The sequence below is a fragment of the Chitinophaga sp. 180180018-3 genome (assembly GCF_037893185.1).
GTDB lineage: Bacteria > Bacteroidota > Bacteroidia > Chitinophagales > Chitinophagaceae > Chitinophaga.
Window position 1 is genome coordinate 2,132,907 of record NZ_CP140772.1, and the last position, 115,343, is coordinate 2,248,249.

Genomic DNA, 115,343 nt, shown 5'->3' on the forward strand with positions numbered 1-115,343 from the left:
ACATCCTCGTAGCATTTTTATCGGGGGTGCAAACCGGTTTGGAAGCGTTGGCTTTTTACCTCGTAGCCTATTTTATCACTACTATCGGCGCTTTTGGAGTCGTAATTGTGATGTCGAGCAGTGTTCAGGACGCAGAAACGATCCGGGATTATAAAGGGCTTTTCTGGCGCTATCCCTGGGTGGCTACTGTTTTCACTGCCATGTTATTATCCCTCGCCGGAATTCCGCTGACTGCCGGTTTTATCGGGAAGTTTTATGTGATCATGGCCGGAGTGAATGGTCACCAGTGGTTCCTGTTATTTATGCTGGTTATCAACAGTGTGATTGGGCTGTACTATTATATCCGGCTGGTGGCAGCTATGTTCAGTGTTCCTGCCAGTGGCCAGGAAACCACGGTAGTACCGGCCCTGCCTGCTGCCGGCAATATTACCCTGGTTATCCTGACTATACTGTTGATCGGATTAGGTGTATATCCCACTGCCATGATGCAGCTGATACAACAGATGATGCGCATTCTCGTTTAACCCGCCCGGTTCTGTTCGTCGCTGGTACCCGTTTTTCTTTCACGTGCGGCTTTGATAGTAGCGCTACCGAACTTATAGGTGAACGTAAGGTTGAAGGTCCTGAACTGCCAGGTATTGAATATATTCAAATGCAGATTGGCGTACTCAGCTGCCCCGCGGTACGATTCGTTCCGCAATATATTGTTGTAACTGGCTTTTACGGTCAGCTTCTTTTCGAAGAATAGTTTCTGCACACCCAGGTTCAGGTTATACTGGCTGTATCCTCTGAATATGCCGAATATAAAAGGCGAGTTATAATAGCCCATCACTTCCAGTTTTATATCCTTCGGGAGCGCAATGGTATTAGTACTGTTGATGTAATAATTGAAGTTATAACGTTTGAAAGGTTCACTGGTAACAGGGTCATTGAACCTGTACTGGTTATAGGAGACGTCTATATTGTTATCGCTGGTCCACCATTTAGTCACCTGTATGGGCAGGGTCAGTGCCAGGGTGTAGATATCCGTTTTGTCGTAGTTACGCTCGGTACTGATCGATGCCTTGGTGCTGTCGTCCTGTGTAATGAACTCTTCCATCATATCCTTGATACGACTGTATCTCAGGGTAGCAATGTATTTATCCTTAAAGGTATACGATAACTCCGCGATGTTGCTGTACTGAGGCCGCAGATAGGGGTTTCCCCTGAAATAAGTATACCTGTCGAGGTAGAACATGAACGGGTTCAGCTGTCCGTACTGAGGCCGCTCTATCCTGCGCGACAATGCCAGGCTGAGCTTATTCTTATCATCCAGTTTTTGTTCCAGATTGATGTTCGGGAAGAAGTCGGTGTAGTTACGTTTTACATAACTATTAGTCGTGAATGAGTGCCCCGCGGAGGCAGTGTTTTCTACACGCAGCCCCAGCTGCATGGTGGTAGTGTGAAACTGTTTACGATAGTTGGCATAGGCTGCATAAACATCTTCCTGGTAGTTAAATTGATCACTCAGCGAGGGCGACGGCAGGTAATGACCTTTGTATAATGAATCAAACTCCAGTCCATTGGAGGTGTTCACAAAACTTGCCTTAACCCCTGTTTCGAGCTTTGCCGTGGGGCTGAATGGCCAGCTGATATCTGCCTTCAGGCTTTTGATAATTACCTGTGTATTCCCTAATGTTCTTATACTATTAGGATTCCTGTTTAATCCTGTTTTGTTGTCATACAGGCTATCATTCAGCTGCATGAACCGGTGGTTGTTGAATTGGGCATAGTCCGCATCAAAGCTGATCTCCCGGCCACCCGCAGAATCAAGTGATCCTTTATAGTTTAAATTAACAGCGATGTTGTCGAATCTGTTATTGTTGGTTGTCAGGGAATTTACAATAGAATCTGCCGGCATGGCTGGTTTACCAAGATTGGTAACACTGTATATCTGATTGCTGAATGCATTCTTGAATCCATTTGCCAGTACGCCGATAGTATGTTTGTCGTTGATAAAGTAATCCATACCCAGCTTCAGGTAATTATTCTTAAAGCGGTTGCGCTGAAAAATTTCCTGATCCATGAAAGTAGCGTCGCCGGCTTTATCGGTGACTGTCCGGGTATAATGCCGGGTAACCATTCGTGGATACTCGCCCTGATCGAAATTGCCGAAGAGATTGAATTTCTCTGTTCTCCAGTTGAAATTGCCGGTAACACCATACCGGCCATATTTGGATTGGGTAAGGGTAGTACCTATACTACCATTTATCCCGGTCATTTTGCCCTTTTTTGTTTTTATGTTGATGATACCGCCATTGCCGGCTGCATCGTATTTGGCAGACGGACTGGTAAGTATTTCGATAGACGCAATACTTTCCCCGGGAGTGGTTTTAAGGAGATTGGTCAGCTGTTCACCACTCAGGTAGGTGAGCTTTCCATCAATCATCACGGTAACGCTCTGCCCCTTCAGGGTTACGTTTTCGTTATTGTCGATCTGAACTCCCGGCGCCCTGCGAAGCAGGTCCAGGGCTGTATTACCGGCCGCGGCCATACTGTTTTCTATATTCATCACCGTTTTACCGGCAGCACTTTCAATGAATGGTTTCTGAGCCGTAACATTAACGGCCTGGAGGTTTTTACCAAGGGTAGGTAGTTTGATGGTACCCAGGCTTACAGATGGATGGGCGGCGTCTATGCTGAATGCAGGGCTGAACGAAGTAGTATATCCTACCTGCGAAGCCTGCACAAAATAATGTCCGTTTGCTATCTTTTCAAAAGTATAGGCGCCCTCAACGGTGGTAACATCCCCCTTTACCAAAGAGGAGTCCTGCGCCTTTTTCACCATAACAGTAGTAAAAGGCAATGGCTTGCCATCATTATCAGTTATTTTTAGCGAAATTTTGCCTGTTGACTTGTTTTGTTGAGCGAAGGCACTGGTAGTTAAGCACAAAAGTACTCCCAGGACCACGATGTTTGTTCTCATACTATCGTTTCCGTTAAATATTTCTCAAAAGCTTTGACCGAAAGCGGGGATTTCTGTTTTTCTCTGAATTTACCTGTTGATGTTATGCTGGTAGAATTGTAATGCCATTTTCAGCACAGCCTGGATTTTCCCAAGGGGCATCTTTTCTGGATCATGCTCAGTTTCATTCACAACATATGATTGGGTGGAGGAGCTGCATACAGGTGCCTCCCGGAGATTGCCGAGGGTGATCAGGTAGATGGGTAGTTCATCAGGATGACTGGCCGAAAGGTGGCCACGGTTTGCCATTCCGCCCCCACATGCTAATATTAGCACGATAAGAGCACTCAGGCTTAAAACTATAGCAACTTTTTTCATACCTCATTTTTTCTAAAGACGAACAGGCACGAAAAAAGTTGCACGAAAGGGGGTTATTTTTTTGCTGGATAAATTTATTTTTTCCAGAGACGTTGTATGGTAACGGGTGAACGCTGCTCTAAAAGTATCGTATGACCATCACTGAGCTCATCCAGCAGGCCATTATGGTAATAGCGGACCGTCAGTAATTCCAGGCCTTCGTTGTAAACGATCTTGAACTGCTGATGCAGGGCTTTGATCAGCTGCTCGATTTTCTCAGGATTGTTGTCGATTACACACGAAAAATTGATTGCCCCGTTCTGCATCAGGTTGATCTTCACTTTAAGACCGTGGAAAATCTCGTAAATGTCGCTGATCTTATCTTCCGTAATAAATGAATAATCCTTGGAAGTAATGTTCAGTAACACCTGGTTCCTTTTCAGTACTATAATGGGAGGCAACTGTCTGGTGTCGGCAGTTTCTTTGATAACTGTTCCAGGCAGACTTTTATCGAGAAAACATTTCACCAGCAACGGTATCTGCTTGTTTTGCAGCGGTTTGATGGTTTTGGGGTGAATGACCTGTGCACCGTAGTACGCCATTTCTATTACTTCTCCATAACTGATCTCCGGGATATTAACAGTATTAGGGAACAGTTTTGGATCCGCATTCTTAAGCCCTTCCACATCTTTCCATATGGTTTGGCTTTCAGCATCCAGCATATTGGCGAAAACAGCTGCGGAATAATCGCTGCCCTCCCTGCCCAGGGTAACACTTTCATTCTGGTCGGTGCTGCCAATGAAACCCTGCGCAATAACAATATTGGTGATATTGAAAAGCGGAGCCACTTTTTCGGTTACCTGCCGCTGGGTATAGGTCCAGTCGATATTGGCATCCCGGAAGTTATCATCCGTCCGGAATACATCCCTGACATCCAGCCAGGTGTTATGTAAGCCTATGCTGTTAAAATAAGCACTGACGATAGCAGTGCTCAGCAATTCCCCAAGCCCCACCAGCTGATCATAGTAATAATCGTAAATGCGCATGGGCTTTTCTCCCAGCGTCCACTCGGCTTCGGTGAAAAACTGCTGCAGCTGCGCAAACAGGGGATGTTCCTGGTTTCCCAGCAGGGCCTCTGCCACATTCAAATGGGTTCGCTCGATATTATACAACAGTTGCGCTGCAATTTCTCTTTTACGCAGGAAGAAATTTTCCGCCACTTTTTCCAGTTCATTCGTGGTTTTGGCCATGGCCGATATAACGATAAGGATCTTATCGTCCGGGAATGACTGTACTATCTGGGCCACTTGCCGGATACGTTCAACACTTTCTAAACTTGCGCCGCCAAACTTGAAAACCTTCATATGATAGTTTATCTTCTTTTAAAAAATTATTCGGCAAAGTAAGACAAGTTTAGAATTGTTTTAAAATATGTTTACAGATAAATGACATTTTTATTAAATAACACAGCATTTCCATTAATTTCGCCACTACAACGTAACGTTATGAATATTAAGCAAAAAGTTATGACCCTGGACGAATTCACTATCCAGGAACTGCGGAATTACCCGGGTGCAACCGGTCAGTTATCCGGCTTGCTGCGGGATATTGGACTTGCCGCCAAACGGGTAAACGTAGAAGTAAACAAGGCAGGTATCGCTGATATATTAGGGGAAGTAGGGAAGACCAATGTGCAGGGGGAATCAGTGAAAAAACTGGACGAATTTGCCAATGAACAATTGATCAACTCATTGGAATCCAGTATCTACTGCTGTGGAGTAGCCTCCGAAGAAAATGAGAATTTTATCGCTTTCACCGATGAGCATTCCAAAAGATCAAAGTATGTGGTATTGATGGACCCTCTCGATGGCTCCGGTAATATCGATGTAAATGTGTCTATCGGAACTATATTTTCCGTGTATCGCCGCCTTACCCCGGAAGGTACTGAGTGTGAACTGGAAGACTTTCTGCAGCCGGGAACGCAGCAGATAGCCGCCGGCTATATCATTTATGGTTCGTCTACCATGATGGTATATGCCACCCGTCGCAGTGTACAGGGCTTTACCCTCGATCCTTCTATCGGAGAGTTCTGCCTTTCACACCCTAACCTGAAATGCCCGACCGATAGCGACATCTTCTCCGTAAACGTAGGCTACTACTATCTTTACGAAGAAAAGATCCGCAAGTCCATCGACTATTTCATGGCAAGGAACGAAAACGACCGGATCTACCGTCACCGTTTCGTGGGCTGTATGGTAGCGGAAATTCATCGCACCCTTATCCAGGGTGGAATCTTTATGTATCCGGCCTTTGGTAAATATGTATCCGGACGATTAAGGCTTTGCTACGAATGCAACCCTATGTCTTTCATCATGGAAAAAGCCGGCGGAGTAGCTATGGCCCATGGCCGCCAACGATTGCTGGAACTCAAGCCGGTGCAACTTCACCAGAGAACACCGATATTTATTGGTTCCCGGAGTATGATGGAAATCTGGCAGAAAATTACGAACCAGGAATAGAGAGAATTACGAATTACGAAATAACCCGAAGACCTCAGCAAATATTATCATTCGCTGAGGTCTTCGGGTTATTTCGTAATTCGTAATTCCTAATTCGTAATTCTCTCTAAACTTGGCCCGATTTTCACAGTCTCTACTATATCAATCATTTTTCATTTTTAACCATTTTTATTCTATGTCGATTTTGAAGAACCAGCGGATCTTTGTGTTATTGGTAGCCATGTTGGCCGTTTTCCAGGTAAGCGCCTGCGCACGGGGTGTTCACCGGGCCGACAGCAGTAACGGGGGAGGTAGTCTGGAAGAGGAAATTCTTTACTACACCAACAAATTCCGCCAATCCAAGGGCCTGAAGCCATTGCAGCTCGATCCCCTCATCAGCCAGCAGGCGCGTAATCACAGTCGCGATATGGCCAGCGGGAATACAGGTTTCGGTCACGAAGGATTTGAAGAACGTGTAGCCTATATCTCCAAAAAAATGGGTCGCGTTGCCAGCGCGGCAGAAAATGTTGCCTACGGTACGCTCGATGCTGAAGCTGTGGTAAATGGCTGGATCAAAAGTCCCGGACACCGCAGGAATATGCTGGGCGACTATAACCTGATCGGTATTGGTACCGCTGAAAAGGGACGACTAACATTCTTTACACAGGTGTTCATTAAGCAATAGCTTTTAGCCTTTGGCCTTTAGTCTTTAGTAAAAATGCAGCGAAGATTATATCGGTTTTAAACACCATATAATCTTCGCTGCATTTTTACTAAAGACTAAAAGCTAACAGCTCTTTTTTGTACCTTGGCTGCATGGAAAAGAAAAAGATCATCGAGGTAAAGAACCTGGTGAAGAAATATGGGGAGTTTACCGCTGTTAAAGGGATCAGCTTTGAGGTATTTGAAGGCGAAATATTCGGTTTGCTGGGCCCCAATGGCGCCGGTAAATCTACTACGCTGGAGATTATTGAGACCCTCCGCGATAAAACAGAGGGTAAAGTGATAGTAGGAGGGTTCGACCTGGATAAAGATCCGAATGATATCAAAAAGATTATTGGCGTACAGCTACAGAGTTCCGGCTACTATCCGGGGCTAAACCTGGTAGAGCTGATAGAGATGTTTGGCGGATTGTATAACCAGCCGGTAGAGCCGCTGAAGCTTTTAGGGATGTTCAACCTGGAAGACAAGGCCCGGGCTAAGTACAAAGAGCTTTCCGGAGGCCAGAAACAACGCTTCTCTATTGCCACTACGCTGATCAATAAGCCGCAGATCATATTCCTCGATGAACCTACAACAGGGCTCGATCCCCAGGCCAGGCGCAACCTCTGGGATCTGATCCTGCAGGTGCGCAGTCAGGGTACTACCGTGGTGATTACCACCCACTATATGGATGAGGCGGAGTTTCTGTGCGATCGTTGTGCGATTGTTGACAGCGGCCAGATTATCGCCATTGATTCCCCCGATGGCCTGATCGATAAGCTGGTATCTTCCGGATTTGAAAGGAAGAAAGAGGTGAAGAAAGCTAACCTGGAAGATGTATTTATTCATCTGACCGGGAAAGATCTGAGGGAAGAATAAACGAATAATAAAACAGATTACAGATGGAAGCCTTGCAATATCCTATCGGACGTTTTGAACCGTTGCCAGACTATACACCTGCCATGGTACAGGGTTTTATTAAAGATATCCAATACCTGCCCCAGCTAATGGAAATAGCAATCCAGCATATGGACGAATACCAGCTGCAAACACCTTATCGCCCCGGAGGCTGGACAGTGGCGCAGGTAGTACACCATGTGGCAGATAGCCATATGAATGGCTATACCCGCATGAAACTGGCACTTACAGAAGAGGCACCTGTTATAAAATCATACGAGGAAGGAGCATGGGCCCTGTTACCTGATGTGGCGCAGACGCCTGTTAATGTGTCTGTTACATTGTTACATGCGTTGCATACCCGTTGGACTAACCTGATGCTGCACCTGACACCGGCTGAATGGGAACGCACTTTTATTCATCCGGCCAACGGCACCAGGCATAACCTGAAAACACACGCAGCTAACTATGCCTGGCACGGAAAACATCACCTGGAGCATATATTGCGACTGAAGGAAAGAATGTCATGGTAAAGCTAAAGTAATTATAGAAATGGAATGGAAACTACTCTCATCTAAATACTTGTTCAAAGACAACTGGCTTACGGCAAGGATCGATACATGTGAAACTCCCACAGGGAAAATTATTGAGCCTTATTATGTACTGGAATACAACGATTGGGTAAATGGTGTTGGTATCCGGGAAGACGGGCAGGTAATCATGATCCGCCAGTTCCGCCAGGGAATAGGCAGAACATTGCTCGAAATACCCGGAGGAACTATGGACGCTACCGATCCGGATCCTCTTTTTGCGATGAAGCGGGAAATGCTGGAAGAAACCGGTTATGAATTTAAAGAATGGGTGTCGTTGGGATCAATTGCGCCCAACACCGCCGCTGCCAATAATTATACACATATGTTCCTGGCAACAGGAGGCGTGAAGGTACAGGACCAGGAACTGGATCATAATGAAGAAATAGAAGTTGTGCTGATGCCACTGGAAGAGTTGCAGCAACTTCTGTTGGAAAATAAGATCGTGCATAGCCTGCATACTACCTGTATCTTCTATGCGTTGCTGCATCTCGGCAAAATGGCGATGAAATAGTTACATCACCTCGGCTACAATAAAGAAACTACCGCATACCAATATCATATCGTCTGGCTGGGCGTGTTGTTTGGCGGCTTTCAATGCCTCCTGAACGGACGAATAAGCATTGCCCTGCAACCCATGTTCAGCCGCCATTCCGGCAAGTGCCACATCATCAAGTGCCCGGGGGATATTGGCTTTACAGAAATAATAATGTGCGGAAGATGGAAATAGCGGTAAGACTTTCTCTACTTCCTTATCTTTCACAAACCCTACAACAATGTGCAGTTGCTGATAATTTACATGCCCCAGTTGTTGTACTATCTCCCGGATACCCGCTTCGTTATGTCCTACATCCAACACGGTAAGCGGATGTTCTTTCACCACTTCCCAACGTCCCCTTAATCCGGTAAGTTTCTTTACGTGGGCCAGCGCCTGAGTAATATGTTCTGCAGAAATCTGCCACCCTTGCTGCTGTAATATTTTTATGGAAGACAACACCCCCATCAGGTTCTTTTCCTGGTACTGTCCATTGAGATCCAGCCGGAAATGCTGCATCTGCTCATGGCGTTTATCCATTAATGTGATATCCAGGTGCGTACCTGCTATAGCGTTGGAATACTCCATCCATTCCTGGTCCGCAAAATGAATGGGGGCCTGGAGCGATTTCGCCGTATCTGTAAACACTTCCTGTACCTCCGACTGGGTTTCACTGATCACCACCGGAACGCCGGTTTTGATGATACCGGCCTTCTCCGCCGCAATTAAGGGTAAAGTATCTCCTAATATCTGTTTGTGGTCGTAGCTGATATTGGTGATAAGCGAAAGCTCGGGAATAATAACATTGGTGCTGTCTAACCGGCCACCCAATCCGGTTTCAATAATAGCAATATCTACTTTCTCAGCCTGGAAGTAACTGAATGCCATTGCAACTGTCATTTCAAAAAAGGAGGGGCGTATATCCGCGATATGCTGGCGCATATCTTCCGTGAACCGGACTACAAAATCCTCTGCTATCATTTGTCCGTTTACACGAATACGTTCGCGGAAATCAAGCAGGTGAGGAGAAGTATACAGCCCCGTTTTGTAGCCGGCCTGCTGAAAAACCGCTGCCAGCATATGGCTGGAAGAGCCCTTGCCATTGGTACCCGCAACATGAATACTCTTAAATCCTTTTTCAGGATGCCCCGATTGTTCGAGTAACGCGAGTGTATTATGCAGATCTTTTTTTAGTGCAGCAGCCCCTACTCTCGTGAACATAGGCAGCTGTGCGTATAGATAGTCTAAGGTTTCTTGATACGTAGCCATGATGCAAATTAATTAAGAATTATGAGCGAAGAGCCAGGCGGTTTTAATTTTTATTATCCGTTTAACTCTTCGCTCATAATTTTTAATTCCATACTCCCAACTCCTGATTCTTTCTACAACTTCGGGCAATCCAACTGCCGGTTCCGGCTTCTTCCGCTCCGCTCAAACATGGCTGAGTTCAGGCGTAACGCAACATAAACGGCAGCATGGTCGATACGCTTTTCGAAGAGATTGGTAAATATAGTGCTGGATCCCAGTAGTAAAGGACCTACCCGCACACCTGCACCCACATCCGCCTGTCCGTTGTGATTGATGGTGAGTGGCAGATAAGCGCCAAACCACCTGGTTTCATAGCGGGGAGTGATGCTGAAATTGGTCAGGGCGTATGTTTTGGCAATGTTTTTCCTGCCTGCCGTCAGTGCAATTACAGCGTTGGCACTGACGAAGAAGCGGCCGTCGATATTATAGTCTCCCATCAGATTCAGCGCCGTGGGCAATGTCATGGCAAAAGTAGAATCAGTGGGCAGAGGAGTAAAGTACTGGTTCAACCGCCGTGCATACTGTTGCAGGCTCTCCTTATGTTTATATTCAAGGTCGTTGGGCACTACATGGTCTTTGACCAGACTAAGGTCGGTATTGATCGGCGCCTTGGTATATTTGATCCTGCCAATGTCGGTAACGGAAACTCCTATACGAAATTTGTAATCGTCAGCGTCATCGTCGTTGTAGGCACCAAAGCCACCGTTATCAGGCCGGTACTCATAAATGAATCCGATATCTGCACCGATACCAGCGTTGTGAAACAGCTGGAGGTTGCGCTGTACGGGCGATTGCCACTGATCCATTTCCTTATTGTATGCATAAGATAGTGTACCACTGGTAATGCTGGCATCCCGCCTGTTATTAAGGGTGAAATTGATATCCTTCGCGGAGGCATAACCGGCAGACACACCGCTCAGTAATTTGAGGGTAATACCTCCCTTCAGGCGTCCGCTGTATGTTTCTTTCAATACACGGGCATAGCTCAGTCCCAGTTCGTGCCAGACATGAGCAGAAGCATCCACCTGCCGGATACTTAGGCTCTTCATGGTGTAGTCGGGGTTGGGATAGTTAATCCCGAAAAAGTTTGCGATAGGAGTAGGCACGTTACCGGCATTGCCGCTGCTGCGCATACGCCAAACGAAAGAAACAGACTGCTTCGGATCGATCGCATATAAAACCGAAGGTAGCACAACTTCTCCCATGGCCCAGCCATTCTGCAGCCGGTTGGCGCCCTGGTCCAGGAAATAGTCCCTGTTAAGGCGAAGGGTATCCGGCATGTGCAATAATTTCGACTTGGGCATGCTTACATAAGTATTCCCGGCATTGACATCTGCCCCTATGATATTTACATCCCATTTATAACGGTAGCCCGCTGCACTGGCAGGGTTGGAGAGTACACCATAAATACCGGCGTAATTGCTGTTGTTGTATCCGGGGAATGATTGTGCCACAGCAGTTTGCTGCAGTAATAACACAGCAGCGGTAGATAAAATGATACGGTTTAGTGTTCCAGTCATCGTTGGCGATAAAAAACAGGTTTCTCGAATCAGCACATAGAATGAGCGCTTATTTGCTTTTGAAATCATAGGTAGAGATGTAGGATATTGCTGTTTCCCGAAAAAACGCTATGGTAGCTTCCTGAAATGAAAGGTAACAGGCGCTGGTCAAAAAACAGTATAAGATTGTTATTCTGCTTTGAAATAGAAACGAATGGTGCCGAATTGTTCTTCCGGTGCATCCGGATTGGCGTTGTATTTCAGCTGTCCGCTGCTGGCTGCTCTCTTGGCGATTTCGATCAAACGCGGATTACTGATGGTAGACCCTCTCATGCTAAAAGTGGCTGAAGTCACATTTCCTTTCTGATCTACTTTTATATTAATGGCTACATAGCCGGTTTCTGTTCCGTCATAGGTGACCTGCGGCCTGCCAATCAGGCTACGGCCATTCAGGTGAAAATCGGAGCGACCACCACCAAGCCCGCCGCCGGTATATCCACCACCATTGGGATTGCCGCCAAGCTGGCCTCTGTCGCCGGGTTTGCCGGTGTTACCTTCGCCGGTGGCGTTGTTGGAGCCGTTTGCACTGTTACCACTATTCGCACTGTTGCCGGTACCACCGGAAAATACGGCTTTCGGCTTTGGAGCGGGAGGAGCTGGTTTGGGCGGTGCTTCTGTTGGTTTCTTTGTTACTTTAACAGGCTTGGGTTCCAGCTTTTTAGGAATTTCCTTAGGCTTTTCCACGGGTTTTTCCGGCTTCTTTATTTCCGGAGCATCTTCTTCATCCTGGGTGGCAATATCCTGTTGGGGCTCGCTATGATCGGGTGCCGCAGTAGCAGGTGTTTCCGCAGGAGCCGGCTCAGGCGCTGCCGCACTCGGGGGATTAGGGTTTAATGGCTGCTCATCTCCCATACCATCGTCGGATGTGCCAAGATTCACTTCCATGCCCAAATCCTGATCAGGTAAAGGGGGAGGAGCGGAGAAACCGGTAAATATCAGCGCCACTAACAGTAACGCATGAACGCCGATAGTGATGCCTAGTGCCTGAATATTTTTCTTGCCTTTTTTTTCCTCCATGATAACCTTATTGAGCGCCTGTTTAGACCAAAGTTAATATTTTGATCCAGAAAAAATAATCACTCCCCCAAAGAGGAATTTCAGATCTTTGCAAAAATCATGCTGTTAATCCCGATCAAAACCATTTCGTCGATTTTATGAACCTTGTCCGACAAACCGTTCGTCTCTATCAAAATGCCTATACTGGCTTGTCTCCGGCCACCTGGTGGCTGTCTCTGGTGTTGCTGATCAACAGGAGCGGCACGATGGTCATTCCTTTTATGACCGTATATCTCACTCAACATTTACACTTCAGTATTGCCCAGGCCGGCCTGGTGATGGCCTGCTTTGGCTCCGGCGCCATTGTTGGCGCGTTACTGGGCGGGTGGCTGTCCGATAAAATAGGTTTCTACCAGGTACAGTTCTGGAGCCTATTCTCTAACGGTTTATTATTCATTTTATTGGGTCAGATGCGCACCTTTGAGCAAATATGTATTTGTGTATTTGTCATGAGCTCTGTAGGCGACGCCTTCCGCCCCGCGAACAGTATTGCCATAGCTGCCTACAGCGCCCCCGAGAACCGCACCCGGTCTTATGCCCTGAACCGCCTCGCGGTAAACCTTGGCTGGTCCGTAGGCCCCGCTGTCGGCGGTATCCTGGCCAGTTTCAGCTATCAGCTGCTGTTCTGGGTAGATGGTTTCACCTGTATGGCTGCTGCCATACTCATGCGGATCTTCCTGCCTCCGGTGCCAGCACCGCCAAAGGTGAAAACTGCCGCCAGGCCTAAGGAAGACAAAGTCTGGCACGATCACATATACATCTGGTTCCTCTTTTTTGGGATGATAAATTCCATTTGCCTGTTCCAGTTTTCCAGTATTGTTCCCCTGTATTTCAAGGATGTTTTGCACCTTGAAGAATGGGCGATAGGACTGAATATGTCGCTCAATGGCATCCTTATCGCTTTGGTGGAAATGGTGATGGTATACCGCCTCGAAGGTACCCGTCCAAACCTTTATTTCGTGGCCCGTGGCGCGCTGGTGGTATGTATAGCATATCTGCTGCTTTGCGTACTGCCTCCATACTGGGCGCTGGCTTCAGCGTTTATGATCGTGATCACCTTCGGCGAAATGTTCTGCCTGCCGTTTATGAACAGTTTTTGGATCGGACGCAGCCGGGATCATAACCGCGGACAATACGCCGCATTGTATACCATCTCGTATTCTCTGGCAAATATTGTATCGCCTACCACCGGTGCTTTCGTGGTAGATCACCTGGGATTTAAGCTCTGGTGGGCCATTACAGCAATCGGGTGCGTGCTGTCAGGAGCTGGCTTCTGGTGGCTCCAGAAGAAGCTGGGCAGTCAGATAGCTCCTAAACCCAGGCTTTCAGAAGCGGGCAGATGACAAAAATTGTTAATCACTATACAGATATTGTTCGTAAAATGATTTTTATGGGGAAAAAGTAGTAAAATTGGTAAATGAAAGTGATCCAATTTACCGTTCCCGTGGCCGAAGAAGGTGCTGTAGTGGTACAGGAAGATATACTTCCTTACTTCTATAACTACCTGCACAGGCATAAAGAGGCACAAGTGACGTTGATTATAAAGGGAGAAGGCACATTGATTGCAGGCAATTATACCCAGCCCTTCAAAGCAGGCGACATATACGTAATCGGGGCCAACCAGCCGCATATGTTCAAGGGTGATGCCCGCTATTTTGAAAACATACAGGAAAAGAACATCCACGCCATCCATATTTTCTTTGATCATGAAAACGCCCTGCAGGGCCTGTTTTCACTGAAAGAAATGGAACCTGTCCGGAAGTTCCTCCAGCTATCGGCCAACAGCATGCAACTACCTGCAGAGCACAGCGAAAAAATCGGGGCGGAAATTCTGAAGGTATCGCAACTCAGTGGCGCCGAGCGGTTACTGACATTCGTTAACATGCTGGTGTATTTTGCTAAACAGGTGAAGAACTGGAAATCTTTATCCACCGGCTTCTCCAGGCATTCTTACAGTGAGTCGGAAGGGCTCCGCATGAATGATATCTACCAGTATACACTGGAGCACTATGCAGAAAATATTACGCTGGGGCAGATTGCCGGAGTAGCGCATCTGACTACTTATGCTTTCTGTAAGTATTTCAAGAAACACACCCGTAAAACCTATCTCGAATTCCTGAATGAGATCAGGATCAATGTAGCGTGTAAGAATATTATCAATGGTGATTACGACAGTATTGCTGCAGTGGCTTATGCCACCGGCTACAACAATCCCATTACTTTCAACCGGGTTTTCCGCAAAGTAACCGGGATGTCGCCCACTGCCTACGCAAAGCAATATAGGTTCGCGGAAGTGTACTAGCGGCCCGCTTCAGAGGATATTACAACAAAGGTCCGGCGTACGCACCGGACCTTTGTTTATTTATTGCTGTGATAAATTATCAGTGTGCAAAATCAGTCATGTAATCCCCTTTGATCCGCTCCATCGGAGGGTTAAAGTAGCCGAACTTCACTTCGGGGAACTCTTCGTGGATCAGTTCCATCAGCTGTTTGATACCAAGGCATTCACCGGTTTCAGTAAGGCCCAGTTTGCCGAGGTACCAATCCGGATCAATATTGAAATTACGCCACTGTATCATGTTGAGTTTTGTTTCCCTGATCAGTTTGCGTAGTGCTTCATATTCCTCTGCACTGTCGGTCATTCCCGGGAATACAAAGTAGTTGATAGATGACCAGCCACCGAATTCCCTCACTACCTTCAGGCTTTCCACAATATCATCGAAAGTATAGTTGTTGGGCCGGTAGTAAGGCGTATAATACTTTTCCTGGGCCGAATTGAGGCTCACGCGGATGCTGTTCAGTCCTGCTTCACAAAGCGCCCTTACAGCATCAGGCTTGCTGCCGTTGGTATTGATATTGATACTGCCTTTGGGGGTATGTTTGCGTATTTCTCTGATCGATTCCCTGATGGTTTCCCACATCAGCAGCGGTTCTCCTTCGCAGCCCTGTCCGAAGCTCACGATAGGATAGGGGGCTGTTTCCAGGTGTGGTACGGTGTACTCCACTATTTCCTCGGCTGTAGGTTTGAAACGAAGCCTGTCCTGTGTGGAAACAATCGTTTCTTCTTCCGGCTGAAATGATATACATCCGATACAGTTGGCATTGCACGCCGGAGAAGAAGGAATAGGGCATTCCCATCTTCCCATAAAATAATTACGGGCAGCAGGGCATTCGTAAGTAAGTGCGCAGTTCTCTGCCAGGTGCTGTACCAGCCTGTTATGAGGGTAGGCCTGCAGCAGCGTTTTTACGCCCTGTTTTACCTTTTTGGCGTCGAATCCGGCGCATTCCTGACGTATATCAGATTCGATACGGGTAGCAGGCACATAGAACTTGCCATCCAGCCACCCAACTGCAGTATAGCAGAATAACGGAAGCGTGGGAGCGTCCGGCATTGTTTCATATGCTGCGAGGTAGAAGCCTGTATGGGCGGGCGGAATAAAGGCAGCTACTGCCCATCCTTTCTCACACAGCTCCATATCGCCGGTTTTTGCGTTGATACCGATGCCTCTGCGGCCGGGAAGCTCATACAGATTACCTCCTTCCGGCAACTCTATCCATTCATCTGCTTCCACCGGCCACGCATCCCAGCCGCTACGGCCGGTTACGTGTAATGTGGTGTCTTCAAAAATATTCCCGTTACCGTCGGAGTATAATATGTAAGGTGTTTGTTTCAGCATTGTATGATGTTATTCATTATTTATTGCAGCCTGCGCTGGAAAAAGGTGTTTAATTCTTCCCGTTGCTCTTTCCCGGGCTCGTCCAGTATCTCCAGCTGCAATACTTTGTTATTCTTAAAATCGATAGTGAGCAGGTCGTTCCGTAAAATTACGTTATTCAGCTCGTTCCAGCCAACCAGCTTTTGCGAAAACAAGGTTGGCAGGATGATACCGGTAGTGTCCATCTTTACGAAGGAAGGCTGAAAGATTTTGTATTCCATCCATCCTACGTAAGCCATGCCCAGCCCTACCAGGAAAAGCAGCATCGCTGTAATGGGCTGCAAATGCGACAGGAAATACAGGCTACTGGTGATACAAATGATAGCTTCCAGCATTCTCGCCACAGTATTGGCTTCCGTAAATTTTTTGAATTTCTTCATGGTAAACGGAAAGCTGATACAGCCTATGCCCATCAACAGGAAAAATACTACGAGGAACCAGTTAGGCTGCGCCTCCCGGTAAACCCCGATGGCATTGAACAGAAATAAGATGCCCGTAAGGCCGTGCATCACCGGTAGTAACCGGATTCTGCTGGCGGTATTGGGATGCAGAATGCGCAAACGTTGCATGAACAGAAATCTAAGATTAAGAATTAGCGCTCACCAGCAGGTTACAAAGCTTGAACAACACGCGGGCACCCACATTGGCATCCCATTCATCGTGCGATGTACTTACTTCGTTCAGGTCAAATCCAATCAGCTTACGGCCGCTTTCCAGCACGCGTTTGAAAAGATAATATACCTGTTCGGTTTCGAAACCTCCCGCTACAGGCGTGCCTGTATGCGGGCATAATTTAGGATCCAGTCCGTCGATATCAAAGCTGATATACACCTGCTGCGGCAATGCTGCTACGATGCTGTCGCAGATCGATTTCCAGGTTTCGCCCTCATACTGCCGTTCCTTAATCTGCTTGTCGAAGAAGGTTACTACCCGTCCTTCGCTGTTCCTGATATAATCTGCTTCTTCCTCGCAATAATCACGTATACCTACCTGCACCAGCTTGCTCAGCTGTGGTACCTCTGCCAATGCGTTGAACATGATGGAGGCATGGGAATACTGAAACCCTTCATAGGCATCGCGCAGATCGCAGTGTGCATCGATCTGCAGAATACCAAATTCTCCCTTATGCTCGCCTATGGCCTTGAAATAACCCAGCGGCGTGCTGTGGTCGCCTCCTACAAGGCCTACCAGCTTACCTTTCTCCAGCAGTGCTTTCGTTTGGTTATATACCCACTCGTTCATCGCCCTGGTGCCATTGCTGACATCTACCAGCGTTTTCTTCAAAAATTCATTCTCAGTAATATCTCCCCCTTCGGTCAGGAACTTCAGATAAAGCTCCGCTTCCTTACGCAGGTAATCGCTGCGCAACAACAGGTGCTTGTCTGGCTCACGCATGTAGAAACCCTGTTTCCAGCCGTCTTTTACATCTGCATCGTAAAGATCTACCTGGAACGATGCCCTGAAAATATGCTCCGGGCCGCGGGCAGTACCGTTATTATATGACACGGTTACTTCCCAGGGAACAGGTAACAATACCAGTTTCGCCTCATCTTCGGAAAATGGTAAACCAAAAACGTTGTTCGACAACAAGCCCACCGAGTTAGGGTCAAATTGAGATAAATCTGCCATGATAAAGTCGTACTTTTCTAAATTCGGCGCAAAGATAGGATTCTGTTTACTTACAGCCCTCCTTCCTGTAAAAAGAATTGCCTTTTATATAAAAAATGTCGGAAGAAGGTCATTTTTGACGTAATTTTGCCGATCAATCGGAAACTAATAACTAAGGGCAAAAAGAGGATCAGACAAATTGCGTGTGGATAAGGGTTTTGCAGCTTATGTCAATTCAATAGGGAAGATAATTTTCATATGAAAAAAACAAATATTATTCTGCTGGTGGTGATTGCGGTAGCAATCGGAGTGATAGTCACAATGGTAGGAGATTTCAGTACCTATGAAACTTTCGCGACAGCTCGTGAGAAAGAAGGAAAAGAGTTCCATGTAATCGGGAAGCTCGATACCCTGAAAGCAATGAATTACGATCCTGCTAAGGATGCCAACCTGTTCAGCTTCTACGTGCACGATAAAACCGGAGAATCGCATAAAGTGATCTTCTACGGTGCTAAACCTACCGACTTTGAAAAGGCCGAATCCATTGTACTGACCGGCAAGATGGAAGGAGATGAGTTTCACTGCAGTAAAATACTGATGAAATGTCCTTCCAAATATAAAGACGACCAGGTAGCAATGGGCAGCAAGCAGATGTAAGCTCTTTTGCCGATCACCGGACCGCCGGGATCCCGATGCCGGAATTTTAACATCTTAGAGGAATTTTATGAAGTTTGTAGGGGAACATTTATTACCGGGCCAACTGGGCCACTTTTTCGCCATACTGGCATTTGTAGCATCTATCGTAGCCACTGTGGCTTATTATAACGTCGTTAAATTAAAGGAACCCGCTTTACAGGAATCCTGGAAACGGATCGCCCGCTGGTCGTTTATCATTCAGTCCGCTGCTGTGATCGCTGTCTTCAGCTGCCTGTACTATATCTTATATAATCACTATTTTGAATATAAATACGCCTGGCGTAACACTTCCCGTGACCTGCCGGCGCAATACATTCTATCGAGCCTCTGGTCAGACCAGGAAGGAAGCTTCCTGCTCTGGAGCATCTGGAACAGTATCCTGGGAATTGTGCTGATCCGTACTTCCAAAAACTGGGAAGCGCCGGTGATGACGGTTTTCTCCCTCGCCCAGGTGATCATGGCCAGCATGCTGCTGGGCATCTTCATCCTCGGTTATAAAGTGGGCAGCAATCCGTTCATGCTGCTTCGCCAGGCTGCTGAAAACCAGCAGGCGCCTATATTCCAGCAGGCTAATTATATGGAACACATCCATGATGGTAACGGGCTGAACGTCACTTTACAGAATTACTGGATGGTGATTCATCCGCCGATATTATTCCTGGGCTTTGCTTCCATGATTATCCCGTTTGCGTTTGCTTTCGCGGGCCTGTGGGTAAGGGATTACACCGGCTGGGTGAAACCCGTACAGCCCTGGGGGCTTTTTGCTATCATGTTGCTGGGTACCGGTATCATGATGGGCGCCGCATGGGCTTATGAATCGCTGAATTTCGGCGGATACTGGGCATGGGATCCCGTTGAAAACGCCTCACTTGTACCCTGGCTCACCATGGTAGCCGGTGTGCATACGTTGCTGGCGTATAAGTCGACCGGACATTCACTGAAATCCACCTTCTTCTTCTTCTTTATATCTTATGTACTCATCCTGTATTCTTCTTTCCTCACAAAAAGCGGCATTTTGGGAGATACCTCCGTACACTCCTTCACCGACATGGGAATGACGGCACAGCTGTTGTTCAGCATGCTTGTGTTCACGATCCCGTCGATTGCGCTGCTGATTATACGCAGGAAGGAAATCCCCACTGTAAAGAAAGAAGAAAGCAGCTATTCCCGTGAGTTCTGGCTGTTTGTAGGATCGCTGATACTTCTCATAGCAGGTATACAGATCACCTTCACTACCTCAATTCCGGTATGGAATAAATTGCTGAGTGTAACAGGGCTCAAGGCGCTGTTTACAATGAATGATATTGCTCCGCCTTCGGATGCCATCTTCCATTTCAATAAAATCCAGATCTGGATCGCGATTGTTATTGGTGTGCTGACCGGTATTGTGCAGTATATGAAGTATAAAGACACCCCCCGCCGGGAGGTTACACGTAAACTGGCGCTGCCAACTGTGCTTTCGTTACTGTTTACCGTGCTGGTGATATGGAAGGGTGCCATTAACTACGATACCTATGGCGCAGGGTTCCTGACTGCCATTTACTTCATGCTGTTTGCCAGCATCTATGCTATCGTCGGCAATGTGGTTTACATCTTCACTGGTCTGAAAGGGAAGATGAAAGCCGCGGGCGCTTCTGTAGCGCATATCGGGTTTGGTATGGTGCTGCTGGGCGTACTGATCTCCTCATCCAAAAAAGAAGTGATTTCATTGGATCGCATGAAGATGTTGAACGATGGCTTCTTCCGGAAAGAAAGTAAACAGAACCCGCGCGAGAATATTATGTTACCGAAAGATGTACCGGTACAGATGGGCGAATACCACGTAACCTATACCGGTGACTCTATTGCGCAGGGAGATCCTAAAACCTATTATGTTGTCAACTACGAGAAGAAAGATAAACAAACCGGTAATGTGCTCGAGAAATTTACACTTTACCCGGATGCCTTCGTGAACAGGAAAGAAAATGCTATTTCTTCTAATCCTGCGTCCAGGCATTACCTGACGAGAGATATCTTTACGTATGTTTCTGCAGCACCGAATAAGGAGGAGGAAGCTAAGGCAGATACCAGCGCCTATGAAACACATGAGATTAAGCAGGGCGACTCGGTATTTTTCTCCAAAGGTTTCATGGTACTGAAAGGGCTGAATACGCAACCCAAGAGCCGTAACTATGCGCCCCAGAGTGGCGACCTGGCAGTGGGAGCGGAACTGGAGGTATATACACAAACAGACGACCATTTCAAACTGCAGCCAATCTACTTTATCCGCGACAGCAGCTATCAGTATAGCGTAGAAGATACATTGGCACCATTGAATCTGAGCGTACGTTTCTCCAGGATCCTGCCTGCAGAAAATAAAATTGAACTGAAGGTAAAGGAAGCCAATGGCTTCCACGATTATATTGTGATGAAGGCGATGATATTCCCTTACATTAACGTGTTATGGCTGGGTGTGATCGTGATGATTATAGGTACAGCCATGAGTATCTGGCAGAAAATAAGAAGATAAGTCTCCGGATGCTGTTAGCTTTTAGTTAATGCAAGGATATTAATTATATGTTTATATTCGTATATCCTTGCATTTGCTAAAAGCTGACAGCTAACATGCGAAAGTTTCTCCGTATATCCCTGATCGTTATTGCCACCCTGGTAGTGGTATATTTCTTAGGCCCTCACCCCGCAGAGCCGGTTTTCAATCATACGCTTCCTCCAGTTCCTGCTGCCGGTCCGGCGTTGGACGGATACATCGAAAATAAAGAAGTGAAGCACCATCTCAAGCCCAATAACGAAGCACGTATTGTCTGGTACGATTCTGCCCACAGAAAAACGCCTTATGCAGTGGTATACCTGCATGGATTTTCTGCCAGCCAGGAAGAAGGCAACCCCGTGCACCGCGAGTTTGCAAAACGTTTTGGCTGCAATCTTTATTTGTCGCGGCTCGATGGACATGGTATTGATACCAGTGATCCACTGCTGAATATGACGGCAGCCGGATTATGGGAAGATGCAGAAGAAGCGCTGAGTATTGGTAAAGCGCTGGGCGATAAGGTAATCCTGGTGAGCACATCTACCGGCGGTACCCTGGCATTGCAGCTGGCAGCCAAATACCCGGATGATGTGTATGCATTGATCAATATGTCGCCCAATATTGCGATCAACGATGACCTGGCATTCCTGGCTAATAATCCCTGGGGCCTGCAATTAGCCCGGTTGGTAAACAAAGGGAATTTCCGGCGTGGCACAGATACTGACCCTGAACGGGCAAAGTACTGGTATAACAGCTATCGGCTGGAAGCCGTGGTGCAGCTCGAAAACCTGGTGGAAGCCAGCATGACAGATGCCACCTTCCGGAATGTTCATCAGCCTGCCCTTAATTTGTACTACTATAAAGATGAAACCCATCAGGATCCTACCGTGAGAGTATCTGCGATTCTCCATATGCAGCAGGAGCTGGGTACCCCCGAATCTATGAAGGCGGCAGTTCCTATCCCGGGAGCGGGTGTGCATGTGATAGGTTGTTCACTGACCTCCCACGATGTTCCGGCAGTGCAAAAAGCCGTCAATGATTTCGCCCTCAAGGTATTGCATATGCAGCCGGTAATCTAGGGGGATTTAGTCGGCCCGAAGTGTAAAATCTTTTTTAACTTGTGGTAACATAACATATACCAGCTACGTTCAATCATCTATGCGCGCCGGGCTACAACAGTTACTCATTTTTATATTCCTGTTAACAGGTATATCACTGTGTCATCACCGAGCGATGGCGCAGGAGGCGCATGGTGCAGACAGTATTCCGCTGCATGCCATGGTAGTGGGAAAAGACACAATTCCGGTGATCACCCTGGCCATATTTGATGTGGTAGATAAATTACCCAAAGCCCTGCGCAAGGAAAGGGAGCGCTGGAGCCGGCTCCGCAACGCCGTATATGTGACTTATCCTTTTGCCCGGTCAGCTGCCAGAGTGCTGAAAGATGTCAACGCCCACCTGGCCACACTCGATAATAAAAGAGAGCGCAAAGCTTACCTTGCTTCAAAAGAAAAAGAGCTGAAAGCCCAGTTTGGAGACAAACTACAGAACCTGTCCGTATACCAGGGAAAGGTGTTGATGAAACTGATTGACCGTGAAACGGGGCAAAACTGCTATGACATCATCAAGGAACTGAAAGGCGGATTCAATGCCCGTGTATGGCAAACTGTGGCCTTCTTCTTTGGTGGTAACCTCAAAAGCGATTATGATAAACAGGAAGACAGGGACATCGAGGTGATTGTCCAGGAACTCGAAATGTATCAGCACTACCGCGCCTATAATTAATTCCGCTATCTTCGTAGCAGTCTAGTTCATCAAAAGGATTTATCATGAAAGCAGGGCTGTTATTCATCAGTTTATTTTTTATCTCAGTGGGTATGAAGGCCCAATCAGTTCCGGATGACGAACCTGTGTACGTACTGGACAGCGTAGTGGTGCCCCAGTCGGCCATGGAAAAGCTGACACCCGATATGATCGGGTTGATCACGGTAGCGAAAGGGTCCAAAGCAGTAGAGAAGTACGGCAAACAGGCCGAAAATGGCGTTATGTATATCGAAACCAAGCCGTTTGCGCACAAGCGGGTAAATGAATTCCTGAAGCAGGCTTCTCCGGCATATGATAGCCTGTATCGTAAATATGGCAGCGACAGCAGCTTTTACATTGTAATCAATGGAAAACCCGTTACTCCAACAAATGAGGCACTCTTCGTTACCCTGGGGCCCAGGAGCTTCCGCAGCCTGGAGGTGATCTCCGGCAAAGAGGCGCAGAAAAAGTACGAAGTAAAAGACCGGGTAGCAGGCGTGATCATTATCAGTTCAGAAGAGTAAATATTTTCCCATCTTTGCACCTCAATAATTAACAGCATATGAAACTGGATATACTGGCTATAGCCGTGCATCCCGACGATGTGGAACTGAATTGTGCCGGCACGTTGATGATACATGGCCTCAAGGGTAAAAAAGTGGGCGTAGTGGATCTGACAAGAGGTGAATTGGGAACCCGGGGTACCCCGGAAACAAGGGCAAATGAAGCCACCGCCGCAGCAAAAATCATGGGACTGGAAGTCAGGGAGAATCTCGGACTGGCCGATGGTTTTTTCCGCAACGATACAAAGGAGCAGCTGGCCATCATCACCGCCATCCGGAAGTACCGTCCTGAAATTGTGCTGGCTAACGCAATAGACGACCGGCATCCCGATCATGGCCGTGCTGCCAAATTGATCGCCGACAGCTGTTTCCTTTCCGGTTTGAGAAAAATCGAAACTGCAATAGATGAGCAGGCGCAGGAAGCCTGGCGCCCAAAGCAGGTGTTTCATTTCATTCAGGACCGGTATCATGAGCCCGATTTTGTGATCGATATTACCGCAGTGATGGAACGCAAGCTGGAAGCCATCAGGGCATTCAGCTCACAGTTTTTGGCGCCGAAAGACAACGAGCCGCAAACCTATATCTCCGGAGACGGCTTTTTCGACAGTATTATCTACCGCGCCAAAATGTTGGGTAAGATGGTGGGAGTGGAGTATGCAGAAGGGTTTACATCTGCCAAAATGATCGGTATCCGTGATCTCGGAGATCTGATCAACGAAAATACCTGATAAGAATCCCTGGGAAGGCTGATTTTGACGATAGTAGTAATACAGTTTTCCCAAGGCAATGCCTCGGGAGCTCATCGGATACAATGCATCAAAATCAGCCTGATCCTGGGTTGAAAGAAAATCTGCGGGAGGATACAAGATACCGGCAGCATCAATTTTTACCGGCACAAAAAATTCCTGGCCCCGCATGGGGTAGCTCTCAATACGGTCAATGGGACCCGCTAAACACTAAATGAACAGATCTCGGGTAGCGTCAAATTCATCGTGTTTAATGATGCTGTTTTTAATAAACGGAATCAAAGCAAGTCCAATCGTAATGATCACTAAAAAAACGTATTTTTTCTTCATCTCCATGCTATAGTTATTTAAAAAGTCCACCTATATAACTAAATAACGTGCCAATTTGTTGCAGAAATAACATTTTAATGTTAAGAGGTGAATAATTTTTTCGCCGTAAATTGGGCCGTTTAACTGAAAAAACAGCTATATTTACGACAGCTATATGTCGGTATAGCATTACCTGTTGAATTGATAAGAGGGAAATAGCAGACAGATCCGCTGACAGGGGCGTACCGGTTGAGGATACGGAAATCGTGGGAAGTTTTTATAGTTGTGAGGAAATAGAACCAAAATCTGAATTCAGACTTCTACCAGCTTCTGAAAAAGTTTAACGTTTGATTATTGCCCGTTGATAAAATAACCTGGAGTATAAAGTTTATGAGAATAAAACAACAATATTATGTCTTGAACCAGTAACTCGCTTGTGATTAAATGTAATTGAGGTGTGGACTACACCATTAACAGATGTTGCAATTTCTTTTCAACCAAACATATTCAACCAAAATTATGGACCATCAGACTAACGCTGAATCGTTTATTTCATTTGAAACATTTTTGGGGACAGCCGCGCATTATTTCAAAAGAAATAAGGATTCATAGTATTCAACCAGACTGAACCGTACAAAAGGACACGGAATTCCTATTCAACCAAATCGAACCAATGTTAACACTGATGTGCATGTCAGGTTATGCGTTATAGCTATAATGCAGCACATCGGGTATTCAACCAGAATCGAACCGCAGTTAACACTGGCCGACTTGCCAGGAAATATCCGCTTCCGCACAGGTCCATTCCGGACAACCTAAAACTAAACTTAAAACAAAACAACCCGTTTATGAGAAAACCGTTCTTATTAACAATGATGTTGCTCCTATGTATAGCAACCGTCATCGGACAAGCAAAGCTTATCACAGGGAAGATCACCGATACCAACGGAGATCCTGTGATAGGTGCTACCATTCAATTTAAAGGACAGGCGAAAGGTACTATCACTGATCCGGCTGGTGCTTTCAAACTGGAAGCAGCAAATGGCCAGGTACTGGTGGTTTCCGGTATTGGCTATGAAACAAAAGAGGTGACAGTGACAGGTAGCACACTGAATCTCACACTCGCGAAATCAGATAAAACCATCAGCGAGGTAGTAGTAACTGCGTTAGGTATTAAGAGAGAGAAAAAAGCGCTCGGATACGCAGTGCAGGAAGTAAAAGGGTCAGAGCTGACTCAAACAACCGAAAACAACATTTTAAATTCACTGTCAGGTAAAGCTGCCGGTGTTCAGATCAACAACACGGGAGGTGCCGTCGGATCCAGTACCAGCGTTGTGTTGCGTGGTTATAACTCATTTGGTAATAACCAGCCGCTGATTGTGGTGGATGGTATTCCAATCAACAATCCACAAACGACCGTTGTACCGGGTGCCATCAGAAATACTTCCCAGGATCAGCCTACCGCGGTTGATTATGGGAATGGCCTCTCAGATATTGATCCCGAAAACGTAGCATCAATTTCCATCCTGAAAGGTGCGAATGCCGCCGCTTTATATGGTTACAGGGCAGGAAATGGTGTGATCCTGATCACTACAAAATCCGGAAAATCCGCATTTAAAGGTATCGGGGTAACTTACAACGGAGGTGTTTCATTTGAAAAACAATATATCCTTCCCCGTTACCAGAATAAATACGGCCAGGGATCTTCCAGCAGTGAATATTGGTATAACCAGTATAAGAGTGAAACGCCTACCAACCCACTGTCTTACCAGGACTGGGCATTGCAGAACGGATTTGCCTATGTAGATGGATTTGGCGAAGGGGTAAATGATGGCGTGGATGAAAGCTGGGGCCCAAGGCTCGACATTGGTCTGAAATTGCCTCAGTACAACAGCCCGCTGGATGCTAATGGAAATAGAACGCCTACTCCGTGGATTTCTCATCCGAACAATGTGAAGGATTTCTTCAAGACAGGGTTCACGCTCAATAACAGCGTGGCGATGACGGCCAACTCCAGCAAGGGTAGCACCAGGCTGGCACTGGGCCATCAACGCCAGATGGGTACTATACCCAATACAGACCAGACCAGGTATGTTGCCATGTTGAGCACGTCACAGAACCTGACCGATAAATTGAAGGTGGAAGCAATGGCCAACTACATTCAAACACTCAATGATAATGTCGTAGGACAAGGGTATAATGAATTTAACCCTTTACAGTCATTGGGTAGCTGGTTCGGACGCCAGGTAGATATTATGGATCTGAAGAATAACTGGCAGAAGTTTATGCCTAACCCATACTTCCCTGCAACAGGTTCTCCCTACAACTGGAATACCAACTACCATGATAACCCTTATCTGAGTATGTATCTGAATCAGAATAGTCGTACCAAAAACCGTGTGATTGGCTACGCCAGCGTTTCATACGACTTCCATAAATGGTTTAACCTGATGGGTCGTATTGGTACCGACTGGTATTCTGAGAGCAGAAAGCAAACTACAAGCTCTCTCACCACCGCTAATTTTGTGACCGGGTTAGGAGGCCAGTTTACTGACTGGAGCATTTATCAAAATGAGGTTAACGCGGATCTGATTGCCACTGGTGGAGGTAAGCTGGGTAATGATTTCTCGCTGTCTTACACTGCAGGTGGAAACTACCGGGATGCCAGATATAAAAACACTTCTGTTACAGCAAACGATCTGACAGTTCCTGACTTTTTCACCATTGGTAACGTAAAGGGATCTCCTATCAATACCATGCGTGAAACGCACCTTCGTTCTAATAGCGTATTTGCACAGGCTTCACTTGGCTTCCGCAACTGGTTATACCTGGACGTAACAGGAAGAAACGACTGGAACTCTTCACTGCCTTCCAACAACCGTTCTTATTTTTATCCCTCAGCCAGTTTGAGCTGGATTTTCAGTGACGCTTTAAAAATCAATAATTCATCTGCCTTTACTTACGGCAAATTGCGCGTAAGCTATGCAGAGGTAGGTAATGGAACAGATCCTTACCAGCTTATCAGAAGCTTTGTTCCCCAACCAGGTACATTCCGTGGTGTAAGCCTGTATCATGAAGCATATACACTGGCTCCGGAAAACCTGAAACCGGAAAGAGCAAAAAGTACAGAGGTAGGTGCTGAATTACATTTCCTGGAAAACAGACTGAATCTGGATGCGACTTATTATAACAAAACTACAAGAGACCAGATTATGCCGGTTGGTATTTCCGGTGCATCCGGAGCAGATTTTAAACTGATCAACGCCGGTGAGATCCAGAACAAAGGAGTAGAACTGCAGTTGAACTTAGGAATCCTGCGTAAAGAAAATGGATTGAACTGGGATATGACCATTAACTGGGCCAAGAACGCCAGCAAAGTAAACAAGCTGTATACTGATCCTAATACTGGTCAGACATTGAATTGGTTCCAGCTGGCAAGTGCATGGGCGGTGACTATCGGTGCCGTTCCTGGTCAGGCTTATGGTGTGATCAGAGGTGCTGACTATGTAACAGATCCAAAATCAGGTGCCATTGTTGTGGGCGCAAACGGATTGCCAAAGTTCGCCAAAGACCAGGTTATCGGTAACATAACTCCTGATTGGTTTGGTGGTATCAATAACGCATTTACTTACCGGAATTTCAATCTTAGCTTCCTGATCGATATGAGAAAGGGCGGAGATATTTTCAGTGTAACTCAGATGTTTGGTGCCAATACCGGTGTGATGGATTTTACTGCCGACGGTAAAATTCGTGAAACAGGAGTGGTGATCGGTAAAGATATATTGGGTGACAGAAAGGTTGTAGATGCAAGTGGTAACCCCAATACCAAAGTGATTGCTGCCGATAAGGCCTTTAAATATCTTTCTTACGATGGAGCGTCCTCCGGAACCAAGTTCGATATCATCGACGGTACTTTTATAAAACTTCGTACTATACAATTTGGCTATACACTTCCTGCCAATGTGATAAACAGATGGGGATGGCTGAAGGGCGCCGGAGTATCTGTGTTTGCACAGAATGTAGCGCTCCTGCATGTTGATAAAAGCAACAAGTCACATATTGATCCCGAAACCGGATTTGGAACAGATGTTACATCACTTGGTGTAGAAGAATACCAGATTCCTTCAAACAGAAGCATCGGTTTGAAATTAAATCTGAGTTTCTAACATTGCTGCGAAGTGGATTTATGATTTAACTAAAATTATTATTATGAAACTGTATAATAGAAGATTTTCAAAATGTATCATGGTGGGAGCGTTGGTGATGATAACCGGCGGAAGTTGCACCAAGAGCTTTGACAAAATAAACGAAAATCCTAATTCTCCGGCGAAAGTACCTGGGAACAATACATTGGCTTACGCGATCGCTTATTACGGAAACTCCGTTTGGGATTCATGGGGTGATATGAATGAGCCTGAATGTTTTGGAGGGCATTTGGGTAAGATCCAGTATATCGATGAAGCTCGCAATGTATTCAGAGGAGTGACCATGGAGAATATGTGGACTTATCATTACAGGGTTTTGAATAACCTTCAGGTGACGATTAAGGACGCCATCGCTACCGGTAAAATCAATCAGCAGGCGGTAGCGCTTACTTATAAATGCTTTGTGACTCAGATAGCCACTGACACCTGGGGCAACATTCCTTACTCTGATGCTCTGAAAGGCGCTTCCGGAGTAATTACGCCAAAATATGATGATCAGAAAGCTATTTACGCGGCTTTACTGGCAGATCTGAAAACTGCTAATGATCTGTTTGCGAAAAATAGTCCTGATGTGTTGGGCGATGGGGACTTCCTGTTTAGTGGCGATTTAGGTAAATGGCGTAAATTCTGCAATTCTCTTAGATTAAGGGTCGCTATTCGTATCAGCAAGGTAGATCCGGCCACTGCCAAAACAAATATTGAAGAGATTGCAGGTAATGCAGAAAAGTACCCGGTTATGCAGGACAATAGCGATAATGCCTTCCTAAACTGGCCTGGCGGTAAACCTTATACTGAACCCTGGGCTGCCGACAGGTTTGAAAGCGGTCGTGATGACCACGCTGTAAGTGATGTACTGATAAATACACTCACTCAGCTGAATGACCCTCGTATGCCGGTTTATGCTAAACCAGCCAGTGATAGTAAGTTCCGTGGCGTAGGAATTGGTATTCCTGATAATGAAAAGTTGCCTAACCTTTCACTATATTCCAGAATTGGCGCCCGTTTCAGGGACAACAAGCAGGGATTTACACCGTATATGCGTGTAGCGGAAGTGAAATTCATCCTCGCTGAAGCGGCAGCTAACGGCTGGAATGTAGGGGTTAGCGCCCAGCAGGCCTATGGCGATGGTATCGATGCTTCCCTGGCGGAAAACGGGGTTAGCGCCGAAGGATATAAGAATAGCGCCGGTGTTAAATGGGATGGCGACATCACGAAAATATACCTGCAGAAATGGATTGCGCTGTTTAAAGATGGTCACGAAGCATGGGCTGAAGCCAGAAGAACAGACGTTCCTTTGCTGCCTGCTGCTAAGGGATCTCCTTATACCGGCCATACCCGTGTAGCTTTCCACCTGCCTTATCCTAATAGCGAAACTACGCTCAATGGTACAAACAGTGGACCTACCATTAGCCAGGTAAAAGATAACTTCTGGGGCAAACAAATGTATTGGGATACCAGAACTGGTGTACAATAACCTGTTATTTAATATTTAATGCAACCCCGGTACTCCCTGCAGGAGCGCCGGGGTTGCTTCTTTTAAGGGTTTACATCTTCATATAGACAACATCAATGTCACATTTCTAAAATCTATTTGAATAATAATGAATGTAATGTGATCTTTGCCGCGTCAAAAAGTGAAAATCATTAGTCTGTAAATCAAAAAGAGAATAGAATTATGAAAAATGTTATCTTATCCGTAGGGTCAGAGTTTCCCGAATTCAAAAAAACGGCTGTAGTATCTATTGAAAAAGGTAAAGAGTTCTATGAACTGTCTTCTGAAGAACTGAAAAACTCCGGCAAATGGATGGTAATGTTCTGGTGGCCTAAGGACTTTACTTTTGTTTGTCCTACTGAAATCGCCGAATTTAACAAACACGCTCAGGACTTTGCAGACCGCGACGCGGTATTGATTGGTGCTTCTACCGATAGCGAATTCGTTCATGCTGCCTGGAGAAGAGATCACGAAGATCTGCGTGGCCTGCAGTTCCCAATGCTGGCTGATACTTCCAAATCCCTCGCTACTGAGCTGGGTATCCTGGAAGCTAACGAAAAAGTAGCTTATCGTGCAACTTACATCGTTGACCCTCAGGGTATTGTTCGTTGGGTTTCCCTGTACGACCTGTCTGTAGGCCGTAACGTGAAAGAAGTACTGCGTGTACTGGATGCTCTTCAGACAGATGAGCTGTGCCCTTGCAACTGGAATAAAGGTGAAGCTACCCTGGCAGTTTAATCAAATCGACTTTTAACTGTTTTATTATCATGAAATGGTCCCGGTAGGGGAAACCTACCGGGATTTTATTTTCTGAAAATAACCCGATAAATAAAAGAAATTAGATATTATGTTTGCAACTACAAATCAGGATACGGCGGTACAACTCCTGGAAACAGTGGGTTTAACGGCAGCAGAGGTATCTGGTAAGCTCCAGGCGCTGGTAAACACAGATGCCCGTTACCTGAAAGATCTGAAAATCAATGTGTCCAATGCAATAGCAGCAGCTACACTTACCCGTAAAGAAGCGTATCTGATCGGGCTGGCGGTTGCAGTAAATGAAAAGCATGTGGCGCTGCAGACAGCCCTCGAAAAGCTGGCTGTACAGGAAGGAGCAACAGACAAAGAAGTGGCAGAGGTGATTAGCTGTACCTCGCTGATGAATGCCAACAACGTATTTTATCGTTTCAGGCATTTTGTAAATAAAGAATTCTATACCGTTACGCCGGCAGGGATCCGTATGAGCATTATGGCTAATCCGGTATTAGGTAAAGAATTTTTCGAGCTGCTGAGCCTGGTGGTATCAGCATTGAACGGATGTGAAATGTGCGTTACCTCTCATGAGGAAGCAGTTATAAAGCATGGAACAGCCCCGCAAAGGGTGCTGGACGCAGTAAGGTTAGGAGCTGTACTGCGGAGCCTGGTAGTATTATTGTAAAAAATAATTACAGCAAGAAGACAGATGTAAATTTGTCTGATAATCTGATGATTATCAATATTTTGCATTGTGTTTGCGCTTTGGGCAATAACCCTTTGTCGGAGATTTTTTATGCTTTTGTGAATAAATTCATTTAATAATATTTGCAAAATCCATAAAAAAATTGGACTTTTGCATTCCAAAATTTTTAGATCATGGCAAGAGTATGTCAGGTGACAGGAAAGAAGCCAATTACAGGTCACCATGTTTCCTTCTCCAACATTAAGACAAATAGAAGGTTTCTTCCTAACCTGCAAAAGAAACGTTTTTTTCTGGCAGAAGAGGATAGATGGATTTCTTTGAAAGTATCTGCTGATGGTTTAAGAACCATCAATAAAAAAGGTTTGTATGCGGTTGTAAAAGAACTGCGTGCTGCTGGTCAGGAAATTTAATTCTAAGGCTTACTTAATTTGTAATACACAATGGCAAAAAAAGGTAATAGAGTTCAGGTGATTCTGGAATGTACAGAGCATAAAACTTCTGGCCAACCCGGAACATCCCGCTATATCTCTACAAAAAATAAGAAAAACACTCCTGAGCGTCTGGAGTTGAAAAAGTACAATCCTATTCTCAGGAAAGTGACTGTACACAAAGAAATTAAATAAATAATTGTTGGATGGTAAATGGCTGGTATGCAAAACAGCCATATAGCCATTAAACCAAAAGCAATATAATACCATGGCAAAAGCAGCTTCAAAGAACTCGAAAGTAAAAGATGCTAAAGCAGCAGCTGAATCTAAAGTATGGACTAAGGTAATCCGGGCAGTTCGCTCTCCTAAAACTGGTGCTTATACTTTTAAAGAAGCTATCGTGCACAAGGACAAAGTTCTTGATCACATTAACCAAAAGTAATTCGGCTTTACTAATAATACTGAAAAGCTGTCCCTTAAAAGGACAGCTTTTTGCGTTACCCGTCAATAATAGCCGGTTCTTATCTATATTTGCATATTCGAAGAACATATAAGATATTGATCTTCGCTGCATTTACTAATAGCTAATAGCCCAAAGCTAATAGCTGCATAAAACTAACTATGAGCTTTTTTAATAAACTATTTTCCAGGGAAAAGAAGGAAAATCTGGATCAGGGGTTGCAGAAAACCAAGGAGAGCTTCCTGAGCAAAATAGGACGCGCTATCGCCGGAAAGTCGACAGTAGATACGGAAGTGCTGGATAATCTCGAAGATGCCCTTGTTTCAGCGGATGTGGGAGTAGATACTACTGTGAAGATCATCGACAGGATAGAAAAAAGAGTGGCTAAAGATAAATACCTGGGAACCAGTGAATTAAACAGGATGTTGCAAGAAGAAATTGCAGCAATCCTGGTAGATGCGCCAGATAGTGGTTTTCGTGACTTCGATGTACCGGAAGGAAAGAAGCCTTATGTAATCATGGTAGTAGGAGTGAATGGTGTAGGAAAAACCACGACAATAGGTAAATTAGCTTATAACTTCAAGAAAGCCGGTAAGTCGGTATTGCTGGGTGCTGCCGATACGTTCCGTGCGGCAGCAGTGGATCAGTTAACGATCTGGAGTGAAAGGGTAGGAGTACCCATAGTGAAACAGCAAATGGGGTCCGACCCCGGCGCTGTAGCATTTGATACAGTGCAGAGTGGTACGGCGCGGAATGCAGATGTTATTATAATAGATACTGCCGGCCGTTTGCATAACAAAGCCCATCTGATGGATGAGTTGGGTAAGATAAAAAGGGTTATGAAGAAAGTAATCCCGGATGCTCCCCATGAGGTGCTATTGGTGCTGGATGGATCAACGGGTCAGAATGCACTTGAACAGGCCAGGCAGTTTACGGCAACAACGGAAGTGACGGCACTGGCTATCACCAAACTCGACGGAACAGCTAAAGGCGGGGTTGTACTGGCCATCGCCAACCAATTCAAAATACCAGTGAAATACATTGGTATAGGAGAAAAAATGGAAGACCTGCAGGTGTTTAACAAAGAAGCTTTTGTGGAAACACTGTTTAGTGTAAATGATTGATTGTTATTATATTCTGAATGTTCTTTGATTATTAACCAGAAGCTTACCGATATTTTGCTTTAGGTATAGTTATTGCTCGGGCTCTATAAATGGAGCCCGGTGTTTTATCAACTTAAAACCGCTTCGTTTGTTTTCGTAAAAAAGACCGCATTTACTACATTTGAATAATTGTTCCCTTTTTGTACCCTTTTTAACAATTCGTACGTATGATTATACAACAAATAGATCGAGTTGATGAAATTGCGCCGGAGGAATTCAAGAAGAACTACTATGAGCCACGTAAACCTGTTATTATTTCTGCTGCTGGATTGAGCAAAAAATGGCCGGCTTACAATAAATGGACCTGGGATTATTTCAAATCGATAGTTGGTGACACGACGGTGGGGGTATATAATAATGAACGAGCAGGAGAGAACACCCTGGTGAATGGAGCGGATGATTATATTACTTTCGGTGAATATCTGGATATGATACAGCGTGGCCCTGTAGCGCTACGTATTTTCCTCTTTAACATTTTTCAGCATGCTCCCCAGCTGGTAGAAGATTTTGCCTGGCCGGATGAGCTGGCCAAAGGGTTTCTGAAAAAATACCCGATGTTATTTGTCGGGGGAGCCGGTTCGGTAGCACATATGCACTATGATATAGATCTTTCTCATATCTTTCATACCCAGTTTATTGGCCGCAAAAGAGTGCTGTTGCTGGAAAATAACCAGTCGACCTTTATTTACCGCATGCCTTTTACCGTAGAAAGTGCAGCTAATTTTGTAAACTGGAGTGAGCAGCTGGACCAGGATCAGTTCCCGGCCCTCAAACACGCAAAAGGCTTTACGGCTATATTGAATCATGGAGATACCATGTTTATGCCCGGCGGTTACTGGCATCACATGGAGTATATGGATGGAGGATTTGCGATGAGTCTCCGTGCCCTTGACCCATCTCTCGTTAATAAACTCAATGGGCTTTATCATATTGTAGGATTAAGGGGAATGAATAATCTGATGATCAAAATGGCCCCGAAATGGTGGTTTCATTATAAAAGAAAAATGGCTTATAGCCGGGCCGACAGGGCCATACAGGCGTTAGGCTAAAGTATCCGTGATTTATGCTAAGTGGCTGATCAACAATTGTTTAGTATAAATTTCTAATTATCAATTCTTTTTGCTACCTTTGCACCTTCCTAACCCCCACTAAGACTCAAAGTCACATACAGTAAGTCTGCTGTTTAATTCAATCAGTGTCTGTGTGTCTTCGTGGCGGTAGCGGCTCAATGAATGCTTGACCGCTTGTTTAAAACATTCGCGCTTGAAGACAAAAACTTTAAAGAAAGACAAGGTTAATATTATTACGCTTGGTTGTTCCAAGAACATGGTGGATTCGGAGGTATTGAGCGGACAGCTTAAGGCCAATGATGTTGATGTGGTGCATGAGAGTGCTAAACGCGACCACAATATTGTTGTTGTAAATACCTGCGGTTTTATTGACAAGGCCAAAGAAGAATCCATTAATACTATCCTGGAGCAGGTAGAGTTGAAGCAGCGCGGAAAGCTGGACAAAGTGTATGTTACCGGGTGCCTGAGCGAACGTTATCGTGGTGACCTGGAACCTGAGATTGCCGGTGTGGACGCCTGGTTCGGTACCATGGAGTTGCCCTTGATCCTGAAGAAATTTGATGCTGATTATAAAGCAGAGCTGGTAGGAGAGCGCTTACTAAGTACCCCTTCCCATTATGCTTACCTGAAGATTGCAGAAGGATGTAACCGTACCTGTTCGTTTTGCGCCATTCCGTTAATGAGGGGAGGCCATGTGTCTAAGCCCATTGAGGAACTGGTGCTGGAGGCGGAGAAGCTGGTGAAATCGGGTGTAAAGGAGATTATGCTCATTGCACAGGAGCTGACCTATTATGGTCTGGACCTGTATAAAACACGCCGCCTGGGGGATCTGATGCGTGCCCTGGCGGGAGTAAAAGGACTGGAGTGGATTCGGCTCCACTACGCTTATCCTACCAAGTTTCCTATGGAGATCCTGGATGTGATGAACGAGTTCCCTAATATTTGTAAATATATTGATATGCCGCTGCAGCATGCTTCCAATGCCATGCTGAAAGCCATGAAGCGTCAGATCACGCGTGAAGAAATTGAGGACCTGGTGCATGCTATCCGTGCCAGGGTACCCGGTATTTGTTTGCGCACCACTCTCATCGCCGGTTTCCCCGGTGAAACCAATGAGGATGTGGAAGAACTGAAAGGCTTTTTGGAGAGAATGCGTTTCGACAGGGTTGGGGTGTTTACCTACAGCCATGAAGAAGGAACCAGTGCCTACGAGCTGGAGGATAATATCCCGGCTGAGGAAAAGGAAAGAAGGGCACAGGAAATAATGGAAGTGCAGCAGGAAATCTCCCTGGAGAAAAACCAGGAGAAAATAGGAAAGATCTTTAAAGTAATAGTAGACAAGAAAGAAGCCGGAAGATATCTGGCCCGTACCGAATTCGATTCGGTAGAAGTCGACAACGAAGTGATCATCGACACGAATAAGCGCCTGAAACCCGGCGATTTTGTGGAAGTAAGGATTACCAAAGCGTTTGACTATGATCTTGAAGGAGAGCTTGTATCATAAGCCATTCCCTGCACACTATTACAGGAAAATAATTTAACAGCAATAGCCCGGCCGTTATTGGCTGCCAGCTGCTGGTTGTTGATTTTGAGTTGCTGCATCAGGCAGCCTGAAAAACAACTAAGCACTAACGCTGAATACTAAAGGCTAACAGCTGAAATTCGCTCCCGACGGAGCCTGATTAATGAAAATCAATGACAACATTTGAATCTCTGGGCTTACAAGAGCCTATCTTAAAGGGAATTACGGACCTGGGTTTCGTTTCCCCAACTCCGATCCAGGAACAGGCAATACCGGTATTGTTAAGTGGTGACCGCGATTTCGTGGGACTAGCCCAGACGGGCACCGGTAAGACTGCAGCGTTTGGTTTGCCTTTGCTGCAGCAGCTGGACCTGAAACTGACCAAGCCTCAGGGCCTTGTATTGTGCCCTACCCGCGAGCTGTGTCTGCAGATCACGAACGACCTGAAAAACTTCAGCAAGTATCTCGGTGATGTAAGCATCGTTGCTGTATATGGTGGTTCCAGCATTGTGCAGCAGCTGCGTGAACTGAAAAGAGGGGTACATATTGTAGTAGCTACTCCGGGTCGTTTGCTCGATATCATCGACCGTGGCGCTATCAACTTCGAAAACGTACGTTATGTAGTACTGGATGAAGCGGATGAGATGCTGAACATGGGATTCCAGGAAGATATCAACAATATCCTGTCGAATACACCGGAAGATAAAACTACCTGGCTGTTTTCTGCTACCATGCCACAGGAAGTTCGTCGCATCGCCAAAAAATACATGGAAGATCCGTTTGAACTGACCGTGGGTACAAAAAACAGCGGTAACGTTAATATAGAACACGAATATTATGTGGTACGCCCCAGGGATAAATACGCGGCACTGAAACGTATCGTGGATTTCAACCCTGAAATATTCGGTATCATCTTTACCCGTACCAAAATTGAGTCGCAGGAGATCGCAGAATCCCTCATCAAGGACGGTTATAATGCAGATGCCCTTCATGGAGATCTGACTCAACAGCAGCGTGATAAAGTAATGAAACGTTTCCGTGAACGTGCGTTACAGGTACTCGTTGCTACGGATGTAGCAGCCCGCGGTATCGACGTGGATAATGTTACTCACGTTATCAACTACGACCTGCCGGATGACGTAGAAAACTACACCCACCGTAGCGGCCGTACAGGAAGGGCTGGTAAATCCGGTACTTCCATCGCTATCATCGGTAACCGGGATATCGGAAAGATCCGCCAGATTGAAAGAGTAATCCAGAAGAAATTTGTGAAAGCAGAAGTACCAGATGGCTTCGCTGTTTGCGAAAAGCAGCTGTTTGGCCTGGTACATAAGATACATAATGTGTCTGTGAACGAAGAGCAGATCGAACCCTATATGGATCGCATCAACGAAGAGTTTGCAGCCATGACTAAGGAAGAGCTGATCAAACGTTTCGCATCTCTCGAATTCAACCAGTTCCTGGAATATTACCAGGATGCTCCTGATCTGAATGCAAAAGATGAAAGGCGTACATTTGGGGAAGACAGCAAAGGCCCTCGCAGGAGCGACGGCAAGTTTACCCGCCTGTTTATCAATCTTGGTTCTGTAGATGATTTCAATCGCGGTGATATGCTCCGTTACCTGTGCGACAACACCGGTATACGCGGCAATAAGATCGGCCGCATCGACCTGAAGGGTGTTTATTCTTTCTTTGAGGTGGAGAGCGATGAAGTAGGCAAAGTAACAGAAGCTTTCAAGAAAGTAGAGTACAATGGCCGTAGCGTAAGGATTGAAATGTCGCAGGACAGCGATCGCCGCCCTCGCACAGGTGGAGGTGGTGGTTATGGCGCCCGTAGGGAAGATGGCCCCCGCAAGAGGAGCTGGAATGGTGAAAAACGCGAATCCTTTGGAGGAGGAGGCAGACCGCCATTTAAGAAGAAATACTAGGAAGAATTAGGATTTGAGAATATAGAATTAAGAAATAGCCCGAAGGCCTTAGCAGATAATTATTATCAATCGCTAAGGCCTTCGGGCTATTTCTTAATTCTATATTCTCAAATCCTAATTCTTCCTAGTATTTCTCTTTTCCAAAAATTAGACTATCTTGTTAATTCAGACACCCAATTCACACGTTATTTATGACCGGAGCTACAAATTACGCTAAACAGATTGTTGAACCGTTTTCCCTATTTTCCTCCAGTGATATCACACTGTTCCAGGCCGGGTCACACTATCGCCTATACGAAAAGTTCGGCGCCCACCCTGTGGAAGTGGAAGGCGCGGAGGGTACTTATTTTGCCGTATGGGCGCCGGATGCTGCGTTTGTAGCGGTGGTCGGAGGTTTTAATGGGTGGGATCATTACAGCCATACCCTGTTTCCCCGCTGGGACCAGTCGGGTATCTGGGAGGGCTTTGTACCAGGTGTGAAAGCAGGGGAGATGTATAAGTATTTCATTCGTTCCAACAGCGGAGAGGAGTTACTACGGGGCGATCCATATGCCAATTATTGGGAAGTCAGGCCGAAAACAGCGTCGAAGGTATGGTCGCTGGACTATGAATGGGACGATAAGAAATGGATGATGGGACGCAAAGCGCATAATTCGCTGAGTAGTCCGTTTACCGTTTATGAAGTGCACCTGGGTTCCTGGCGCCGGCCGGACCCCACTGATCATGAGCGGGTTTATTCTTACCAGGAGATAGCCGAGATGCTGGTGCCTTATGTGAAAGAAATGGGATTCACGCATGTAGAGCTGATGCCGGTGATGGAGCATCCATTCGACGGTTCCTGGGGATATCAGATCACCGGATATTTTGCTCCTACTTCCAGGCACGGTACGCCGCAGGATTTCATGGAAATGATAGAAGCGTTTCACCTGGCAGGCATTGGCGTGATCCTGGATTGGGTACCATCGCATTTTCCGTACGACGGACATGGATTGTATCGTTTCGACGGATCGCATGTGTATGAATATGCGGATATGCGTAAGGGTTATCATCCGGATTGGAACAGCTATATATTTAACTATGCACGTAATGAAGTAAGGTCTTTTCTGTTGAGTAATGCAGTTTTCTGGCTGGACCGGTTTCATGCCGATGGGCTGCGGGTGGACGCCATTGCATCGATGATTCATCTGGATTATTCCCGGGAACGCGGAGCATGGGAACCCAATGAACTCGGAGGTAATGAGAACCTGGAGGCTATTAGTTTCCTGAAAAAACTCAATGAAACAATTTACGCGCTTTTTCCTGACGTGCAAACGATCGCTGAAGATTCTACTGCTCATTACGGTGTGTCCAGGCCCACATTTATGGGAGGTTTGGGCTTTGGAATGAAATGGATGATGGGATGGATGAATGATACATTGGACTATTTCAAAAAGGATCCTATACACAGAAAGTGGTATCAAAACGATCTGACCTTTAGCATGGTGTATGCCTATGGAGAGAACTATATGCTGCCATTGAGTCACGATGAAGTAGTACATGGCAAATCGCCCATGTTATACAAGATGCCGGGCGACGATTGGCAGAAGTTTGCTAACCTGCGGCTGCTGTACAGCTATATGTATACGCATCCGGGAACAAAGTTGCTTTTTATGGGAGATGAGTTTGGGCAAACATCGGAGTGGAACTATAAAACGGAGCTCGATTGGCATCTTATGCAATATCCGACTCATCAGGGGATGAAATCATTTGTGAAAGACGTCAACCAGCTATACTTTAACTCAAGTGCATTGTACGACTTGCAATTTGATCCGGCAGGATTCGAATGGATTACAGTGAACGATTATGATAACTGTGTGTTGGCGTATTTGCGAAAGGGCAAAGCGGTTGACGATATGTTGCTGATCGTACTAAATATGACACCCGTAGTACGTGAGAATTACCTGGTTGGGTTACCAGTGTCTGGCGAATGGGAAGAGGTGTTGAACAGTGATGCCCCGAAGTACTATGGTAGCGGGGTTTTGAATACGGGTGTAATTAAGACAATTAAACAGATTTATAACGGAAGAGATCATACACTTTCATTGCGTTTACCTCCATTGGCGGCTACTATATTGAAGAAAAAGCCGTAACATAAAATTAATATCCCGCCTGATAGATTGAGTAGAAGGGAAATGGCAGCTATTGTCATCTTCCTAAAAGATTCCATATCAATAAAAAAGATCCGGAGAGCATCTGTCGAAAAAAAATTCTTCCGGAGTGTTAAACTTTGTTAAAAATTAGCCATCTATAGAAGGGCAGTTCTGGCAGCAATAACGAGAGGATATACTGCGTTAATTTAATACGTCAACTTAACAAGTCAACTTTTCAACCAGGTCACCTGATCACTAAGTCCATATTTTTATTAATTACAACTAAAACCGATTTTTATGAAACGTTTCCTCCGTAAGCCGGGGCTGGGTTTAGCGATAGTAGCGTTGTCTGCTATAGCATTAATGGAGTCCTGTTCAAAGGATAATTCGGCCTCTACAGCACCGATTCCGGCTAACCAGCAAAAAGTAAGTCTTTACCTTGCGGACGATCCCGGTTATTTCGACAAAGTATTACTGGACATCCGTAAAGTGGAAGTTCTGGTAGATACTTGCGGGGATTTAGAAGACGTCAACTGGCAAGACAAAGATCGTAGTTTCTGGGATGAAGATCACGACAACGACAGAAAAGCCGCCGGGCAGAACAAATGCCTGCTTTGGGATTCACTGGATATACATCCGGGTGTTTATGACCTGTTAACCTTGCGTAATGGCGCGGATACCTTACTGGCCGGTGGTAACGTCCACAAAGGTACCATGGAACAAATCCGCATCACCATTGGCACTAATAACTCATTGGTAAAGAACGGTGTTACTTATCCGCTGAAATCAGTTGCCGGCCAGTCTAAGATTGTTGTGAAAGTTCGTCACGAAGAATGGGACGCACTGACAACCAACAATTTCCAATTGTGGCTGGACTTTGATGTAACCCGCTCTATTATCCGGAACTGGAATGGTCAGTTTATTCTCAGACCTTTCATCAATGTATTCACTGTAATCAAGATGGGTAGTCTTTCCGGTAAAGTAACTCCATGGGATGCTTATCCGGTGCTTTCTATCTACGATAACAAACAGGATACGCTGTATGCATTGCCCTGGAGAAGCGGAGAATTCAAGGTACGTGGTTTGAAAGTTGGTACCTGGAATGTGTTTGTAAATGCTTCAAATGGCTTTAAAGACACCACCATTACCGGCGTGAAAATAGAGGCTGGTAAAGACGTGAACCTCGGCGATATCAAATTGCATAAATAATTTTGTATTAATGTATTACGCTGGTTGTTCTGGTTATGCCAGGGCAACCAGCGTAGTTGTTTCAGGAAATAGTCAACCTGTATCCCCATCGCATTCATTTTATCACTGATTATATGTGTGGAATATTTAACTTGTGAAAAAGGACTATCTATGAAAAAACATTGGTACCTCTTTATGATACTACACTGTGCACTTGGTGCCGGTGCAATGGCTCAGGGGAAAGCCACTAATCAGCGGGATGCACAGCATCGTAAGCAGGGATATTGGGTGGAAACCGTGGGGGAGATAAGAGGGGAGCCGGGTTATACCCAGGAAGGGGTATATAAGAACGACAGGAAAGAAGGTGTTTGGAAGAAGACTTCCCCCATTGGCACGCTGTTGTCGGAGGAAACTTATAAGCATAATGTGCTGGATGGGCTTTGTAAATATTATTTCCCCAATGGAAAGCTTAGTGAGGAAGGGAGTTGGCTGGCGACTGAAATACCCGGGGAAAAAGATACCATTATGGTCATAGATCCTGTTACCAATGTGGAAACACCTACCGTAATTATCAGACTTGGAAATGCTGTACGTAACGGAGTATGGAAGGTGTTTGATGAGGAGACCGGGAAGATGGTGAAAGAATATTATAAACGAGGCGACCAGGTGACAGCGGAAGAAATAGGAGACAGTACTACCACGGCGGCACCTGCTCCGCCGAAACCTCAGATGCACCTGCCACATGAGAATGCTGGCAAACAAAAAAAGAGAGGCCAGTAAAAATGAACAGCTGAAAAGCTAAAATGAACAAAATGAATTGTCCATTTTAGCTTTTTTTATGTAATTTCATTAGAAGGATGTGACTTTAAGAACCCGAAGTTCACCAGTAATTTTTTATTGCTAATCCTTTTAATTTGTTTGTATGAAAAGCCTAATCATCAGCCATAGCGAGCATCCACATGACTTACCCGGTATTGAGTATAGCTCAGATAAGATAGAGCTCCTCTTTAAAGGTGTGTTTATTTTCCTTGTATTTTGTGCTTTGAGTTCCATCTTTTTCCTGTCTGTTTGGTATTAAGCATTGTTATATACTTTCCGTGAAATGGCATGTATATCAACCAGCTATGAAAGCTATTGTATAGTTTGTCATATATATTTACCACGTTAGGGATTTTGCATTCAGAAGTTTTTGAAAAACTTATTGTATCTTATATGTGGCTATTGGTACCGTGTTTAATAGCCCGAAATAGATTTTATCAATCAGTGATAACCTGATATAAGTGGAAGGCTGGATGGATGCCGATGATGATGAAAACCTTATCCGATAACAGTGCCCGTTTGATGCTAAGAAGGCCATTCGCTTTGTTGACTGCAGACAATTTTCCAGTGTTTATTCATCTCAAATTTCAGTGATCAGTTTTCAGCGTTGTTAGTAACGCACTCTCTATCAGCGATTTTTTTAAACCCAAAATAAAACGCGATATAAAAACCAAGATGTATGCCATCCTCCTGCTCTTGTTTTTTTCAGTTATTTCTTTACAGCATATGAAGGCTGAAAAGAATGTTGCTTACTGATATCGTAGCATTAGTGTTAATTGCTCCAATAACACATCATATAGCTTTACGTTACCGATGTCGGGGGCTTCTTACTACTCTTTTACAGTTCCGCCGGGAAACAACTCTTTTGGGCCAATAGATGCAGGCACGTATAATATTTACATCAGCAACGGCAGTTCGAACACCTATACGTACTATTTGAATGGTAGTTCGCAGACCAGCAGCGGTGGTGCAAGTTTTAATGGCGTGTCTGTGATATTCTTCATTCCTGTAGTTTTTGAAATCGATTGATAAAAGTTAAATTGTTTTTTTTGTCTCAAATGCTTGCTGTGATTGAGTTTGTGCTGATTCAAGATCGGATATCCGATAAAATAATCTTAATCCAATATCAATGCTTCGTTCATTTTGTTCATTCTTCAATTCTGCTGCCGGGATATTTTGAACAATCGAATTAAGCTTCTACTTTTGACTTCTCTAAAGTTGGCATAGGTTATGAAACCGGCGCCAGATCTCTATCTGAAGTGCCTTTTCTTTTCTCTGTTTTTCTATGAATAAATCAGTTTTACAAGATTAGGTTTTCAAAAATTTTCGTCCGTTTTAAGTTGATCAATCGATGATGTAGCATTGTTGTGCAAAGATTTGGGCGAAGTTATCAGGTGAATGCGCTGTGGCGCCGGCATACCGGCGGAATGGTTGCTGAAGCTTATTTCAGCGGTGGTTGCTGTGTTGTAACAAGCCGGATTTTTCCGCACAATGATGAGAAATTGATTTTCTCTTGCATGTTTTGTTGAAATGGGGATAGGCGCGAATAGGAAAAATATTGGCATAGTGAATATTAACGGGAAGAACATTGACTTGCGTGAGGGGAGATTACTTTTCACCGTTTACAGAACGGATATAGCGCCATGGAAGTAAGTAGCTGGCATAATAAATATTGCCGGAAGGAGTATTGGTTGGTGCGGCGGGAGGCTACTTTTCAACGTTTGCAGAACAGATATAACATCATGGAAAACCAGTTTGCCTGTTAATAATAGCAATAATGAATATTGACGATAAAAGCATTAGTTAGCGTACAGCCGAAAGCTGATTGGATAGTATTGCGGAAATTTCAATTGATTTCAGAGAAGATAAATATAGCTGGCAATAATTAAATACGATCGCCTGCCCGGAGAGGCAGGCGATCAGCGTTTAATTTATTTCAGAATAATTTCCTCGAAGTCGCGCGGTACCAGGAAACTCACGGTATTATCGGCTTGTTGGATGTTGGCCGGCAGCGCGGCTGATTCTCCGTCAATGATCATTGACGCCGGTTTGAACGGCAGGCCATGTATGATGATCCGGTAGTTCTGATAGGCAGTTTCGTAATTGATATAGCATTGTTTTTTCAGGAAGAACTGTTGTGCAGTGGATCGTTGTTTGAAGCGGATCACGTTGTACTGACTGTTTTTATATCCATAGTGATCACCGGCATCTTCATACAACACACTTTTTACTTCTCCTTCTCCGAAATATACATGCAGCAACATTTCAGTAACCGGTTTTTCCTGTGTGAACTGCATTTCAGGGAATTGAGGAAGCACTACGCCAGCTTTTACAAATAAGGGCATTTCTTCCAGCGGAGTAGCCACCGTTACTTTCTGGGCGCCTGCATACTGTTTGTCGTTCCAGAAGTAGTACCAGTTACCTGCCGGCAGATAAACAGCCTTTTCTTTCATGCCTTTTTCGCTCACATGACTAAGCAGCAACGCATCGCCGAACATAAACTCGTGGGTGCAGTTGTGTGTAGCTTCATCGTGTTGTGCAACAAAAGCGAGAGGACGCAGCATTGGTGTACCATTGGTGGAGTACTGCCAGAACGTGGTATAGAGATATGGCTGCAGTTTATATCTCAGTGTAATAAACTTCGCTACTACTTTTTCATAATCGGGGCCGAAGCTCCAGGGCTCCTGGTTGAAGCCGGTTTCATTGCTGGCCGAGTGGGTACGCATCAGCGGATGGAATACCGCCAGCTGTATCCAGCGCGTATATAATTCTCCATCAGGCTCGCCGATGAAACCACCAATATCACTACCGGTAAAGGAGATACCCGAAACAGAAAGGCGCTGACATTGTACGCTGGCCAACCAGAGGTGTTCCCAGCTGGAAACGTTGTCGCCCGTCCATACAGACGACCAGCGCTGTACACCTGCATAAGCCGAGCGGGTGATCAGGAACGAGCGGTGAGGCATCAGGTACTTTTTCATACCTGCTGCAGTGGCTTTACTCATGAGGTGACCGTATATGTTGTGCGCCTTGCGGTGACTCACCTCTTCTCCGTCGTAATCGTGGCGCACATCTTCCGGGAAGGACCCCATTTCAAACACCGCGGGTTCGTTCATATCGTTCCAGACGCCGCGTACACCTATTTCAGCCAGACTTTTGAACAGGCTGCTCCACCACTCCCTCACTGCCGGATTGGTATAGTCGGGGAATACGCATTTACCCGGCCATACATCGCCTTCCATCAATGCACCATCGGCGCGCTTACAGAAGTAGTTGTTTTTAAGCCCGTCCTGGTAAACCTTGTAGTCGGGATCTACTTTAATACCGGGATCTATGATTACCACTACCTTAAACCCGATGGACGCCAGTTCTTTTATCAGTCCAATCGGATCGGGGAACCATTCCTTGTTCCAGGTGAAGCACCTGAATCCGTCCATATAATCGATGTCGAGGTAAATTACGTCGCAGGGGATGTTACGTTTCCTGAATTCCCGGGCCACTTCTTTTACCCGTGTATCGGGGTAGTAGCTCCACCGGCACTGGTGGTATCCGAGCGCCCATAATGGCGGAAGTTCGGGCGTACCGGTGATCCTGGTATAGGATTCGGCCACCTGCAATAGTTCCGGACCATAGATGAAATAGTAATTCATTTCACCGCCTCTTGCCCAGAAACTGCATACATCTTCCCTTTCTTTGCCAAAATCGAAGATGGTGCGGAAGGTATTATCGAAGAAGATGCCGTATCCAACACCGTTGTGCAATCCATAATAGAAAGGGATATTGCGATAGAGCGGATCGGTATCTTTCTGATAGCCATAGGCATCTGTACCGTAGTTCTCGAGGCGTTTACCCCGCAGGTTCAGTTCGGTAGGCTTATCGCCCAGTCCGTAGAAACATTCGCCTTCCTGTATAAGTTTGCTGCAATACTGTATTTTTCCGCCTTTCAGCAGATAGTGTTGCCAGTGATACCCCATTTCATCCTGGTTGATCACTTTACCTTCTTTATCAGAAATAGTCAGGCGAAGATTGTCGCGGGCTATGAATATCTTCAGTTCATCTGTATAAATCTCAAACGTTTCTTCCCATTCCTTGATACCGAATGAGATGGGCGACTCTTCCAGGGTATCACTGGTGGCGTAGGAAAAATCTCTCTGAAAAGTGCCGTCTGCCGCGTATCTGAAACGGATGATCTTGTCGGCAATTACTCTTACTTCCAGTATGGTTTCCGTAGTATAAAAGCAAAAATAGTTTCCTTCTTTTTTCCATTCCCTGATCCCGTCAGGGTAGTGTTTGGCGCCGTATTTACTTGACGAGGTTTCAACTTGCATAATCTCATTTTCTGAATGCCTGGCAATAGGTTGCCATGGTCTTAAATTACATAAAAAATTACAGTATGAGCAGACCTTTTGCGTTGGATGTTCATATTTCTGCGTTTACCCTTTAAAATCGCAGGTTGACAAAAAATACTTCCTGGGAAATAAATTAGTTATTAACTTCATATCAGTATAATTACTTTTTGCTTTAACCTATTTTACCGGTGCGCCTTTCCAGGAGCACCTTTTTGTTGACTTGTTGGCCTGGACCTCAATCGGGTGGCTGATTTTGTTAGTTCGTAACGAGTACTCCCAGTGTTTTTCCGGCAAAGTATACCCTTGTTCCTTTTTTGGCTTTGGCGACTACATTAAAACCCGGGCCAATTGGTACCCAGGTTCGTCCGCCGTTTTCGGAAATATCCGTACCGGAAGTGCCTGTTGTGATGAGTAAGGAAGGCGAGATCCATGCTACGCCTGATTTGTAGCCGCCCGGTGCAACGGCCGGGGCTTCCCAGCTGCGGCCACCGTTGTGAGTTAGCATACAGTTCCCATTGCGGGCAGTATCGTTCCGGTAGTCGCCTCCTACGGCGATACCCCTGTTTGTATCAAAGAAAGCAATTGAAAATGTGCCTGTTGTGCTGCTACCCTGTACCATCGGAATCGTATATGCTTTCCAGTTATTTCCTTCCTGTATGAAGAAGCGTGATTTGCTTCCGCCCGTAGCAAAATAAGTAGTATGGTCAGGAAAGGTGACGAGACTTGTTCCGCTGGCAGCAAACAACGCTTCGCCGGAAACGGCTTCTGGCAGGGCTGTGGAAGGATCGGTGGTCCAGCTGTGTCCGCCATTATGTGTCCGAATGACAATAAATTTGTTGTCTAATGGATCGCCTATAGCCATCCCTTCTTTGTTGTTATAAAATTGTATGGCATCAAAGAAGATTCCCGGGCGACTATCGCGGAATACTTCTGTCCAGTTGCGTCCTCCATCTTCCGTAATAAAAACAAGTGCAGGAGAGCCGGCATTCAATACAATGGCTTTATGGTCATCAAAGGCATGTAACGACCGCCAGTCGCAGCTATCACAGCCATTTACCAGGGTCCACTGCCAATGGGCGCCACCATCGGTACTTTTTCCCACCTGACCGCCGGTGCCGGAAGCCCAGACTACCTGGTCGCTTACTACGCTCAACCCCCGGATACTTATCTGAGGGGGCGCCGGAAGCGCCTGGATCCTGTATTTGGTTTGTGCATGTATGGGCGATAAACATGCTCCGGCCATGCAACCCAGCATACCTAACAGGCCGCTCCGGAGCCATTTTAGCCGACCGTGGGCTAACAGGTTAATGCGGGTATCGATCATCATCATATAACATTTCATTTATTTCCAGTCTGTTACTGGGAAGAAAATTACAAAATTGTAACAAAGTGTGAGGCAGATTTATATATTTGCAGATTACCTAACCTGCTTACTTCATAACTGTAAAATAGTGCATCAACCGCATCGATTTAAAATGTTCGTCTTGTACTGCATTTTAGCGCTTACTTCAGGAGCGCTGTTTGCACAGGACAAACCCTATATATTCGATAGTTACAGTGTAAATGAAGGCCTTTCCCAAAGTACAGTATTCGATATAACCCGTGATGATCAAGGGTTTATGTGGATTGCAACCAGAGATGGCATCAACCGTTTTGATGGATACACATTCAATGAATACCGTTATAATCCAAGCTCATTTTACAGGGCAGGAGGCGGTACCGGGGAACTGGTACCCCGGGGTGCTACGGGTAACAGGGCAGTGATCAACCGTTTTGCACTCAGGGGGTATAAAGGTTTTTCTTTTTATACCGACAGCAAGGGCCAGCTTTTGCTGGCGCATAATAATGGCATCAGTGTATACGATAAGTATCGGAATAACTTCAGATCACTCCTGGAAGATACCACGATTGTAAATGCCCGGGAGAGAGATAGTAATGTAAAATTTGTGATCCTGGGAGAAGATACCAGCAGCAATTCCCTTTGGGTATGGCGACCAATGAAGGGGCTGTATGTGCTGGATAATACTACCTATGCGCAACGCCGGCTCATCCTTTATCCGCCGCAATTCAGTCAGAAAGGGATATTGCCGGGTACCATGATGAAGGAAGGGAATAATATCTGGATGAGTGGAGAATCGGGAGAGTTATTGGCGTTGAATACGAAGAACCTGCGACTGTCCACTTATTGTTTGCCCGGTGTAAGCACGAACCCTTTGGTGAGAAGTCTTAATAAGGATTCGCTGATTGTAGTCAGTCAGGGCCATATTATCATCTTTAACAAACAGCGAAATAAATTCAGCGACCTGGCATTTGATATCCGGAATGAAAAAGGGGAGCCATTTGTGCCTGCTGTGGTCGAGCTGGACCAGTATGGTAATGTATGGATAGGCGGCAATGATGGTATACTGATTTACAGTATCACGCGGAATGAAATATTGCGGCATATTGTGAGTTTTAATACGTTTGAGACGAGGTCATTTAACAATGTTGTTTGTTTATTCCGGGATGGTGCCGATAACATGTGGGTAGGTACAGATGGAGACGGGCTGAAAAAATATTCTCCCCATAAAAAAGTATTTAATCTTTACCGGTCGCCCTACATCACCCACAATATGGTGCAGGCGGTTTACAAGCACGACGATGGGAAGTTGTATGTAGGCCTTATGCGCGATGGGTTGAATGTATATGGAGACGGGGGAAAGTTCCTGGAACGAATCTCCAATGAGCTATACCCGGGAAAATTCCCGGCCAATGACCTGGGATCTATTTGTCGCGAAAATGCAGATCATTTATGGTTGCATTTTTCGGATATGCATATTGGGCTGTTCAATGTGCAGACAAAAAACTTTCAGGATCTGACGGGTAAGGTAAAGGCGTTGGGACTACCGGCACAGACGGATCCGTTTCCATTATTGTTCAAGCGGCCCAATGGTGAATTGTATTTCAATTACGGGGCTTATCTGCTGATGTTTAACAGTTCACACAACGGATATGAGGTATCGGTAGTACATTACTTTACAGATGAATTGCTGACCGCGTATTTTGAAGACTACGTAGGTAACCAGTATGTAGGCACAAAATCAGCGTTGTATATAAAGAAGGTAGCAGATGCGCGTTGGAAATATGTTGGTCTTCCTCCGGGCACGGCGGTGAAATCGATTAATAAGAATGCACATAAAGAAGTGCTGGTAGCAACGAATAAAGGATTGTTTATCATCGACGAAGGGAATAAGATCAGGCAGCATTACAATAGTTATGATAACCCGAAGTTGATCAACGACTACATGTATGGCGTTTTGCTGGATGATAAAGACAAAATCTGGGTGAGTCACAATAAAGGATTATCGCAGATTAACCCGCTCACCGGAGAGATTGCTACTTATAACTATGAAGATGGATTACAATCGAACGAATTTAATACCGGTGCATTTTACAAGTCTATAGACGGTGAACTATTTTTCGGTGGTATACGCGGCGTGAATGGTTTTTATCCGAAGAATTTCCGGGATAATTTGTCGAATACAAAAGTAGTTATCCGGAGAATGGAAGTGTTGGATAAACCTTATGAATCGGACACCGCCATCTCATTGCTAAAGAAAGTAGAATTGCCGTATAATCAGAATACGATTGCTATTGAATTTGTACCACTGGAGTATACCAATCCTTTGAAGAACAGGGTGCAGTACAAGCTGGAAGGGGCTGACGAAGACTGGATACAGGCGGGTACCTTCAGGATGGCGCGTTATACGAATCTGCATCCTGGAACTTATGTATTTAAAGTGCGCGGATCAAATAATGATTATATCTGGAGTAAGACACCCACCACCCTGGAGATCGTTATCAAAATACCTTTCTGGCAATCGCTCTGGTTCCGTTTTCTGTTATTATTGCTGTTGTTGGGAATAGCGTATTATTTTTCCACGTTGTATCTCGATTACAAAATCCGGCATGAAAAGCTAAAGCTGGAAAAGGAGCAGGCGGTAGATCAGGAGCGGGCGCGCATTTCATCTGATATGCATGACGACCTGGGCTCCGGGTTATCGACCATTCGTTTGCTGAGTGAAGTGGCGAAACGGAAAATAAAAGATCCTTCACAGACGCGTGAGATAGAGCGTATTTCGGAAACGGCAGGAGAGATGGTGGACAAGATGAGTGAGATCATCTGGGCGATGAATTCATCGAATGATTCGCTGGCTAACCTGATCGCTTATATGAGAAGTTTTGCAGCAGAATTTCTGGAGCACGCGCATATCTCGCATCAGTTCTACATACCGGAAACGATCCCGAACATCAAGCTGAGTGGTGGAACAAGACGTAACATTTATCTGGCTGTGAAGGAATCGTTGCATAATGTGGTGAAACATGCCAATGCTACCGAAGTAATGGTGGAAGTAAAGGTGCATCGGAACATGACGATTATGATCAAGGATAACGGAAAAGGTTTCGACCAGGAGAAGGTAAGACTGTTTGGCAACGGGTTGAAAAATATTCAGAAAAGGATGATGGCAGTAGGAGGAAATGCGGATATCACCTCTAACAATGGAACAATAGTTTTTCTCGATATCCCGCTAAATTGACATACATTTGTTTTTAATAACATCTAAGTGTTATAATAGTTTACAAACATGACGGTATACTCAAAGAAGAAGTCCCAGGATAACATGGACACTATCACCATTGCGATAGTGGAAGACAATCATGATATCCGCACGGCGATGGAATTGCTGATTAATGGTTCTGACGGATACGCCTGTGTTGGGACATTCAATAATGCCGAAACTGCTGTGGAGCAGATCCCTCAATTGATGCCGAACGTGGTATTGATGGACTTTAACCTGCCGGGCGGAATGAACGGCATTGAATGCATTGCGCAGTTAAAGCGGGACCATCCGGATATGCAATTTATGATGCTGACAGTCTACGAAGATGACGATAAAATTTTCATGGCATTGGAAGCTGGCGCCAGCGGATATATTCTGAAGAAGACTTCTCCTGGTGAATTGCTCGAAGCGATACGGGATTTATATGATGGTGGTTCTCCCATGAGCTCGCAGATTGCGAGAAGAGTAGTTGCTTTTTTCCAGAAACAAGCTAAACCTAATCCTGCACTCGAAGCACTGACAACGAGAGAAAAGGAAATACTTGATCAACTCTCCAAAGGTTATCTGTACAAAGAAATAGCCAGCAATTTATTCATCAGCATTGAAACCGTAAGACGCCATGTACACAACATTTACGAGAAGTTGCATGTACGTAGCAGAACGGATGCAGTGAATAAATACTATAACAGGTAGCATTCAGCATCGAACATAAAGAATGAAGAACTAATGCGAAGATTTTATCGGATCCGGTAATGTCTTCGCATTAGTTCTTCATGTCTTATGCTTAGTTCAGGATTCTTTTAAAACGGTGTACCAGCAGTACAACTGCGGCAATCATCATACAGGCAAGCTTAAACAGTAAACCGGCTTTCATAGGGATAGGGATAATATGGTTAAATAAATAACAGGATGGCAACATACTATTGATGTCTGCCATTAATATTCTTTGTTCCGATTTCCAATCCTCCATTCTTCAATTCTTCCGATTAAGTCTTTGCTTTAATTTGTAATTTTTTAATTCGTAATTTTTCGCGCGCTCATCTCATCATCTGCCAGGAATCAAATTTCCTGATAAGATGCAGGAATTTATTTCCAATGCGGTTGTCTTGTTCTTTTTTAACAAGGTACATAGCTATTACGGCGCCTATAAAAATTAGAATGAGCAGGAATAGAAATAGTATTTTCATAAGGACATAGGTTAGGATTTTCTGAAAAGTTGACTTACGTAAATATAGATAATTTTTTGATATACGTTTTATTTTATATTGGATTTTTCAGAAAATATTTTCAGAAATGGATCGAAATGTAATGCAAGCGGGAGTTCCGGTGCAGAAAATATAATTTTTTACTTTCTTAAAATACTGAAATACAAAATTATAAGCATAGTGTATAACTTATACTTGGGTTGATTGTCCGAATCCTTTATTTTTGCCAGCAATCGGATTTTGCTAAAAGATTTAGTATCCTTGCAGCAAAATTATTAACCCCGGTAATAATAGTATTTAGGAAACTTTAATATATGGCAAACGCGGACAAAACGGATAATAAGGATCTATTTGCTTCCTATACGGAGGACTCCATACGGTCGCTGGACTGGCGGGAGCATATCCGCCTCCGGCCTGGTATGTATATCGGTAAGCTTGGAGATGGATCGAGTATGGATGATGGTATTTACATCCTGCTGAAGGAGGTCACGGATAACTGTATTGATGAGCATACCATGGGATTTGGTAAGCAGATCGATATTAAAGTAACTGAACATCATGTAACTGTACGTGATTACGGCCGTGGTATTCCGCTGGGAAAGGTAGTGGATGTGGTGAGTAAGATCAACACGGGTGCGAAGTACGACAGCAAGGCTTTCCAGAAGTCCGTGGGGCTGAACGGGGTGGGTACCAAAGCAGTGAATGCGTTATCCAGTGCTTTCCGGGTACAGTCTGTTCGTGACGGCCGTATGAAAGCTGCTGAGTTTGAGCGGGGGGTATTGGTGAAGGAGCATAAAGAAACGGCTACTACTGAGCCGAATGGTACACTGGTGACTTTCACGCCGGATGATACCGTATTTAAAAACTACCGCTTTATCCCGGAATTCCTGGAGAATCAGATCTGGAACTATTGTTTCCTGAATGCCGGTCTGACAGTGAATTTCAACGGGAAAAAATATTTGTCGAAGAATGGTTTGCTGGATCTTCTGCAACGTAAAACCAACGAGGAAGATCTTCGCTATCCTATTATACATCTAAAGGGAGAAGATATTGAAGTGGCTATCACCCATGAAAGCCAGTATGGAGAAGAGTATTATTCGTTTGTAAATGGTCAGCATACTACGCAGGGAGGTACGCATCTGGCCGCTTTCCGCGAAGCATTTGTAAAAACTGTGCGTGATTTTTATAAGAAAGATTATGAAGCTACCGACATCAGGGCTTCTATCTGCGCGGCAGTGTCGATCAGGGTACAGGAGCCGGTGTTTGAATCACAAACTAAAACGAAGCTCGGTTCCCAGGTGGTCTATGAAGGCGGTCCTTCCGTGAAAAACTTTGTGCTGGAGTTTCTCTCCAAGCACCTCGACGATTACCTGCACCGTAATCCGGCTATAGCAGATGCGTTGAAAAAGCGTATCGAACAGAGTGAGCGTGAACGTAAGGAGCTGGCAGGTATCAAGAAGCTGGCGAATGAAAGAGCTAAGAAAGCCAACCTGCACAACCGTAAACTTCGCGATTGCCGTCTGCATCTGAACGATGAGCTGGTCGGAAAAGATAAAGCTGAGCAGGAAGCCCGTCGCAAGGAATCTACTATATTCATTACTGAGGGAGACTCTGCCAGCGGATCTATCACCAAATCCCGCAACGTGGAAACCCAGGCGGTGTTCAGCTTACGCGGTAAGCCGCTGAATAGTTTTGGTCTTACTAAAAAGATTGTATACGAAAACGAAGAATTCAACCTGCTGCAACATGCCCTGAACATAGAAGAAGGTATGGATGGCCTCCGCTATCATAATATCGTTATCGCTACAGATGCTGATGTGGACGGTATGCACATCCGCCTGTTGCTGCTGACTTTCTTCCTGCAGTTCTTCCCGGATCTGGTAAAGAACGGACACGTATATATACTGGAAACACCGTTGTTCCGTGTACGGAATAAACAAACCACTATATATTGTTATACCGAAGAAGAAAAACAAAAGGCAGTTAGGAAACTGGGTAATAAGCCGGAAATCACCCGCTTTAAAGGGTTGGGAGAGATCTCTCCGGATGAATTTGGCCGTTTTATCGGTGACGACATGCGCCGGGAGCCGATCATTCTGTCGAACGACATTCATATCCAGAAATTGCTGGAATACTATATGGGTAAAAACACCCAGACCCGCCAGGAGTTTATTATCAACAACCTGCGGTTAGAGAAAGACCTGGTTGAAGAAACAGAAACAGCAGAGTAAAATATGGGCTTAACACATATTGTTTTCGGAGAAGCGTCGGTGCCGGTACTGGCAGAGGCAATAGGAATGGAGGAGAAGATGACAGGGGATATCCTTTGTTTTGAAGATGACCTGTCGGTAGGGCCGCTTTTTATATTGGACACCAAAGAAGGCCGGGATAACCGCAAATTATTCTGGCAGCAACTGGCGGGTACAGCGCCTTTGCCGGTAGCCGCCAACGAAAATGAGATGGCGGATGCAGCAGCACCGCCGGTACAGGAAGCATTGGAAGAAGCCCCTGATGATGCAGACCGGTTCAAAGCGCTGAAAGCGCGGCTGAAGGAAGATGCGGAACTGGAAATATGGATATGGGCCGGCCAGAATGCGCGGGACGTGTGTGGCTACTATTGGCTGGTAAGTCAGCTGTACGATTTCGCAGGACGTATACACATCATTTACCTCAATAACCTGCCTTTTCTGAATGAAAAGGGAGCGGTTTTTTATCCTACCCATCTCCATCAGATTTTGCCTAAAGAATTCCTGAAAGCCAGGAAACTGGCCCGGCCGATATCTCTGGCAGAGTATGAGCTGGATGGGGATGAATGGCATCGCCTGATGAATGAAAATGCCGGTATCCGTTTACTGGAAGGAGGGAAGAAAATCAAAGGGGAGCCAACGCTGTTTTATGATAAGGAACTGTTGGTACAGAGCGGAAAAGAATTTGGGAAGGCCTGGAAAGTAGTGCAGCAGGTAACCGGAAAACTGAAATATCCTGTGATGGACCAGTTCCTGGGCTGGAGGTTGAAAGAGCTGATTCGTGAAGGGAAACTGGAAAGCAGGGGCGAGTTGAAAACCATTCGTGATTTTGAGGTGAAATTACCCGGAGAAAATACGGAAACTCCCACAAGCGAAAACGTATGATAAAAGTAACATCCCTGGAAATGATTGGCGCAGATGACCGTGGCAGCGGCTATACCTGGGATTGCAGCCGCAGCGGTAATTTCCTGCTTTGCTACAGGAATGCCGGCAGCAGCAGCGGACAACACTACCATGAAGGCATCAGCGCTAATAAAAACCCCGAAATACTCTATCTGTTTACCGGTAAAGTGGCCATCCACTGGTGTCCCCTGGGAGGAAACAACATTGAAGTGGTGGAAGTACCGGCGCCTGCAAGGATCGAAATCCCGGTCAACGTCTGGCATCAGATGATTGCCATCACCGATTGCTGCTTTATAGAACTGAATTCACTGGAAGATGTGCAGCGCGACAGCGTGCGCATCTGGAGGGAGGAGTTCGAGAAAATGATTAATGTAAAATCGTAAGTCACTATACATGGACATGGAAAATAAAACATCAGACGAGTCTCTGCATAATGTCATCCACGTTGGAGGTATGTATGAGAGCTGGTTCCTGGATTACGCTTCCTACGTAATCCTGGAGCGGGCGGTACCCAGCGTGGAAGATGGGCTGAAGCCGGTACAGCGTCGTATTCTGCACGCCATGAAAGAAATGGACGATGGCCGCTTTAATAAGGTGGCTAACGTTATCGGGCAAACGATGCAGTATCATCCGCACGGTGATGCTTCCATTAGCGATGCCATTGTAAACATCGGACAGAAAGACCTGCTCATCGATACACAGGGTAACTGGGGAGATGTGAGAACCGGTGATGATGCTGCTGCTGCCAGGTACATCGAGGCACGCCTTTCCAAATTTGCATTGGACGTAGCTTTCAATCCGAAAACTACTACCTGGCAACTTAGCTACGACGGCCGTAAAAATGAGCCGGTGGCATTACCCATGAAGTTCCCGCTGTTACTGGCACAGGGTGCAGAAGGTATTGCTGTGGGGCTTTCTACCAAGATATTACCACATAACTTCTGCGAACTGATAGACGCTTCCATTAAATACCTCAGAGGCCGCAAATTTGAACTGTTCCCGGATTTTACTACCGGCGGTATGGTAGACGTGGCCAACTATAATGATGGTAAACGCGGTGGTAAGGTAAGGGTAAGGGCACACATCGAAGAGAAAGATAAGAAAACGCTGCTGGTAAAAGATGTACCATATGGTATCACTACCACACAGCTGATGGAAAGCATCGTTAAAGCAAACGACAGCGGAAAAATAAAGATCAGGAAAGTGGTAGATAATACTGCTGCAGAGGTTGAAATTGAAGTACAACTGGCGCCTGGTATTTCTCCCGATATCACTATTGATGCACTATACGCATTTACTGATTGCGAAATTTCCATTTCTCCGAATGCCTGCGTGATCATTGAAGATAAACCACATTTCCTCACTGCATCTGAACTGCTGAGAGCATCTGTTGATTATACCAAAGACCTGCTGAAGCAGGAGCTGGAAATAAAACTGGCAGAGTTACAGGAGAAGTTACACTATACTTCACTGGAGAAGATCTTCTTCGAGAAAGGTATTTATAAGGAGCTGGAGCAGAAGCATAAAGACTGGGAAACGGTGCTGACAGCGATCGATAAAGGATTTACGCCGTATAAGAAACAATTCAAACGGGAGATCACCCGTGAGGATATCGTTAAACTAACGGAGAAGCCTGTACGCCGTATTTACCGGTTAGATATCAATGAACTGAATGAGCAGATCAAAGGTATAGAAGGGGATATCAGGAATGTGAAGAATAACCTCGCTAACCTGGTCGACTATACGGTGGAATATTACGAAGGCCTGATGAAGAAGTACGGGAAAGGCCGCGAACGTAAAACCATCATTAAAACTTTCGACACCATCCAGGTGGCGCAGGTGGCGATCGCCAATACAAAGATCTATGTAAACCGCGCCGATGGCTTCATTGGTACTTCATTGAAGAAAGATGAATTTGTGGCAGATTGCTCCGACCTCGACAATATCATCGTTTTCCGCAGAGATGGTAAAATGCTGGTGACCAAAGTAGCCGATAAAACCTTTGTTGGTAAAGACATCATTCACGTGGATGTTTTCCGCAAGAATGATGAACGTACCACCTATAACATGATTTATGTAGAAGGTAAGACCGGTGTAAGTTATGCGAAGCGTTTCAACGTTACCGGTGTTACCCGCGATAAAGAATATGACCTGGCACATAAGGGAGAGAAGAACTCCAAAGTACATTACTTCTCCGCCAATCCTAATGGGGAAGCAGAAGTGGTGACTATTAAGCTGAGTCCCAACTGCAACGCGCGCAATAAGGAGTTCGATATGTTCTTCGAAACGATCGCTATCAAAGGTCGTGCATCCATGGGGAATATGGTGACGAAATATCCGATCCGCAGTGTGAAATTCAAAGAGAAAGGAGTATCCACACTGGCAGGACAAAAGATCTGGTACGATACTGAAACCGGCCGCCTGAATACGGAAGAGCGTGGTGTATACATCGGTGCATTTGAAGGCGAGGATAAGATATTTGTCGCGTTCAAGAATGGTACCTATGAGCTCACCAATTACGACCTTACCAACCGTTATGAGTCGGGAGATGTGGTATACATTGAGAAGTTCAACTCCCAGAAGATAGTAACAGCTATTTACTTTGATGCGGACAAGAAGCAATTCAACGTGAAGCGTTTCCGGATAGAAACACAAACGTTGAATAATAAGTTTACGTTCATCAAAGAAGGCGCAAATAATTACCTGGAGCTGGTGACCACACATACACAGCCGGTGATATTGCTAAAAACGGGCAAGAAGCGTAGTCCGGAAGAATCTGAAGTGGACCTCTCCGAATTCGCAGAAGTGACGGGCTGGAAAGCAGTAGGTACGCGGATTGCAGGGGATGACCTCATCAGTGCTGAATTACTGTCTGAGGATGAAGACCCGGATCCTAACGAAGAAGGCCAGGCTGGTACGCAGGGAGAATTGTTTTAAAGAACGAAGAAAATAATACGGAAGCCGTCTCAATAACTGGGACGGCTTTTTTATTAATTCTTCCCTTAACAATTAAATAAAACACTATCTTAATACGGATGTTTAATTTGCACCGTCCATATTTTTATTGCTGGAATGAAATACGAAGATCTCGCCGAAGCCGAATTATTACAACTGATAGCTGCCGATAATGGCGTTGCGTATGAAGTGTTATATAACCGGTATTGGCAACCGCTTTTTCTTTTTGCATATAAGCGCCTTAAAAATAAGGACGAGTCGAAGGATGCCGTCCAGGACGTGTTTATCAATCTATGGAAACGCCGGCATACACTGGAGTTGACGGCTTCGTTGCGTAATTATCTTTTCACTGCCGTGAGATATGAATTGCTAAAACGGATCGCACAATCGAGGAATGTGGCGATGGGAGAGGAAATAGAGGATACATTGCCTGCCGGACAGGATACTATGGACCTGCTGAATGAAAAAGCATTGCAGCTGGCACTGGCCAACGCTGTAGCACACCTCCCCGCTAAAATGAAAGAAATATACCTGATGAGCAGGCATCAACATAAAACTGTTGCTGTCATTGCCCGGGAGCTCGTTCTATCGGAGCAAACCGTAAAAAACCAATTAACCAAAGCCCTGCTTCGTCTGCGTCAGCACCTGAAAGAAGCCACCGTTATCCCCATGCTGCTCCCCTGTGCTTTTTATTTCCTTAACATTTAGTTAACAAATAAAAATGGTACCAGCAGCCGGATTTTATTGCTTCACTATAGCATGAGTACATCCGAATTCAGGAAAATAGTTGAACGTTATCTGGAAGGTACTGCCAGTGTCGTAGATCAGGCCATGATTGAAGCATGGCTGGCAGCTACGGAAGATAATCCCGTGGATCTTGCCGGGGAGGAACTGCAGCAGGTGCGTGCTGAAATGTTGCAGCACCTGAGAGCGCATAATGGACATGAATGGAGCCCAGAAGCCTATGCCGACCGGCAGCCGGAGCCATCAATGGATATAATTGTACAGGAAGATGAGAAGAACCTGAAGCCATCTGTTCGCCGTCTTACGGTGTGGTTTCAGCGGGTGGCTGCTGTGCTTATTATAGTGCTGGCGGGTGTTTCCGGTGTTTATTACTGGCGCCTGACCAATAAAAAAAATGCGCCTGTTGCTCTTGCAACGCAGGCTCCGGTAAATCAATACCGGGTACGTGTACCCGTTACCCGCGCGATCAGAAAGATCATGCTGCCCGACAGCACGCTGGTGATACTGAACCGGGCCAGTAGCCTGCATTATAACATGCCGTTTGATACAAACAGCCGCGAGGTATTTCTCGATGGAGGTGAAGCTTTCTTTGAAGTAACACGTAACTCCGGAAACCCGTTTAAAGTGCACGCCGGTAAAACCACCACTACAGTACTAGGCACCGCGTTTAATGTGCGGTTGTACGATAGTGCCGCCAGTGTAAGCATAGCCGTGAAATCGGGTAAGGTAAAGGTTTCCGCCGGAATACAGGCAGCTGATAGCAGTGTTATTCTGCAAAGGGAGCAGGGAGTAGCCATAAACACAGCAGAAAATAGCGTTCACACTTTTTCACAATCAGCCAGGGTCACTACTGCATGGTGGGATGAAGTACTGGTGTTCCATCAACAGTCAATGGAGGATGTTGTAGCAATACTGGAAAACCATTTCCGGGTAAAGATATATATGAAAACGCCGTCGCCGCAACGCTATCAGGTATCCGGCGATTTTTCGGGCAGCCGTAAACTAACCGACATTCTCGATGCAATATGTCTGGTGCATCGTCTTTCTTACAAAAAAAAGAACAATGAATATTTCATCTATTAACTGATAATAAAAAACCGGTTATGCGCTAACATAACCGGCTGATGGTTGTGCTGACAGATCCTTCCGTAACGCTAATTACCGGATGTGGCAGCGTGTTTTTAATACATTCTAAAAACAGTTCAAAATTATGAAAAATGTAGCAAGGAATTCTACAATCCGTTACCTTATGCGCCTAAGTTTGCTGACAACCTGCTGCGCCCTCGCAGGATTGTCGTTATGGGCCAAGAGCCTCGAAGGGCAAAACCTGAAAAGGAGTCTGACGCTGAAAACGACCGCTACGGATCTGAGCAGCGTGTTGAAGCAGATCGCCCGCCAGGCGCATCTGCGGTTGGTGTATGATGCCCGTGAAACCAATCAGCTTCGTCTGGATGCCCTGACAACCGATGGTATGCGGGCAGAAGACCTGCTCGATTCACTGCTGGCGCCAACGCCACTGGCTTACCGGGAGGTAAATGATCTGCTGGTGATATATCGCAAAGATGAGCAGGAATTTGGCCTGAAAGGAAAGGTGGTCGACGCCGTTACAAAGGAACCTTTGCCCGGCGTAACGGTGTTCCTGAAAGGAACCAAACGTGGCATGGCCACCAATAACACCGGCGAGTTCAGCATTGCTTCCGTTAAACCCGGAGATATATTGATCGTATCTTATGTTGGCTATACCACCAAAGAAATAGAGATAACCGGTAGCGGTTTCCTGACCATCGCGCTGCATGGCGGTAACGCCAATATCAAAGATGTAGTGGTAGTAGGATACGGTACGCAAAAGAAAGTAAACCTGACCGGTGCTGTAAGTCAGATAGACGCCGGTGTGATTGAAAGCAGGCCAATTGCCAACCTCGGGCAGGCCCTGCAGGGCGCTATTCCGAATCTGAATGTCAACTTCGGGGATGGCCGGCCGGGAGGTAATGCTACACTTAATATACGCGGTTTTACCTCCATTTCAGGCGGCGCTCCCTTAGTGCTGATTGACGGTATCCCTGGCGATATCAATACGGTGAACCCCAGAGATATTGAATCCGTGTCAGTACTCAAGGATGCATCTTCTGCAGCCATCTATGGCGCACGTGGCGCATTTGGCGTTATACTGCTCACCACTAAAAGAGGTAAGGCAGGTAAAATGCAGATCAGCTATGGCACTAATATCGGTCGCGCCGATCAGACCACCAGCACCAACTTTATTACCAATGGCTACGATGCGGCCATGCTGAACGATGAGGCGTTCAAAATTACGCTTGGCAAAACCTATACCGGCTATACAGATGAAGATTACGCTGAACTCCTGAAACGAAAAACAGATCCTTCTTTACCTTCTGTGGTAGTACAGAACCGCAAAGGCAAGGATATGTATATCTACTACGGTAATACCGACTGGTGGCATACCATGTTCCGCGATGTGATGCCCTCCAATGAACACAGCATCAATATCAATGGAGGTACCGATAAAGTAAACTATATGGTATCCGGAAGATATTATCAGAAGAAAGGCATGATGCGGATCTCCCAGGATGTCTATAATTCCTACAATCTCCGCGCTAAAATAGAGGCTCAGGTGAAACCCTGGTTTACATTGACAAACAACACTCAGTTTAACGCTAACGACTATACGTATCCGGGCAGTGGCCCTAATAGCAACTTTGTGTCGGTAAGCGTGCATGCACTGCCTTCCTATGTGCCGGTTAACCCCGATGGTACGGCTACTTACCGTACAGAGCTGAATAACTATACTATCGGCGATGGTATTTATGCGGATCTCTTGCATGGTAAGAGCAAAGGGGGATATAAACAATATGAGCTGATCAATACCGTGGGGGCGCTGTTTAAAGTAACATCAGACTTTAATATCAATGCCAACTATACGTTCTCGCTGATGAACCGCAATAGTTTTCACCGGCAAACAGCTGCGCCCTGGTCCATCTTCCCGGGTGTTATCAGCTATGTGTTCAACGATGACCTCTGGCAGCAGGACGATAGCCGCATGGCGCATGTAGTCAATGTATTCGGTACCTATAGCCACCGTTTCGGCAAACATGCCATTGATCTGACTGCGGGTGTTAACCAGGAGTTACAGCGTTATAAGATGTTGTATTCAGAGCGTACTGATCTGTTGTCGGAAGACCTGAACGAAGTGGCCCTGGGTACTGGTGATGCTTCTGTAAACAGTAATAACCAGGAACTGGCCCTGTTTGGCGTTTTTGGTCGTGCAGCCTATAGTTATGCAGATAAATACCTGGTAGAATTCAACGGTCGCTACGATGGCTCTTCCAGATTCCCATCCCACAGGCGCTTTGGCTTTTTCCCCTCTGTATCCGCAGGGTGGCGCATGAGTGAAGAACCATTCTTTTCCCCCGCGAAAAATGTGGTGAATGATATCAAATGGAGAGCGTCTTACGGCGCATTGGGTAACCAGGATGTGCGTAATAACTACTATCCTTACATACCTATTATGGGTATGGGCACCAACAGTTATGTGACCAACGGGAAACGGACACAATATGTTACCCTGCCCACACCGATTTCGCCCAGTCTTACCTGGGAGAAAGTGAACTCCACCAACTTCGGTGTGGATATGAGTTTCCTGCGCAGCCGGCTGAATTTTACTTTCGATTGGTACGTGCGTAATACCAAAGACATGCTCACCAAAGGGATGACCTTACCAGGTGTTTTCGGTGCAAAAGAGCCACAGCAAAATGCAGCAGATCTCCGCTCAAAGGGCTGGGAAGTAAACCTGGAATGGCGTGCATCCGCTGTGGTAGCCAGTAAGCCATTCAATTACAGCGTTGGTTTTAACGTGGGTGATTTCAAAGCTGAGATCACCAAGTTTGATAACCCCAATAAAATCCTTAGCGACTATTACCCCGGAAAACGCCTGGGCGATATCTGGGGTTATAGCGTCGATGGATATTTCCAGTCAGACAAAGAAGCGGCCGATTGGAAAGTGGATCAGACGCAGGTGGGCAATAACATCTTCTCCGCGCCCGGCGAATGGGGCAAGCTGAGAGCCGGTGACCTGAAGTTCAAAGATCTGAATGGGGATGGTGTTATCAGCAAAGGAAAGAACACTTTATCGGATCCGGGCGATCAGCGCATCATTGGTAACTCCTTACCCCGCTATACGTTTGGTTTCAGAGGCGCTATGGACTGGAACGGATTCGACCTCAGTTTCTTCTTCCAGGGAGTGGGCCATCAGAACTGGTATCCCGGCAGCAACGCAGATAAATTCTGGGGACCGTTTTCCCGTCCTTATATGTCGTTTATCCCCACCGATTTCCAGAGTAAGCTATGGAGCCCTGAAAATCCCAACTCCTACTTCCCGAGATTGAGAGGATACATTGCATTGAATGATAATGGTTCGCTGAAAGAGAATAACGATAAGTATCTGCAGGATATCGCCTATGTGCGTCTGAAGAGCCTGATACTGGGTTATTCCCTGCCGGCCTCTTTGCTGAACCGGGTGAAAATTACCCGTTGCAGGGTGTATGTAAGCGGAGAAAACCTGTTCACCCTCACCAAACTGAAGAGTAAGTACCTGGATCCGGAGCAGTTGTCGAGTGATCCGAACCTGGTGACAACTGATGCGAATGGTCGTGTGTATCCTTTCAGCAGAACATTCTCAGCCGGACTGGATATCACCTTCTAATGTTCCCAATTAAAAAGAAAATGATGAAAACAATCAATCTACCTATCATATGCCTGCTGGTAATGGTTTTCGGTTCCTGTAAAAAATTCATGGACAGGGATCCCCAGGCCCAGATCTCCCCGGATAATTTCTTTAAAACAGAAAAGGATCTGAAACTATATATCAATTCCATGTATACGATGGTGCCCGATGCAGAAACCATCTATAACGAAGATATGGACAACGTTGTTAAATCGAGCACTTCCGAATTCCTCACTGGCCGGCGTCAGGTGCCGGTTACAGGCGGAGGCTGGAGCTGGGGTGAGCTGAGAAAGATCAACTATTTCCTGGTCAACTGTAACAAAGTATTGCCGGCTGCCACCACACGAAAATATGCAGGCGCTGCAAAGTTTTTCCGCGCCTGGTTCTATTTTGAAATGGTGAAGAAATTCGGAGACGTGCCTTTGTACGATAAACCGCTGGATGTGAACGATGATGCGCTGTTACATAAAGCGAGGGACCCACGTCAGGCGGTGATGAATGTAGTGATGGCAGATATTGATTCGGCCATTGCATCGCTGGAAACCACGAAAACGAACGAGCTGGTAACGAAATGGACTGCCCTGGCTTTGAAATCCCGTATCTGTTTGTTTGAAGGTACATTCAGGAAGTATCATAAGGAATTTAACCTGCCTGACGAAAACAAATTCCTGCAGGCCGCCGCCGATGCATCAGCTGAGCTGATGGCAGGAGGGCAGTACCGTATCTACACCAGCTCGCCTAACAGTGCTTACCGCGATCTGTTTTCCACAAAGAATGCCAATCCGGATGAAATCATTCTGAGCAGAAAGTACAGCGCTTCATTGCAGATCTATCATAACGTGAACTACTATACGATCACCGCTTCCTACGGGCAGCCTGGTTTGGAGAAGAGTCTGGTAAACAGCTACCTGATGAAAGACGGCAGTCGCTTCACCGACAAACCGGGTTTCGACAAAATACAGTTCTACGAAGAATGCCAGAACCGCGACCCGCGCCTGGCGCAAACCATCCGCACGCCGGGTTATACAAGGATTGGCAACACCAATAAATTAGTACCTGATTTCGGTGCCGCAGTAACGGGTTATCAGCTAACCAAGTACGTTACGGATGAAACGCAGGACTCCTACGTAAAGAACGATAACGATATGCCGGTTTTCCGCTACGCGGAAGTGCTGCTGAACTATGCCGAAGCAAAAGCAGAACTAGGCCAACTCACGCAGGGCGATATTGATCAGTCCATCAAACTGTTGCGCGACAGGGTAGGGATGCCCAACCTGAATGTAGCTGCCGCCAACGCCAATCCTGATGCATATGAAGCCGCCCGCTATGCCAATAAATCATTAAATGGAGTGATCCTCGAAATCCGCCGGGAGCGCAGGATTGAGCTGATAATAGAAAATTTCCGCTGGCATGATATCACTCGTTGGAAAGAAGGAAGTATGCTGACCAAACAATTTAAAGGCATGTATTTCCCTGGTCCGGGTTCTTTTGATCTCGACAATGATGGTAAGATAGATGTGGTTATTTATGAAGGCACTAAACCCAGCGGCCCCAAAGGCCCTGCTTATCTTAAATTAGGCACTGAAATAGACCTGGAAAACGGTGCAGCAGGTGGTTCAGTAATCGTCAACAGGAATATCTCCAAAACCTTCAACGAAAAGAGGGATTATCTCTATCCTATTCCCATTCAGGAACGTACGCTGAATCCTGCGCTGACGCAGAATCCGAATTGGGTAGACGGGTTGTAGGAATTAAGAAGGTGGAATATGGAATTAAGAATGATGAGCGAAGATTTTAGCGAAAGTAGTATTGTCATTCGCTAAAATCTTCGCTCATCATTCTTAATTCCACATTCTACATTTTTAATTCTCAAATCTTTCCTCCCATATTTCTGATAACCCTTTCCAGGAAACTAATTGTGATATCATACTCTTCCTGAGTGGTTCCTTCCATCATGTGTTTCCGGTTTTCCAGCTGTTTTTCTTCTATCAGGGCAAAAGCGGTTTTACCAGCCTCGGTAAAGGAGTACATATCTCCGTCTTGTGCAATCCAGTGACGCTCTACCAGAGAGGCGAATATTTCTGCCAGTTCGGCTTCGGTCATGAATCTGCTAACCTGGTGGTAGTACAACGACTGACAGATCTTTCCATGAAGAGATATGTTTTTTATCAGCTGCCAGTGAAATCTATTGATGCCAAATGATTCAAAAGAAGCATTTACATATTGGGTGATCAGGCTGTCGGCTTCCTTCAGGTACCAGCCTATCGGGAGTTTGTCGGGAACTGTAAATGGCATAAAATGCTGTTTAATCTTTAACAGGGGTCGTGATTTCAATCATGAAGGTATCCCAGGTAAAATAAAATCCGAAATTTTTCCTGATCCTTTGCGGTGCCTGCCCGGGCAGGATACCTCCGGCCAGCAGGCGTTGATAGGTGTTATTGACTGCTTCCTCATCTTCCAGGTAAAATCCCAGATGAAACATATCCGGGTAGGTGCTGTTGCCTTTCTGATTCAGTTGTTCGTGCATTAACACCAAAACAAAACCATCCTTACCGTTTAGTACAGATAGTTTGTCGTTGGGTTTGGAATCTGTACAGCGAAAATCGAAGTAGGTTTCGAAAAAGATGCGTGTTGCCTGTACATCTTTTACGCTGAGATTCAAATGATTAAGTTGCATTTGTATGAACTTGGAAAATGAATGTTCGTTCTTTTTAGGTGCAAAGATAAGAGAATGATTATTCTTTTAAAGTAAAAAAACGGAATTTTTTTGTGAAGAATAATAGCGGATATTTTCGGGAGATAGGAATACGATATTTATTCCCGGCCAGATTTTTACGGAAGATGCTGCTGTTTTATTGTTTCTTCTTCGACGCAGGTTTCCCGGGTGTTTCAGACTGCAGGTAATCTTCCGCTGACTTGGGATTGGTCATGCTTTTTTTGCGCTGATCGAGCGGCTGCGGGGTTGGCGCGCCCTTACCCATTGGAATAGCGTCGTGGAAGATCTTGCTGACATGCACCCATTTACCCGCCTGCCATTTGAATCCTTCGTAATCCATGTCAGATACGTAAGTGAATTTTTTAGCGGGTTCATTGGTTTCGGAGATGAGATGATCATATACGATCATATCCAGTTCTTTGTTGAAGTTAAGGGTAGCAGTGCCATCCTTCTTATATTCAATAATAAACCGGTTGCGGGTGGGAGAGGGAGTGCTGTCTTCCGCAAAACTAAAGAGCGGGCCGCCAAATACAGGACGGTCGTTCTTAAAAGTCAGCATCTCTATGATCTTCTTCTGGCTGCGGGGATTATTGGCATCCCAGCCAAAAAGCGTATAAAATTCCTGGTTAAAATAGTGCCGGTGAAGGATATTATAATAGAGGCATCCGAACCAGCTTTTGTTGTCCGTAATGCTGTCGGTATTGGTCATATAATCCGAAGCATCAAATAATGGGAACAACTTCAGTTCGCCTCCGGGCGTATTCATTTGAATGGTGCCAAAGTGCCGGTAGAAGCCATTTTCCTGCTCCAGGGCCCAGGTGAAGATCCTGAAGGTGCTGTCTTGCGGATACTGTATGGATATTGTTTTCAGCGAATCGAACGGAAAGCGGAATGAATATTTCACTTTCAGTGCGCGCACCAGCGTGGGAATGAACTCATCGGTAGCTCTGGTCCGGTCATCATCTCCATGCCCGTCGAAAATATCACTGGCAAGTATCTGCAGGGTATCCTGATAATGTTTCAATTGTTTCAGGCCAGCTGCATCTGGTCGCTGTGCGAAGGTGAGCAGACTGAATAAACCCAGTGTGAGAGACAGTAATGTTTTTTTGGCCATATCTATTATACGGTTCCGGCTGAATATTATTGTATTGCTTCTGCGAACTGCAACAGGTTTTCGTAGCGTTGATCGATCAGCGGATGAGGAAAGGGTGTTTCCGGGCGTGTGGAAGGAATGAAAACGGTTTTCATACCCAGGCTTTTGCCAAACTGCATATCGCTCAGCGTATTACCCACCATCACTGCTTCCCTGAAATCAATCTCCGGAAAATCTGTTTGTGCCTGTAGCCCCATTCCTGTGGCGGGTTTGCGACAAGGACTGTTGCTTTCTACATCCGGGCAGAAGTAGATCTTATCTATTCTGCCTCCATGCTGAACAATCTGTTGCACCATACCGGTGTGTATTTCCTGTAGTCCTGCTGTGGTCAGCAGGCCGCGGCCAATACAACGCTGGTTGGTAACTATTAAGATGCGGGAGAAGCGGCGGGCCAGTAAAGGCATCGCGCTCAACACGCCGGCACTGAAATGAAACATATCGGGGCGGAGCACATACCCATCCTTTATTTCATCGTTGATCACCCCATCCCTGTCGAGGAATAACGTCATTGGCTAATCGGTATTAGTTTGAGTTTGGCCGCTTCATAATCCTCCGGGATACCGATATCGATGAAATAGGTATCGCTGATGAATCCATAGAGGTTCCCGGTAGCTACTCCCGGCTCCAGCACTTCTTTTTCAAAGGAGAATTTCGCCGGCAGAGACAGGCTTTTCAGGAAGCTGGCTGTTGTCAGGTATATTCCACCGTTGATCAGGCCCGATTCGCAATACTGCTTTTCCCGGAAAGCGCTGATCTGTTGACTGGCATTCAACAATATGCTGCCATAGCGGTCGAATTGCTGCAGCGGTTTCAGTGCCAGTGACAACGAGCTGTTATGGGAGTGGTGGAATTCATGGAGGACATTGAGGTCCGCTTCAAAAAAGGTATCGCCGTTCACTATAAACGTTTCATCGTTCTCCAGGAAGGGGAGCGCATGAATAATACCACCGCCGGTACCCAGGGGTTCCGGTTCTACGGCAAAGGATACACGAAGCGGAAGGAACGTGCTGTTACACCAGTCGATCACCTGCTCCGACAGGTAGCCCAGTGAAAGCACAGCATGACCGATGCCCTGCTGATGCAGGTACCGGAGCAGGTAGTAGAGAAATGGCTGCCCGTTGAGCGGCGCCATACACTTTGGCCGGTCGGCCACCACACTGCGAAGCCTGGTGCCCAGTCCGCCCGCCAGTACTATACACTCGCTGGTCATGCTCCGAACAGGTTGTTTTCAACTGTTTCGCAAATAATATGACCAACGGTGATATGTGCTTCCTGGATACGCGGTGTATCGGTTGATGGCACATTGATGAGGAAGTCGCTGCCATCTTTCATCTTACCACCTGTAGCACCTGTCATGCTTACTACCAGCATGCCCTGTTCCTTAGCTACTTTGATGGCTTCGATGATATTGGCAGAATTGCCCGAAGTAGACAGTGCCACCAGTATATCGCCCTGCCGGCCGATGCCTCTTACAATCCGGGAATAAACCTGGTCATAACCATAGTCGTTGCCTACAGCTGTCAGGTAAGAGGTATTACAGTGCAAAGCTTCGGCGTATAGAGGAGTACGGTCTTTATAAAAACGTCCGGAAAATTCAGCGGCCAGGTGTTGTGCATCAGCAGCGCTGCCGCCGTTACCACAAAACAGTATCTTATGGCCGGATTGCAGGCTATGTGTAATGGCATCCGCCACCAGCCCGATGGTATTCAGCAGTTGTTCATCCTCACAGATGGCTGCTTTTACGGCCATGCTTGCCCGGAGTGTATTGATGATATGTTGTTTCATGATCGTTTGTTTGGTGTTTCGTTAGATTTTCCACGTCTGCATGCCATGCTGCGTAAAGTTATATCGTTTTACATCACCACCAAAACCCTGTAATGCGTTTACTACTGCGAAGCGGCTGTTTCCCGGGCAATAGAAGATCATAAATCCACCACCTCCGGCACCGGAGATCTTGCCGCCACTGGCGCCTGCTTTGCGGGCAGCTTCATAAATTTCATCCAGCTGGGTATTGGAGATACCCTTCGCCATTTTTTTCTTGTACTGAAAACCGTAGTCGAGTATTTCACCGATCTTGTCGATCGTACCCCGCAACAATGCTTCTTTCATCATAACAGCCTGTTCTTTCAGATGATGCATCGCTTCGATGGAATCATCCTTTTTCTCTGTTACGTTTTTCTGTTGTTCTGAAATGATGCTGGACGATAAGCGGCTGGTAGAAGTATAAAAAAGCACGAGATTATTTTCCAGCTCATGCAGGTATACATCTTTAATACGGAGTGGGTTTACAATCACTTTATCATCTCTGTAAAACTCCATAAAGTTAACCCCTCCAAAAGTGGCTGCATATTGATCCTGCTTACCACCCGCCTGCTGAAGGTCTTCCCGCTCTACGGAATAGGCCAGATGGGCCAGGTCATATTCGCCCAGCGGTAGTTTCAGCCATTCAGCGAATGCACCCAACACCGCTACCATCAGCGTGGAAGAGGTACCCAGGCCGGAGCCGGCAGGGGCATCCACAAAGGTGGTGAGGCGGAAGCCGGCGGAAGGTAATGGCGTATAGTCTTTATGAATACGGTTGATGATTCCTTTAAAAATATCCAGTTGTCCGTCTAACGGTATAGGATATACGGCGTCGTAGGTAGCTGATTCTTTCCTGTCGGCACACTCAAAAATAATTTTCCCATTTTCCAGCGGCTCTATGGCAACACGGGCATACAATGAAATAGTAGCATTCAGGATAGCTCCGCCATACAGGTCGGAGTACGGGCTTACATCTGTACCTCCTCCGGCTAATCCTATTCTCAATGGTGCTTTACTCCTGTAGATCATGTTAGCTTTTAGGTTTTAGCAGTTAGGTGTTTTGTTGTTTTTATTTGTTGGCGAGAGATAATACTTCATTGGCGAGTCGTGCCCATGAGTACTGTTGTTTTTCCCTGCGCAATGCGGTGATCATATCTGCTTCACGGTTTTCCGTATAATATTTTTCGATGGCGGCAGCAATGGAAGATGGATCAGGCTCGGCTTGAAATCCTACTACGCCATCGGGTACCATTTCCACCAGTCCACCTACATTGGTTACCACCATAGGTTTTTCAAAGTGGTAAGCAATCTGCGAAATACCGCTTTGGGTGGCGCTTTTATACGGCTGTACTACCAGGTCGGCAGCACAGAAATAATTTTTTACTGCTTCATTCGGAATGAAATCGGTATGCATGAGTACCCTGTCGCCCAGGTTCAATTCCCGGAGCAATTCCTGGTAGGGGGTAGCATCTTCATAAAACTCTCCTGCTACAATGGCGTGTACATCCAGTTTTTTCATTCGTTCATCCGCCATAGCCTTCAGCAGCAGGTCCAGCCCTTTATATTGCCGGATGAAGCCAAAGAAGAGGATATAACGTTTGCCCTGTTGTAACTTCAATGCCTCCCGGGCTGCTGCCTTACTGATCAGTGCACCATAGTTATCGTAGATCGGATGAGGAATCAGCGAGGCTTTTTTGGTGGGCTCAAACTCCCGCAGATCATTGAGCACCGATTGGCTCATAGCAATGAAGGCATCTACCGGCTTGAGGAAATACTTTGTGAAAGCTACATCCCCTGGCCTTTTTTCGTGCGGCACCACGTTGTCGAGGATAGCGATCGTCCGGGTTTTCTTTCGCTTTCCCAGGCGGAGTAAAGATCCCAGTGCTGGCCCCATCACTGGTAGCCAGTACTTCGTAATAATAATATCCGGATCAAACCTGTGGATCTTTCTGCCTACTATCCACCAGTTCAGTGGATTCACGGAATTGATCAGACGGCGTATACGCAGGTGCGCCGGCGCAGGATCGGTAGAATACTGACTTTTACCAGGGAAGAGGAATTTCGGGTATTGAACGGTGAACGTCCATATCTCTACATCATTCGTCTGCTGTAATTCTTCTGCCAGTCGCTCATTATAAGCAGCAAGCCCACCCCGGAAAGGGTAGGCTGTGCCCAGTATAAGTATTTTTTGCTTGCTATTGGTCATAGATGAAATTACGAATTACGAATCAGGAATTACGAATTAATCATGCGAATGGCTCAGCCGGTGTATTTATCCGTAATTTTTAATTCATAATTGCTTATGCCGTTACTGTGGTCCATACGTTCCTCTACGAGGTAGGTATTCCGTTCTGTGGCATTGCGGGTAACAAGTTCGCCCACAAAGCCGGTCAGGAACAGCTGGGAACCGATGATCATACAAAGCAGACCCAGGTAAAACAATGGCCTGTCTGTCATATTTACTTTATCAAAGAATATTTTCGCCAGTGCGAGATATGCCGCAATCACAAACCCCACAAAAAAGGAGAGTGAGCCCAGCGCGCCAAACAGGTGCATGGGGCGTTTACCGAATTTGCCGATAAACATGATAGTGGCCAGATCCAGGAAGCCATTGATGAAACGCTCCAATCCGAATTTGGTAACACCATATTTGCGCGCACGGTGTTCTACCACTTTCTCACCTATTTTACGGAAACCATTCCATTTGGCGATAACGGGAATATAGCGGTGCATTTCACCGTATACCTCTATCGATTTCACTACTTTTTTACGATACGATTTCAGCCCGCAGTTCATATCATGCAGCTTTACGCCACTCATGCGGGTGGTAGTGAAGTTGTATAATTTGGAAGGCAGGTTTTTCGTGAAGGTATTGTCGTAACGTTTCTTTTTCCAGCCACTCACCAGGTCATAACCATCTTCCATGATCATGCGGTACAGTTCCGGAATTTCATCCGGACTATCCTGCAGGTCTGCATCCATTGTGATGACCACATCTCCCTGGGCAGCATTAAAACCTTCGTTCAGTGCGGCAGATTTACCGTAGTTACGTTGGAACTTGATACCCTTGATATTCGGATTCCGCGCGGCCAGTTGTTGAATAACACTCCAGGAGTCGTCGGTACTGCCATCATCCACCATCCATACTTCGTAGGTGAACTGATGTTCGTCCATGACGCGCTCTATCCACGCGGCAAGTTCCGGCAGAGATTCTTCTTCGTTTTTTAAAGGAACGATTACGGATATGTTCATCTTTATAGAATAGTATTATAAAACCGTTTTCTCAGCCGGTTTTTTACGTATGATCAGTGAAATAATAGCGGCTATCACAAAATAAAATATGATGCCTTTCAGGAAATCCATGAATGATTTGGCCAAACTTACGTTGAAATTTGTTTTGCTCAGTTCATCCAGTTGTTTGTCAATTTCTTCCTGAGGCGCTTTAAACATACGTAACGCCTTTTCAGTACTTTCCAGTATATATTGTTTCATTGCATCCGTCAATTGCGGATCAATGAATTTATATAAGACAAACTGATAGATGTTGATAATGGCACAGCCAATGATAAAGGTGACAAATACAGGCTTTAGTACGTCCTTAAAACTTGCCAAACCACCATGTCGTTTTCTTAATTCGAGCCCGGCAAATATAGCAAACACAATAAAAACGGCCATCTGCAGCAGACCATTCCACCAGGCAAACAGTATAGCCGGCCCGGCAATATAAGTGATCACATTCAACAGGACCAATACGATCCCACCCAATATACCCCATTTAATGCCTGGATTAGCAGTCTTTTCCATATAGGTTATTTATTAATGTGAAAAACGGGTCCATTCACAGTGGCATACACCTTTCCTTTCAGCTGCTCGCCAATATACGCTGAATTTTTGGACCTGGAGGCGATATGGGCTTCCGTGAACTGCCAGCCGGCATCCGGGTCAAATACCGTGAGATTGGCGGCGGCTCCTTCCTGCAGCGCTGGTTGCGCCAGACCAAAAATCTTACGTGGCTGGGTGGTCAGCATATTAATCAGCTGTTCCAGCGGCAGCTGGGGCAGGTATTGTCTTAATACGCCGAAAGCGCTTTCCAGCCCGATCATGCCATTTTTGGCATATTCGAACTCCAGCTGTTTGGCATCCCAGTCCTGAGGCAGGTGATGAGTGGCAATACAGTCAACGGTACCGTGGAGCACTGCTTCCTGCAAAGCTTTTACATCGTCTTCGCTGCGCAGCGGAGGATTTACTTTCAGGTGGGTATCGTAGTTAATGAGTTTTGCATCGGTGAGCGACAGGTGATAGGGGGTTACAGAGCAGGTCACTTTAATGCCGGCAGCTTTTGCTGCAGCGATGAGTGCTACTGACTTACGGGTACTGATGCCGGTAAAATGTATGCGGGAATCGGTGTACCGCGCCAGTTCCAGGTCGCGCTGAATGATGAGTTCCTCTGCCAGTGCTGGTTTGCCGGGCATCCCCAACCGGGTGGAATAGATGCCCTCGTGCATGAGCCCGTGTGCAGAAACACTCTGATCATCAGGTAATTGTATCAATGTGCCATCGAAAGCCTTGATGTATTGCAGGGCTTTGAGCATAAGTCCGGGCGATTGAATCGGTCTGATACCATCAGAGAACGCCACGGCGCCCGCCTGCTGCATTTCATACATTTCCGCCAGACCGGTTCCTTCCAGGTTTTTGGTAGCGGCACCAATAGGCAGCACCGTAGCCGCGGCATGGCGCGATTTGCTCAGAACGTATTCGATCTGCGGTTTGGTGTGCAGGGCGGGTTGTGTATTGGGAATGACCATTACAGTAGTAAATCCGCCTGCGGATGCAGCCCTGATTCCACTTTGCAGGTCTTCTTTGTGTTCCTGGCCCGGATCACAAAAATGAGCGAAAACATCCATCCAGCCGGCAGATACATGCAGATTGCTGCCTGAAATGACCGTAGCGTGGGCATCTTCCAAATGATCAGCCACCTGGTGAATAATGCCGTTCTGAATAGAAATATCTTTTTGCTGCCCGTGCAAAGGGGAGGAAGGAGCGATGATCTTAACGTTCTTGAGTAATATGTGCATGCTTTACATTCTATACCTGTCCGAAAATACAGGGGCAAATGTAACATAAAACTGTTAATTGTTGATGACTGTATACCCGACTTTTCGGATAGTTGTTCAGGTTGGTATGATAATTGAAAATGCAGGGGTAGCAGATCAAAAAGGACAACAGATGCATGATTATCTTATTAACCTCGTAGCCCGGATATGTGACCGCTCGGAGGAACTGCATAACGGCCAGACTATCAGCTGGCAGGCCCTTCGGGAGGCAGAACGGATTGCTAATCACGCCTATATCCCTTCACTGTATCAGTATATTGATCAGGAACCCGATAAAGATAAACGTAAAGCAGCTTGTTTTATCATTTCCCAGATCTCCAAAAATACCAGTGATCCTGAAGTAATCCGCTTTTTACTCGACCGGCTTAAAATTGAGCAGGATGCTGATATTGTAACTGCTATCCAGCAGAATCTGGAAACAGGCCTGTCTATTCCCGGTTATATTAACCTGGAGCCGTTATTTAATAATGCGCTTTCCATTAATAATAATGTAAGACGCTCGGCGCTGCTGGCGCTCAGGCGTACCAGTAACCCGTCGGTGGAAGAGTGGGCATTGACCCTGTTAAAGCGTACCGTTAACGAATATGATATCTATTATATAACACTGCTGCTGAGCAAAGTAGGCACCCAGAAAAGCGTATCAGCTCTGCGCAGGCTGCTGGAATATCACCGGCAGGATGTAAAAAGCCTCGCATTTGCGGCGATCGCGGATATAGAAAAGGAGAAAGAAGCCATGTTCTATATGCGATGCCTGCAAAGAGGACAACTAAAATTTGAAGCAATGGAGGCCATTTATAAGTATGCAGATGAAAATGCCATACAGGCCGTTACTTCGAGGATCACGGAATTGCTTTCCAAAAGAAGAAGCAGCGCACGCACCACGATTGAAACAGTAAAGAACGGCTTCACAGACCTCATGCTGGGTATGGAGTTCCTGTTCCGCTTCCGCACTGCCAAATCCGACGTTCGCAAGACCTTTTCCTGGATCACCGAAAAAAGATCCGAATATTTGTTACCCCAGGAACAGGAGTGGATTAACCGGAATTTGAGAATTACGAATTAGGAATTACGAATTAAAGAAGAAGACCTAAGCGAATAATATCTTGCTATAATATTATCCGCTTAGGTCTTCTTCTTTAATTCGTAATTCGCAGTTCCTATTTTGTAATTCTTTAATTTCGTTTCCCAAAAAACCAACATGAAGAAAGCTTTCCTAGTACTGCTGACAGGCTGGATAGTGAGCGGATGGTCTTATTCCTATGCCCAACAACGCCAGTATACGATGGCCGAAGCCACAAATGGGCTCCGGCAACAATTGGCGCCGGAACGATTGAAACAGTTCGACTGGGTACCCGGGGAAGATGCCTATACCACTGTTGTTTCCAGAGACGGGTCATGGGCTTGGGTGAAAAAAACACTTCCGGCCGGAACGGAAGTTACTTTGTTAACCCTGGACGACCTCAATAAACAGTTATTCCAGGACAAAGCATTGCACGGTTTGCCACAACTACAGTGGATTTCAGCCAATACCGCCTGGTTTGGACTGAGTAACCTGTTGTTTAAAGGCACATTGCAGAATGGCAGCATGCAGTTTAGTAAATGGTGCGAACTACCGGCTGATGCGGAGAATATTACCGTTAATCAGCAAAGCGGGCAAGTGGCATGGACAGAAAAGAACAACCTGTTTGTACGTACTGCTGAAGGAGCTGTACTTGCGGTGACGAACGACAGCGACGAAAATATTGTGAACGGTAAAACCGTACATCGGGAAGAGTTTGGGATCGACAAGGGAATATTCTTTTCCCCGAAAGGTGATCTGCTGGCGTTTTACCGGATGGACCAGCGCATGGTGAACGATTACCCGATCATCGACTGGTCTGTAGTACCGGCAAAGAGTCATAATATCAAGTATCCCATGGCTGGCGGCAAATCCCACGAAGTGACCCTGGGTGTATATCAGCCGCTGACACAGAAAACGGTGTTCCTGAAAACCGGCACACCGGCAGATCATTACCTGACCTGTGTAACCTGGGCGCCCGACCAGCAGTCTGTTTATATCGCAATCCTCAACAGGGAACAAAATCATCTGTGGCTGAATCAGTACAGCGCTATTTCAGGAGAATTGGTAAAAACACTGTTTGAAGAAACAGATCCTAAATATGTACATCCTACTCATCCGCTGACATTCCTCCCTGATCATCCCGATCAGTTTATCTGGCAGAGCGAACGTAGCGGATACAATCATCTTTATCTCTACAATACCAAAGGGCAACAATTAAAACAAATAACACAGGGAAACTGGGAGGTGAATGAACTGATTGGTTTCAACAGCGCTAAGAAAGAAGTAGTGTTCACTGCGTCGAAAGAAGGACCGATGGAGAAGCATGTTTATAAAGTGAGCTACCAGGGTAATGAGAAAACGGCTGCAACTGCGCGACTGGATGATGCGGCCGGCTGGCACGACGCTAAATTGAGTAGCACAGGAGGCTATGTGCTGGATGTTTATAGTTCCGGTACAACTCCGTATGTGGCACGTGTACAAAGTCTGAATGGCAAGTGGGAGAAAGTTGTATTAACTTCCAGAGATCCGCTGAAAGATTTTCAGCGTCCGGAGGTAAGACAGTTAACGCTGAAAGCAGATGATGGCACCCCATTGTATGGCAAACTGATATTGCCGGTGAACTTTGATTCTACCAAAACCTATCCGGTAATAGTATATCTCTACAATGGTCCGAATGTGCAGCTGATTCGTAATACCTATCCGTTTAGTGGCAATTTATGGTATGAATATATGGCTCAACACGGATATGTGATCTTTACCATGGATGGCCGCGGCAGCGACAACCGGGGGATGGCATTTGAGCAGGCTACCTTTCATCAGCTGGGTACTGTAGAGATGAACGATCAGTTGCAGGGAGTTGCTTATCTGAAATCTCTCCCGTATATCAACCAACAAAGAATGGGTGTACATGGCTGGAGCTTCGGTGGCTTTATGACCACATCGCTGATGCTGCGGCATCCGGGTGTATTTAAGGCCGCAGTGGCTGGTGGGCCGGTTATCGACTGGAGTATGTATGAAGTGATGTATACAGAAAGATATATGGGCACGCCTCAGTCGAATGCTGAAGGATATAATAATGCCAACCTGCTCACCAAAACGAAAAGTCTGCAAGGGCACCTGATGCTGATCCACGGTACAAATGATGATGTAGTGGTATGGCAGCATTCCATTGATTTCCTGAAAGCCTGTGTGGATAACGAAGTACAAGTAGATTACTTTGTATATCCCGGACATTTGCATAATGTTCTCGGCAAAGACAGGACTCACCTGATGCAGAAAATAACGGACTATTTCGAGGCAAATCTGAAGTAGCTGAAAGCGCAGACAGATGGGTGGTACAACATTAATTGAAAAAAGACTGAAAAACGGCTTTACGCAAACGCTTGCGCTGATAACGCAAGCGTTTGCGTTATGATAATGTTAAAAAAATCACGTAGAATCGTTGTACAATTAATCAGAAAACAGATTTAAGCCCGAAAAGCAGCAATCATAGACAGCGAACAATGAAGTCGAGTAACCTGCCACGGTGAAGCACTGTGGCAAGGTTGCCGATAAGAAGATATTAACGGTGATGTATCACCAGTTGTGACTCCATTACAGAGCGTTTGTAATCATTCAACGCCTGCTCTCCATTCAGAATAGATAACAGTATATTGGTGGCTGCCTGCCCTTGTTCATAAGGAAATTGCTCAACAGAAGCAGCAGGAGGGAATGCCGTATACCCGCTTACCGGTGTATTGGCGTAAGATACAAAAGTTATGTCTTTATTTATTTCCAGTTTTTGTTGAAGTGCATATTGCACGGCATCCATTGCTACGTAGTCGTTGAAAGTAACGATAGCAGTAACTTTTCTTTTCAGCGACAGCAGGTATTCCATGGCCGCTGCGGTGCCGGTGGCAGTAAGGTCGGCGTTTACAATGAGCTTAGGATCGTATTTAAGGCGATGTTTCCGAAGGGCCTGTATGTAGCCGGCGGCGCGTTCTTTGCTGGCCACCATAGTTTCGGGGCCATTGATCATACCGATTACCCGGTGGCCTTGTTTTAATAAGAAGTCAACCGCCTGAACGGTGCCGGATTCCAGGTTACAGGACACGGCGTGTATATTGGGCAGGTCCGGTATACGGTCGAAGAAAACGACCGGTATGCGGGCTTGCCGTAGCATTTCGAAATGTTCGTAATTACTGGTATTCTTACCGATAGAAACAATGCAGCCGTCGACCCGGTGTTGTTTCATACTTTGAATGATCTGTTTTTCGCGGGCCTCATCATCGTGCGACTGGCCGAGTAATACCGTGTAATTGTTGCTGTAGGCGGTATCTTCAATACCACTGATAGCGCTGGCGAAAAAAGCTTCAGATAGTTCGGGTAGCAAAATGCCGATAGTGAAGGTTTTGCCCTGTTGAAAGTAGATAGCAGTCTGGTTACGTTCATAGTTCAATTCGGCGGCGAGCGCCTTCACCCTTGCTTTAGTCCTTAACCCGATACTATGATGGTCGTTCAGGGCTCTTGAAACAGTGGATACAGAGATGTTCAGCCTTTTTGCAATTTCCTTTATTGTTGGTTGACCTGAAGAAACCACCTTTCTCATACATTTCAGCAATTAATAGAAAACAGATACAGCGTATACTCTGGTGGACAAGTTACTTAGATATTACAAAACATTAGTTTTTTTTTATTGATAAACCTATTTTAATGACATCTATTTGATTTTTCCCTGTCTTTTTAGTCAATGATTTTCAATAATTCTAACACTTTCCTAACGAACTCAGGAGCGGTTCGGCCTGTTATTTGCTGTAAAACAGTACCTTTCCATTGTTCCCACCAACAAAAAATTACATAAGAGAAATTTGTTAGATTATTAAAATGTATCATTTTATGAAAATTGCACAATTAGCCTTGCCGGTAGCTTTAGTGACCATTTTTGCGTCTTGTTCCGCGCCTCGCAAACTGCGTGAATCACAGGCCAGAAATGCACAGCTGGATAGCTTATACCGGGCTACCTATGGTAAGTTGAGATCCTGTGAAGAAGATGCTGCGCGGGCAGCTGCATCCTACAAGGAGAAGGTGACGAATTTACAGGATCAACAGCAACAGTTGAAGTCTAATAACAGTCAGATGCTGGAACATCTGAAGGAATTATCAGTCATCTCCAGCAGTCAGGCAGAGAGCATTAAGAAATCATTGGATAATATTGGTGCCAAGGATGCCTATATCAAAGATCTGCAATCAGCGATCGCGCGTAAGGATTCGCTCAATATGCAGCTGGTGATGAATCTTAAGGGGGCCATCGGCAACCTGGATGACAAGGATATTAATATCAAGGTGGATAAAGGAGTGGTGTATATTGATATTTCTGACAAGCTGCTTTTCAAAAGCGGAAGCTATGAAATTAACGAACGTGCAAAAGAAGTACTTGGTAAAGTTGCCAAGGTGTTGATGAACCAGCCGGATATTGAATTCATGGTAGAGGGGCATACAGACAATGTACCTTACAGGCCTAATGTATTACTGGATAACTGGGATCTGAGTGTGAAGCGTGCGACATCTGTAGTACGTATTCTTCAAAATCAGTATGGTATTCCGCCTGCCCGCATGACAGCCGCTGGCCGCAGTGAGTACGTGCCAGTTGCATCCAACGATACAGCGGAAGGAAAGGCTGCCAACCGCAGAACCAGGATTGTGATCCTGCCGCAGTTGGATCAGTTCTTTAAATTACTGGAGAAACCAGCGAATTAAGGAATTAGGAATTACAAATTACGAAATAGCCCGAAGACCTTAGCGAATAATGTTATTATCAATCGCTAAGGTCTTCGGGCTATTTCGTAATTCGTAATTCTTCTATTTTTTTCCTCCGAAAAACCAGGTTGCACTCAACATGAAATACCGGCTAAGTACAATGCCACTGGTTTGCTCAATATAAGTAGGAGCCTGGGCGACCACATATGTTCGGTTTTGCCGGAAAAGATCATAGGCATATAGTTTTAACAACAGGCTTTTAGCCGGGAGAACTGATTTAGAAAGCCAGCTGTTTACTATAGTATATTGCTGATGGGCGCTGGAGTTGCTGTTATAGGTGACGGAGGCGCCTATATTAAGGTCAAGTGGGAGATAAACGCTGGAGCTGAATGTACTAAAATAGACCGCTGTAGCAACCCAATTATTGTTTTGGATCGAATAGCTGTTGGTATAATATTGTAAGCCCATATCGGCTTTTAGTTCCAGCAATTTTTTGTATGTCCAGGAGCCACTCAACACCTGGTGAATATTGATGCTGCGGATATGATTGCGGAAGTAATTGATGTAAGAATTACTCTGGTTGTATAGCGCGGCCAACGTGTAATTTACTGTTAAGCCTGCCTGGGCAAAGCGTTTTCCGAGTACCATATTCTGATTGACTGTGAAATAGCCTTTTGTATTCACAGGCTGACTGATTTGTTTCCCGGTAGAATCAGAATAGACAGATCGTCCCCAGGAATTGTCGGGCAATTCGAGTATTGTCATGGCGGAGAATGCAAGACCCGTCAGACTGAAGGAAGCATAGGTAATATTCATGCTGGTAGAGACAACAGGGCGTAGCCCCGGATTACCAAGTTCTATGTAAAGTGGATTCGCTGTCGAAGAAACGGGCAGCAACTGGATAAGAGGAGGCAGACGTGTTTCCCGTGTGATGTGGGTACTGAGTGTTTTGTAGTTATCGATTTTGTAAGAGAGGTGAATGGTGGGCGATAAATAGTCAATGTTTTGCCGGTAAATTTGGGCAGCAGAATATACATCAATAGAGGACCTGATTATGTTATAAGAAAGATTGAGTTGTGCCTGCAATTTGGGGGTATTAAAAAATACGCCGGTGCTGACGTTGCCTTCATTGGTCTTGTTGTGTGAACCGAAGGTAAGTGAAGGCTGAACGATATCATATCCTTTTTTTACGTTATCAAAGTTAAGGGCCTCCTGATTGTTTTTAACGCTGTTGTTTGAGAATTTGGCACTACCGTTCAGGGTGAGATGATCATTGACAGGGCGCTGATAACTAATCTGTCCATTAAACTTGTATTCCCTGAAATGGAGGTTGATCAGCTGGTTGATGGAGTCGGTATATCCTGCATTAAATATTCTGTTCTGAGACATGTTATATTGTTCCTCTTTTACATTACCGTGTTCAAATGTAAAGTTGCTGATCAGCGTGCCGCGCTGGTGATTCAACCGCCTGGTATAGGTGGTGGTTACATTAAACCTGTTATCTTTTTTTTCGTTGCTGGTGTAACTGTTACCAAGATTAATAGTATCGTTGTGTAACCCTCCGAGAGAAAGAAAAGAAGACTTACTCTGGTAGCTACTCGGTGAGAATGTTCCCCGCAGGTCAACTGAAATCAGATCTTTATCGTTTGGCTGTATCGTGATACTGGAATAAATACTGTTATAAGTCATGACCCTTCTGGAACTACTGCTGCTATTGTATTCAAAGTTGCTGTCGGGGAGAATGTTGTTGCGCTGTTTCTGCATGTCCTGGTCCATGGCGTTATACAGGTGTGTAAAGTTGGTATTTACTTTTACCTTTTTGCTGATATCAAATGAGGCATTGCCCATAAAACTGCCGATGGTAGTAGGGCCGTGATTTGTTTCAGTTCTTGCGGCGTTTTCATCAACAGAAGAAGGTGCGCGGGGGGAGCTGATGTTATCAATGATACCGGAGGTGATCACCTGTTTATCTGTTCTGAACATATTGGCATTGATGGCGGCTGTATAGCGGTTATCTGTTCCCAGTCCTGCGGCGGCGCTGCCATTGATGCCTTTTTTCATACTTTGTTTGATGGTGATATTGATGACCTTTTCATTCTTACTGCCTTCTATCATGCCATCCAGGCCTTTTTTATCGGCCAGCTGGACCTTATCTACAATACCTGCCTGGAGGATTTCTGCTATTTTTTTAGGATCGCCGGAAGAGTTAGGAGCAGTTTGAAACACAGCCCGGCCATCAATATATAATTCATTAACCGGTTTCCCCTGAAAGAAATAATTCCCATCCATGTCGATGGTAAGCCCGGGAAGCTTCTGGAGCAGGTTTTTAAGGGATGCATTGGGCATTGTCTGGAAATCACCGGCAACAAATTCAACAGTATCTTTGCGGATATTGAATACAGGCCGGGGAATCTTTACATTAATGCTGTTTAATGTGATAGGATTGCGGAGCAGGCCTGTATTTTGGAGTGGAATAGTAGTTTCCTGTCTTCCTTTTTCTTCAACAATAACAGCAGCATGACCCGCAGTATATCCCATGAAGCTGATAACAAGATGATAATTGCCTGGCTTGAAATTATTGAGGACAAAATTACCGGCATCGTCAGATACTCCCCGGTCCTTTAACACCGACTGTTCACCATATAACAATATGGTAGCTCCTACCAATGGTTTCCTGGTTTCTTTATCATAGACGTGTCCCCTGATTTCTTTTTGGGCCAGAAGTTGCAGTGGAAGACCAACTGCCAGGATTAACATCAGTGTAAGAATGGTTCTTCCCATTGCGTAGATTTGGTTAATAACAATAAATAATTCATGGGTGCAATTATAATATGGGGTCTATTGCATCCTGTTAATAAATTAGAAATATTCTTATTATAAACTAACAAAAATCAATATTTGCATTTCATGGTTGGTATTGAGAATCAGAATATCAGGGTATTAACAAATGCATAACATTAACGATAAGATGACAACTACAGCTGTCTGCCCAACAATTCACGGTAAAAATTGTTGTTGGGTAAACTGAGAGTATAAAACCTGAGCCATGAGTACAACAACGCTGGTGAAAACCCTGAAGGACATGCTGCTGAATGCCAATGCGCATGTGACTTTCGCAGATGCGGTAAAACAGCTGCCGCCGGAACTGAGAGGAATACGACCCGAAAAGATGCCCTACAGTGTCTGGGAATTAGTGGAGCATATCCGTTTATCGCAGTTCGATATACTTGATTTTTCGAGGAATCCTGATTACAGGGAGCTGGAATGGCCGAAGGATTACTGGCCTAAAAGCAAGGCGCCGAAAGACGATGCCGCCTGGCAAAAGAGTATCGCACAGGTCGATGCTGATCTGCATACATTCATTGGATTACTGGAAGCGCCAGGGGTGGATCTGTTTAAGCCCTTTCCGCATGGCAATGGTCAGCACCTTTGCCGGGAGGCGGTACTGCTGGTAGATCATAACAGTTATCATACCGGGGAAATAGTAGCCGTGCGCCGTGCGCTGGAAGCCTGGCATTAAATACTTTTCCAGAGGCAGTCGGTAAACCAGTGCCGCCCGTCCGTGAACCGGGCCATCGGTTGAAAGCCAGCAAAGGTTGCCAGCTGGTCGGTTTCCTCGAGGCTGTATTTTTGGGATATTTCCATGTAAAGGGCTTCATCTTTCCGGAAGGAAACGGAAAAATGATCACCGATGTGTACGATCTGATCGGCAAGGCTGATAAGATAACTTTTACAGGCGCCTGTAGCAGGGTCGTAGGTAGGGAAGTGATCAAACTGGCGGAGGTCGAAATCGCCTTGCAGTTCCCGGTTGATACGAAGCAGCAGATTGAAATTAAAAGCCCTGGTGATACCGCCTGCATCGTTATAGGCATCCAATATTACCTGTGGATTTTTTTTCAGATCGAATCCGGTAAGCAGCATATCGCCGGGGCGCATGTATTGCCTTAGCTGTGCGCAGAAGCTTCTGGCTGCTCCGGTACTGAAATTGCCGATATTTGCGCCCATAAAAAGCAGTACTTTGTTGCGGGAGGTAATACGGTTGACTTCTTCCAGCATCTGGAAATATTCTCCATTGAGCCCGTGGACCTGCAGCCCCGGTAATTTTTCAGGCAGTGTTTTTTCCAGCTGACCAATAACGTTGGCGGAGATATCAATAGGAAAATACGTATAATCTACACCGTTATCCAGCAGTTGCCGGAGCAGGTGAATGGATTTAGTAGCATCTCCTGCTCCCAGTTCCACCACGTCGAAATGCCCGGTATTTACCTGCAAGGCAGCAGCTATCTGGCTTGCCTGGCTGCTGAGTATTTCCATCTCACAACTGGTCAGGTAGTATTCCGGGCATTGCATGATACGCTGGAACAACGCGTCGCCGGCGGTATCGTAGAAATATTTTGGATCCAGGTATTTTTGTGTGGCGGAAAGTCCACGTACTACATCATCGTAAAATGTGCCTGCGGCAACTTTTTGCCTGGCCGTGGCCTGCATGGTAGGAATTACAGTCATAATAACGTTTTGATGTTCAGAACCAGCTATATATTATCTCCTCGTTAGCGCTCAATCATCCTGCCAATCTTATCCCGGTAAACTGCCATCTCAGAGAAGGGTGGAAAAAATTGCGGTAAGTGATCCTGCTATGGCCCGGAGGCGTGGCCTCAGAGGCGCCCCGGAGTACCATCTGGCTAACCATGAATTTACCGTTATATTCTCCGATGGCGCCGGGTGCCTTTGTAAAACCAGGATAAGGAAGGTAGGCGCTTTCTGTCCATTCCCAACGCTGGCCCCAGGAAAGCTGAGGAGCGGCAATTTCCCATTCTGCTTCTGTTGGTAGCCGCGCTCCTTTCCAGGCCGCATAGGCGGCTGCTTCATAATAACTCACATGCGTAACGGGGGCATCTGGTACCAGTGGGCGCAATCCCTGCCAGGTATAGTGCATCCACTGGCCATTGATCTGATACCAATACATCGGCATCGTCACCTGGTTGTTTTTTACCCAGTCCCAGCCTTCTGCATGCCAGTACCTGAAATCCTGGTATCCGTTGTCTTTGATAAAGTCGAGGTAAGCCGCGTTGGTAACCAGTGACCTGCTTATCCTATAATCCTGCAGGTACACTTTATGCCGTCCCTTCTCATTATCGAAACAAAAATCATCTCCTTCAAATCCGATTTCATATATGCCTGCCCGTATATTTAACCATGGATCCGGCGGATTGTTCACCAGAGGAATATCTGCACGGGTTTCGTCGTATGGCGGAAACAAAGGATTATGCCCGAGGATATATTTGATGTCTGTGTACAGTAATTCCTGGTGCTGCTCTTCGTGGTTGAGCCCAAGTGTACATAAGGCCGCCAGTTCGGGCGACAACGGTTGTTCCAGGAATGACAGCATTGCTTCATCAACATGACGCCGGTAGCGCATGATATCTTCCACTGCCGGCCGGCTGAGATTGCCACGGTTGGTACGTATTACCCGTGCACCTACGGATTCGTAATAGCTGTTGAATACATAATTGTATTGCGGATCAAATACCGTATATCCATTAACGTTAGGAGTCAGTATAAAGGTTTCAAAGAACCAGGTAGTATGTCCGAGATGCCATTTGGGAGGGCTTACGTCTACTATTGGTTGTACAACATAGTCTTCTGTTTTGAGAGGGGCACAGATGTTTTCTGTTCTCCTGCGTACGGTTTGATATTGTTCTTTCAGTGACATGATTACTGGTGGTTTACATGATCTGTTAAGCCGGAAATACTTGTGATATGTAGTTTTTCCGCTTCTTTCCGCCGCATCATCAATGCGTAGGTATTATTAAACCCGATTGGTTTGAGCCATTTTATGCCGTATTGCTGTTCAAAGCCGGCGCTTACATAGTTATATACTTTCGCCGCATCGCTGATGATACTGTCTGTTACAACAGCGGGTGCTTTCAGTATCACCAGCAGGCCTGTACCTGTATATTCGGGGTACATATCTATCTGGTTGTTGGTGAGCGCATTGAACACAATTTGTGTACCTCCAAGCCCTGTTTTAGTTACTGCGGCCAGGTCGGTGTACCCTTCTATGAGAAATTTATATATACTGGCCAGGATATAACCATCGCCGAAAATTTTTGATCCTATACGTATACTGCCTTTGGTACCTCCGCGGGCAGGTTTCCATAAATGACGCGTTACCAGGAAATCCTTTGCCACGGTTTCCGGATTCTGTTTGAGGTAATCTACACGATAGTTCAGCTCAGTCATGATGCTGTCATTGATGGTACCAGACAGCATGTTAAGCACCGGTTCCAGTTCAGGATACTGTTGCAATGTGGCATTCCTGACGATGGGAGCCGCGTAATAGGGAGGGAATATATGTTTATCATCTTCCAATACTACCAGATCAAACGCTTTTACCCGGCCATCGGTACTGCTTCCGCTTATTACGTCCAGTTTCTTCTCGTAGGCGGCTTTGTACATGATCATATCGCTGATGACGAGTGTGCGTATATGCATGCCGTATACCGATTTCAGGCCGAGGTATCCGTCTTTTCTACCCATGAATTCCGGCGTGAACCCGGCCAGCATTTTTCCGTTATAGGTATCCGGCAGGAGATAAAAGGAGGAGAGCAGCAGGAAGATAAGAGGCAGTGCTATGGTAGCTTTACGGGCTTTGCGTATGTTCACGTGCTGGATAAGCGACAGCAGCCAGTCGAACAATACGGCGAGCAAGGCCGCCGGAATAGCGCCAGCCAGCATCATATTCGTATTGTTGAGCGCGATACCTCCGAAAATAAATTCACCAAGTCCGCCTGCGGCAATATATGCAGCCAATGTCGCAACGCCTACATTGATAACTGTAGCGGTTCGGATTCCTGCCAATATAACGGGCATGGCAAGTGGGATTTGTACTTTTGTGAGTAGTTGCCATGGGCTCATACCCATTCCGGTAGCGGCTTCTGTAATATTAGGATCAACGCCCTGTATTCCTGTGTATGTGTTGCGGATCACTGGGAGTAGTGCATAAAGGAACAGTGCTATGATGGCGGGTTTGGGGCCTATGCCCAGTAGTGGGATCATAAATCCCAGCAGGGCAATACTCGGAATGGTTTGCATCACACCTGCAAAACCCAGTACCGGCGCGGCCAATTGTTTCTTCCGGGAAATAAGGATGCCTGCCGGCACACCGATAGCGGTTGCCAGCAATACGGAAATAAACGTGAGCCCGGTATGTGTAAGAGTTTGCTCCAACAGCTTGCCCGACTGCTGGTGTACAAAGCTCCAGAGCGTTTCATTGGTTTCCATATACCTTTTCCTTTTTACGGGCTATCGCTTCCATGAGTCCGTTACTGTCAATTACTTTTTGTTCATCCTGCCATGTTACCATAACCGGCTGGCCGTCAGCTGCGGCTAATACTTCCCAGCAGGTATGATGCGCATGCAGCTTTTTCTCCGCCACAGCGCCGGTATCGCTCAGCGCAGCCCAGATGTCGCTGATGCGGAGTGCTTTCAGTTCGAGCTGGAGCCGTTGCTGATCGAAGAACAATTTTACAAAATTGTTGGCGGGGTGGAACAACAGATCGGCTGCAGTTCCCAGTTGCTGTATCCTGCCTTCATTCATCAGACAAATGCGGGTGCCCAGTTCTACGGCTTCTTCCACATCATGTGTAACCAGTACGATGGTCCGGTTACTGAGTTCGTCCAGTGCACTGAATTCTTTTCTGACGCTGATACGGGTAAGCGGATCGAGTGCACCAAAAGGCTCGTCCATCAATAGCACCGGGGGATCGGCCGCCAGCGCCCGTGCAAGACCTACGCGCTGTTGTTGTCCACCGCTGAGCTGCTGCGGATAGGCGTTTGCGTAAGTATCTGCCGGAAGATGTAGTTTATCCATCAACGTTATAGTGCGCTGCCTGATGCGGGCTTTGTCCCATTTCAGTAATGAAGGTACCAATCCTATATTTTCACTGACGGTGTAATGCGGGAAAAGACCGTTGTTTTGCAATACGTAACCGATATTTCGCCGGAGCTGTTCCGGCGCCAGTGCGGAGGTATCTTTGCCATGGAGGAAGATATGTCCTTCGTCTGGTTCCAGCAGCCGGTTGATCATCCGTAAGGTAGTGGTTTTGCCACATCCGCTGGTGCCCAGCAACACAAGGGTTTCTCCTTCCTTTACTTCAAAGGAAATATCATTGACGGCCTTTGTATCCGGACCAAATTTTTTGGATACATGCTCCAGTTTGATCATTCGCTTTATGGGATATGTAGAAAAAACTGCTCATTATGAAGCCGTTTTTTCCAGTGTCATGAACAGATTATTTAATGATTCCGCATACAGTGGATGTGCAAATACCATGTCTCGGATCTGCGACGCAGTAATACCGCCCATCATAGCCATTTGCAGTATCGACATGATCTCTCCGCCTTCTGCTCCCAGCACAGCTGCCCCCAGGATGGTATCGTTGTGGGCGTGTACCAGTGCCTTCATAAAGCCGGCTGTCTGCCCGGTTTCTATGGCTCTGGCAACCCTGTCCATACTCAGTGTGGCAACTTTTATGGGTATACCTTCCTGCCGGGCCTGTTTTTCGGTAAGACCGATACGACCCAGCTGAGGATCTGTGAATACGCAGTAGGGTACTTGTCTGCCTGCAATTGACAGGCCGGTATTTCCGAAAAGGTTTTTATAAATGATAAGATGATCGTTATAGGAGATATGAGTAAAAGCCGGACCGCCTTTCACGTCGCCCATGGCGAAGATCCCCGGAGCAGTGGTTTCCAGCCGGTCATTTACCTGTATATATCCCTGCTCGTTGGCCAGCACATTTGTATGCCACAGTTGCAGTGCAGCTGTTTGAGGAATGCGTCCGGTGGCCAGCAGGAGATGTGTGCCCGTAATTTTTCCACGATTGGCGCCGGTTTCGATATCAGCATATATTTCTTTCCCATCCAGGCCCACCCGTGTAACGGTGGTTCCGGTGTATATCCGCATGCCTTCTGATTCCAGTGATTTTTTCAGTACCGCTGCCACATCAGGATCTTCCCGTGGTATCAGTTGCAGGGAACTTTCCAGGATGGTAACGTTACTGCCTAAACGCTGATAGAGCTGTCCCATTTCAAGTGCAATGTAACTTCCGCCGAGTATCAGCAGGTCGCGCGGAACAGTTACTTCATCCAGCAATGAAGTAGAGGTGAGCCACGGTATTGTATCCAAGCCAGGAATGGGAGGAATAAAGGGCGCTGTACCGGTATTGATGAAAATATGTTCTGCAGTCAGCAATGTTTCTTCATTTTTTTGTCCGGTTACCCTGATAGTTTTAGGCCCTGTAAAAGCAGCTGTTCCCATAAAAACCGTCACATGTCCGGAGCGAAGGCGCCGGGCAGTACCTTCCCGGAATGATTCTACGATATCATTTTTCCGGGAAACGATGAAGGGCAGATTAACGCTAAAGCCGTGAGTGTGGATACCCCATTTTTTGCTGTGTGCTACAGTATATGCAACTTTGGCGCAGGCGATCATGGCTTTGGTAGGAGTACATCCGTCGTTGATGCAGGTACCGCCCAGGTAACGTTGTTCAATGACAGCAGTTTTCCAGCCTTTTTCTTCCAGTTTTCCGGCCAGCGGGTTTCCAGCCTGACCAGATCCGATGATAATAGCGTCAAATTTCTGCATACGGATAGCTTTAAGTAACAGGGCGAAAGCTTATATTATGGGAATGTACCAAAAATTTGTCAAATAAACCGGCAGGTGTTGGGCTGCCGTGGTCGGCAATTATTCTGTATCTTTGCGGCTGCAAAAAAATGATCTTTTGGTTAAGATAGATAATATCATACTGCCTGATTTTCCTTTGTTACTGGCTCCTATGGAGGACGTCAGCGACCCACCTTTCCGTGCGGTATGTAAAGATGCGGGAGCAGACCTGATGTATACAGAGTTCATTTCCAGCGAGGGGCTGATCCGGGATGCCATCAAGTGCAGGAGGAAACTGGACATTTTCGAGTATGAGCGTCCGGTGGGGATACAGATTTTTGGCGGGGATGAAGATAGTCTGGCGATGGCTGCCAGGATAGTGGATGTTACGAGTCCGGATCTGCTGGATATCAATTTTGGATGTCCGGTGAAGAAAGTGGCTGGAAGAGGAGCGGGAGCAGGAGTGTTGAAAGACCTGGATCTGATGGTGCGTTTAACGGAGGCCTGTGTGAAAGCGACCCGGTTGCCGGTAACGGTTAAAACCCGCCTGGGATGGGATGAAAACTCGAAGAACATCGAGGAGGTGGCAGAGCGCCTGCAGGATGTAGGGATCAGGGCTTTATCTATCCACGGCCGCACCCGTTGCCAAATGTACAAAGGAGAGGCCGACTGGGAGTTGATTGGTAAAGTAAAGAATAACCCGCGTATCCATATTCCGATTTTCGGCAATGGAGATATTAATAGTCCGCGGAAGGCGGTGGAGTACAAGAACCGGTATGGGGTAGATGGCATTATGATAGGCCGTGCAGTGATAGGGTATCCCTGGTTGTTCCGGGAAATCAGGCACTATGTGGAAACCGGTGAGATCATGGCCGGACCTACCCTGGAAGAACGTATTGCTGTTAGTAAAAAGCATCTGCGCCTGTCGGTTCAGTGGAAAGGGCCGGTACAGGGGATCAACGAAATGCGGGGTTGCTATGCCAACTACCTGAAAGGACTTCCCGATATCAAGCAATTCCGCAGCCGCCTGGTAACACTGAAAACAGTGGAAGAAGTAGAAGCCGTACTGGATGAGATCGAAGCATATTACAAAGGGATAGAACTGGAAAATGCTCCGATCGAGTTGGTCGACTACCATCAGAAATGTCCTTTGTAAATTGGAAATTTTATGATATAATGAAACTTATTATGAATTTGTTTTGTTATATCATAAAATTCGAATGATGCTCAAAATTCCCGTTTTTGCTTTATTAACAGCCAGTTGCCTGTCAGGCCTTTTTTCCTGTAATCCGTCTCCAACCAGGGTTCCCGAACCCGATAGTACCGCCACCTCCGTTGCAGGTACCAATGCCAACGACTTAGACTATGATGATCAGCGCCAGATCGAGAAAGTAGTACTTGGTTTTTGTGAAAACTTTGATAAAGGTGATTTGCAGAAATGTGTGGAATTTATGGATGATAGTATCCGTGGGCATATCGACGGGGTTAAACTGAAAGGAAAACAACATTGGACCACCAAAATTGATTCTCTGCTGGCGAGTATCAAAAATACCCATTACCAGACCCGGCATATGATCACCAATATGCAATTCTTTCCTGAAGCAAATGATACCGTAAAAGTGAGTATGTATGCCTCGTGGATATGGACGGATCTCCTTTCGGGGGAAATACAGCTGATGTCGGTCGGATATTATAAGGGAAAGCTGGTGAAGAAGAAGGGAAACTGGCTGATAGCGGTGTTAAATTCGTTGCCGGACAGCCGTTTGGTGAAGCAATATTTTTATAAGGATATTGAGGCCGACAGAAAAGATACTATTAATTAGACCATCGGTTTATCGCAATTATAAAAGAGGTGAAGGACCATGTCCTTCACCTTCTTATTTTATTTTGCCAGTACCTGGGCACTGACATTTTCCGGAACCACCTGGTAGCTCTCAAATGTGAGAGAGGCAGCGGCTCTGCCGGAGGAGAGTGTACGCAGCACGGTGATGTAACCAAATAACCCGGACAGTGGTACGAGTGCAGTAATAGTTTGCACCTGGCCGTTCATATCCATGAATCTGATCACTCCGCGCCGTCTGTTCAGGTCGCCGGTAATGACGCCGGTGTATTCTTCCGGCAATGTTACCGTCACCTTCATCATCGGTTCCAGCAAGCGTGGCGCAGCTTTGAGTGCCACGTTCCTGAAGCCGGTAACGGCAGCGTGCTCAAAATCCAGTGCGTGGGAGTCTTTTTCGTGGATAGCTCCATCCAGTAAGCGCACGCGCATGGACTTCACCGGGTAGCCGGCCAGTGCTCCGCTGAGCATAGCCGATTCGAAACCTTTGCTGACAGAGGGGATGAATTCTCTAGGAATGGCGCCACCCCTGATTTCGTTGATGAATTCAAGGCCGGTATTGTTTTCATCGCCCGGCGACAATTCAAATGCTATCTCCGCAAAGTTTCCGGAACCGCCGTTTTGCTTTTTGTATACTTCCCGGTGGGTAATGCTCTTCGTGAATACTTCCTTATATGCAATCTGCGGCTGTCCTTTATTGACATGCAGTTCATATTGGGTGGCCAGTTTTTCGAGCACCACTTCAAGGTGTAATTCACCCATACCCTGCAGGATCGTTTGTCCGGTAACGTTATCTACCGTAACGCTGAGAGTAGGATCTTCATCAAGCAACCTGCCAAGTGCTTCACCCAGCTTATCGTTATCTTTTGAAGATTGTGCCTCAATAGCGTAGCCGATCATTGGTTCGGGGAAGCTTATCTTTTCCAGTACAACGGGGTGTTCCGGATCGGCGAGCGTGTCGCCTGTTTTCACTTCCTTCAGTCCAACCACGGCGCCGATATCGCCGGCACTGAGCATATTGGCAGTTTCGTATTTGTCCGACATGATACGCAACAGGCGGCTGATCCTGACATTGCGCCCGGTGCGGCTGTTCCACAAGGTATCGCCGCTGTGTAACGTGCCCGCATATACGCGGATCAGGGTGAGTTTGCCAACGTAGTCGTCGCTGATGATTTTAAACGCCAGCGCAGCCACAGGAGCACTTTCAGTTACCGGTATCTGCACCGCATTATCACTATCAGGAGCGCTGGCATGTACCACACCTACATCTTCCGGAGAAGGCAGGAGGGCTGCAACTGCGTCGAGCAATGGTTGTATGCCTTTATTCCTGTAGGCAGATCCTGCGAACACGGGAACAATTTCCATGCGGATCACCGCCTGCCTCAGGGCAGTATATATGTTGGCTGCCGTAATGCTTTCAGGCGCAGATACGTATTGTTGCAGTAGGAACTCATCGAGCAGCGACAGCTCTTCCAGCATCTGTTTCCTGGCGGCCTGGGCAGCCACCTGCAGGTTGGCAGGTATTTCTACTGTATCGAACGTTTTGCCGTCGTCTGTGTTCCAGAGTAATGCTTTCATGGCAATGAGGTCGATCACGCCATGAAAATCGTCTTCGGCGCCGATCGGTAATTGCACCGGAACAGCATTAGCGTTCAGGCGTTCCCGTATTTCGGCAACAACGCGATGGAAGTCGGCTCCCTGCCGATCCATTTTGTTGATGAACGCGATGCGTGGTATCTTGTAGTGATCTGCCTGGTGCCACACTGTTTCAGACTGAGGTTGTACGCCGGAGCGTGCACAGAACACCGCAATGGCGCTGTCGAGCACACGAAGAGATCGTTCCACTTCTGCCGTGAAATCAACGTGACCGGGCGTGTCAATGATATTGATCTGCCAGTTGTTATTATTATAGGGCCAGTAGGTAGTGATGGCGGCGGAAGAAATGGTAATACCTCGTTTTTCCTCCTGCGGATCCGTGTCCATTACCGTATTGCCATCATCCACATTACCTAATTTATGAGTGAACCCGGTGAAGTAAAGCATGCGTTCCGTAAGGGTCGTCTTACCTGCGTCTACATGGGCCATGATTCCTATATTTCTGAAGTTCGTCGAACGTTTCATATATCGTTATTTAAAAAGATGGGAATAAAAAAGGCCTCCCGGTAATGAGAGACCTTTGCAAACAGCAACAGGATACCCTGCATTACCTTGTTAATGCGGTGTCAATGCTTTGATAATAAATTTCCTGTTGCAGTGCATGATAATAGTTTTAATTGAATGAAAATGTGGGGTTGGTGGGGGAAGCAAATAAAAAGGCCTCTTCGGATGAAGAGGCCTCACGAAAATATTTCGCAGTTATATATTAACCTCTCATATCCGGGACAAATATGCCTCCCCGTCTTGAATTAAGACGATGCGGGTACTTGCAATTACCGCTCTGATAACGGTATTTGCGCAATTGCCTGCATGGTATGTGAGATACTTTTTCATATAAGAATGATTTTGCGACGCAAAGATACGACGTTTTCAATTAAAAACAATAGCCGGATCAATCCTCCGTGAGCACGGCGAACAGCCGGTCGATATCACCTTTGTTGTTAAAGAAATTCAGTGCCACTGTTAGTTGATCATTTTTATACCGGGCTGCAATGTTGTTTTTCTCGAGCCGGGCATATTGGACGGGAGTAATTGCCAGCCGTTGTATCGCCGACTGGTGTTGTGGTGCAAAAGCGGAAAGTACGGCGATGTTATTCGCCGCCGCTCTTTCCCAGAGGTAGCTGATCAGTTCATGTATGTAGGATTCGATGTCAGCAATACCAATGCGGTGAATATACCTCAGCGCTTCTCCAAGCAGGAGAATATTAATGAATGGAGGTGTTCCTGTTTCAAATACCCGGGCATCTTTTTTAGGTGTAAAAGTGGTATAGTCTTTCACCGACTGAAAATCCGGCATTTCGTATTCCACATTATGCCAGCTCAATACCGTTGGCGGATATTTATCGAGCACGCGCCGGGAAACATACATAGCGCCTGTGCCATATCCTGCTGTCACCCATTTATAGGCGTGGAAGATGAGTATGTCGATGTTATATTCCTGCACATCAATCGGGTTGACACCAAAGGACTGGGTAGCATCCACAATGTGTATCAGGCCATGTTGCTTACAGATCTCACCGATCTTTTTCAGGTCCTGGCGGAAGCCGGTGCGGAACATTACATGGCTGGTGATGAGGATTTTTGTACCTGGTGTGATAGCTGCTTCAATGGCTTCGGGTGTAATAAAGCCGGTACCGTCGTTATCAACATAATGCAGCGTATGACCGTTATGTATCCAGCCAACAAAGCTGGTGGGAAATTCATCACGCATGGTGATGATTTCATAATGCTGTGGAAACATGCCGTACAGCAGCGTCATCGCATGGGAAGTGCTGGTGATGAAAGCGATTTCGCTGGCTGTGGCATGGATGATGCCTGCCAGCAGTTCTCTGACCTCATCGGCCTGGTTGTCCCATCCGGGCATTACCATCCGTCCTTTTTCGCTGAGCTCTGTCAGCAGCGCGCCTGCTTTCTGCACCAATGGCGTACTTACCGGCCCACCGCCGTTCGTAAATAAATAAACACAATTTTCAGTAACCGGGTAATCTGCCCGTATCTTTTCCCATTTACTCATACTATTTTATTAATTTCTGTACGATAATAAACAAAATTAACCAGTGTGCCTCAGCTATGTGATAACTTGCAGAAACGTTGTGTTGTTTTTCATTTAATTTTCGGGTTTTGGCATGAGAAAGAAAAAAATAATCATCTTATCAACAGCTTTATTGGGGCTGTTCAGCGCAAATGCACAGGTGTTCAGAAAGCAGGATGCTCCTCTGAACGACCGGGTAAATGACCTGTTGCATACATTAACGCTGGAGGAGAAAATATCGATGTTAGGGTACAATAGTCCGGCTATACCGCGATTGAATATTCCTGCCTACAACTGGTGGAATGAAGCATTACATGGTATTGCAAGGGGAGGAGCAGCCACCGTTTATCCGCAGGCGATTGGTCTTGCGGCAACTTTTGATGCCCCACTGGCGAAGGAGGTGGCGGGCAGTATCTCCACAGAGGGCAGAGCAAAATATAACCTTGCAGTGGCGCAGCAACGGCATGTGCAGTACCTCGGGCTCAATTTCTGGACGCCCAACATCAACATTTTCCGGGATCCGCGTTGGGGGCGGGGACAGGAAACCTATGGTGAAGATCCGTTCCTGACAGCCGCTATGGCCGGAGCTTTCGTACAAGGGTTACAGGGAAACACACCAGGGCAGCTAAAAACAGCTGCCTGTGCCAAGCATTTCGCTGTGCATAGCGGTCCGGAGGCGGACCGTCATAGTTTTAATGCCGTAGTAGATGAGAAAGATTTGAGAGAAACTTACCTGTATGCTTTCAGAAAACTGGTGGGTGATGGTGTGGAATCTATCATGTGTGCTTATAACAGGGTGAATAGTCAGCCCTGCTGCACCGGCAATACCTTATTGCAGGATATCCTCCGGCATGAATGGAAGTTTGGTGGCCAGGTGGTAACAGATTGCTGGGCGCTGGATGATATCTGGGCACGGCATAAAACCATACCGACCCGGGAAGAGGTAGCTGCAGCAGCCATTAAAGCAGGTGTAAACCTGGATTGCGCCAACATCTTACAGGATGATGTACAAAAGGCTATCAACAAAGGCTGGCTCCGTCAGCAGGATGTAGATAGTGCACTGAGTGCCACCTTACGTACCCGGATCCGGCTGGGATTATTCGACGATCCTGCTTTGAGCCCGTACCGCACTTATGGCGCTGATAGTGTGAACAATGAATGGCATACCAGCCTGGCGCGTAAAGCTGCCAGGGAAAGCATGGTACTGCTGAAGAATGAGGGAATCCTTCCGTTGCAACGGGATAAATATGCTTCCATGCTGGTGGCCGGTTCCAACTCCGCTTCACTTGAAGCGCTGATGGGCAACTATCATGGTGTATCCGGCAACATGGTTACCTTTGCAGCCGGGCTGGCGAAAGCAGCCGGACCGGGAATGGCGATGCAGTACGACCAGGGTTGTGATTTTACAGATACCCTTCATTTTGGTGGTATCTGGGCTTCGCAGAATTGTGATGTAACTGTGGCGGTAATCGGGCTAACCCCACTGCTGGAAGGAGAGGATGGAGATGCCTTCCTGTCGGCCTCCGGAGGGGATAAACGTTCATTAAGCCTGCCACGTTCCCAGGTGTTGTTTATGCAGAAACTGCGAGCCGCACATAAGCATCCGATCATTGCTGTAGTGACCGCCGGAAGTGCAGTAGATGTGGCGGAGATTGCGCCTTATGCAGACGCGGTAATACTGGCCTGGTATCCGGGAGAACAGGGAGGAAATGCGTTGGCAGATCTGGTTTTCGGAGACTATAGTCCTGCCGGCCGTCTTCCTATAACCTTCTATACTTCTACCAGTCAACTTCCCGATTATAAGGACTATAGCATGAATAACCGCACCTATCGGTATTTCAAAGGAAAGCCTGAATATCCCTTCGGCTACGGGTTAAGCTATACGAAATTCAATTATGCCTGGAGTCAGGCGCCGGAGAAATCGTACCGCAATACTGATACAATTCGTGTACGCGTTGCCGTAAGTAATACTGGAGATTTCGACGGAGACGAAGTATTACAGGCATATATCACTTATCCAAACATGGAGCGGATGCCCCTGAAGGAACTGAAAGCGTTCAAACGTATTCATGTCAGCAAAGGAGATAAAACTGAAACCGTGTTGGAAATACCTGTATCCGAGTTACAGAAATGGGACCTGCAGCAACATGGCTGGAAGCTCTACAAAGGCAATTACAGGATCAATATAGGGAAGAACAGTGAGGAGTTTGTGCTCAGCAAGGAATTCTCTGTGAAGAATTAAGAATTGGGAATATGGAATTAAGAATGAGAGCGGAGATGTTAGCGACTGATAATATCATTATCCGCTAACATCTCCGCTCTCATTCTTAATTCCATATTCCCAATTCTTAATTCCTTACATCAATCTATCTACCACTTTCTTTAACGTCAATCCCTGTACGATAATGGAGAATAACACTACAAAGTAGCTGGCAGAAAGGATCAGTTCTTTATAAGGTGATTCTGGCAGCGACAATGCGAGCGCTACGGAAATACCACCTCTCAGGCCTGCCCAGACCAGTACGCCGATAGCTTTGTAGTTGGTTCTCAAAGAACGTCGCAGTAGTACGGCGGGGATGGTGATGCTTAATGCGCGGGCTATCAGCACAAAAATGGTGGCCATGAGCCCGGTGAACCAATAGTTCTTCAGGAATGGCATCAATACTATTTGCAGACCAATCATAACAAAGAGAATGGTATTCAACAATTCGTCTATCAGGCCCCAGATGTTATGGAAGTAATGTTGCAGGTCTTTCGCATTTTTCGTACCCAGAGAAGTATTACCGAGTATCAGGCCGGCGGATACGGCGGCCAGCGGAATGGATACATGAAACATCGCTCCAAGCACGGATATCACCATTACCATCGAAAGTGATACCATTACGATGATCTGAAAGTCGTCGACCCGTTTCATGGTGCGATAAGCAATAATGGCGGAAATAATTCCCAGCAGGATGCCGCCGAATACTTCCTGCGAAAATAATGCTGCTGCATGTGAAAAGGATACGTGTGCATCTGCCTGACCAGCTGCTACTTCTTTCAGGATCACAAATAGCAGGATGCCTGTACCGTCGTTCAGCAGTGATTCTCCACCGATAATGGTTTCGAGGGCTGGCGGAACTTTTGATTTTTTCAGTATTGACAATACGGCTACCGGATCGGTAGGAGAGATGAGAGCGCCGAACAGGAGGCAGTATACAAGCGGAATGTCGATCTTCATCCATTCTGTGGCCCAATACAGCAGGAATCCGAAAATAAAAGTAGAGCCGATCACTCCCACTGTACTCAGTACCAGTACAGGATAACGCTGGGCTTTTAGTTTATTGAAATCAAAATGCAGGGCGCTGGCAAACAGCAGGAAACCTAACATGATATCGAGCAGCGTGCCGGTAAAGTCGATACCGTTCGTTAGCTCCTTAATAAAGATAGAACCATTCGGGAAGATCTTACCGGTTAGCGTAATCAGCAATGACAGTAGCAACGAAACTACTATCACACCAATGGTGCCGGGTAGTTTAATAAACCGGTTATTAATGTAAGAGATTAATGCACTAATAGTAATTAAAGCCGTTATCAGCGTAAATGTGTTCATGAGCAATTTGAATAATGCCAGTTAAGAAATCAGGTGAATAATGCTACAGTTTTGGGGGGCGTTAAAGATAGAAAAAAAAGTAGCAAATCATGGCCTGATCAGCATTTTCAAATTATTTTTTTTTGGAAGACTTAGCAATAACGTTGAATTCTAATGCCATTTTAATCCAATGCTGTAGCTGCTTTTTTGTTTTAAGTACTTCTTCCTCTATAAAAATAAAGCCTTTCATTTCCCTGCCGCCATGAACCATAACGGTAGCGCCGTTTTCATCTTCCAGCACCCGATCGGACTAGGCAGGATCTATCCGGACCATCAACCGGCCTGGTTTGACACCCGCGCACATTTTGTCATTTACCATAAAACATAAACCACCGAACATCTTTTTTTCGGTGATATTGCTGGTGGTGGCAGAAAGCAGCTCACGTACGCGGTCTGCCAGTTTATCATCCTGTGACATCTGAAATCTTTTTTAAGTGATTGGAATATAAATATAGCGATTATTTGCCTGCGGTGGTTCAGCTGTTCCTAGCAACTTCCCTGATGCCATCGTCTGCCTGAATATCCGTGAGAATGCTGCCCATTGCGGATTTGTTGAGGGTTTAAAATCTGATGGATATCTGAAAGATGCCGTTCGTCTGATCAATGTTACACGACATAATCTGCAACGATGATGTCTGAAAAGTCATAAGCAGAAACCATCATAGTGAGGGCGGCACCTACAGATACCATCATGCGGGTTCTTAAACCGCTGTTAAAGTATGCCGAAATTTGTAACTTAATAGTATGAAGACAAGAACATTATTATGCTTTCTGGTAGTGCTCTTTTGTGCAGCTGCCGCATATCCGCAAGTGAAAGTAAAGCTGGTGGATCCGGCTGCTACGGCCTCAGCGCTGAAAGCGATTCATTCGCCTCATATGGTGATGACTCCGGAAAGCGCAGCGGATCTGCATCAGCTGTTGCTCATGATACCGGGAACAGGTGGCCATGCAGTGGATTTTCGAACGTTCGACAGCTGTTTTGCCGCGATGGGATATCATGTGATTTCACTGGATTATCCGAATAATGTAATCACAACGGTATGCTCCAAAAGTGAAGACAGTACCTGTTTTGATCATTTCAGACAGGAAATTGTTTTCGGAACGCCGGTGAGTGATAAGGTGGCGGTAGACTCTGTGAATTGTATCGTAAGCCGTTTTCGTCATTTACTGGTCTGCCTGGCTAAAGAAGATAAGCAGTGGCAGGAATATGTGCAGAACGGACAGCCACGCTGGGATAAAATAACGGTAGCGGGGCATTCGCAGGGAGCAGGCCATGCCGCCTTTCTTGGTAAACATTTTACCGTACACAGGGTGATGATGTTTTCAGGACCGCAGGATTATATGCAGCTTTTTCACGCGCCGGCGCGCTGGCAATTTCTGAGCGGCCGTACGCCGGTAAATCGCTATTATGCTTTCCTGCATTTAAAGGATCCGTTTAATTATGAGTATCAGGCAGCGGATGTATCAGCAGTGACTCAGTTTGCTGTTACAGACACTGCCATGGTGCATCCGGGTATTCCTGTGCATAAGAGGAAACATATTCTGGTAACAGATATTGATAAAAACGACAAACATGGTTCAACGCTGAGACTGGAATTCATTCCGGTATGGCGTTATATGATAGGGGCACCAGCAGCACATTAAAAGAATGCCGGTACTCATGCGGTACCGGCATCTTTCTCATCACACTAACACGCTATCAAACTACACAGGATTGATTCGATGCATGGTTTCGTTTTCCTTAAGGCAGACATGTCAACAAAATATACACGCTGCTAATTGTTTCCTGAATTTGTAACCTTCAATTCTATAGTGATCTTATTATATAGCTTCCGTTTGTTTGTTGTACCTATGCGTCGAAATCGAGGTGGTTTGTTGCGGACACAAAGGTAGGAGGAGCTGGCCTGGCTGGTTGGCTTTTTTCGGACAATTCTTTGTTTTTTCCGGTCATATTAATGCTGTTATTAATTTCCCTATCTTTAGGGCGAGAGTCAAAACCTCCTTTAACAAAAAAATTAAATCCCCTCAACATGAAGCGAATCCTTCTTGTATTTTCATGTGTTTGTTTTATGGGCATCACGGGTGTACAGGCGCAGAGCATTCTGGATCAGGCAAAGAAAACAGCCACTGCGGCTGCGAATGGTGAAAATCCTTTGTCGAACGCAGGTGGTGTTGCCAACACTATCCTCGGACAGCTGACACCGGCACTTTCATTAACAAATGCACAGCAACCCAAAGTGTTAAATCTCGTCACTGGCTTCCTGAAGAAAAAAGCGGCGATATTGCCGCTGCAGCAATCTAACCCTGCCGCCTATACGTCGAAGTTCAGTGGTTTGAGCGGAGGTTTGTTGTCTAAACTCAAAACAATTCTGACACTCAGCCAGTATACTAAATTGCTCGGCCTGAAACCCAAAACGAATGATGTGACGAATGTACTGTCACAATTGTTCTATTAATGGGTAGTGGCTTATAAACAGCTTTTAGCCTTCAGTAAAATGCAGCGAAGATTAACATGTAAGCATACACTGTTAATCTTCGCTGCATTTTACTGAAGGCTAAAAGCTAAAAGCTAATGCCTATTTCTTTATCTTCGCCAGCTCTATGTCAAAGAAGAGAAAGAAGAAACAAAAGAAACAAGCCGATCAGGGATTCAATAGTTTAGGCGTTATCGTTATATTGATCATTGCCGCATTTGCGGTGTCTACCTGTTCCCGTAAGTTCAATCCAGATAAGGGAACAACTCCTGTCAGGAAAACTCATATATCTCACAAAAAGAAAAAGAAACATGCCGATGCTGCCAGGCCATTGCTGGTAGAGGATTTTGAGGCAGGCTTCAAAACTAATTATAATAGTGGTAATGTTTCGCTGGCCAGTGGAACATGGAAATTCAGGGATGCTGTAACCGGCGCTCTGGAAGAGGATCATAAAGCAGGAACGCAGGCGTTGCGTGTGCGCGACAATGGACGTGCGGGGATGCTGTTCGATATTGCGGTAAATGGCCCGGTTACCGTTACCTTAAAATATGCGCTTTATGGATCAGATACAGCAGGTACCTGGGAATTATGGGCATCGCTGAACAAAGGGCAGAGTTATTTTCGTGTGGGCGATCCTGTTAGTGCCGATGCTAATATTTTACGAACCGCTTCATTTACGGTTAATGCAACAGGAACGATTCGTTTCGAGATCCGTAAAACGGACGAAGGGCGGAGCCGGCTGAACTTTGATGCTTTCAGGGTAACGGCGGGCGGTAAGGTAACTACGCCGGCAGGACCAGAGGCCAGACCAACAGGAGGCGACGACGATAATATGCTGCTGGGGAATCCGAGTGGAGCAACCGCCTCCGTGGTAATGACCACCAATTACCTGATGAACAGGGAGTATTATGCGTTATCATATAACTGCGAGAAAGGCGGTCCCAACTGGGTAAGCTGGCACGTGTCGCGCCGCGACCTGGGAAATATGTCGAGGGCAAATGATTTCAGACCGGATGCAGATTTGCCGGCCAACTGGTACCAGGTAACACAAACGAGTTATATGGGCAGCGGGTTCGACAGAGGGCATAACTGTCCGTCGGGAGACCGCACCGCTACCAGGGCAGCCAATGAAGCTACTTTCCTGATGACCAACATGATCCCGCAGGCGCCTAATCACAATCAGCATTTGTGGAAGAACCTGGAGGAATATACCCGTGAGCTGGTGATGAGAGGGAATGAGGTATATGTGATCATGGGCAGCTATGGCAGCGGTGGTACGGGAAGTAAAGGAATAGCCAAACAAATCGATCACGATAATGTAAATGTGCCGGCACATATCTGGAAAATACTGGTAGTATTACCCGAGGGAAATAATGACCTCAGGCGTATCAATAAACAGACACGTATCATTGCCGTAAATACCCCGAACAGTAATGATGTTAGCAGCAGGTGGAACGCTTATCTGACCACAATCGAAGAAATAGAAAAAGTTACCCGATATAAACTGCTGGATAAAGTACCATTGGAAATCAGGCAGGAGCTAGTCAGGAAAATAGATGCCGGAGAGTAAGAAATGTATCGATAAAAAAAATATTATGTTGTTATGATAATTAATTTATAAATTGCATAAATTCATTATGTTTTTATAGCTTATTGACTACTAACCTAAAAAACTCATGATAAGTTCTGATTTAGCCAGATTGGCACAATTTTGTTGAAGTACCACTACAACTTGTAACTTATTTAAGCTTTAACCGTTATTACATTATCACGCTAACTTAAAGAATAACAGAAAGATCAGATTAGAAAGGCCTGCCTACGATTACCCGTTTGAGTGGGATAGTGTAAAACAATCAGCGATAGTATACCGTTATATGCTTTAAGAATAGCAATTAGAGCTTTTTAAACATTAATTTTATATCTAATTAATATGAGGGAAAGAGTGTCGGTCTCCTTGCTTGTTACAACATACAACTGGCCCGAAGCATTAAGGCTGGTGTTGGATAGTGTACTTATTCAAAGTGTGTTGCCGGATGAGGTCATTATTGCGGATGATGGTTCGGGAGAAGCTACAAGAGCGGTAATTGACGCCTTCAGGGAGAAAACCACCATCCCGGTGAAGCACTTCTGGCATCCTGACGAGGGATTCCGGAAGACTATCATCATTAATCAGGCGATCACCGGTACATCTTCCGACTATGTTATACAGATCGACGGAGATATTGTGATGCATGAGCTTTTTATCAGGGATCATATCAGTGAAGCAGAGAAAGGATATTTTGTAAGGGGAAGCAGGGTATTGTTGCCGGAATATATTACTAAGAGATACCTGCGGAACGGGATATTCGAGCCGGTATCTACTTTTACAAAGGAGCTGAGGAACAGGTTCAATTCTCTTCGCATACCGTTCCTGGCGCCATTGATTATCAGGAAAAGCAAACGTTCCAGGAATTATATTGGTTGTAATTGTGCTTTCTGGCGGGAGGATTTTCTGAGAGTGAATGGTTATAACAATGAACTGAAGGGATGGGGACATGAAGATATTGAACTGGCGGCCCGTTTCATCAATTCGGGGCTCTGGCAGAAGAAGGTGAAGTTAAAGGCGGTGTGCTATCATTTACATCATCCTTTTAACTCCAGGGTACATGAGAATATTAACTACCGGGTATACCTGGATACATTGAACCAGAAGATTGCCTATTGCGCTAATGGTTATCATCATCCGCTATAAGTTTTCATTAGATTTTGCCAAATAGAAAAACAAAAACAGCGCAGACGGTTAACTCTGTGCTGTTTTTTTATTATCAGGAAGATGATAATCAGGCGAAGGTTTGCATTTCAATAAGACGTTTGTAGATGCCATTCTTATTGATCAGCTCCTGGTGGTTACCCTGTTCAGCTATCTGACCGTTATCGAGTACTACAATCAGATCGGCATCCTGGATGGTACTCAGGCGGTGTGCGATGACCAGGGAAGTTCGGTTACGCATTAATTTATAGAGCGCATCCTGCACCATTTTCTCAGATTCTGTATCGAGGGCAGAAGTGGCCTCATCGAGCAGCATGATAGGAGGATTCGCCAGTACTGCACGGGCGATACAGATACGCTGGCGTTGCCCACCGGAGAGCCTGGAGCCTTTATCACCGATATTGGTGTCGTATCCCTTTTCGGTTTTCATGATGAACTCATGGGCGTTGGCGATCTTCGCGGCAGCTTCCACTTCCTCGGCGGTGGCCTTTGGATTGGCAAAGGAGATGTTGTTAAAGATCGTATCGTTGAACAGTATCGACTCCTGATTAACCACGCCCATCTGATTATGGAGAGATTCCATGGTGACCGACTTCAGATTATGCCCATCGATCAGAACATTGCCCGACTGAGGATCCATAAACCGTGGAATAAGGTCCATCAATGTAGATTTTCCTCCGCCAGATGGTCCAACAAGCGCCACAGTGGAGCCCTTGGGGATGACAAGATTGATATTGTTCAATACCTTTCTTTCATTGTAAGCAAACGAAACGTTTTCGAAGGAAATGCTGGAATTGAATTCCGCGAGGCTGACAGCGTCCGGAGCGTCTTTAACGGCAGGTTTTTCATCGATCAGCTGCAATACCCTTTCACCGGCAGCTATTCCGGAGTGGATGCCGGTAAAGGACGTAGAAATGGCTTTGGCCGGGCGCATGATCTGGGAAAAGAGCGCGATGTATACGATAAAGGTAGAGCCCTGCATATCTCCCTCATTGTTCAGGATGAGAGAACCTCCATAAAATACAATGAATGCCACCATCAAAACGCCCAGTGTTTCTGAAACCGGCGATGCCAGCTGTTGTCTTTTCGCCATTGAACGGGCGATCCTGGAATATTGACGGTTTTGATTATCGAAGCGTTTGGTAATAAAGCCAACAGCATTGAATGCTTTTATTATCCTGATCCCATTCAGCGCTTCATCGAGATAGCTGATCATCATACCGTACGTTTCGTGAGCAGCCGTGGCCTGCTCTTTCAGGCGTCTTACTATCCTCGAAATAATGAAGCCGGCCACCGGGATGACCAGCATGGAGATCAGGGTCAGTTTGAACGATATGAGGAAAAGCATTACCAGAAAAGCGATCAGCTGAGCCGGCTCTTTGAATAATACCTGCAGTGTACCGGTGACAGTATATTGCACAACCTGTACATCAGAAGCAATTTTCGAGATAATATCTCCCTTACGTTCATTACTAAAGTAAGCGAGGTGAAGGTTCATCACATTGTTGAACACAGATCTGCGAAGATTGAGCAGCGTTTGTATCCTGAGGCTTTCCATGGTACGGTCAGCGAAATAGCGGAAAAGATTGCCGAGCAATACGGAGGAAGTGATGCCAATACACACAAATTCAAGGCTGGCCAGTTTACCATATTTATTGGCTACAAATGTGGTGTAGTGCTTAAATACGCCAAATATCTCAAAGTAACTCTTGGGCATCGGTGCAACAACACTCACCGGGTTCTTATCGAACAGCGTATCGAGCAAAGGTGCAAGCAGTGCCAGGTTCAGCGTGCTGAAGATAACAGAGAAAAGCGTACAAATGATATAGGGGATAGCAAATTTATTTATCGGCCTGGCAAATGATAAAAGTCGGAGGTATGTCTTCATATTTTAATAATAATCCTGAGATGACAAAGCGCAGTGCACAAAAAAACCGCATCGTTGCTGATGCGGTTCTTTAAGTTCTCAATTGTTTTATTTATAATAACTTAAAGAAATATTTTTCGAACGCACATACAAGCCTGCAGATCACCAGTAAATACTGCAATTAGGGCTCAAAAATAGCCCTTTTGCCTTAAATGGCCAAAGATTTAGCGGTTGATCAGCCGGGATTTTGTTCCAGGATCCTGAGGGCATCCTGGTCTTTGTATTGCTGCATCAGCTTTTTCAGGTGTTCTTTCAGCGTAGCAGTAAGCTTTTCATAACCTTTCCGGCCATAAAGGTTATCTACTTCATGTGGATCTTTTTTAAGGTCGTACAGCTCCCAGCTGTTAGATTCCCCGTAGAAGCGAACCAGGGTATATTGTTCCGTACGGATGCCGAAATGTGGATACACATGGTGTGGCTCGGGAAATTCATAATAATGATAATAAGCTTCCTTGCGCCAGGAAACGTTCTTTTGGTTCTGTTTCAGCAACGGAAGGAAAGAAGTACCCTGGATTTCGGCCGGGGCCTTCACGCCGGCGATGTCGAGCATAGTAGGGGCCCAGTCGATATTCAGCATCAACTGATTGGCTGTGGTACCGGGTTTGGTCACTCCGGGATATTTGATGATGAAGGGTGTGCGGAGCGACTCTTCATAGATAAACCGCTTGTCGAACCAACCATGTTCACCCATATAAAAGCCCTGATCGGAAGCATATACGACCACGGTATTACCGGCCAGGCCGGATTGATCGAGGTAGTCCAGCAGCTGTCCTATGTTTCTGTCGAGCGACCTGGCCGTAGCCAGATAATCTTTCAGATACCGTTGATACTTCCATTCCGCGAGTGCATCGCCGGTGAGTTTTTTCTCATCGAATTCCCGGCTGATTTTATGTTCGTAATAATCGATATAAGCTTTCTTTTGTTCCGGCGTAAAACGGCCGTAGATACCTTTTTCGTAGTTGGCATGTACTTTCAGGTCTTCTTTCAGGCGCATCGTCTGGCTGATGGTCATGTCCTGATTTTGGGCAGCAAGACGGTTTTTATAGTTGTCTTTGAAAGTAGAGGGCAGCGGAAACGTTTGATCATCGTAGGCGCCGAGATCCTGGATATCGGGCAGCCATTCGCGGTGAGTGGCTTTCTCGCCTACCACGAGGAAGAACGGTTTGGAGGTATCGCGGTGATTCAGCCAGTTGATCGACATGCCGGTGATGAGGTCAGTTACATATCCCTGCATGCGGGTGGTATCGCCGGGGCCGATGATATCCGGATTGAAGTATTGACCCTGGCTGTTGAGGATACGCCAGTAATCGAATCCTTTAGGCAGATTGCCCAGGTGCCATTTGCCTATCCATGCGGTCTGATAGCCGTTTTGTTGCAGGATGGCAGGGAAGAGCAGCTGATCCGTATTAAATCTTTTCTCATTCAGCGTATAGCCGTTCATGTGACTATATTTCCCTGTGAGAAGGGTGGCTCTGCTGGGACCACAGATGGAGTTGGTTACAAGTGCATTTTTGAAGATGGTACCCTGTGCGGCAATCCGGTCGATGTTAGGTGTTTTGACCAGTTTGCTACCATAGGCACTGATAGCCTGCCAGGCATGGTCGTCGGAGAAAATGAAAATAATATTAGGCTTTTTCTGTTGTGCATAACTGCTAAGTGAAAGCAATAGCAGCAATCCCCAGGAGCTCCTGATAAAGCGTGTGGTAAGGAATTTCATGTTCATTGTTTATCTTCCTATAAATTAATTATAAGGTGGGTATTTGTTCACCTGTCAAGATAAGATATAAAAATTGTTTTTGGTAGCAATTATAAATTATCCATCTTTCTTTGCAGCAGTCTTTTTTCTGCAGCCGACTGGGTAAGGTCTGCGGCCCGTTGATAGAATGATATGGCCAGCGCTTTATCAGTCGCGGCGTAAATATCGCCCATCAGGCTATGATAAAGATGGTAGTGTTCCCATTCTTTTCTGCAATCAGCTGCTTCTATTTGGGCGAGGGCATCTTCCGCTCCATAGAGTTTAAAGATCACCATGATCCGGTTCAGGAGAACGATGGGGGTGGGGTGTATGGCCACCAGCATATTGTAGTAGCGCAGGATATGTTTCCAGTTGGTATCAGCGAAGGTGGCTGCCTGGCAATGTTCATAAGCAATAGCTGCTTCGATATGATAGCTGGTGATGGAATCTCCGAAAGCTGCTTTATTCAGAAAATTGTTGCCTTCCCGTATCATTTGCTGATTCCATTTACTCCTGTCCTGTTCCCAAAGCAACATGATGTTCCCTGAATCATCAATGCGGCTGTCGATTCGTGCGGCATGGAAATACATCAGCGCCATTGCAGCAAATACCTCCGGCATGGGGGTAGGGAGATTGGTGCAAAGGATATTACAAAGATACATTGCCTGTGAGATCAGGTCTTTCCGGATTACCTCGTTGGCATGCGTGGCATTATAGCCTTCATTGAATATAAGATAGATAGTCCGCAATACCGCATGAGTGCGGGTTTGCAGCTGATCGGCAGGAGGGAAACCTGGTTGGATCCTGCTGTTGCGGAAGAATTCTTTTGTGCGGTATAATCTTTTAGAGATAGTATCGGGAGAGGTAACAAAGGCTTTCGCTATTTCGCTGGTAGAAAATCCGCAGAGTGTTTTCAGGATGAGAGTGATTTGATTTTCTTCTGTAATTTCCGGATGACAGCAGGCATACATCATTCTCAGCAGATCGTCGCCGATGGCGGTTTCCTGCCAGTATTTTTCCACCATCGCCGTAAGCGTATATTCTGATTGCAGCAGTGCTCTTTCGGGATCGCTGAAATCGATCTGTTGGGAGAATTTGTTTCTGCGCAACAGGTCGATCGCTTTATTTCTGGCAGCGCGGAACAGCCACGCAGAGGGATTATCAGGAACACCTTTCAGTGACCAGGCCTGGATAGCATTGATGAAAGTTTCCTGCACCACATCTTCCGACAGCTGCAGGTTTTCCGTACCAAAAATACGTGTCAGCACAGCCACCATCCGCCCGGCTTCCCGCCGGAACAGCTGATCAGTGAGTCGATTGATATCGTATGGGTTATTCAATGCCGCTCCAATAAAGATTTTAAACGTTTCAGGTCTTTTTGATTGGCCATCCGCATCGCAACCGACATAAAAGGTGCTAATAGCCCTGAGAATCCTGAAGGCCTTCCTGTATTGCGGAGGAGCATGCTGGTATTATTGCTGTCGATCGCATTCCACTGATAGGTAGTTTGCATGGGAAACGGTCCCTGAGAAGTTTGCATCACCAATATTTCTCCAGGGCGGTATGTCACCACTTGATATTCATATACCAGTTTCCTGCCCAGGAAATGGGCTATGAATGCCAATCGGGTGCCTACCTGTAAAGGTCTGTCCGTTTTCCATTCCACTGATTTAATATTTTCATACCACTCCGGTGCATAATCAGGATTGGCTACATAGACAGCTACTTCCTGAAGAGGCCGGCGAATGGTGATGGTGGTGATAATATCTACCATACTCTTGTTATGTTCTTAAAAGACAGCACAACGGGTATGTTGTGCTGTCTTTCTATAATTACATTTTCAGCTCCTGTATCTCTCTGACTTCTACAGTGCCCTCGTTTTCGAGTATCGGGCAGCCTTTTGAGATTTCAACGGCTTCCTCGAAGCTGCCGGCGCGGCATATCAGGTAACCGCCCACCAGTTCTTTTCCTTCGATGAAAGGCCCGTCGGTTACTACCTTGCTCTTGCCATTGACAACTTTTCCTTCTGATTTCAGCGGTTGAGCACCAACAAATTTTCCCTGTTCGCTTAGAGCACCCATCCATTTCATCCATTTTTCCATGTGTGCCTGGTATGATGCCGGATCATCCTTCCAGCCAGAATCGCCGCCTCTGAATAATAAAAGATATTCTGCCATAGTTTGTTATTGAAGAGTTGAAAAATTATTTAGCTGCATGCAATGCCATACGATTACCTTCAGTATCTACGAAAAAAGCCATGTAACCGATGTCTTCGGTGATCTGTGTTTTGGGCATCAGGATCTTACCGCCTGCAGCTTCAATTTTGCTGAGCACCTGCTGGATAGACGGATTTGCATTCAGGTAAATAACGGAGCCGTCCAGGCCGGGTTTATGCATCTGGCCTTTTACCAGGGCACCGGATACTTTGCCGTTTTGTGACTCCATGTCGTACGGAAAGAAAGTCATCTCCATACCCATCATCTCCTGGGTATCCATTTTGATATCGAAGATGGCTTCATAAAATTTTTTGGCTCTGGCAGTGTCAGTAACCGGGATTTCAAACCAGTTTAAAGCGTTGGTGTTTGGACCTAACTTTTCCATAAATTTAGTTTTTAACGTTGAGGAATTGCAGTTGGATAATTCTTAGTACTTCATCGCTTCTTTGGTAAAGAGTTTTTTCAGGAAAGCCATTTGCCCTATATCATAGCTTTCATGTTGTGCAAGGAAGGCCAGCGTGCCAAGATTGGTAAAATCCCCGGTTGGATTTTTTAAAGGAGCGTCAGCAGCCAGTTGTGCTTCCGTTACATTTTTCAGAGCAGATTTCAGCAATGCGGAAACGTTGTTCCAGTCTGTTTTTACGGCAGACATATCAGGATAATCATCTGCCGGGTTGTATGGCCGGAAATTTTGAAACAATTCCTGGTAGGGGTTGTTTACAGGACTACCAAGGAACATCAGCATGTTATACCTTGCCCATAATGTATGGGTGGCAATCCAGATGAGTGGATTGCTGTGCGGGCTCATCCGCTCATCTGCCTGTTCGTCGGTAACACCGTCCAGGGCATTGATAAAAAGGCGCTCGTTCAAGAGGAGCATTAGCTCGACAGGATAAAGTGAAGTGTGCATGTCTCGTTTTTTATAATGACGAATCAATGAAGGTGTATTTGGACAGGAAGCTGAAAAAAATTTCCAGTGGTAGAATCTTCACGAGATGGGGCTTTTAAATTAATTTACGGAGATTCGGGGATATATGGATTAGGAAGGGATTAATTAACGTATCAGTAACGCGGATGGTAATTTATGTTGACTGATTAATGGAACAAATATGGCGCTTATTTTTTTGAATTTCACTACCTGTCCTTTATGCGGAGAGGTTATTAAGGAGGGGCAGGAATATACCGGATTTCCGCCGCTGACGGGAAATGAGTTAGATGAGTTACATATTTTTAGCGATGCAGGTGTGCATTTGTCATGTCTGCGGCAGCATCCATCTTGCGAGAAAGCCGAAAAGTACCGGGAATTAGCTACGGAGAACAACCACCGGTGTAATATATGTGGCGAAATAATAGAGAGGCCGGATGAATATGTGGGATTCGGCATATTGACCAGCGATCCGGGAGAACTGTTACATGACTTTAACTTTTTTAGACTACACCGAAAGCATCTTCCTGATTGGCCGGACAGGCAACGTTTCCTGGCGCTTGCAGCAACATTCCTACAGCAGGGTAAATGGAGTGGTTATCCGGTATTGCAAATGCTGATGGCAGAGCTTAGCTAGCCTCCCCATAGCGGAGTCTGTAATTTCCTATACATCAATATTCAGTAATTTTATCACACATATCCTCAAAATGAAATACCATGAATCCGGAACCTTCTGCTAACGGGAAAAGTAGGTCTGCTGCTGTGATCGTTGCCCATCCAGACGATGAAACGTTATGGGCAGGAGGCACCATTTTATCAAATCCTCAATGGAACTGGACTATCATATCTCTTTCACGGGCAAGTGATCCTGACCGTGCACCCAGGTTTTTCCGGGCGTTGCAGCGTTTCCGTGCACAGGGAGTAATGGGCGATATAGACGACGGCCCTGAACAGCACCCTTTGCCGGCGGATACGGTTAAGCGGGAAGTGTTAGCGCTGCTGCCATTTTACAGCTATGGGCTGGTGATCACGCATCATCCCAGGGGAGAGTACACCCGGCACCGGCGGCATGAAGAAGTAGGCCGGGCCGTCATCAATCTTTGGCATGAGGGAAAGATCCGTGCAGAGGAACTGTGGGTGTTTGCGTATGAAGACGGGCACCGGGCGTATCATCCGGAAGCAGTGCCGGAAGCAACGATTTATAGTGTACTGGAAAAAGATATCTGGCAACGCAAGTATCAGATGATAACAGATATATACGGATTCAGGAAAGATAGCTGGGAAGCAATTACCACACCGGCAGCAGAATCATTTTGGCGTTTTACCAGCCCGGAAGATGCCGTGAGCTGGCTTAACCAGTTAGTTATTGAGCTATGAGAGTACTTGTATTATACGATTATCCGCCGGCACCGAGCGGACTTGCCACGCAGGGAGATTTGTTGTACAGGGGATTGCTGGAGATAGGTGTAGACGCCTGCGCAGTACATTATGATTCTCCTCTTGAAAAAGAATGGTACTACCGTTATTTTGAGCCGGATGTGGTAGTGGGTGTCGGATATTGGGGATACAGTCCGCAGCTGATCCGGCATCCGCGGCAACACCGGGTGCATCCGGTGCCCTGGCTGGTGGCTGATGGTTTTATCGCCAATTACCAGGACGATCTTAACAGCCTGCCGCTGATACTGGTCACATCTGAATGGGTAAAGGAGATGTATGTACGGGATGGTATCAATGGAGATAATATTGAAGTATTGCCGGTAGGATGTAATACAGACAAGTTTACGCCTCTTCCGCAGCATGATCCGCGGGTACAGGCTGTGAGAACTTCGATGGGAATTGCACCCGATGAACTGATGTTACTGACAGTGGGCGGCGACGCCTGTTCCAAGGGAGGAAGAGAAGTAATGCAGGCACTCGCCATGATGGAAGGGGAACTAAACGTTAAATGGAAATATATCTGCAAGGTATGGCCGCAACCCCGTACAGAGCAGCAGAATAAATATGATCAGGAACTGGCCGCCCGGCTGAAAATAGCGGACAAAGTGCAACTGGTGACAGGTATCGTATCCAGAAACTATATGCCGTACCTGCTCAATGCCTGTGATATTTACGTAGGCCCGTCGAGGTTAGAAGGATTCGGTATGCCTCATGTGGAAGCCGGCGCCTGCGGGAAACCGGTACTGGGTATAAAGGCCATGGGGCTGCTGGATACGCAGGTACATGGGGAAACAGCATTGCTGGCGGATGTGGCAGAGAAGATCGTAATAGATGAAGTGATACTGGGGCCGGAATCCGGCTATGAAAATAATCACAAAGTAATTTTCAGTACTCCGCGGATAGTGGATTACAGGGCTGATATCCAGGATATTCACGATCATCTGTTGCGCCTGATGACCGATTCTGGCTACAGAAATCAGCTGGGGATGAACGGCCGGCGCCGGGTGGTGAAGGAATTTGATTACCGGGTGGTAGCCCGAAAATTTGTTCAGCTGGTGAATGAAAAGCTGAATATTTATTAGCACATGAAGGCATCAGACTGGCTCGTTGTTAATGCAGCAAAGGAAGCTGCATTGAAGGTGCTGTTACATAACATGCACGGGCCTTTTCATGGATTGCCGCGAACGGCAGGGTGGGGCTATCCGGAACCGTATACAAGAGATCTGCTTATTTCCTTTTTGGGTATAGGCGTTACCGGTAGTGAGGTGTTGATGAAGAGTATGAAGAAGGTATTGGAAACGCTGGCGGCCAACCAGACGCCGCTGGGGCATATCCCCTCCCTCGTGCACGACGGGCGCGATCTGGGTTCCAGTGATAGCACGCCTTTATTTCTGCTGATTACAGGTATGTACCGCAAGCTAACGGGAGATCCGGCCTTCCTGAAAGAAGCAGTAGAGCGCTCATTGAAATGGATGGAGTATCAAAGCCCGTCGAATGGATATCTCGTTGCGCAGCAGCCTACCAGCGACTGGCGCGACGAGCAATGGGTGCTGGGATACGGCCTGTTTGTAAATACGCTGGTATACAGCTACCTGCGGACATTGGGGGATTTTTCCAGGGCGGAGAAAGTAAAAAATGCGATGAGCCGGTTCACCATCACCGGTAGTATACAGCACCGGCATATACATGAAGGACTGGTCGTGAAATACAAGCCCTATTACGCCCTATGGTCGTACAAAGTATTGAGCAGTGAACGCTTCGATCTTTTAGGCAACAGCCTGGCTATTATTTCCGGTATAGCCGCGCCTGCGAGGGCAGGAGAGATGATTGTATGGATTGAAGAAGAATGTGCAGCACTTGTAAAGAGTGGACAGCTGGCGGTGAACCTGCCACCTAACTTCTTCCCCTATACGAAACCTGAAGACAGCGATTGGCACGAACGTCACGCGTTGTTTAACAACCCGGGCGACTATCACAACGGAGGTATCTGGCCGTTTATCTGCGGCTTTTATATAGCAGCGCTGGTGGCTGCAAAGAAGTACATGCTGGCGGAAATGAAACTGCTGGAGCTGACCAGGATCGTTACGCTTTCCGTTGATGTTAAACTGGAATATGGATTTAATGAATGGCTGAAAGCTCAGGATGGAAAGCCCCGGGGGCAGGACTGGCAAAGCTGGAGCGCGGCACTTTACCTGTATGCTGCTGCCTGCGTGGAAGAGCGGCGTACGCCGTTTTTTGAAGACATAAGAGCGTGAGTTGAATACATGATAAGTTTTGGTGAAATGTCCGCCAGACTTCGTTACAATCCGTGTACCTTTGGCAGATATTCTTATTCGCTATGAAAGTTAAGTACTGTAAATCCCTTCTTTTGATGGCCACAGCTTCCATTGTATTGAGCTCCTGCGGGAGTATGCTGGAAATGGCTGGTCCTGATGCGGTAACCCCCAACACCGGCA

The 115,343-nt window shown here is 46.1% G+C and carries 95 protein-coding genes (2 of these 95 cut by a window edge); 54 read left to right on the top strand and 41 right to left on the bottom strand.

The genetic code is table 11. From position 1 onward, the window contains the following. Positions 1–524, top strand: the end of a protein-coding gene (locus UNH61_RS08670; RefSeq protein WP_326991688.1) for an NADH-quinone oxidoreductase subunit N. The gene continues 916 nt to the left of window position 1, outside the view; only the last 524 of its 1,440 coding nucleotides appear in the window; the start codon falls outside the window, past its left edge; the stop codon is at positions 522–524. On the opposite strand, the gene UNH61_RS08675 is transcribed toward UNH61_RS08670, so the two are convergent. The 3 genes from UNH61_RS08675 to UNH61_RS08685 form a co-directional block, all read right to left on the bottom strand. Further along, on the bottom strand, positions 521–2,965 hold the full coding sequence (locus UNH61_RS08675) for an outer membrane beta-barrel protein (protein WP_326991689.1): 2,445 nt from the start codon (positions 2,963–2,965) through the stop codon (positions 521–523). The two genes, UNH61_RS08670 and UNH61_RS08675, sit on opposite strands and share 4 nt — an antisense overlap. 69 nt (positions 2,966–3,034) lie before the next feature. After that, a complete protein-coding gene (locus UNH61_RS08680; RefSeq protein WP_326991690.1) occupies positions 3,035–3,322 on the bottom strand; it encodes a hypothetical protein in 288 nt (95 codons plus the stop codon). Between the two features lie 74 nt (positions 3,323–3,396). Next, the gene (locus UNH61_RS08685; RefSeq protein WP_326991691.1) at positions 3,397–4,665 is read right to left on the bottom strand and encodes an aspartate kinase; all 1,269 of its coding nucleotides are present in this window, start codon (positions 4,663–4,665) and stop codon (positions 3,397–3,399) included. Positions 4,666–4,806: 141 nt separating this feature from the next. On the opposite strand from UNH61_RS08685, the gene fbp reads away from it, so the two are divergent. From fbp to UNH61_RS08710, 5 genes are all read left to right on the top strand, one after another. Next, positions 4,807–5,820: a class 1 fructose-bisphosphatase gene (gene fbp / locus UNH61_RS08690; protein ID WP_326991692.1), complete on the top strand. Its 1,014-nt coding sequence runs from the start codon at positions 4,807–4,809 to the stop codon at positions 5,818–5,820. A gap of 175 nt (positions 5,821–5,995) precedes the next feature. Beyond that, a complete protein-coding gene (locus tag UNH61_RS08695) occupies positions 5,996–6,484 on the top strand; it encodes a CAP domain-containing protein (protein WP_326991693.1) in 489 nt (162 codons plus the stop codon). Positions 6,485–6,615: 131 nt separating this feature from the next. Next, positions 6,616–7,380, top strand: coding sequence for an ABC transporter ATP-binding protein (locus UNH61_RS08700; RefSeq protein WP_326991694.1), 765 nt, complete (start codon positions 6,616–6,618; stop codon positions 7,378–7,380). A gap of 23 nt (positions 7,381–7,403) precedes the next feature. Next, positions 7,404–7,931 carry a YfiT family bacillithiol transferase gene (locus tag UNH61_RS08705; RefSeq protein WP_326991695.1) on the top strand — a complete coding sequence of 176 codons (528 nt, stop codon included), beginning with the start codon at positions 7,404–7,406 and terminating at the stop codon, positions 7,929–7,931. Between the two features lie 19 nt (positions 7,932–7,950). Beyond that, entirely contained in the window at positions 7,951–8,502 is a 552-nt protein-coding gene (locus UNH61_RS08710; protein ID WP_326991696.1) for an NUDIX hydrolase, read from the top strand. Here UNH61_RS08710 and UNH61_RS08715 read toward each other — a convergent pair whose 3' ends face one another. The 3 genes from UNH61_RS08715 to UNH61_RS08725 all read right to left on the bottom strand — a co-directional run bounded on the left by UNH61_RS08715 (position 8,503) and on the right by UNH61_RS08725 (position 12,407). Then, positions 8,503–9,792 carry a folylpolyglutamate synthase/dihydrofolate synthase family protein gene (locus UNH61_RS08715; RefSeq protein ID WP_326991697.1) on the bottom strand — a complete coding sequence of 430 codons (1,290 nt, stop codon included), beginning with the start codon at positions 9,790–9,792 and terminating at the stop codon, positions 8,503–8,505. A gap of 113 nt (positions 9,793–9,905) precedes the next feature. After that, positions 9,906–11,351: a DUF5723 family protein gene (locus UNH61_RS08720; protein WP_326991698.1), complete on the bottom strand. Its 1,446-nt coding sequence runs from the start codon at positions 11,349–11,351 to the stop codon at positions 9,906–9,908. Positions 11,352–11,519: 168 nt separating this feature from the next. Further along, complete coding sequence (locus UNH61_RS08725) at positions 11,520–12,407, bottom strand: hypothetical protein (RefSeq protein ID WP_326991699.1); 888 nt, start codon at positions 12,405–12,407, stop codon at positions 11,520–11,522. Positions 12,408–12,544: 137 nt separating this feature from the next. Between UNH61_RS08725 and UNH61_RS08730 the strand changes: the two genes are divergently transcribed. After that, on the top strand, positions 12,545–13,789 hold the full coding sequence (locus UNH61_RS08730; protein WP_326991700.1) for an MFS transporter: 1,245 nt from the start codon (positions 12,545–12,547) through the stop codon (positions 13,787–13,789). A gap of 74 nt (positions 13,790–13,863) precedes the next feature. Continuing rightward, the gene (locus UNH61_RS08735; protein ID WP_326991701.1) at positions 13,864–14,748 is read left to right on the top strand and encodes an AraC family transcriptional regulator; all 885 of its coding nucleotides are present in this window, start codon (positions 13,864–13,866) and stop codon (positions 14,746–14,748) included. A 79-nt stretch (positions 14,749–14,827) separates the two neighbouring features. Here the strand turns inward: UNH61_RS08735 and UNH61_RS08740 are convergent, their stop codons facing one another. From UNH61_RS08740 to UNH61_RS08750, 3 genes are read right to left on the bottom strand one after another with little or no spacing between them, the layout of a single operon-like run. After that, positions 14,828–16,123, bottom strand: a complete 1,296-nt coding sequence (locus UNH61_RS08740) for a radical SAM protein (protein WP_326991702.1) — start codon at positions 16,121–16,123, stop codon at positions 14,828–14,830. Between the two features lie 20 nt (positions 16,124–16,143). Further along, complete coding sequence (locus tag UNH61_RS08745; protein WP_326991703.1) at positions 16,144–16,731, bottom strand: hypothetical protein; 588 nt, start codon at positions 16,729–16,731, stop codon at positions 16,144–16,146. A 16-nt stretch (positions 16,732–16,747) separates the two neighbouring features. Next, positions 16,748–17,791, bottom strand: coding sequence for an agmatinase family protein (locus tag UNH61_RS08750; protein ID WP_326991704.1), 1,044 nt, complete (start codon positions 17,789–17,791; stop codon positions 16,748–16,750). Between the two features lie 237 nt (positions 17,792–18,028). Here UNH61_RS08750 and UNH61_RS08755 point away from each other — a divergent pair, with 237 nt between their 5' ends. The 20 genes from UNH61_RS08755 to UNH61_RS08850 all read left to right on the top strand — a co-directional run bounded on the left by UNH61_RS08755 (position 18,029) and on the right by UNH61_RS08850 (position 42,235). Beyond that, a complete protein-coding gene (locus UNH61_RS08755; RefSeq protein ID WP_326991705.1) occupies positions 18,029–18,427 on the top strand; it encodes a cytochrome c maturation protein CcmE in 399 nt (132 codons plus the stop codon). A gap of 67 nt (positions 18,428–18,494) precedes the next feature. Beyond that, complete coding sequence (ccsA, locus tag UNH61_RS08760) at positions 18,495–20,975, top strand: cytochrome c biogenesis protein CcsA (protein WP_326991706.1); 2,481 nt, start codon at positions 18,495–18,497, stop codon at positions 20,973–20,975. A 95-nt stretch (positions 20,976–21,070) separates the two neighbouring features. Continuing rightward, positions 21,071–22,072, top strand: coding sequence for an alpha/beta fold hydrolase (locus UNH61_RS08765; RefSeq protein WP_326991707.1), 1,002 nt, complete (start codon positions 21,071–21,073; stop codon positions 22,070–22,072). Between the two features lie 154 nt (positions 22,073–22,226). After that, positions 22,227–22,778 (top strand): DUF4294 domain-containing protein, encoded by a 552-nt coding sequence (locus UNH61_RS08770; protein WP_326991708.1) that lies wholly within the window; start codon positions 22,227–22,229, stop codon positions 22,776–22,778. Positions 22,779–22,870: 92 nt separating this feature from the next. Continuing rightward, positions 22,871–23,320 carry a hypothetical protein gene (locus UNH61_RS08775; protein WP_326991709.1) on the top strand — a complete coding sequence of 150 codons (450 nt, stop codon included), beginning with the start codon at positions 22,871–22,873 and terminating at the stop codon, positions 23,318–23,320. Between the two features lie 38 nt (positions 23,321–23,358). Continuing rightward, entirely contained in the window at positions 23,359–24,087 is a 729-nt protein-coding gene (gene bshB1, locus UNH61_RS08780; RefSeq protein ID WP_326991710.1) for a bacillithiol biosynthesis deacetylase BshB1, read from the top strand. A 1,175-nt stretch (positions 24,088–25,262) separates the two neighbouring features. After that, a complete protein-coding gene (locus tag UNH61_RS08785; RefSeq protein WP_326991711.1) occupies positions 25,263–28,580 on the top strand; it encodes a SusC/RagA family TonB-linked outer membrane protein in 3,318 nt (1,105 codons plus the stop codon). Positions 28,581–28,623: 43 nt separating this feature from the next. Beyond that, positions 28,624–30,093, top strand: a complete 1,470-nt coding sequence (locus UNH61_RS08790; protein WP_326991712.1) for a SusD/RagB family nutrient-binding outer membrane lipoprotein — start codon at positions 28,624–28,626, stop codon at positions 30,091–30,093. A gap of 201 nt (positions 30,094–30,294) precedes the next feature. Next, a complete protein-coding gene (locus UNH61_RS08795) occupies positions 30,295–30,849 on the top strand; it encodes a peroxiredoxin (protein ID WP_326991713.1) in 555 nt (184 codons plus the stop codon). 109 nt (positions 30,850–30,958) lie between these two features. Continuing rightward, a complete protein-coding gene (locus UNH61_RS08800; protein ID WP_326991714.1) occupies positions 30,959–31,546 on the top strand; it encodes a carboxymuconolactone decarboxylase family protein in 588 nt (195 codons plus the stop codon). 194 nt (positions 31,547–31,740) lie between these two features. Next, positions 31,741–31,977 (top strand): 50S ribosomal protein L28, encoded by a 237-nt coding sequence (rpmB, locus tag UNH61_RS08805; protein ID WP_326991715.1) that lies wholly within the window; start codon positions 31,741–31,743, stop codon positions 31,975–31,977. A gap of 30 nt (positions 31,978–32,007) precedes the next feature. Continuing rightward, complete coding sequence (gene rpmG, locus UNH61_RS08810) at positions 32,008–32,190, top strand: 50S ribosomal protein L33 (RefSeq protein WP_012790733.1); 183 nt, start codon at positions 32,008–32,010, stop codon at positions 32,188–32,190. A gap of 73 nt (positions 32,191–32,263) precedes the next feature. Then, complete coding sequence (locus UNH61_RS08815; RefSeq protein ID WP_326991716.1) at positions 32,264–32,437, top strand: DUF4295 family protein; 174 nt, start codon at positions 32,264–32,266, stop codon at positions 32,435–32,437. 179 nt (positions 32,438–32,616) lie between these two features. Then, positions 32,617–33,579, top strand: coding sequence for a signal recognition particle-docking protein FtsY (gene ftsY / locus UNH61_RS08820; RefSeq protein WP_326991717.1), 963 nt, complete (start codon positions 32,617–32,619; stop codon positions 33,577–33,579). A 206-nt stretch (positions 33,580–33,785) separates the two neighbouring features. Further along, on the top strand, positions 33,786–34,667 hold the full coding sequence (locus UNH61_RS08825) for a cupin-like domain-containing protein (protein ID WP_326991718.1): 882 nt from the start codon (positions 33,786–33,788) through the stop codon (positions 34,665–34,667). Between the two features lie 214 nt (positions 34,668–34,881). Further along, complete coding sequence (rimO, locus tag UNH61_RS08830; RefSeq protein ID WP_326991719.1) at positions 34,882–36,192, top strand: 30S ribosomal protein S12 methylthiotransferase RimO; 1,311 nt, start codon at positions 34,882–34,884, stop codon at positions 36,190–36,192. Positions 36,193–36,383: 191 nt separating this feature from the next. Then, on the top strand, positions 36,384–38,138 hold the full coding sequence (locus UNH61_RS08835; protein ID WP_326991720.1) for a DEAD/DEAH box helicase: 1,755 nt from the start codon (positions 36,384–36,386) through the stop codon (positions 38,136–38,138). 191 nt (positions 38,139–38,329) lie between these two features. Further along, on the top strand, positions 38,330–40,267 hold the full coding sequence (gene glgB, locus UNH61_RS08840) for a 1,4-alpha-glucan branching protein GlgB (protein ID WP_326991721.1): 1,938 nt from the start codon (positions 38,330–38,332) through the stop codon (positions 40,265–40,267). Between the two features lie 297 nt (positions 40,268–40,564). Beyond that, entirely contained in the window at positions 40,565–41,476 is a 912-nt protein-coding gene (locus tag UNH61_RS08845; RefSeq protein ID WP_326991722.1) for a DUF4382 domain-containing protein, read from the top strand. A 150-nt stretch (positions 41,477–41,626) separates the two neighbouring features. Next, on the top strand, positions 41,627–42,235 hold the full coding sequence (locus UNH61_RS08850; protein WP_326991723.1) for a hypothetical protein: 609 nt from the start codon (positions 41,627–41,629) through the stop codon (positions 42,233–42,235). 1,970 nt (positions 42,236–44,205) lie between these two features. On the opposite strand, the gene UNH61_RS08855 is transcribed toward UNH61_RS08850, so the two are convergent. After that, positions 44,206–46,602: a glycoside hydrolase family 31 protein gene (locus tag UNH61_RS08855; RefSeq protein ID WP_326991725.1), complete on the bottom strand. Its 2,397-nt coding sequence runs from the start codon at positions 46,600–46,602 to the stop codon at positions 44,206–44,208. Positions 46,603–46,879: 277 nt separating this feature from the next. Then, positions 46,880–47,953, bottom strand: coding sequence for an oxidoreductase (locus UNH61_RS08860; RefSeq protein WP_326991726.1), 1,074 nt, complete (start codon positions 47,951–47,953; stop codon positions 46,880–46,882). Between the two features lie 154 nt (positions 47,954–48,107). On the opposite strand from UNH61_RS08860, the gene UNH61_RS08865 reads away from it, so the two are divergent. The 10 genes from UNH61_RS08865 (at position 48,108) to UNH61_RS08910 (ending at position 65,766) form a co-directional block, all read left to right on the top strand. After that, positions 48,108–51,200 (top strand): triple tyrosine motif-containing protein, encoded by a 3,093-nt coding sequence (locus tag UNH61_RS08865; RefSeq protein WP_326991727.1) that lies wholly within the window; start codon positions 48,108–48,110, stop codon positions 51,198–51,200. A gap of 48 nt (positions 51,201–51,248) precedes the next feature. Further along, the gene (locus UNH61_RS08870; RefSeq protein WP_145669627.1) at positions 51,249–51,917 is read left to right on the top strand and encodes a response regulator transcription factor; all 669 of its coding nucleotides are present in this window, start codon (positions 51,249–51,251) and stop codon (positions 51,915–51,917) included. Between the two features lie 826 nt (positions 51,918–52,743). Then, positions 52,744–54,660, top strand: coding sequence for a DNA topoisomerase IV subunit B (locus tag UNH61_RS08875; RefSeq protein ID WP_326991728.1), 1,917 nt, complete (start codon positions 52,744–52,746; stop codon positions 54,658–54,660). Positions 54,661–54,663: 3 nt separating this feature from the next. After that, positions 54,664–55,560, top strand: coding sequence for a DUF1835 domain-containing protein (locus tag UNH61_RS08880; protein WP_326991729.1), 897 nt, complete (start codon positions 54,664–54,666; stop codon positions 55,558–55,560). Beyond that, a complete protein-coding gene (locus tag UNH61_RS08885; protein ID WP_326991730.1) occupies positions 55,557–55,961 on the top strand; it encodes a hypothetical protein in 405 nt (134 codons plus the stop codon). Before UNH61_RS08880 ends, UNH61_RS08885 begins: the two co-directional genes overlap by 4 nt. Positions 55,962–55,977: 16 nt before the next feature. Then, complete coding sequence (locus tag UNH61_RS08890; RefSeq protein WP_339070847.1) at positions 55,978–58,515, top strand: DNA gyrase/topoisomerase IV subunit A; 2,538 nt, start codon at positions 55,978–55,980, stop codon at positions 58,513–58,515. Between the two features lie 135 nt (positions 58,516–58,650). Then, entirely contained in the window at positions 58,651–59,241 is a 591-nt protein-coding gene (locus UNH61_RS08895) for a sigma-70 family RNA polymerase sigma factor (RefSeq protein ID WP_326991732.1), read from the top strand. Positions 59,242–59,292: 51 nt separating this feature from the next. Next, positions 59,293–60,360 (top strand): FecR domain-containing protein, encoded by a 1,068-nt coding sequence (locus UNH61_RS08900; RefSeq protein ID WP_326991733.1) that lies wholly within the window; start codon positions 59,293–59,295, stop codon positions 60,358–60,360. Positions 60,361–60,526: 166 nt separating this feature from the next. Further along, a complete protein-coding gene (locus UNH61_RS08905; protein ID WP_326991734.1) occupies positions 60,527–63,997 on the top strand; it encodes a TonB-dependent receptor in 3,471 nt (1,156 codons plus the stop codon). Between the two features lie 23 nt (positions 63,998–64,020). Further along, positions 64,021–65,766 carry a RagB/SusD family nutrient uptake outer membrane protein gene (locus UNH61_RS08910; RefSeq protein WP_326991735.1) on the top strand — a complete coding sequence of 582 codons (1,746 nt, stop codon included), beginning with the start codon at positions 64,021–64,023 and terminating at the stop codon, positions 65,764–65,766. A 121-nt stretch (positions 65,767–65,887) separates the two neighbouring features. Here the strand turns inward: UNH61_RS08910 and UNH61_RS08915 are convergent, their stop codons facing one another. From UNH61_RS08915 to UNH61_RS08965, 11 genes are all read right to left on the bottom strand, one after another. Beyond that, on the bottom strand, positions 65,888–66,313 hold the full coding sequence (locus UNH61_RS08915) for a hypothetical protein (protein WP_326991736.1): 426 nt from the start codon (positions 66,311–66,313) through the stop codon (positions 65,888–65,890). A gap of 10 nt (positions 66,314–66,323) precedes the next feature. After that, complete coding sequence (locus UNH61_RS08920; protein WP_326991737.1) at positions 66,324–66,695, bottom strand: VOC family protein; 372 nt, start codon at positions 66,693–66,695, stop codon at positions 66,324–66,326. Between the two features lie 175 nt (positions 66,696–66,870). After that, a complete protein-coding gene (locus UNH61_RS08925) occupies positions 66,871–67,848 on the bottom strand; it encodes a hypothetical protein (RefSeq protein WP_326991738.1) in 978 nt (325 codons plus the stop codon). A 26-nt stretch (positions 67,849–67,874) separates the two neighbouring features. Next, positions 67,875–68,396: an HAD-IIIA family hydrolase gene (locus tag UNH61_RS08930; RefSeq protein WP_326991739.1), complete on the bottom strand. Its 522-nt coding sequence runs from the start codon at positions 68,394–68,396 to the stop codon at positions 67,875–67,877. Further along, complete coding sequence (locus UNH61_RS08935) at positions 68,393–69,097, bottom strand: nucleotidyltransferase family protein (RefSeq protein ID WP_326991740.1); 705 nt, start codon at positions 69,095–69,097, stop codon at positions 68,393–68,395. The genes UNH61_RS08930 and UNH61_RS08935 overlap by 4 nt, the downstream gene beginning before the upstream one ends. After that, entirely contained in the window at positions 69,094–69,672 is a 579-nt protein-coding gene (locus tag UNH61_RS08940) for a D-sedoheptulose 7-phosphate isomerase (protein WP_326991741.1), read from the bottom strand. Before UNH61_RS08940 ends, UNH61_RS08935 begins: the two co-directional genes overlap by 4 nt. Positions 69,673–69,693: 21 nt before the next feature. Further along, positions 69,694–70,719, bottom strand: a complete 1,026-nt coding sequence (locus UNH61_RS08945) for a dehydrogenase (RefSeq protein ID WP_326991742.1) — start codon at positions 70,717–70,719, stop codon at positions 69,694–69,696. A gap of 40 nt (positions 70,720–70,759) precedes the next feature. Beyond that, the gene (locus UNH61_RS08950; RefSeq protein ID WP_326991743.1) at positions 70,760–71,896 is read right to left on the bottom strand and encodes a glycosyltransferase; all 1,137 of its coding nucleotides are present in this window, start codon (positions 71,894–71,896) and stop codon (positions 70,760–70,762) included. Between the two features lie 53 nt (positions 71,897–71,949). Then, positions 71,950–72,942, bottom strand: coding sequence for a glycosyltransferase family 2 protein (locus UNH61_RS08955; protein WP_326991744.1), 993 nt, complete (start codon positions 72,940–72,942; stop codon positions 71,950–71,952). A gap of 15 nt (positions 72,943–72,957) precedes the next feature. Beyond that, positions 72,958–73,494 (bottom strand): DUF4199 domain-containing protein, encoded by a 537-nt coding sequence (locus UNH61_RS08960; protein ID WP_326991745.1) that lies wholly within the window; start codon positions 73,492–73,494, stop codon positions 72,958–72,960. Positions 73,495–73,499: 5 nt separating this feature from the next. Then, on the bottom strand, positions 73,500–74,765 hold the full coding sequence (locus UNH61_RS08965; RefSeq protein WP_326991746.1) for a dihydroorotase: 1,266 nt from the start codon (positions 74,763–74,765) through the stop codon (positions 73,500–73,502). Positions 74,766–74,871: 106 nt separating this feature from the next. On the opposite strand from UNH61_RS08965, the gene UNH61_RS08970 reads away from it, so the two are divergent. Beyond that, entirely contained in the window at positions 74,872–75,867 is a 996-nt protein-coding gene (locus UNH61_RS08970; protein WP_339071619.1) for a hypothetical protein, read from the top strand. Between the two features lie 135 nt (positions 75,868–76,002). After that, entirely contained in the window at positions 76,003–78,177 is a 2,175-nt protein-coding gene (locus tag UNH61_RS08975) for a DPP IV N-terminal domain-containing protein (protein WP_326991748.1), read from the top strand. A gap of 250 nt (positions 78,178–78,427) precedes the next feature. On the opposite strand, the gene UNH61_RS08980 is transcribed toward UNH61_RS08975, so the two are convergent. Beyond that, entirely contained in the window at positions 78,428–79,453 is a 1,026-nt protein-coding gene (locus tag UNH61_RS08980; protein ID WP_326991749.1) for a LacI family DNA-binding transcriptional regulator, read from the bottom strand. A 287-nt stretch (positions 79,454–79,740) separates the two neighbouring features. Here UNH61_RS08980 and UNH61_RS08985 point away from each other — a divergent pair, with 287 nt between their 5' ends. Beyond that, complete coding sequence (locus UNH61_RS08985; protein ID WP_326991750.1) at positions 79,741–80,601, top strand: OmpA family protein; 861 nt, start codon at positions 79,741–79,743, stop codon at positions 80,599–80,601. 102 nt (positions 80,602–80,703) lie between these two features. Here the strand turns inward: UNH61_RS08985 and UNH61_RS08990 are convergent, their stop codons facing one another. Continuing rightward, positions 80,704–83,382 carry an outer membrane beta-barrel protein gene (locus tag UNH61_RS08990; protein WP_326991751.1) on the bottom strand — a complete coding sequence of 893 codons (2,679 nt, stop codon included), beginning with the start codon at positions 83,380–83,382 and terminating at the stop codon, positions 80,704–80,706. A 265-nt stretch (positions 83,383–83,647) separates the two neighbouring features. Between UNH61_RS08990 and UNH61_RS08995 the strand changes: the two genes are divergently transcribed. Continuing rightward, entirely contained in the window at positions 83,648–84,121 is a 474-nt protein-coding gene (locus tag UNH61_RS08995) for a DinB family protein (protein ID WP_326991752.1), read from the top strand. Here UNH61_RS08995 and UNH61_RS09000 read toward each other — a convergent pair. Genes UNH61_RS09000 through UNH61_RS09020 form a run of 5 tightly spaced genes read right to left on the bottom strand, consistent with a single transcriptional unit; the run spans position 84,118 to position 90,250 of the window. Continuing rightward, positions 84,118–85,107, bottom strand: a complete 990-nt coding sequence (locus UNH61_RS09000) for an L-histidine N(alpha)-methyltransferase (protein WP_326991753.1) — start codon at positions 85,105–85,107, stop codon at positions 84,118–84,120. The genes UNH61_RS08995 and UNH61_RS09000 overlap by 4 nt on opposite strands. Positions 85,108–85,162: 55 nt before the next feature. Next, positions 85,163–86,314, bottom strand: coding sequence for an ergothioneine biosynthesis protein EgtB (gene egtB / locus UNH61_RS09005; protein WP_326991754.1), 1,152 nt, complete (start codon positions 86,312–86,314; stop codon positions 85,163–85,165). A 2-nt stretch (positions 86,315–86,316) separates the two neighbouring features. Beyond that, positions 86,317–87,885 (bottom strand): ABC transporter permease/substrate-binding protein, encoded by a 1,569-nt coding sequence (locus UNH61_RS09010; RefSeq protein WP_326991755.1) that lies wholly within the window; start codon positions 87,883–87,885, stop codon positions 86,317–86,319. Beyond that, a complete protein-coding gene (locus UNH61_RS09015) occupies positions 87,872–88,828 on the bottom strand; it encodes an ATP-binding cassette domain-containing protein (RefSeq protein WP_326991756.1) in 957 nt (318 codons plus the stop codon). The genes UNH61_RS09010 and UNH61_RS09015 overlap by 14 nt, the downstream gene beginning before the upstream one ends. 33 nt (positions 88,829–88,861) lie before the next feature. Next, complete coding sequence (locus tag UNH61_RS09020) at positions 88,862–90,250, bottom strand: mercuric reductase (RefSeq protein ID WP_326991757.1); 1,389 nt, start codon at positions 90,248–90,250, stop codon at positions 88,862–88,864. A gap of 136 nt (positions 90,251–90,386) precedes the next feature. Here UNH61_RS09020 and dusB point away from each other — a divergent pair, with 136 nt between their 5' ends. Both dusB and UNH61_RS09030 read left to right on the top strand, forming a co-directional pair. Beyond that, a complete protein-coding gene (gene dusB, locus UNH61_RS09025) occupies positions 90,387–91,424 on the top strand; it encodes a tRNA dihydrouridine synthase DusB (protein ID WP_326991758.1) in 1,038 nt (345 codons plus the stop codon). Between the two features lie 67 nt (positions 91,425–91,491). Beyond that, positions 91,492–92,091 (top strand): nuclear transport factor 2 family protein, encoded by a 600-nt coding sequence (locus UNH61_RS09030; protein WP_326991759.1) that lies wholly within the window; start codon positions 91,492–91,494, stop codon positions 92,089–92,091. A 59-nt stretch (positions 92,092–92,150) separates the two neighbouring features. Here UNH61_RS09030 and fusA read toward each other — a convergent pair whose 3' ends face one another. Beyond that, positions 92,151–94,226: an elongation factor G gene (gene fusA, locus UNH61_RS09035; RefSeq protein WP_326991761.1), complete on the bottom strand. Its 2,076-nt coding sequence runs from the start codon at positions 94,224–94,226 to the stop codon at positions 92,151–92,153. A 427-nt stretch (positions 94,227–94,653) separates the two neighbouring features. After that, positions 94,654–95,775, bottom strand: coding sequence for an aminotransferase class V-fold PLP-dependent enzyme (locus UNH61_RS09040; protein ID WP_326991762.1), 1,122 nt, complete (start codon positions 95,773–95,775; stop codon positions 94,654–94,656). A gap of 112 nt (positions 95,776–95,887) precedes the next feature. On the opposite strand from UNH61_RS09040, the gene UNH61_RS09045 reads away from it, so the two are divergent. Continuing rightward, positions 95,888–98,035 carry a glycoside hydrolase family 3 N-terminal domain-containing protein gene (locus UNH61_RS09045; protein ID WP_326991763.1) on the top strand — a complete coding sequence of 716 codons (2,148 nt, stop codon included), beginning with the start codon at positions 95,888–95,890 and terminating at the stop codon, positions 98,033–98,035. A gap of 114 nt (positions 98,036–98,149) precedes the next feature. On the opposite strand, the gene UNH61_RS09050 is transcribed toward UNH61_RS09045, so the two are convergent. The 3 genes from UNH61_RS09050 to UNH61_RS09060 form a co-directional block, all read right to left on the bottom strand. Next, on the bottom strand, positions 98,150–99,385 hold the full coding sequence (locus UNH61_RS09050; RefSeq protein WP_326991764.1) for a sodium:proton antiporter: 1,236 nt from the start codon (positions 99,383–99,385) through the stop codon (positions 98,150–98,152). Between the two features lie 112 nt (positions 99,386–99,497). Further along, complete coding sequence (locus UNH61_RS09055) at positions 99,498–99,665, bottom strand: hypothetical protein (protein WP_326991765.1); 168 nt, start codon at positions 99,663–99,665, stop codon at positions 99,498–99,500. A gap of 9 nt (positions 99,666–99,674) precedes the next feature. Next, entirely contained in the window at positions 99,675–99,842 is a 168-nt protein-coding gene (locus UNH61_RS09060) for a TfoX/Sxy family protein (RefSeq protein ID WP_326991766.1), read from the bottom strand. Positions 99,843–100,168: 326 nt separating this feature from the next. Between UNH61_RS09060 and UNH61_RS09065 the strand changes: the two genes are divergently transcribed. The 4 genes from UNH61_RS09065 to UNH61_RS09080 all read left to right on the top strand — a co-directional run bounded on the left by UNH61_RS09065 (position 100,169) and on the right by UNH61_RS09080 (position 104,629). Beyond that, the gene (locus UNH61_RS09065) at positions 100,169–101,068 is read left to right on the top strand and encodes a hypothetical protein (RefSeq protein ID WP_326991767.1); all 900 of its coding nucleotides are present in this window, start codon (positions 100,169–100,171) and stop codon (positions 101,066–101,068) included. A gap of 386 nt (positions 101,069–101,454) precedes the next feature. Next, entirely contained in the window at positions 101,455–101,880 is a 426-nt protein-coding gene (locus UNH61_RS09070; protein WP_326991768.1) for a hypothetical protein, read from the top strand. Between the two features lie 145 nt (positions 101,881–102,025). Beyond that, positions 102,026–103,468 carry a DNA/RNA non-specific endonuclease gene (locus UNH61_RS09075; RefSeq protein ID WP_326991769.1) on the top strand — a complete coding sequence of 481 codons (1,443 nt, stop codon included), beginning with the start codon at positions 102,026–102,028 and terminating at the stop codon, positions 103,466–103,468. Between the two features lie 384 nt (positions 103,469–103,852). Further along, positions 103,853–104,629 (top strand): glycosyltransferase family 2 protein, encoded by a 777-nt coding sequence (locus tag UNH61_RS09080; protein WP_339070855.1) that lies wholly within the window; start codon positions 103,853–103,855, stop codon positions 104,627–104,629. An 88-nt stretch (positions 104,630–104,717) separates the two neighbouring features. On the opposite strand, the gene UNH61_RS09085 is transcribed toward UNH61_RS09080, so the two are convergent. The 7 genes from UNH61_RS09085 to UNH61_RS09115 all read right to left on the bottom strand — a co-directional run bounded on the left by UNH61_RS09085 (position 104,718) and on the right by UNH61_RS09115 (position 111,435). Continuing rightward, positions 104,718–106,535 (bottom strand): ABC transporter ATP-binding protein, encoded by a 1,818-nt coding sequence (locus UNH61_RS09085; RefSeq protein ID WP_326991771.1) that lies wholly within the window; start codon positions 106,533–106,535, stop codon positions 104,718–104,720. 214 nt (positions 106,536–106,749) lie between these two features. Continuing rightward, positions 106,750–108,291, bottom strand: coding sequence for a sulfatase (locus UNH61_RS09090; protein WP_326991772.1), 1,542 nt, complete (start codon positions 108,289–108,291; stop codon positions 106,750–106,752). Positions 108,292–108,380: 89 nt separating this feature from the next. Further along, positions 108,381–109,649, bottom strand: a complete 1,269-nt coding sequence (locus UNH61_RS09095; protein ID WP_326991773.1) for a sigma-70 family RNA polymerase sigma factor — start codon at positions 109,647–109,649, stop codon at positions 108,381–108,383. Further along, complete coding sequence (locus tag UNH61_RS09100; protein ID WP_326991774.1) at positions 109,646–110,083, bottom strand: SRPBCC family protein; 438 nt, start codon at positions 110,081–110,083, stop codon at positions 109,646–109,648. Before UNH61_RS09100 ends, UNH61_RS09095 begins: the two co-directional genes overlap by 4 nt. A gap of 58 nt (positions 110,084–110,141) precedes the next feature. Continuing rightward, a complete protein-coding gene (locus UNH61_RS09105) occupies positions 110,142–110,486 on the bottom strand; it encodes a YciI family protein (protein WP_326991775.1) in 345 nt (114 codons plus the stop codon). A gap of 25 nt (positions 110,487–110,511) precedes the next feature. After that, on the bottom strand, positions 110,512–110,910 hold the full coding sequence (locus tag UNH61_RS09110) for a VOC family protein (RefSeq protein ID WP_326991776.1): 399 nt from the start codon (positions 110,908–110,910) through the stop codon (positions 110,512–110,514). A 42-nt stretch (positions 110,911–110,952) separates the two neighbouring features. Next, on the bottom strand, positions 110,953–111,435 hold the full coding sequence (locus UNH61_RS09115) for a DinB family protein (protein ID WP_326991777.1): 483 nt from the start codon (positions 111,433–111,435) through the stop codon (positions 110,953–110,955). Between the two features lie 199 nt (positions 111,436–111,634). Here UNH61_RS09115 and UNH61_RS09120 point away from each other — a divergent pair, with 199 nt between their 5' ends. From UNH61_RS09120 to UNH61_RS09140, 5 genes are all read left to right on the top strand, one after another. Then, positions 111,635–112,087: a hypothetical protein gene (locus UNH61_RS09120; RefSeq protein ID WP_326991778.1), complete on the top strand. Its 453-nt coding sequence runs from the start codon at positions 111,635–111,637 to the stop codon at positions 112,085–112,087. An 80-nt stretch (positions 112,088–112,167) separates the two neighbouring features. After that, the gene (locus tag UNH61_RS09125; RefSeq protein WP_326991779.1) at positions 112,168–112,827 is read left to right on the top strand and encodes a PIG-L family deacetylase; all 660 of its coding nucleotides are present in this window, start codon (positions 112,168–112,170) and stop codon (positions 112,825–112,827) included. Then, complete coding sequence (locus tag UNH61_RS09130) at positions 112,824–113,969, top strand: glycosyltransferase family 4 protein (RefSeq protein ID WP_326991780.1); 1,146 nt, start codon at positions 112,824–112,826, stop codon at positions 113,967–113,969. Before UNH61_RS09125 ends, UNH61_RS09130 begins: the two co-directional genes overlap by 4 nt. 3 nt (positions 113,970–113,972) lie before the next feature. Next, entirely contained in the window at positions 113,973–115,142 is a 1,170-nt protein-coding gene (locus tag UNH61_RS09135; RefSeq protein ID WP_326991781.1) for a glycoside hydrolase 100 family protein, read from the top strand. A 116-nt stretch (positions 115,143–115,258) separates the two neighbouring features. After that, positions 115,259–115,343, top strand: partial view of a hypothetical protein gene (locus UNH61_RS09140; RefSeq protein ID WP_326991782.1) — the 5' end (the start) only. It continues 545 nt past the right edge of the window; only the first 85 of its 630 coding nucleotides appear in the window; its start codon is at positions 115,259–115,261; its stop codon lies off the right edge, out of view.

Excerpts from the sequence above, each read along its gene's own strand:
- UNH61_RS08850 (WP_326991723.1), top strand. The coding sequence starts at position 41,627 with ATGAAAAAACATTGGTACCTCTTTATGATACTACACTGTGCACTTGGT.
- UNH61_RS08890 (WP_339070847.1), top strand. The coding sequence starts at position 55,978 with ATGGAAAATAAAACATCAGACGAGTCTCTGCATAATGTCATCCACGTT.
- UNH61_RS09105 (WP_326991775.1), bottom strand. The coding sequence starts at position 110,486 with ATGGCAGAATATCTTTTATTATTCAGAGGCGGCGATTCTGGCTGGAAG.
- UNH61_RS08955 (WP_326991744.1), bottom strand. The coding sequence starts at position 72,942 with ATGAACATATCCGTAATCGTTCCTTTAAAAAACGAAGAAGAATCTCTG.
- UNH61_RS08735 (WP_326991701.1), top strand. The coding sequence starts at position 13,864 with ATGAAAGTGATCCAATTTACCGTTCCCGTGGCCGAAGAAGGTGCTGTA.
- UNH61_RS08960 (WP_326991745.1), bottom strand. The coding sequence starts at position 73,494 with ATGGAAAAGACTGCTAATCCAGGCATTAAATGGGGTATATTGGGTGGG.
- UNH61_RS08770 (WP_326991708.1), top strand. The coding sequence starts at position 22,227 with ATGGCGCAGGAGGCGCATGGTGCAGACAGTATTCCGCTGCATGCCATG.
- UNH61_RS08675 (WP_326991689.1), bottom strand. The coding sequence starts at position 2,965 with ATGAGAACAAACATCGTGGTCCTGGGAGTACTTTTGTGCTTAACTACC.
- UNH61_RS09000 (WP_326991753.1), bottom strand. The coding sequence starts at position 85,107 with ATGACTGTAATTCCTACCATGCAGGCCACGGCCAGGCAAAAAGTTGCC.
- UNH61_RS09115 (WP_326991777.1), bottom strand. The coding sequence starts at position 111,435 with ATGCACACTTCACTTTATCCTGTCGAGCTAATGCTCCTCTTGAACGAG.
- UNH61_RS09130 (WP_326991780.1), top strand. The coding sequence starts at position 112,824 with ATGAGAGTACTTGTATTATACGATTATCCGCCGGCACCGAGCGGACTT.
- UNH61_RS09070 (WP_326991768.1), top strand. The coding sequence starts at position 101,455 with ATGAAGCGAATCCTTCTTGTATTTTCATGTGTTTGTTTTATGGGCATC.
- UNH61_RS08875 (WP_326991728.1), top strand. The coding sequence starts at position 52,744 with ATGGCAAACGCGGACAAAACGGATAATAAGGATCTATTTGCTTCCTAT.
- rpmB (WP_326991715.1), top strand. The coding sequence starts at position 31,741 with ATGGCAAGAGTATGTCAGGTGACAGGAAAGAAGCCAATTACAGGTCAC.
- UNH61_RS08740 (WP_326991702.1), bottom strand. The coding sequence starts at position 16,123 with ATGCTGAAACAAACACCTTACATATTATACTCCGACGGTAACGGGAAT.
- UNH61_RS08730 (WP_326991700.1), top strand. The coding sequence starts at position 12,545 with ATGAACCTTGTCCGACAAACCGTTCGTCTCTATCAAAATGCCTATACT.
- UNH61_RS08870 (WP_145669627.1), top strand. The coding sequence starts at position 51,249 with ATGACGGTATACTCAAAGAAGAAGTCCCAGGATAACATGGACACTATC.
- UNH61_RS08910 (WP_326991735.1), top strand. The coding sequence starts at position 64,021 with ATGAAAACAATCAATCTACCTATCATATGCCTGCTGGTAATGGTTTTC.
- UNH61_RS09090 (WP_326991772.1), bottom strand. The coding sequence starts at position 108,291 with ATGAAATTCCTTACCACACGCTTTATCAGGAGCTCCTGGGGATTGCTG.
- UNH61_RS09010 (WP_326991755.1), bottom strand. The coding sequence starts at position 87,885 with ATGGAAACCAATGAAACGCTCTGGAGCTTTGTACACCAGCAGTCGGGC.
- UNH61_RS08825 (WP_326991718.1), top strand. The coding sequence starts at position 33,786 with ATGATTATACAACAAATAGATCGAGTTGATGAAATTGCGCCGGAGGAA.
- UNH61_RS08695 (WP_326991693.1), top strand. The coding sequence starts at position 5,996 with ATGTCGATTTTGAAGAACCAGCGGATCTTTGTGTTATTGGTAGCCATG.
- UNH61_RS08710 (WP_326991696.1), top strand. The coding sequence starts at position 7,951 with ATGGAATGGAAACTACTCTCATCTAAATACTTGTTCAAAGACAACTGG.
- UNH61_RS08815 (WP_326991716.1), top strand. The coding sequence starts at position 32,264 with ATGGCAAAAGCAGCTTCAAAGAACTCGAAAGTAAAAGATGCTAAAGCA.
- UNH61_RS09075 (WP_326991769.1), top strand. The coding sequence starts at position 102,026 with ATGTCAAAGAAGAGAAAGAAGAAACAAAAGAAACAAGCCGATCAGGGA.
- UNH61_RS08925 (WP_326991738.1), bottom strand. The coding sequence starts at position 67,848 with ATGGCCAAAAAAACATTACTGTCTCTCACACTGGGTTTATTCAGTCTG.
- UNH61_RS08705 (WP_326991695.1), top strand. The coding sequence starts at position 7,404 with ATGGAAGCCTTGCAATATCCTATCGGACGTTTTGAACCGTTGCCAGAC.
- UNH61_RS08795 (WP_326991713.1), top strand. The coding sequence starts at position 30,295 with ATGAAAAATGTTATCTTATCCGTAGGGTCAGAGTTTCCCGAATTCAAA.
- UNH61_RS09120 (WP_326991778.1), top strand. The coding sequence starts at position 111,635 with ATGGCGCTTATTTTTTTGAATTTCACTACCTGTCCTTTATGCGGAGAG.
- UNH61_RS08680 (WP_326991690.1), bottom strand. The coding sequence starts at position 3,322 with ATGAAAAAAGTTGCTATAGTTTTAAGCCTGAGTGCTCTTATCGTGCTA.
- UNH61_RS09065 (WP_326991767.1), top strand. The coding sequence starts at position 100,169 with ATGAAGACAAGAACATTATTATGCTTTCTGGTAGTGCTCTTTTGTGCA.
- UNH61_RS08775 (WP_326991709.1), top strand. The coding sequence starts at position 22,871 with ATGAAGGCCCAATCAGTTCCGGATGACGAACCTGTGTACGTACTGGAC.
- bshB1 (WP_326991710.1), top strand. The coding sequence starts at position 23,359 with ATGAAACTGGATATACTGGCTATAGCCGTGCATCCCGACGATGTGGAA.
- UNH61_RS09020 (WP_326991757.1), bottom strand. The coding sequence starts at position 90,250 with ATGCAGAAATTTGACGCTATTATCATCGGATCTGGTCAGGCTGGAAAC.
- ftsY (WP_326991717.1), top strand. The coding sequence starts at position 32,617 with ATGAGCTTTTTTAATAAACTATTTTCCAGGGAAAAGAAGGAAAATCTG.
- UNH61_RS09100 (WP_326991774.1), bottom strand. The coding sequence starts at position 110,083 with ATGGTAGATATTATCACCACCATCACCATTCGCCGGCCTCTTCAGGAA.
- glgB (WP_326991721.1), top strand. The coding sequence starts at position 38,330 with ATGACCGGAGCTACAAATTACGCTAAACAGATTGTTGAACCGTTTTCC.
- UNH61_RS08900 (WP_326991733.1), top strand. The coding sequence starts at position 59,293 with ATGAGTACATCCGAATTCAGGAAAATAGTTGAACGTTATCTGGAAGGT.
- UNH61_RS09110 (WP_326991776.1), bottom strand. The coding sequence starts at position 110,910 with ATGGAAAAGTTAGGTCCAAACACCAACGCTTTAAACTGGTTTGAAATC.
- UNH61_RS08990 (WP_326991751.1), bottom strand. The coding sequence starts at position 83,382 with ATGGGAAGAACCATTCTTACACTGATGTTAATCCTGGCAGTTGGTCTT.
- UNH61_RS08755 (WP_326991705.1), top strand. The coding sequence starts at position 18,029 with ATGAAAAAAACAAATATTATTCTGCTGGTGGTGATTGCGGTAGCAATC.
- UNH61_RS08715 (WP_326991697.1), bottom strand. The coding sequence starts at position 9,792 with ATGGCTACGTATCAAGAAACCTTAGACTATCTATACGCACAGCTGCCT.
- UNH61_RS08790 (WP_326991712.1), top strand. The coding sequence starts at position 28,624 with ATGAAACTGTATAATAGAAGATTTTCAAAATGTATCATGGTGGGAGCG.
- UNH61_RS09085 (WP_326991771.1), bottom strand. The coding sequence starts at position 106,535 with ATGAAGACATACCTCCGACTTTTATCATTTGCCAGGCCGATAAATAAA.
- UNH61_RS08995 (WP_326991752.1), top strand. The coding sequence starts at position 83,648 with ATGAGTACAACAACGCTGGTGAAAACCCTGAAGGACATGCTGCTGAAT.
- UNH61_RS08915 (WP_326991736.1), bottom strand. The coding sequence starts at position 66,313 with ATGCCATTTACAGTTCCCGACAAACTCCCGATAGGCTGGTACCTGAAG.
- UNH61_RS08935 (WP_326991740.1), bottom strand. The coding sequence starts at position 69,097 with ATGACCAGCGAGTGTATAGTACTGGCGGGCGGACTGGGCACCAGGCTT.
- UNH61_RS08685 (WP_326991691.1), bottom strand. The coding sequence starts at position 4,665 with ATGAAGGTTTTCAAGTTTGGCGGCGCAAGTTTAGAAAGTGTTGAACGT.
- UNH61_RS08985 (WP_326991750.1), top strand. The coding sequence starts at position 79,741 with ATGAAAATTGCACAATTAGCCTTGCCGGTAGCTTTAGTGACCATTTTT.
- UNH61_RS08750 (WP_326991704.1), bottom strand. The coding sequence starts at position 17,791 with ATGGCAGATTTATCTCAATTTGACCCTAACTCGGTGGGCTTGTTGTCG.
- UNH61_RS08725 (WP_326991699.1), bottom strand. The coding sequence starts at position 12,407 with ATGGAGGAAAAAAAAGGCAAGAAAAATATTCAGGCACTAGGCATCACT.
- UNH61_RS09040 (WP_326991762.1), bottom strand. The coding sequence starts at position 95,775 with ATGAGTAAATGGGAAAAGATACGGGCAGATTACCCGGTTACTGAAAAT.
- UNH61_RS09015 (WP_326991756.1), bottom strand. The coding sequence starts at position 88,828 with ATGATCAAACTGGAGCATGTATCCAAAAAATTTGGTCCGGATACAAAG.
- UNH61_RS08880 (WP_326991729.1), top strand. The coding sequence starts at position 54,664 with ATGGGCTTAACACATATTGTTTTCGGAGAAGCGTCGGTGCCGGTACTG.
- egtB (WP_326991754.1), bottom strand. The coding sequence starts at position 86,314 with ATGTCACTGAAAGAACAATATCAAACCGTACGCAGGAGAACAGAAAAC.
- UNH61_RS08745 (WP_326991703.1), bottom strand. The coding sequence starts at position 16,731 with ATGCAACGTTTGCGCATTCTGCATCCCAATACCGCCAGCAGAATCCGG.
- UNH61_RS08970 (WP_339071619.1), top strand. The coding sequence starts at position 74,872 with ATGATAATTGAAAATGCAGGGGTAGCAGATCAAAAAGGACAACAGATG.
- UNH61_RS08785 (WP_326991711.1), top strand. The coding sequence starts at position 25,263 with ATGAGAAAACCGTTCTTATTAACAATGATGTTGCTCCTATGTATAGCA.
- UNH61_RS08920 (WP_326991737.1), bottom strand. The coding sequence starts at position 66,695 with ATGCAACTTAATCATTTGAATCTCAGCGTAAAAGATGTACAGGCAACA.
- rpmG (WP_012790733.1), top strand. The coding sequence starts at position 32,008 with ATGGCAAAAAAAGGTAATAGAGTTCAGGTGATTCTGGAATGTACAGAG.
- UNH61_RS08930 (WP_326991739.1), bottom strand. The coding sequence starts at position 68,396 with ATGACGTTATTCCTCGACAGGGATGGGGTGATCAACGATGAAATAAAG.
- UNH61_RS08980 (WP_326991749.1), bottom strand. The coding sequence starts at position 79,453 with ATGAGAAAGGTGGTTTCTTCAGGTCAACCAACAATAAAGGAAATTGCA.
- UNH61_RS08905 (WP_326991734.1), top strand. The coding sequence starts at position 60,527 with ATGCGCCTAAGTTTGCTGACAACCTGCTGCGCCCTCGCAGGATTGTCG.
- UNH61_RS08765 (WP_326991707.1), top strand. The coding sequence starts at position 21,071 with ATGCGAAAGTTTCTCCGTATATCCCTGATCGTTATTGCCACCCTGGTA.
- UNH61_RS08975 (WP_326991748.1), top strand. The coding sequence starts at position 76,003 with ATGAAGAAAGCTTTCCTAGTACTGCTGACAGGCTGGATAGTGAGCGGA.
- UNH61_RS08950 (WP_326991743.1), bottom strand. The coding sequence starts at position 71,896 with ATGACCAATAGCAAGCAAAAAATACTTATACTGGGCACAGCCTACCCT.
- UNH61_RS08965 (WP_326991746.1), bottom strand. The coding sequence starts at position 74,765 with ATGCACATATTACTCAAGAACGTTAAGATCATCGCTCCTTCCTCCCCT.
- UNH61_RS08845 (WP_326991722.1), top strand. The coding sequence starts at position 40,565 with ATGAAACGTTTCCTCCGTAAGCCGGGGCTGGGTTTAGCGATAGTAGCG.
- UNH61_RS08940 (WP_326991741.1), bottom strand. The coding sequence starts at position 69,672 with ATGAAACAACATATCATCAATACACTCCGGGCAAGCATGGCCGTAAAA.
- UNH61_RS09125 (WP_326991779.1), top strand. The coding sequence starts at position 112,168 with ATGAATCCGGAACCTTCTGCTAACGGGAAAAGTAGGTCTGCTGCTGTG.
- UNH61_RS09045 (WP_326991763.1), top strand. The coding sequence starts at position 95,888 with ATGAGAAAGAAAAAAATAATCATCTTATCAACAGCTTTATTGGGGCTG.
- fbp (WP_326991692.1), top strand. The coding sequence starts at position 4,807 with ATGAATATTAAGCAAAAAGTTATGACCCTGGACGAATTCACTATCCAG.
- UNH61_RS08720 (WP_326991698.1), bottom strand. The coding sequence starts at position 11,351 with ATGACTGGAACACTAAACCGTATCATTTTATCTACCGCTGCTGTGTTA.
- UNH61_RS08860 (WP_326991726.1), bottom strand. The coding sequence starts at position 47,953 with ATGATGATGATCGATACCCGCATTAACCTGTTAGCCCACGGTCGGCTA.
- UNH61_RS09050 (WP_326991764.1), bottom strand. The coding sequence starts at position 99,385 with ATGAACACATTTACGCTGATAACGGCTTTAATTACTATTAGTGCATTA.
- ccsA (WP_326991706.1), top strand. The coding sequence starts at position 18,495 with ATGAAGTTTGTAGGGGAACATTTATTACCGGGCCAACTGGGCCACTTT.
- UNH61_RS08855 (WP_326991725.1), bottom strand. The coding sequence starts at position 46,602 with ATGCAAGTTGAAACCTCGTCAAGTAAATACGGCGCCAAACACTACCCT.
- UNH61_RS09135 (WP_326991781.1), top strand. The coding sequence starts at position 113,973 with ATGAAGGCATCAGACTGGCTCGTTGTTAATGCAGCAAAGGAAGCTGCA.
- UNH61_RS09030 (WP_326991759.1), top strand. The coding sequence starts at position 91,492 with ATGCTCAAAATTCCCGTTTTTGCTTTATTAACAGCCAGTTGCCTGTCA.
- fusA (WP_326991761.1), bottom strand. The coding sequence starts at position 94,226 with ATGAAACGTTCGACGAACTTCAGAAATATAGGAATCATGGCCCATGTA.
- UNH61_RS08835 (WP_326991720.1), top strand. The coding sequence starts at position 36,384 with ATGACAACATTTGAATCTCTGGGCTTACAAGAGCCTATCTTAAAGGGA.
- UNH61_RS08895 (WP_326991732.1), top strand. The coding sequence starts at position 58,651 with ATGAAATACGAAGATCTCGCCGAAGCCGAATTATTACAACTGATAGCT.
- UNH61_RS08800 (WP_326991714.1), top strand. The coding sequence starts at position 30,959 with ATGTTTGCAACTACAAATCAGGATACGGCGGTACAACTCCTGGAAACA.
- UNH61_RS08885 (WP_326991730.1), top strand. The coding sequence starts at position 55,557 with ATGATAAAAGTAACATCCCTGGAAATGATTGGCGCAGATGACCGTGGC.
- UNH61_RS08945 (WP_326991742.1), bottom strand. The coding sequence starts at position 70,719 with ATGATCTACAGGAGTAAAGCACCATTGAGAATAGGATTAGCCGGAGGA.
- UNH61_RS08700 (WP_326991694.1), top strand. The coding sequence starts at position 6,616 with ATGGAAAAGAAAAAGATCATCGAGGTAAAGAACCTGGTGAAGAAATAT.
- UNH61_RS09060 (WP_326991766.1), bottom strand. The coding sequence starts at position 99,842 with ATGTCACAGGATGATAAACTGGCAGACCGCGTACGTGAGCTGCTTTCT.